Source organism: Pseudoalteromonas sp. Scap06 (genome assembly GCF_013394165.1).
Classification (GTDB): Bacteria; Pseudomonadota; Gammaproteobacteria; order Enterobacterales; family Alteromonadaceae; genus Pseudoalteromonas.
The window spans coordinates 2,904,742-3,020,084 of sequence record NZ_CP041330.1; the positions used below are offsets into that span (position 1 = coordinate 2,904,742).

At 40.3% G+C, this 115,343-nt stretch carries 103 protein-coding genes and 2 tRNA genes (2 of these 105 only partly in view); 46 read left to right on the forward strand and 59 right to left on the reverse strand.

Annotated features, from left to right (window positions below):
• Positions 1–1,256, forward strand: partial view of a methyl-accepting chemotaxis protein gene (locus FLM47_RS13430; protein ID WP_178956628.1) — the 3' portion only. The gene continues 232 nt to the left of window position 1, outside the view; only the last 1,256 of its 1,488 coding nucleotides appear in the window; its start codon lies beyond the left edge, outside the window; its stop codon occupies positions 1,254–1,256.
• 485 nt (positions 1,257–1,741) lie between these two features.
• Here the strand turns inward: FLM47_RS13430 and gpsA are convergent, their stop codons facing one another.
• The 4 genes from gpsA to FLM47_RS13450 are packed head-to-tail and all read right to left on the reverse strand — an operon-like array spanning position 1,742 to position 4,001.
• Positions 1,742–2,749: an NAD(P)H-dependent glycerol-3-phosphate dehydrogenase gene (gene gpsA, locus FLM47_RS13435; RefSeq protein WP_138609615.1), complete on the reverse strand. Its 1,008-nt coding sequence runs from the start codon at positions 2,747–2,749 to the stop codon at positions 1,742–1,744.
• Between the two features lie 3 nt (positions 2,750–2,752).
• A complete protein-coding gene (gene secB / locus FLM47_RS13440) occupies positions 2,753–3,241 on the reverse strand; it encodes a protein-export chaperone SecB (RefSeq protein WP_010391837.1) in 489 nt (162 codons plus the stop codon).
• Between the two features lie 38 nt (positions 3,242–3,279).
• Positions 3,280–3,537, reverse strand: a complete 258-nt coding sequence (gene grxC, locus FLM47_RS13445) for a glutaredoxin 3 (protein ID WP_010391834.1) — start codon at positions 3,535–3,537, stop codon at positions 3,280–3,282.
• Between the two features lie 32 nt (positions 3,538–3,569).
• Positions 3,570–4,001 carry a rhodanese-like domain-containing protein gene (locus tag FLM47_RS13450; RefSeq protein WP_178956629.1) on the reverse strand — a complete coding sequence of 144 codons (432 nt, stop codon included), beginning with the start codon at positions 3,999–4,001 and terminating at the stop codon, positions 3,570–3,572.
• A gap of 322 nt (positions 4,002–4,323) precedes the next feature.
• Between FLM47_RS13450 and FLM47_RS13455 the strand changes: the two genes are divergently transcribed.
• From FLM47_RS13455 to FLM47_RS13475, 5 genes are all read left to right on the forward strand, one after another.
• Positions 4,324–4,521: a hypothetical protein gene (locus FLM47_RS13455; protein WP_138609618.1), complete on the forward strand. Its 198-nt coding sequence runs from the start codon at positions 4,324–4,326 to the stop codon at positions 4,519–4,521.
• Positions 4,522–4,709: 188 nt separating this feature from the next.
• Positions 4,710–6,254 (forward strand): 2,3-bisphosphoglycerate-independent phosphoglycerate mutase, encoded by a 1,545-nt coding sequence (gene gpmM, locus FLM47_RS13460; RefSeq protein WP_010391829.1) that lies wholly within the window; start codon positions 4,710–4,712, stop codon positions 6,252–6,254.
• A gap of 3 nt (positions 6,255–6,257) precedes the next feature.
• Positions 6,258–7,397, forward strand: coding sequence for a murein hydrolase activator EnvC (locus FLM47_RS13465; protein ID WP_178956630.1), 1,140 nt, complete (start codon positions 6,258–6,260; stop codon positions 7,395–7,397).
• A gap of 33 nt (positions 7,398–7,430) precedes the next feature.
• Positions 7,431–8,696 (forward strand): S41 family peptidase, encoded by a 1,266-nt coding sequence (locus tag FLM47_RS13470; protein WP_178956631.1) that lies wholly within the window; start codon positions 7,431–7,433, stop codon positions 8,694–8,696.
• A 57-nt stretch (positions 8,697–8,753) separates the two neighbouring features.
• Positions 8,754–9,506, forward strand: a complete 753-nt coding sequence (locus tag FLM47_RS13475) for a divergent polysaccharide deacetylase family protein (protein ID WP_054202667.1) — start codon at positions 8,754–8,756, stop codon at positions 9,504–9,506.
• Between the two features lie 58 nt (positions 9,507–9,564).
• Here the strand turns inward: FLM47_RS13475 and FLM47_RS13480 are convergent, their stop codons facing one another.
• The 5 genes from FLM47_RS13480 to ftsY all read right to left on the reverse strand — a co-directional run bounded on the left by FLM47_RS13480 (position 9,565) and on the right by ftsY (position 16,605).
• Positions 9,565–11,436: a methyl-accepting chemotaxis protein gene (locus FLM47_RS13480; protein ID WP_178956632.1), complete on the reverse strand. Its 1,872-nt coding sequence runs from the start codon at positions 11,434–11,436 to the stop codon at positions 9,565–9,567.
• Between the two features lie 336 nt (positions 11,437–11,772).
• Positions 11,773–12,636, reverse strand: coding sequence for an RNA polymerase sigma factor RpoH (rpoH, locus tag FLM47_RS13485; protein ID WP_008114893.1), 864 nt, complete (start codon positions 12,634–12,636; stop codon positions 11,773–11,775).
• A 241-nt stretch (positions 12,637–12,877) separates the two neighbouring features.
• Positions 12,878–13,864 carry a permease-like cell division protein FtsX gene (ftsX, locus tag FLM47_RS13490; protein WP_138571116.1) on the reverse strand — a complete coding sequence of 329 codons (987 nt, stop codon included), beginning with the start codon at positions 13,862–13,864 and terminating at the stop codon, positions 12,878–12,880.
• Complete coding sequence (gene ftsE, locus FLM47_RS13495; protein ID WP_138571115.1) at positions 13,861–14,538, reverse strand: cell division ATP-binding protein FtsE; 678 nt, start codon at positions 14,536–14,538, stop codon at positions 13,861–13,863. Before ftsE ends, ftsX begins: the two co-directional genes overlap by 4 nt.
• 93 nt (positions 14,539–14,631) lie before the next feature.
• On the reverse strand, positions 14,632–16,605 hold the full coding sequence (gene ftsY / locus FLM47_RS13500) for a signal recognition particle-docking protein FtsY (RefSeq protein ID WP_178956633.1): 1,974 nt from the start codon (positions 16,603–16,605) through the stop codon (positions 14,632–14,634).
• Positions 16,606–16,810: 205 nt separating this feature from the next.
• Here ftsY and rsmD point away from each other — a divergent pair, with 205 nt between their 5' ends.
• The 13 genes from rsmD to FLM47_RS13565 all read left to right on the forward strand — a co-directional run bounded on the left by rsmD (position 16,811) and on the right by FLM47_RS13565 (position 32,156).
• Positions 16,811–17,416, forward strand: coding sequence for a 16S rRNA (guanine(966)-N(2))-methyltransferase RsmD (gene rsmD / locus FLM47_RS13505; RefSeq protein WP_178956634.1), 606 nt, complete (start codon positions 16,811–16,813; stop codon positions 17,414–17,416).
• A gap of 145 nt (positions 17,417–17,561) precedes the next feature.
• Entirely contained in the window at positions 17,562–17,777 is a 216-nt protein-coding gene (rpsU, locus tag FLM47_RS13510) for a 30S ribosomal protein S21 (RefSeq protein WP_002957797.1), read from the forward strand.
• Between the two features lie 19 nt (positions 17,778–17,796).
• Complete coding sequence (locus FLM47_RS13515) at positions 17,797–18,243, forward strand: GatB/YqeY domain-containing protein (RefSeq protein ID WP_178956635.1); 447 nt, start codon at positions 17,797–17,799, stop codon at positions 18,241–18,243.
• Between the two features lie 160 nt (positions 18,244–18,403).
• Positions 18,404–20,155 carry a DNA primase gene (gene dnaG, locus FLM47_RS13520; protein ID WP_178956636.1) on the forward strand — a complete coding sequence of 584 codons (1,752 nt, stop codon included), beginning with the start codon at positions 18,404–18,406 and terminating at the stop codon, positions 20,153–20,155.
• A gap of 124 nt (positions 20,156–20,279) precedes the next feature.
• Positions 20,280–22,121: an RNA polymerase sigma factor RpoD gene (gene rpoD / locus FLM47_RS13525; protein ID WP_010391796.1), complete on the forward strand. Its 1,842-nt coding sequence runs from the start codon at positions 20,280–20,282 to the stop codon at positions 22,119–22,121.
• Between the two features lie 71 nt (positions 22,122–22,192).
• A complete protein-coding gene (gene prmA, locus FLM47_RS13530; protein ID WP_054202602.1) occupies positions 22,193–23,074 on the forward strand; it encodes a 50S ribosomal protein L11 methyltransferase in 882 nt (293 codons plus the stop codon).
• Positions 23,075–23,355: 281 nt separating this feature from the next.
• Positions 23,356–24,327: a tRNA dihydrouridine synthase DusB gene (gene dusB, locus FLM47_RS13535; protein ID WP_010391792.1), complete on the forward strand. Its 972-nt coding sequence runs from the start codon at positions 23,356–23,358 to the stop codon at positions 24,325–24,327.
• A 19-nt stretch (positions 24,328–24,346) separates the two neighbouring features.
• On the forward strand, positions 24,347–24,637 hold the full coding sequence (fis, locus tag FLM47_RS13540) for a DNA-binding transcriptional regulator Fis (RefSeq protein ID WP_002957804.1): 291 nt from the start codon (positions 24,347–24,349) through the stop codon (positions 24,635–24,637).
• A 235-nt stretch (positions 24,638–24,872) separates the two neighbouring features.
• Positions 24,873–26,459 (forward strand): bifunctional phosphoribosylaminoimidazolecarboxamide formyltransferase/IMP cyclohydrolase, encoded by a 1,587-nt coding sequence (gene purH, locus FLM47_RS13545; RefSeq protein WP_178956637.1) that lies wholly within the window; start codon positions 24,873–24,875, stop codon positions 26,457–26,459.
• Between the two features lie 109 nt (positions 26,460–26,568).
• Positions 26,569–27,387, forward strand: coding sequence for a class I SAM-dependent methyltransferase (locus FLM47_RS13550; RefSeq protein WP_075169883.1), 819 nt, complete (start codon positions 26,569–26,571; stop codon positions 27,385–27,387).
• A 14-nt stretch (positions 27,388–27,401) separates the two neighbouring features.
• Positions 27,402–28,685, forward strand: coding sequence for a phosphoribosylamine--glycine ligase (purD, locus tag FLM47_RS13555; protein WP_178956638.1), 1,284 nt, complete (start codon positions 27,402–27,404; stop codon positions 28,683–28,685).
• A 93-nt stretch (positions 28,686–28,778) separates the two neighbouring features.
• The gene (locus FLM47_RS13560; RefSeq protein ID WP_178956639.1) at positions 28,779–31,319 is read left to right on the forward strand and encodes an EAL domain-containing protein; all 2,541 of its coding nucleotides are present in this window, start codon (positions 28,779–28,781) and stop codon (positions 31,317–31,319) included.
• A 21-nt stretch (positions 31,320–31,340) separates the two neighbouring features.
• Positions 31,341–32,156 (forward strand): DUF2797 domain-containing protein, encoded by an 816-nt coding sequence (locus tag FLM47_RS13565; RefSeq protein ID WP_138606552.1) that lies wholly within the window; start codon positions 31,341–31,343, stop codon positions 32,154–32,156.
• On the opposite strand, the gene FLM47_RS13570 is transcribed toward FLM47_RS13565, so the two are convergent.
• Entirely contained in the window at positions 32,129–34,657 is a 2,529-nt protein-coding gene (locus FLM47_RS13570) for an EAL domain-containing protein (RefSeq protein WP_178956640.1), read from the reverse strand. The genes FLM47_RS13565 and FLM47_RS13570 overlap by 28 nt on opposite strands.
• A 76-nt stretch (positions 34,658–34,733) precedes the next feature.
• Here FLM47_RS13570 and FLM47_RS13575 point away from each other — a divergent pair, with 76 nt between their 5' ends.
• The gene (locus tag FLM47_RS13575) at positions 34,734–35,033 is read left to right on the forward strand and encodes a DUF4144 family protein (protein ID WP_178956641.1); all 300 of its coding nucleotides are present in this window, start codon (positions 34,734–34,736) and stop codon (positions 35,031–35,033) included.
• Here the strand turns inward: FLM47_RS13575 and FLM47_RS13580 are convergent.
• The 7 genes from FLM47_RS13580 to FLM47_RS13610 all read right to left on the reverse strand — a co-directional run bounded on the left by FLM47_RS13580 (position 35,013) and on the right by FLM47_RS13610 (position 43,164).
• Positions 35,013–35,936: a histone deacetylase family protein gene (locus FLM47_RS13580; protein WP_178956642.1), complete on the reverse strand. Its 924-nt coding sequence runs from the start codon at positions 35,934–35,936 to the stop codon at positions 35,013–35,015. The two genes, FLM47_RS13575 and FLM47_RS13580, sit on opposite strands and share 21 nt — an antisense overlap.
• Positions 35,937–36,039: 103 nt before the next feature.
• A complete protein-coding gene (locus FLM47_RS13585; RefSeq protein WP_178956643.1) occupies positions 36,040–37,581 on the reverse strand; it encodes a serine hydrolase in 1,542 nt (513 codons plus the stop codon).
• A 27-nt stretch (positions 37,582–37,608) separates the two neighbouring features.
• Positions 37,609–38,103, reverse strand: a complete 495-nt coding sequence (locus FLM47_RS13590; RefSeq protein ID WP_075169889.1) for a gamma-glutamylcyclotransferase family protein — start codon at positions 38,101–38,103, stop codon at positions 37,609–37,611.
• Between the two features lie 18 nt (positions 38,104–38,121).
• The gene (locus tag FLM47_RS13595; protein WP_178956644.1) at positions 38,122–38,748 is read right to left on the reverse strand and encodes a LysE family translocator; all 627 of its coding nucleotides are present in this window, start codon (positions 38,746–38,748) and stop codon (positions 38,122–38,124) included.
• Positions 38,749–38,750: 2 nt separating this feature from the next.
• The gene (locus FLM47_RS13600; RefSeq protein ID WP_055012408.1) at positions 38,751–39,533 is read right to left on the reverse strand and encodes a hypothetical protein; all 783 of its coding nucleotides are present in this window, start codon (positions 39,531–39,533) and stop codon (positions 38,751–38,753) included.
• 3 nt (positions 39,534–39,536) lie between these two features.
• Positions 39,537–40,007 carry a CreA family protein gene (locus FLM47_RS13605; protein ID WP_178956645.1) on the reverse strand — a complete coding sequence of 157 codons (471 nt, stop codon included), beginning with the start codon at positions 40,005–40,007 and terminating at the stop codon, positions 39,537–39,539.
• Between the two features lie 136 nt (positions 40,008–40,143).
• Positions 40,144–43,164: a TonB-dependent receptor domain-containing protein gene (locus tag FLM47_RS13610; RefSeq protein WP_178956646.1), complete on the reverse strand. Its 3,021-nt coding sequence runs from the start codon at positions 43,162–43,164 to the stop codon at positions 40,144–40,146.
• A 322-nt stretch (positions 43,165–43,486) separates the two neighbouring features.
• Between FLM47_RS13610 and FLM47_RS13615 the strand changes: the two genes are divergently transcribed.
• Both FLM47_RS13615 and FLM47_RS13620 read left to right on the forward strand, forming a co-directional pair.
• Entirely contained in the window at positions 43,487–45,604 is a 2,118-nt protein-coding gene (locus FLM47_RS13615) for a winged helix-turn-helix domain-containing protein (RefSeq protein ID WP_178956647.1), read from the forward strand.
• 104 nt (positions 45,605–45,708) lie between these two features.
• Entirely contained in the window at positions 45,709–46,038 is a 330-nt protein-coding gene (locus tag FLM47_RS13620) for a 5-carboxymethyl-2-hydroxymuconate Delta-isomerase (RefSeq protein WP_008114843.1), read from the forward strand.
• A gap of 84 nt (positions 46,039–46,122) precedes the next feature.
• On the opposite strand, the gene FLM47_RS13625 is transcribed toward FLM47_RS13620, so the two are convergent.
• From FLM47_RS13625 to FLM47_RS13640, 4 genes are all read right to left on the reverse strand, one after another.
• Complete coding sequence (locus FLM47_RS13625; RefSeq protein ID WP_178956648.1) at positions 46,123–48,000, reverse strand: methyl-accepting chemotaxis protein; 1,878 nt, start codon at positions 47,998–48,000, stop codon at positions 46,123–46,125.
• A gap of 258 nt (positions 48,001–48,258) precedes the next feature.
• Positions 48,259–48,335, reverse strand: a tRNA-Ile gene (locus FLM47_RS13630).
• 277 nt (positions 48,336–48,612) lie between these two features.
• Entirely contained in the window at positions 48,613–48,771 is a 159-nt protein-coding gene (locus FLM47_RS13635; RefSeq protein ID WP_008466367.1) for a YqaE/Pmp3 family membrane protein, read from the reverse strand.
• Between the two features lie 65 nt (positions 48,772–48,836).
• The gene (locus tag FLM47_RS13640; RefSeq protein WP_138606577.1) at positions 48,837–49,406 is read right to left on the reverse strand and encodes a BON domain-containing protein; all 570 of its coding nucleotides are present in this window, start codon (positions 49,404–49,406) and stop codon (positions 48,837–48,839) included.
• Positions 49,407–49,719: 313 nt separating this feature from the next.
• Between FLM47_RS13640 and FLM47_RS13645 the strand changes: the two genes are divergently transcribed.
• Positions 49,720–50,385 carry a LiaF domain-containing protein gene (locus FLM47_RS13645; RefSeq protein WP_178956649.1) on the forward strand — a complete coding sequence of 222 codons (666 nt, stop codon included), beginning with the start codon at positions 49,720–49,722 and terminating at the stop codon, positions 50,383–50,385.
• A 46-nt stretch (positions 50,386–50,431) separates the two neighbouring features.
• On the opposite strand, the gene FLM47_RS13650 is transcribed toward FLM47_RS13645, so the two are convergent.
• A complete protein-coding gene (locus FLM47_RS13650) occupies positions 50,432–50,848 on the reverse strand; it encodes a VOC family protein (RefSeq protein WP_178956650.1) in 417 nt (138 codons plus the stop codon).
• A gap of 236 nt (positions 50,849–51,084) precedes the next feature.
• Here FLM47_RS13650 and suhB point away from each other — a divergent pair, with 236 nt between their 5' ends.
• Positions 51,085–51,888: an inositol-1-monophosphatase gene (gene suhB, locus FLM47_RS13655; protein WP_054202669.1), complete on the forward strand. Its 804-nt coding sequence runs from the start codon at positions 51,085–51,087 to the stop codon at positions 51,886–51,888.
• A gap of 50 nt (positions 51,889–51,938) precedes the next feature.
• Here the strand turns inward: suhB and FLM47_RS13660 are convergent, their stop codons facing one another.
• The 6 genes from FLM47_RS13660 to queA all read right to left on the reverse strand — a co-directional run bounded on the left by FLM47_RS13660 (position 51,939) and on the right by queA (position 59,355).
• Positions 51,939–53,726: a bifunctional diguanylate cyclase/phosphodiesterase gene (locus tag FLM47_RS13660; RefSeq protein ID WP_138606583.1), complete on the reverse strand. Its 1,788-nt coding sequence runs from the start codon at positions 53,724–53,726 to the stop codon at positions 51,939–51,941.
• Between the two features lie 132 nt (positions 53,727–53,858).
• A complete protein-coding gene (gene secF, locus FLM47_RS13665) occupies positions 53,859–54,806 on the reverse strand; it encodes a protein translocase subunit SecF (RefSeq protein ID WP_178956651.1) in 948 nt (315 codons plus the stop codon).
• Positions 54,807–54,815: 9 nt separating this feature from the next.
• The gene (gene secD, locus FLM47_RS13670) at positions 54,816–56,675 is read right to left on the reverse strand and encodes a protein translocase subunit SecD (protein ID WP_010391748.1); all 1,860 of its coding nucleotides are present in this window, start codon (positions 56,673–56,675) and stop codon (positions 54,816–54,818) included.
• 19 nt (positions 56,676–56,694) lie between these two features.
• Positions 56,695–57,030, reverse strand: a complete 336-nt coding sequence (gene yajC, locus FLM47_RS13675; protein ID WP_010391747.1) for a preprotein translocase subunit YajC — start codon at positions 57,028–57,030, stop codon at positions 56,695–56,697.
• 26 nt (positions 57,031–57,056) lie between these two features.
• Complete coding sequence (gene tgt, locus FLM47_RS13680; protein ID WP_054202633.1) at positions 57,057–58,184, reverse strand: tRNA guanosine(34) transglycosylase Tgt; 1,128 nt, start codon at positions 58,182–58,184, stop codon at positions 57,057–57,059.
• Positions 58,185–58,323: 139 nt separating this feature from the next.
• On the reverse strand, positions 58,324–59,355 hold the full coding sequence (gene queA / locus FLM47_RS13685) for a tRNA preQ1(34) S-adenosylmethionine ribosyltransferase-isomerase QueA (RefSeq protein WP_138606589.1): 1,032 nt from the start codon (positions 59,353–59,355) through the stop codon (positions 58,324–58,326).
• Positions 59,356–59,611: 256 nt separating this feature from the next.
• Between queA and FLM47_RS13690 the strand changes: the two genes are divergently transcribed.
• Together FLM47_RS13690 and FLM47_RS13695 are read left to right on the forward strand one after the other, a co-directional pair.
• Positions 59,612–62,143 carry an EAL domain-containing protein gene (locus tag FLM47_RS13690; protein ID WP_178956652.1) on the forward strand — a complete coding sequence of 844 codons (2,532 nt, stop codon included), beginning with the start codon at positions 59,612–59,614 and terminating at the stop codon, positions 62,141–62,143.
• A gap of 187 nt (positions 62,144–62,330) precedes the next feature.
• Positions 62,331–62,534: a hypothetical protein gene (locus FLM47_RS13695; RefSeq protein WP_010391740.1), complete on the forward strand. Its 204-nt coding sequence runs from the start codon at positions 62,331–62,333 to the stop codon at positions 62,532–62,534.
• Positions 62,535–62,579: 45 nt separating this feature from the next.
• On the opposite strand, the gene FLM47_RS13700 is transcribed toward FLM47_RS13695, so the two are convergent.
• The 7 genes from FLM47_RS13700 to FLM47_RS13730 form a co-directional block, all read right to left on the reverse strand.
• Positions 62,580–63,497: a hydrogen peroxide-inducible genes activator gene (locus tag FLM47_RS13700; RefSeq protein ID WP_010391738.1), complete on the reverse strand. Its 918-nt coding sequence runs from the start codon at positions 63,495–63,497 to the stop codon at positions 62,580–62,582.
• Positions 63,498–63,578: 81 nt separating this feature from the next.
• A complete protein-coding gene (locus FLM47_RS13705) occupies positions 63,579–64,847 on the reverse strand; it encodes an inorganic phosphate transporter (protein ID WP_138606597.1) in 1,269 nt (422 codons plus the stop codon).
• Positions 64,848–64,886: 39 nt separating this feature from the next.
• On the reverse strand, positions 64,887–65,561 hold the full coding sequence (locus FLM47_RS13710; protein WP_008114817.1) for a TIGR00153 family protein: 675 nt from the start codon (positions 65,559–65,561) through the stop codon (positions 64,887–64,889).
• Positions 65,562–65,711: 150 nt separating this feature from the next.
• Positions 65,712–66,413, reverse strand: a complete 702-nt coding sequence (gene phoU / locus FLM47_RS13715) for a phosphate signaling complex protein PhoU (RefSeq protein WP_010391735.1) — start codon at positions 66,411–66,413, stop codon at positions 65,712–65,714.
• 44 nt (positions 66,414–66,457) lie between these two features.
• The gene (gene pstB, locus FLM47_RS13720; protein WP_008114812.1) at positions 66,458–67,285 is read right to left on the reverse strand and encodes a phosphate ABC transporter ATP-binding protein PstB; all 828 of its coding nucleotides are present in this window, start codon (positions 67,283–67,285) and stop codon (positions 66,458–66,460) included.
• 19 nt (positions 67,286–67,304) lie between these two features.
• Positions 67,305–68,954 (reverse strand): phosphate ABC transporter permease PstA, encoded by a 1,650-nt coding sequence (gene pstA, locus FLM47_RS13725; protein WP_178956653.1) that lies wholly within the window; start codon positions 68,952–68,954, stop codon positions 67,305–67,307.
• Between the two features lie 15 nt (positions 68,955–68,969).
• Positions 68,970–71,204, reverse strand: coding sequence for an ABC transporter permease subunit (locus FLM47_RS13730; RefSeq protein WP_178956654.1), 2,235 nt, complete (start codon positions 71,202–71,204; stop codon positions 68,970–68,972).
• Between the two features lie 421 nt (positions 71,205–71,625).
• Between FLM47_RS13730 and FLM47_RS13735 the strand changes: the two genes are divergently transcribed.
• A complete protein-coding gene (locus FLM47_RS13735; protein WP_178956655.1) occupies positions 71,626–72,132 on the forward strand; it encodes a glycine cleavage system protein R in 507 nt (168 codons plus the stop codon).
• 70 nt (positions 72,133–72,202) lie between these two features.
• On the opposite strand, the gene FLM47_RS13740 is transcribed toward FLM47_RS13735, so the two are convergent.
• The 7 genes from FLM47_RS13740 to FLM47_RS13770 all read right to left on the reverse strand — a co-directional run bounded on the left by FLM47_RS13740 (position 72,203) and on the right by FLM47_RS13770 (position 81,225).
• On the reverse strand, positions 72,203–72,658 hold the full coding sequence (locus FLM47_RS13740) for a hypothetical protein (RefSeq protein WP_178956656.1): 456 nt from the start codon (positions 72,656–72,658) through the stop codon (positions 72,203–72,205).
• Positions 72,659–72,802: 144 nt separating this feature from the next.
• The gene (locus FLM47_RS13745) at positions 72,803–75,919 is read right to left on the reverse strand and encodes an efflux RND transporter permease subunit (RefSeq protein ID WP_178956657.1); all 3,117 of its coding nucleotides are present in this window, start codon (positions 75,917–75,919) and stop codon (positions 72,803–72,805) included.
• A gap of 8 nt (positions 75,920–75,927) precedes the next feature.
• Positions 75,928–77,427: an efflux RND transporter periplasmic adaptor subunit gene (locus tag FLM47_RS13750; RefSeq protein WP_178956658.1), complete on the reverse strand. Its 1,500-nt coding sequence runs from the start codon at positions 77,425–77,427 to the stop codon at positions 75,928–75,930.
• On the reverse strand, positions 77,417–78,742 hold the full coding sequence (locus FLM47_RS13755; protein ID WP_178956659.1) for a TolC family protein: 1,326 nt from the start codon (positions 78,740–78,742) through the stop codon (positions 77,417–77,419). Before FLM47_RS13755 ends, FLM47_RS13750 begins: the two co-directional genes overlap by 11 nt.
• Before the next feature lie 108 nt (positions 78,743–78,850).
• Complete coding sequence (locus tag FLM47_RS13760; protein WP_178956660.1) at positions 78,851–79,225, reverse strand: hypothetical protein; 375 nt, start codon at positions 79,223–79,225, stop codon at positions 78,851–78,853.
• A 63-nt stretch (positions 79,226–79,288) separates the two neighbouring features.
• On the reverse strand, positions 79,289–79,897 hold the full coding sequence (locus FLM47_RS13765) for a paraquat-inducible protein A (protein ID WP_010391723.1): 609 nt from the start codon (positions 79,895–79,897) through the stop codon (positions 79,289–79,291).
• 53 nt (positions 79,898–79,950) lie between these two features.
• Positions 79,951–81,225, reverse strand: coding sequence for an EAL and HDOD domain-containing protein (locus FLM47_RS13770; RefSeq protein WP_178956661.1), 1,275 nt, complete (start codon positions 81,223–81,225; stop codon positions 79,951–79,953).
• A gap of 265 nt (positions 81,226–81,490) precedes the next feature.
• On the opposite strand from FLM47_RS13770, the gene FLM47_RS13775 reads away from it, so the two are divergent.
• Both FLM47_RS13775 and FLM47_RS13780 read left to right on the forward strand, forming a co-directional pair.
• On the forward strand, positions 81,491–82,057 hold the full coding sequence (locus FLM47_RS13775) for an alkylphosphonate utilization protein (protein ID WP_178956662.1): 567 nt from the start codon (positions 81,491–81,493) through the stop codon (positions 82,055–82,057).
• Positions 82,058–82,183: 126 nt separating this feature from the next.
• Positions 82,184–82,990: an META domain-containing protein gene (locus FLM47_RS13780; RefSeq protein WP_178956663.1), complete on the forward strand. Its 807-nt coding sequence runs from the start codon at positions 82,184–82,186 to the stop codon at positions 82,988–82,990.
• A 68-nt stretch (positions 82,991–83,058) separates the two neighbouring features.
• On the opposite strand, the gene FLM47_RS13785 is transcribed toward FLM47_RS13780, so the two are convergent.
• The gene (locus FLM47_RS13785) at positions 83,059–83,898 is read right to left on the reverse strand and encodes a 23S rRNA (adenine(2030)-N(6))-methyltransferase RlmJ (protein WP_178956664.1); all 840 of its coding nucleotides are present in this window, start codon (positions 83,896–83,898) and stop codon (positions 83,059–83,061) included.
• A 238-nt stretch (positions 83,899–84,136) separates the two neighbouring features.
• On the opposite strand from FLM47_RS13785, the gene FLM47_RS13790 reads away from it, so the two are divergent.
• The 10 genes from FLM47_RS13790 to FLM47_RS13835 all read left to right on the forward strand — a co-directional run bounded on the left by FLM47_RS13790 (position 84,137) and on the right by FLM47_RS13835 (position 92,038).
• Complete coding sequence (locus FLM47_RS13790) at positions 84,137–84,367, forward strand: hypothetical protein (RefSeq protein WP_008113449.1); 231 nt, start codon at positions 84,137–84,139, stop codon at positions 84,365–84,367.
• Positions 84,367–84,672 carry a cell division protein ZapA gene (locus FLM47_RS13795; protein ID WP_010391716.1) on the forward strand — a complete coding sequence of 102 codons (306 nt, stop codon included), beginning with the start codon at positions 84,367–84,369 and terminating at the stop codon, positions 84,670–84,672. The genes FLM47_RS13790 and FLM47_RS13795 overlap by 1 nt, the downstream gene beginning before the upstream one ends.
• Before the next feature lie 55 nt (positions 84,673–84,727).
• On the forward strand, positions 84,728–85,747 hold the full coding sequence (locus tag FLM47_RS13800) for an MBL fold metallo-hydrolase (RefSeq protein WP_178956665.1): 1,020 nt from the start codon (positions 84,728–84,730) through the stop codon (positions 85,745–85,747).
• Between the two features lie 56 nt (positions 85,748–85,803).
• Entirely contained in the window at positions 85,804–87,252 is a 1,449-nt protein-coding gene (locus tag FLM47_RS13805) for a transglycosylase SLT domain-containing protein (protein WP_178956666.1), read from the forward strand.
• Positions 87,253–87,318: 66 nt separating this feature from the next.
• A complete protein-coding gene (locus tag FLM47_RS13810; RefSeq protein WP_138604950.1) occupies positions 87,319–87,807 on the forward strand; it encodes a peptidylprolyl isomerase in 489 nt (162 codons plus the stop codon).
• Between the two features lie 21 nt (positions 87,808–87,828).
• On the forward strand, positions 87,829–88,557 hold the full coding sequence (locus tag FLM47_RS13815) for an SDR family NAD(P)-dependent oxidoreductase (RefSeq protein WP_178956667.1): 729 nt from the start codon (positions 87,829–87,831) through the stop codon (positions 88,555–88,557).
• Positions 88,554–89,393 carry an amidohydrolase gene (locus FLM47_RS13820; protein ID WP_178956668.1) on the forward strand — a complete coding sequence of 280 codons (840 nt, stop codon included), beginning with the start codon at positions 88,554–88,556 and terminating at the stop codon, positions 89,391–89,393. Before FLM47_RS13815 ends, FLM47_RS13820 begins: the two co-directional genes overlap by 4 nt.
• Before the next feature lie 48 nt (positions 89,394–89,441).
• Positions 89,442–91,004 carry a S41 family peptidase gene (locus FLM47_RS13825; RefSeq protein WP_178956669.1) on the forward strand — a complete coding sequence of 521 codons (1,563 nt, stop codon included), beginning with the start codon at positions 89,442–89,444 and terminating at the stop codon, positions 91,002–91,004.
• A gap of 3 nt (positions 91,005–91,007) precedes the next feature.
• A complete protein-coding gene (locus FLM47_RS13830; RefSeq protein ID WP_178956670.1) occupies positions 91,008–91,388 on the forward strand; it encodes a hypothetical protein in 381 nt (126 codons plus the stop codon).
• 170 nt (positions 91,389–91,558) lie between these two features.
• Positions 91,559–92,038 (forward strand): hypothetical protein, encoded by a 480-nt coding sequence (locus FLM47_RS13835; RefSeq protein ID WP_138604954.1) that lies wholly within the window; start codon positions 91,559–91,561, stop codon positions 92,036–92,038.
• An 8-nt stretch (positions 92,039–92,046) separates the two neighbouring features.
• Here FLM47_RS13835 and FLM47_RS13840 read toward each other — a convergent pair whose 3' ends face one another.
• Positions 92,047–94,593, reverse strand: a complete 2,547-nt coding sequence (locus FLM47_RS13840) for a serine/threonine-protein kinase (RefSeq protein WP_178956671.1) — start codon at positions 94,591–94,593, stop codon at positions 92,047–92,049.
• 121 nt (positions 94,594–94,714) lie between these two features.
• Here FLM47_RS13840 and FLM47_RS13845 point away from each other — a divergent pair, with 121 nt between their 5' ends.
• A complete protein-coding gene (locus tag FLM47_RS13845) occupies positions 94,715–95,677 on the forward strand; it encodes an FHA domain-containing protein (RefSeq protein WP_178956672.1) in 963 nt (320 codons plus the stop codon).
• 46 nt (positions 95,678–95,723) lie between these two features.
• Here the strand turns inward: FLM47_RS13845 and FLM47_RS13850 are convergent, their stop codons facing one another.
• Both FLM47_RS13850 and FLM47_RS13855 read right to left on the reverse strand, forming a co-directional pair.
• Entirely contained in the window at positions 95,724–96,056 is a 333-nt protein-coding gene (locus FLM47_RS13850) for a hypothetical protein (protein ID WP_178956673.1), read from the reverse strand.
• A 23-nt stretch (positions 96,057–96,079) separates the two neighbouring features.
• Complete coding sequence (locus FLM47_RS13855; protein WP_138604958.1) at positions 96,080–96,472, reverse strand: hypothetical protein; 393 nt, start codon at positions 96,470–96,472, stop codon at positions 96,080–96,082.
• 214 nt (positions 96,473–96,686) lie between these two features.
• Between FLM47_RS13855 and FLM47_RS13860 the strand changes: the two genes are divergently transcribed.
• The 3 genes from FLM47_RS13860 to FLM47_RS13870 are packed head-to-tail and all read left to right on the forward strand — an operon-like array spanning position 96,687 to position 99,135.
• Positions 96,687–97,322 (forward strand): hypothetical protein, encoded by a 636-nt coding sequence (locus FLM47_RS13860; RefSeq protein WP_138604959.1) that lies wholly within the window; start codon positions 96,687–96,689, stop codon positions 97,320–97,322.
• Between the two features lie 55 nt (positions 97,323–97,377).
• Positions 97,378–98,412 (forward strand): hypothetical protein, encoded by a 1,035-nt coding sequence (locus FLM47_RS13865; RefSeq protein ID WP_178956674.1) that lies wholly within the window; start codon positions 97,378–97,380, stop codon positions 98,410–98,412.
• A gap of 27 nt (positions 98,413–98,439) precedes the next feature.
• Positions 98,440–99,135 carry a hypothetical protein gene (locus FLM47_RS13870; RefSeq protein WP_178956675.1) on the forward strand — a complete coding sequence of 232 codons (696 nt, stop codon included), beginning with the start codon at positions 98,440–98,442 and terminating at the stop codon, positions 99,133–99,135.
• 33 nt (positions 99,136–99,168) lie between these two features.
• On the opposite strand, the gene FLM47_RS13875 is transcribed toward FLM47_RS13870, so the two are convergent.
• The 4 genes from FLM47_RS13875 to FLM47_RS13890 all read right to left on the reverse strand — a co-directional run bounded on the left by FLM47_RS13875 (position 99,169) and on the right by FLM47_RS13890 (position 102,311).
• Complete coding sequence (locus FLM47_RS13875) at positions 99,169–100,344, reverse strand: mandelate racemase/muconate lactonizing enzyme family protein (protein ID WP_054202652.1); 1,176 nt, start codon at positions 100,342–100,344, stop codon at positions 99,169–99,171.
• Between the two features lie 27 nt (positions 100,345–100,371).
• Complete coding sequence (locus FLM47_RS13880) at positions 100,372–101,139, reverse strand: class II aldolase/adducin family protein (RefSeq protein WP_036980336.1); 768 nt, start codon at positions 101,137–101,139, stop codon at positions 100,372–100,374.
• A gap of 134 nt (positions 101,140–101,273) precedes the next feature.
• Entirely contained in the window at positions 101,274–101,597 is a 324-nt protein-coding gene (locus FLM47_RS13885; RefSeq protein WP_036980337.1) for a c-type cytochrome, read from the reverse strand.
• A gap of 174 nt (positions 101,598–101,771) precedes the next feature.
• Complete coding sequence (locus FLM47_RS13890; RefSeq protein WP_036980338.1) at positions 101,772–102,311, reverse strand: DUF2058 domain-containing protein; 540 nt, start codon at positions 102,309–102,311, stop codon at positions 101,772–101,774.
• Positions 102,312–102,505: 194 nt separating this feature from the next.
• Here FLM47_RS13890 and FLM47_RS13895 point away from each other — a divergent pair, with 194 nt between their 5' ends.
• On the forward strand, positions 102,506–103,654 hold the full coding sequence (locus FLM47_RS13895; protein ID WP_178956676.1) for an MFS transporter: 1,149 nt from the start codon (positions 102,506–102,508) through the stop codon (positions 103,652–103,654).
• On the opposite strand, the gene FLM47_RS13900 is transcribed toward FLM47_RS13895, so the two are convergent.
• On the reverse strand, positions 103,621–104,121 hold the full coding sequence (locus tag FLM47_RS13900; RefSeq protein WP_178956677.1) for a prolyl-tRNA synthetase associated domain-containing protein: 501 nt from the start codon (positions 104,119–104,121) through the stop codon (positions 103,621–103,623). The genes FLM47_RS13895 and FLM47_RS13900 overlap by 34 nt on opposite strands.
• Before the next feature lies 1 nt (position 104,122).
• Complete coding sequence (locus FLM47_RS13905) at positions 104,123–104,509, reverse strand: hypothetical protein (protein ID WP_138622667.1); 387 nt, start codon at positions 104,507–104,509, stop codon at positions 104,123–104,125.
• Positions 104,510–104,674: 165 nt separating this feature from the next.
• On the opposite strand from FLM47_RS13905, the gene FLM47_RS13910 reads away from it, so the two are divergent.
• Positions 104,675–104,750, forward strand: a tRNA-Ala gene (locus tag FLM47_RS13910).
• 178 nt (positions 104,751–104,928) lie between these two features.
• On the opposite strand, the gene FLM47_RS13915 is transcribed toward FLM47_RS13910, so the two are convergent.
• Both FLM47_RS13915 and proB read right to left on the reverse strand, forming a co-directional pair.
• Entirely contained in the window at positions 104,929–106,176 is a 1,248-nt protein-coding gene (locus FLM47_RS13915; RefSeq protein WP_010391694.1) for a glutamate-5-semialdehyde dehydrogenase, read from the reverse strand.
• A complete protein-coding gene (proB, locus tag FLM47_RS13920) occupies positions 106,173–107,279 on the reverse strand; it encodes a glutamate 5-kinase (protein ID WP_010391693.1) in 1,107 nt (368 codons plus the stop codon). Before proB ends, FLM47_RS13915 begins: the two co-directional genes overlap by 4 nt.
• A gap of 864 nt (positions 107,280–108,143) precedes the next feature.
• Here proB and FLM47_RS13925 point away from each other — a divergent pair.
• A complete protein-coding gene (locus FLM47_RS13925; protein ID WP_010391691.1) occupies positions 108,144–110,003 on the forward strand; it encodes a sodium:proton antiporter in 1,860 nt (619 codons plus the stop codon).
• A 43-nt stretch (positions 110,004–110,046) separates the two neighbouring features.
• On the opposite strand, the gene FLM47_RS13930 is transcribed toward FLM47_RS13925, so the two are convergent.
• From FLM47_RS13930 to hflX, 5 genes are all read right to left on the reverse strand, one after another.
• Entirely contained in the window at positions 110,047–110,685 is a 639-nt protein-coding gene (locus FLM47_RS13930) for a tetratricopeptide repeat protein (RefSeq protein WP_010391690.1), read from the reverse strand.
• A 123-nt stretch (positions 110,686–110,808) separates the two neighbouring features.
• Complete coding sequence (locus FLM47_RS13935) at positions 110,809–112,122, reverse strand: adenylosuccinate synthase (protein WP_010391689.1); 1,314 nt, start codon at positions 112,120–112,122, stop codon at positions 110,809–110,811.
• Positions 112,123–112,330: 208 nt separating this feature from the next.
• On the reverse strand, positions 112,331–113,209 hold the full coding sequence (gene hflC / locus FLM47_RS13940) for a protease modulator HflC (protein WP_010391687.1): 879 nt from the start codon (positions 113,207–113,209) through the stop codon (positions 112,331–112,333).
• Positions 113,210–113,214: 5 nt separating this feature from the next.
• On the reverse strand, positions 113,215–114,384 hold the full coding sequence (hflK, locus tag FLM47_RS13945) for an FtsH protease activity modulator HflK (protein ID WP_010391686.1): 1,170 nt from the start codon (positions 114,382–114,384) through the stop codon (positions 113,215–113,217).
• Between the two features lie 106 nt (positions 114,385–114,490).
• On the reverse strand, positions 114,491–115,343 hold the 3' portion of the coding sequence (gene hflX, locus FLM47_RS13950; protein ID WP_010391685.1) for a ribosome rescue GTPase HflX. The gene runs 431 nt beyond the window's last position; the window shows 853 of its 1,284 coding nt (coding positions 432–1,284); its start codon lies beyond the right edge, outside the window — the gene reads right to left on this strand; the stop codon is at positions 114,491–114,493.

A 115,343-nucleotide genomic window follows, 5' to 3' on the forward strand; every position in this document is an offset into this window, starting at 1 on the left:
ATAATATTTCTAAAATAACAATTTATGATACTAATGAGCAAGTTTTTGCAGAAACAGACGGTGTAAAAACACAGTCTGTTATACAAAGTGAACTTATTTATGATGATTCAGGTACTCCTAATAAAGTCGGCTCAGTGAGTCTTTACGTTGAATACAGTCATATTGATAAAGTATTAACTGAATTGGCGATATTTTTAGTCATTGAGATGCTGTTGCTTGCCAGTATTTTGGGAGCTGTTTTAGTTTATATTTTTAAAAAACTAGTTGCGCAGCCTCTATCTGAGGTAGCAGAAAAAATGGCAATGATAGCCAGTGGTGATGGCGACCTAACACAAGAAATCGTTGTTAGACGCGATGACGAAATAGGTCAACTGGCAGCCTCTTTTAATAAGTTTGAGCATAAAATTGCAGCGCTTATAAATGGTTTTAAATTGTCGGTAGATGATTCGCTTAGTGTTGCAGGTAATATCTCATCACTAAGCGCAGAAGGCGTGCACTATTTATCCACACAACAGGTAGAAACAGACCAAATAGCGACAGCCATTACACAAATGGCTTCCTCTGCAACCGAAATAGAAAATAACGCAAAGCATACTTTGAACTCTGCAGAAACTGCAAATATTGATGCACAAAAAGTTCATGAAGCTTTTTTAAACTCTATTAACTCTATTGAAAGTTTAGTCGGTCAACTTGATGAATCATCTAGAGTAATAGGTACTTTAGAAGAATCTGTTCAGGATATTGTATCAGTACTTGACGTTATTCAGGCTATCGCAGAACAAACAAACCTACTGGCATTAAACGCCGCTATTGAAGCAGCTCGAGCAGGTGAGCAAGGGCGAGGGTTTGCCGTAGTTGCTGATGAAGTACGTTCTTTGGCAAGTAGAACACAAAAAAGCACAGCGGAGATCCATACTACCATTGAAAATTTGCAAAAAGGCTCTCAATCTGCAGTAAATGTCATGCAACTTAGTAAAAATATGAGTCAAGACAGTATGAGTGCCGCAACTGCAGCGAGCGAGCTGATTGCAAATATTTCTGACGCAATTGGATCAATTACCCAAATGTCGAGCCATATTTCAAGTGCAGTTACCGAGCAAAGCACCGTTGCTGAGGACTTAAGTAAAAATATTAATGAAGTGGTATCGGCTGGACAAAGTAGTATGGCTAAAATTGAACAAGTTCAAACTTACTCTCGGGATATGCAAGAGCTAGCGGCACAATTAAAAGATTCTGCCAGTGTTTTTAAAACGTAACCTAAAACTGAGACAAGTAGACTGTTGAAAGTTGTATTTATTCAAGATCTAGTGACATTTAAAGGTTAAGTTTACAGCTGCATGTTTGATCTGGAGGTAAGATTGAGTCTATGTAGTGTGGTTGGCCATAAATAGGCGCAGCAGTTATTGATGCTAATGCATTAAAGTACTTACTGAGCACAGATAAATCCCTTACCAGCATTGCAAGTAAAGTTGCGATGAACGCAAATTTACTTGAAGAGAAAAAACTATATATTGCGTTTAGAAACGATGCAGAAGGACAAAAATGGCAACAAATTTATAATAAAGGTTTAGCCAAAATAAACGTCAATCAAATAATGACAAACTACTCTAATTAAGCGTATATGTCGTAATAGCTTTATTAAAGCAACCTTAAGATTAGCACATTTGCCAATACCTTAAGGTTGCTCACTATGAATAACACTTAAGGTAGGCAATAATTGATTTTAATAAATTTGGTGTTATTACTCAGAAGTTTGTTCTCTACCAAGTAATGCCATAGCAGCTGCTTTCATGCCTTTATTCTCATAAAGCACTTTGTATATTTGCTCAGTGATTGGCATTTCAACGCCCGCACGCTGCGCAAGTAAATACACTTCTTTGGTATTTCTGAAGCCTTCAACTACTTGGCCGATTGATGCAATCGCATCATCAACACTTTCACCTTGACCTAAGGCTAAACCAAAACGGCGGTTGCGCGACTGATTATCGGTACAGGTTAGAATTAAATCGCCTAAACCAGCCATCCCCATAAAGGTCTCTGGTTTCGCACCTAGGGCACAACCCAAACGCGATAACTCTGCTAAACCACGAGTAATAAGCGCGGTACGTGCATTTGCACCAAAGCCGACACCATCAGAAATCCCTGCACCAATAGCAATCACGTTTTTAACCGCACCACCAAGCTGTATGCCAATAAAGTCGTCATTGTTGTACACTCTAAACGATCGACCGCAATGTAATAAATCGGCAATTTGTTTCGCAAATGCTGATGACGTTGATGACACCGAAATGGCAGTTGGTGAACCCTTCGCCATTTCTTTAGCAAAAGTTGGCCCCGAAAGCACCGCTAATGGCACTTCTTCACCGAGTTCTTGCACTGCCACTTCTTGCAATAAACGCCCAGTATCAGGCTCAAGTCCTTTAGTAGCCCACGCTATTTTTGCATCAGAGCGCAAAGCCGGTTTAATTTGCTTTAACGTGTCAGCAAACGCATGACTCGGCACAACAACTAAAACAATATCGCTAGCTGCTGTTGCATGCTGTAAATCAGCTTCAAGAGTTAAGGTGTCAGGAAAAGGAATATCAGGTAAGTAACGTTGATTTTTTCGCTCAGCTGCAAGCGTCGCAACGTCTTGACTATTGCGTCCCCATAAAGTCACTTTGTGACCATTTCGGGCTAAACAAATAGCAAGGGCGGTGCCATATGACCCCGCCCCTAAAACAGTAACAGCTGATGTTGCTGTATTCATAAATTATGCGTCTGCTGAAGCCTGCTCAGCTTGCGCTGTGCGTTGCTGCATGTACTGTGCAAATAATGCGTCAAAGTTAACTGGCGCAAGATTAAGTTGTGGAAACGTACCACGATTTACTAAGTTCGATACCGCTTCACGTGCATATGGGAATAACACGTTAGGACAGAATGCACCCAGCATGTGTGCTAATTGCATTTCTTCAACTTCAGCAATAGTAAAAATACCTGCTTGCTGAATTTCACACAAAAACGCAGTTTCTTCACCGATAGATGCCGTCACAGTTAATGCTAAAACAACTTCGTATACACCTTCATCAAGCTTATTAGAGCGTGTATCTAAATCTAATTTTACTTCTGGAGCCCACTCTTTTTGAAAAATAGCTGGTGAATTTGGCGTTTCAAACGACACATCTTTAGTGTAAATACGTTGAATAGTAAACTGTGCGCCTGCATCAGCTTCTGCTGCTGCGTTTTGATTTTGTTCGTTCATTGTTATTCCTAACCTGTTATTTATTATAATTAATTAAATTAAGCACTCAGCTTAGCGTCAAGGTGACCTTGTGCTTCTAGTGCCATCATGTCGTCACAGCCACCGATGTGTTCATCGTTAATAAAAATTTGTGGAACCGTGCTTGCGCCACCGGCTTTGGCGATCATTTCATCGCGAAGCTCTGGCTGAACGCCAATATCAATGTTTGTGTATTCTACACCTTTGCTGTCTAACAGCGCTAATGCGCGATGACAAAAAGGACAATATCCTTTGGTGTATAAAACAACGTTACTCATAATTAATCCTTAATCGGTTTAGCTAAGAGATATTAGCGACCGCTTGTTGTTGGCAGACTTGCTGATTGCCACGCACCCATACCGCCAGATAAAACATAAACCTGTTCATAGCCTGATTTATGCATTGCAGTTGCAACACCTGAGGCAGTCATGCCTGCAGCACATACCACTATAATGGGTTTGCTCTTATACTTTTCAAGGGTTGAGAAATCAGATTCTTTAGCTTTTTCTGGGTTTAAGTGCACAGCACCGGCAATATGACCTGTTTTAAACTCTTTTTGCCCGCGCATATCAACAACCTGACCGTCTTCGCGGTTAATAAGTAACGTTAACTGCTGAGGATTGATCTGACGAATTGCTGAAAATTTACTTTTTATTGCGCCACTAACAATAAGAAACGCAATCGCAACCCAAGCTAGGCTTAGAATTGGATGATTTGAGACAAATTCAATATATTGATCCATTCGACTTCCACTATAAAGTTACATGCTAAAACAGGGTGTTTTAGATATTTAATTCATATTTATTGAACTTACACAATGAGCAGTCACTCACCTGTAATTCAATTTAGAGCACTGTTAGGCTACTCTGAATTTTACCTACACATAGGCTTAGCTTACCCCACAAGCCTATTCAATACTTGAATAAAATAGGGATTAGCCGCGCAAGTATACCCAAATCAGCTAAAAATGCGAGTTTAAGCAGGCTTGTAAGCCACAATGTAGTGCTCTTTTAACTGAAAAATAACCTAACCCTTTAAAATATTCAATTGAGAGAGTGAGCTCATTGAAAATTTTTAATATCTTCTTTTCATTGCTGATCCTAGCTATAAAACACGGTATGCTTAAGCTTGGCATGTTGGCATTAATGTTAGCGTGTATTTTAGCAACGCTAGGGTCTGTTGATCTTTCAAGGTTAAATTTGCAGCAGTCTGTTTGGTATTTAGGTAAGGCAGAGCCTATGTGGTGTGGTTATTCCCCATAAATAGGCGATAACGCAGCATCAATGCCAAACAGGTGCTGCCCGAAGGGTTCTGCCTAGGGGCGATTTACTCTTTGTTGCTCGGTTTTTACTTAGCTCACTAGGTTACAAACCTAGCGCCGCGATTAAACCGCCCCTAGTTTGAACAAATTTTAATCCGCAAAGGTCAACAGACCCTAATAGGAGTGACTATGACAGAGCATAAAAAACCACTGGTATTAATGATTTTAGATGGCTGGGGATACAGAGAAGATGAGCAAAGCAATGCCATTTTAGCTGCTAATACCCCTGTATTAGATGAGCTTTGGGCAACTCGCCCTCATACATTAATTTCAGCATCGGGTTTAGATGTGGGTCTTCCTGGTGGTCAAATGGGTAATTCTGAGGTTGGCCACGTTAATTTAGGTGCTGGTCGTATTGTGTATCAAGATTTTACTCGCATCACAAAAGCCATTGATGATGGCGAATTTGATACAACCCCTGCACTGGTTGAAAACATTGATAAAGCTGTTCATGCCAACAAAGCCGTTCATATTATGGGACTGCTAAGCCCTGGTGGCGTTCATAGTCACGAAGATCATATTGTGGCGAGTATACAATTGGCTGCAAAACGCGGCGCTAAAGAGGTGTACTTTCATGCCTTTTTAGATGGCAGAGATACTCCCCCGCGCAGCGCTAAAGCATCAATTGAGCGTATTGAAGCCTTGTTTAGCGAGCTTAAATGTGGCCGTTTAGCCTCATTAATTGGTCGTTACTATGCCATGGACAGAGACAACCGCTGGAACCGTGTTGAAAAAGCGTATAATTTAATCACCCTAGGTGAAAGCGACTTTGATTATGAAGATGGCGTAAACGCACTTAACGCGGCTTATGAGCGCGATGAAAATGACGAATTTGTAGCAGCAAGTACTATTACCCCAAAAGGTAGCGAATCTGTAAAAGTAAATGATGGCGACACCATTATATTTGCCAACTTTAGAGCAGACCGCGCACGCGAAATCACTCGCGCCTTTGTCGAACCTGATTTTGACGGCTTTAATAAGAAAAAATCGCCCGAGCTTAGTGCCTTTGTGATGATGACTGAATACGCTGCTGATATTGATGCGCCAGTGGCTTTTGGCCCAACGCCGCTTAATAACGTACTTGGCGAATGGTTTGAGAAACAAGGTAAAACTCAGCTACGTATATCAGAAACTGAAAAATATGCTCACGTTACCTTTTTCTTTAGTGGCGGACGCGAAAATGAGTTTGACGGCGAAACTCGCGAGCTAATCCCATCTCCTCAAGTAGCAACGTATGATTTACAGCCAGAAATGAACTCACAAATGCTTACCGATAAACTCGTTGCAGCAATAAAAAGTGGAAAGTATGATGCCATTATTTGTAACTACCCTAATGGCGATATGGTCGGCCACTCAGGTGTATTTGAGGCGGCAGTTAAAGCCTGTGAAGCAGTAGATAGCTGTATTGGTCGTGTAGTTGATGCCCTTAAAGAATACGGTGGAGAAGCACTAATAACTGCTGATCATGGTAATGCAGAGCAAATGGCAAACCTTAAAACAGGCCAAGCGCACACAGCACATACTAGCGAGCCAGTACCCTTTATTTATGTAGGTCGTGACGCACAAGCGCATACCGGTAAAGCCTTGAGCGATGTTGCACCTACTATGCTGCATTTAATGGGTTTGGAACAACCTGCAGAAATGACCGGTTCGCCAATTATGGTGTTGAAATAATTTATGAATAAAAGCGCATGCCGCATCATTGCGTGTATATGTGTACTAAACTCATTAGCCACTGGCGTTGCAGTGGCTAATGAAGATCGTACCAAAAAAGACCTATCCCAAGTACAAGTTGCTTTAGAGCAAAGCCAAGCTGAGTTTCAACAACAGCAAAAAGAAATAGCTAAACAGCAGCAAAAACTAAAAACACATGAGCTAGCTATAGCGAAAAACGCTAAAGCACTTAATATGGCTGAGCAATCCGTTAAAAAAACACAACAACAGCAAGCAGAGCAACAACAACGCGCGGCAAAGCTTGAAAAACAACAAGCCCAATTTCAACGTATTTTAGCAGCACAGTTAAAAAGTGCTTATATGGCAGGTAGCGATGACTATTCAAAAATGCTACTTAACCAAGAAGATACCGCCAAATTTGAACGCACACTTAGCTACTATAACTACCTGAATAAAGCTCGTATAAAGCAACTTGATGATCTTAAAGCACTGCAAGTTGAGATTGCAAAAAATCAAGCTGAGCTTGCGAAAACAAAAGAGAGGCTCGTTGCTTTATTTGAAGAACAAAAAAGACGACAAGCAGCACTTCTTGGGGCTAAAAATGAGCGCCAAGCAAGCTTACAAAACCTAAAAAAGCAGTTAAATAAAACCAAAAATTCCATTAGCTATTTAGAAGAAAACGAACAAACTCTGATCGCCACTATCAAAGAACTTGAAGAAGAAAAAGTTACAAAAATTGAACTACTTGGCTTAAATCGTAATAAAGGAAAATTAAACTGGCCGAGCAAAGGAAAATTAGCGCATAGGTTTGGTCAACGTAAGCACGGCGGAATAAACTGGAAAGGTGTATTAATTTCTGCATCTGAAGGGACTTCAGTTAATAGCATTGATAATGGCCAAGTAGTATTTGCCGACTGGTTAAAAGGCTATGGCTGGGTAATCGTACTTGACCATGGTCAAGGTTTTATGAGCTTATACGGACACGCACAAACCTTGCTAAAAGACGTGGGTGATATGGTCAGAAAAGGTGAAAGTGTTGCATTAGTTGGGCAAAGCGGTGGACAAGCCGATTCTGGTCTATACTTTGAAATACGTCATAAAGGACGTGCTGTTAATCCCATAAAATGGTGCAGGCGTATTTAATATCAAAATAGCTGCATCCTGTTAGAGGCAGTTATGATAAACACACACATTTGCCAACAAAAAACCTCTGTGAAAAAGCGTGCACCCTGCTTTTGTTTTATCTTATTTGTTTTATTAGTGTTTTTTGGCTTTATAAATACAGCCTATGCAAGCTCGGTTAAAGACTTAGAAAGCCAAAAAATAAATGAAATACTGTTTAATATTCACACCTACTACGTTGATGATTTAGCACTGCAAAACAGTGAGTATATTGAATACAACTCGTCTCAATTTGAACGCTTATACTCTAAGCTCGACGCCTACTCTAAGTATTTAGATAAAAATGAGCTAAATGCATTATTTAATAACACGAATGGTCGCTATACCGGCCTAGGTATAGAAGTAAAAAGCATCGAGCAACGCACCACGATTGTTAAAGTAATTAATAATTCACCAGCCAAACAAGCAGGACTTCGCTCAGGCGATATAATTACTGCCGTTAATCAGCACTATGTAGAAAATAGTCCGATTGATTTAGTTGCACAATACATCAAAGACAGTGCTAACGGTAAAGTACAGCTAAGTATTACCCGTAATAACACTCAAACACCGCTAATATTTAATCTCAGTAGAAAACAAATTAAGCTAACGAGTGTAAACAAGCAACTACTTGACTCAGGTAGCGGTTATATCGCTATTAATAACTTTTCTAATCACACTTTGCATGAAGTTGCCTTGCAAATAGCCGCCATGCAAAACCATTATGGCCATTCATTAAAAGGCCTAATTATTGATTTACGAGATAACCCGGGAGGCACTTTAAAGAGTGCAGTTGCGGTAGCAGACCTGTTTCTTCAAGATGGCTTAATTGTAACGACCAAAGGGCGCTTTTATGATTCGAATCAATCTTTTTACGCTAAACGCGGCGATATTTTGAAAGGTGCTCCGATTGTTGTCCTGATTAATGAAAATTCAGCCTCAGCAGCAGAAATACTGGCTGCAGCGTTAAAAGAAAATCTACGTGCAAAAATAGTAGGGAGTCAGTCGTTTGGTAAAGGAACAGTACAATCACTTATTCCATTAGGCGACGGCGATACCGCCTTAAAACTAACCACCGCACGTTACTTTACGCCACTGGGAGAGTCTATTGAAGGGATTGGCGTAACTCCAAATGTGGCGATTAATCAAACAACACTTCCACAAACAAATAAAGCCGTTATAATAAAAAATGAACAATCAGAACAAAACACCGTTTTTAACGCTGAAGAATTAGCCGATATCCAGTTAGTAAAAGCAAAACAGCTACTTAGCATGCAATAAAAACGGTAAACTATTTAAAGATAATAAAAATTATAAAACGTGAAAATTATAAATTTAATGGTGTTAGCTGGGCTTTTTTTAATCCTATTTGCTGCACCCTATGGTGTTAAAGCCAAACAAATAGCCATAGTGATCGATGACATAGGTTATCATCAACGTGACCTAGAATTCCTAAGTTTACCTGGGCAATTGTCTTATTCAATTTTGCCTCATACCCCCTATTCTCAAATATTTGCAACCCTTGCTAGTCAGTCAAATAAAGAGCTCCTGTTGCATGTGCCTATGCAAGCTTTAAATGGTAAAAAGCTAGGCCCTGGGGCACTTACTTTAAATATGGATAAAGCACAACTTCAACAAACACTCGGTAATGCACTGGCGAGTTTGCCACAAGTTAAAGGGGTTAATAATCATATGGGTTCTGCACTCACTCAGCAAAGCCAAGCAATGAAGTGGACCATGGAAGTACTTAAAAAGCGTCAGTTGTATTTTCTCGATAGCCGAACAACCGAATTAAGCCAGGCGCAAAATGCAGCTAACTTTTTGGGGGTAGAAAATATTGGTCGGCATGTATTTTTAGATAATATAACTACCCCTGAGCAGCTACAATTTAGGCTAGAAGAGCTAAAGTCAAAAGCAACTAAATATCAGTTTGCCATTGCAATAGCACACCCCTACCCCGAAACTATCGATTTTTTACGCCAAGCTTTGCCGCAATTAATCGAGCAAGGATTTGAACTGGTACCAGTATCACAGCTGGTAGAACGTAAGTATGTACAAATAGCCCAACAACAAGCCATTTCATTAAACTGATGGAGTAAGCGAACGCCTTACCCCAACAGTTAATTTAACTCAATTATAAGTATGGTATTTATAAAACAAATGTCGCTACCTTGGCATTTAGATCTGTAGCTCTGTCTTTTAATACTTCGGCTTGGCTTAAATGCGCGGTAGCTGAGGTAGTTATTTCATCGGTTACATCTTTAATAGCAACCGTATTTCTAGTAATTTCATTGGTCACTTGCGTTTGCTCTTCTGCTGCAACCGCTATTTGACCCGCCATATCAGAAATCTCATTTACCGCCAAAGTAATTTCTTCTAGTGCGTGTGCGGCAGCATTTACATCATCCACACTATTGTTGGCATAGCCCTTACTGCTGTCCATCAAGCTCACTGCTTTTTTAGTGGTGTTTTGTAAGGTTTCTATAGTGGTATAAATTTCGGCTGTAGAGTTTTGTGTTCTTCTTGATAACACGCGCACTTCATCGGCAACCACTGCAAAACCACGCCCCTGCTCTCCCGCACGGGCGGCCTCTATTGCAGCATTAAGCGCTAAGAGATTTGTTTGCTCAGCAATTTCTTGAATGGTAGTTAAAATGCTCGATATAGCCTGAGCATGCAAACTTAATTCACCAATAACTGTGGTAGTTTGGTCTATTTCGCCCGCGAGTGAATTAATCGTGTTTCTGGTTTTATCAACTAACAACTTACCTTCACGGCTACTTTGTGCCGATTGTTGCGATGCGGTTGCAGTGTTTTCTGCATTAGCGGCAATTTCATGGGTTGCACTCGCCATTTCTGTGACCGCGGTAGCAACCATAGCCACTTCTTGTTGCTGACGCTGCAACTCACTGACACTGCTTTGGTTGGTGATTAAGCTTTTCTCTGCATCAAAGTCTAAGTCAGTAGCTAATTGACGAATATGACTGATCAGTTCATGTTGGCTGCTAACAAAACGATTAAAACTATCAGCCAGAACCCCAACTTCATCTTGCGTATCAACAGTTATACGTTGAGTTAAATCACCGTTACCATCTGCAATTGTTGATAAAGCTTGCGATACTCGGCTCAAAGGTGCGAGCAATACACCCAATAGCCATGAAATAGCCAACACACTCAGTAAAAGTGCTACCGCAACCAGCACTAATTGAGTCAGCAATAAACTAATAAGCGGAGCCTCTAAAGTTTGTTTATCCAATACAAACAACAACTGCCAATCTGTATTGTTAATGTTTTCACCCCAAACTAGCTTCTCTCGGCCTTCAACCTCAAAATAAACAGGAGTGAATTCACCGTTTTGGCTGTTAGATAAAATCAATTGATGATTTATTTTCGAGTCAATACGCGTAATATCTGCCATTACTTTTCTAGCGTCTTTATAGGCAATCACAGTGCCATCTTTATGCATCATAATGGCGTATCCATCTGCAGGTAAAGACATTGTATTGACGCTATCGACCAAGGTCTCAATCGACAAATCCCCCGCAACCACACCGCTTTGCGTGGTTTTAGCAATAGAAACAACCAACTGATTAAACGCGGTATCTAAATAAGGTTTGGTAATTACGGTGCTACTTTGAAGCAGTGCTTGTTTATACCATGGACGAGTGCGCGGATCGAAGCCGGTGCGATCAATACTGGGATCAGAGTCAGTCATTTTTCCGCTACTATCTCCAAAGTAAGTTAACTGAAAGCCACCTGAAAATGCTGCTTGCTGAAGTGCGCTGAGCGTGTTGCCCTCAACCTTATTCGCAACCGATTTAATTATCTGCTGACGACTAGCTAGCCAATCTTCAATACTCGTAGCCTGTTGCTTACCAGATTGGCTTACGTTATCAATACTGCTTTTTAGCAGTAACGCTTTTTGAGAGGTATAGCTATTCCACGACAGCAATAAAATAATAACGGCTAGGGCAAGAACGACCGATAGCAAGATTTTTTTCTTTAGTGAATATGAGTTCATATTGAGTGTAAATACTCGCGTTAAATGAAATTGAAAGGCAACAAACCAGTAATTAAATGACTTAATTTAGGCTACGATTTGAGCGATAAGTCGCTCAGGTGCGCGAATATTTTCATATACCCAAATTAAAAACAAACTAAAATCATGTATTTAAATTAAAACCAAACTTATTCATTAATTTTAAATAGCGTATATTTAATTAAAAGATACATAGATGTGACTAGAGGTAAGCAGAACAAGAAAAACGATACTTTCTATTAACCTTTTTAGTTAGCTTTTTTAGTTAAAAAAAAGCCCCGCATTTTCATGCAGGGCTTTATCAGTTTTTTAGTGCGACTAACTCATCGCGCTTTGTAATTTTTTCATTGCTGTTTTTTCCAGCTGGCGAACACGCTCTGCTGATACGCTGTATTTTTCAGCCAGCTCTTGCAGTGTTGCTTTATCGTCTGACAACCAACGAGCACTAACAATATCTTGAGAACGCTCATCAAGAGTTTTCAAAGCGCTAAATAAACGCGTATGTGACTGTTCTTGCCATTGTTGCTGTTCAATGTCGTCAGCTAAATCAGCAGAACCATCGGTTAAGTACTGTACCGGTGAGTAAGTACTAGTTGGCGCGTCATCATTATCGTCGCCAGTTAAATCAAAGCCCATGTCTTGGCCGCTCATACGCGATTCCATTTCACGTACTTCTTTTTCACTCACACCTAGCTCGCTAGCTACTGTGCTCACTTCAGCTTGGTTAAACCAACCTAAACGCTTTTTATTTTTACGTAAGTTAAAAAACAATTTACGTTGTGCTTTGGTCGTGGCCACTTTAACGATACGCCAGTTTTTAAGCACAAACTCATGAATTTCGGCTTTAATCCAATGAACGGCAAATGAAACCAAACGTACACCCACTGATGGGTCAAAACGTTTTACTGCTTTCATCAGTCCGATGTTACCTTCTTGAATTAAATCAGCTTGAGGTAACCCGTAACCCGAGTAGCTTTTAGCTATGTGCGCTACAAAGCGCAAATGCGACATAATGAGTTGCTTTGCAGCACTAAGATCGCCTTCTTCCTGAAGTCTTTTTGCAAGTTCCTGCTCTTGCTCAACTTTAAGCATAGGAATAGTACTAACAGCTTGAAGGTAGCCGTCCATACTTGCGCTTTGTTGCCCAACTGTAAGTGCCATTGCGTATAAATCTTTACTCATTTTTCACCTCGGTGATAAACATTTGAAACCATCTTAGCACTCTTTTAGTAAGAGTGCTAACTTGAATTTAAAACTTTTTTGAATCATAAATCAAGTGGTTTTTTTAGTGTTAAGTCAGTCTACGCTAGGCGACTGAATAACCTATGAATTGATTTAGCCAAAACAAAAATAACCTTTTTGCTTTGGCTTTTTTATTATTTTAAACTTAAAACATGACAGTTTTAAGAATTATATTAGAGCCCTAAACCTTATCAGGTTCTATTTCTGAGATGTAACGATTAACCGATAAGTAAGAACCAATAAAACCCAAACTAGTAGCAAGTAATACCAACGCGCCAAACTCATTAAGACTAAGCCCTATTAGCGTAAAACTGGTTTGATACACCCCTGCAACACTGCTTACTGCAGCAGATAGCCACCACATCATTAATGCTACGCATATAAAAGCAAACAATCCGCCAATCACACCATACCAAATGCCAGTCCATAAAAAGGGAGCGTGTATAAAGGTATTAGTTGCCCCAACTAGCTTCATCACCTGTATTTCTTCTTTTTTATCCATAATAGATAAACGAATTGTATTGCCTATAATTAGCGTCACTGAGGTAAGTAATAGTAGCGCAATCGTGATTACACTCTCTTTTAACAAACTTAGTAATGCATTTAGGCGCTCAAGCCAAGCGATATCAAGCTTGCCAAAGTCAACTTCGCGTTCGGCTTCAAGTTTTTTAAGCAATTGCTTAGCTGCATTAGGTTGGCTATGTCGTTGTGTTGGTGTGACTAAAACTACATTCGGTAACGGGTTGGTATCTAAATACTCTAAAGCCTGACCAAAGCCAGACATTTCTTTGAACTCATCCAAAGCCTCAGTGCGAGAAATAAAAGTCACAGTTTGTATTTCGGGATATAGCGCTAAGCGTTTAACTAAGGTTTGCGTTTCTTTCTCGCTCATATTTTCTTTTACAAACAAGGATATTTCGCTGGCTTGCTCAAAACCACTACTCACTTGCTGCACATTTTTTACCACTAAATATAGTGTAGCGGGCAAGGTTAAACTCAAACCGAGTACTGCAATGGTCATCATTGAAGCCAATGGCGTGCGCCACATTTCTCCTAGGCTGTACACACCTTGGCGAAAAATATTAATAATAAAAAAGTAACCGCCAGAGAATACTGACTTTTTTTGTTTATCATTACTATTTTGACGGCTTTTGAACAGTAAACTCATAATCCCCCCTCAGCCAGTGGATCTTGGCTCATTCGTCCATCATGAAGCGTTAAACTGCGGTACTTCATCCGTGACACTAAGCCCAAATCATGAGTGGCAATTAAAACCGTGGTGCCATGTTTATTAAAGTCTTCAAACAGGCGTAATATTTCCATTGATAATTCAGGGTCTAAGTTACCGGTAGGTTCATCGGCTAGCAATATAGGTGGCGAATTGACGATGGCTCGTGCAATCCCGACTCGTTGTTGTTCACCACCAGAAAGTGTAGAAGGGTGACAGCGCACTTTATCTAACAAGCCTACTTTATCAAGCGCTCCATGTACACGTTTGGCAATTTGCTTGTGGTGAGTCCCTTCAATAATTAAGGGCAAAGCAACGTTATCAAATACCGTATATCGCTCTAATAATCGATGATTTTGAAAAATAATACCAATGTCGCGACGTGCATACGGAATTTGACGGGAATTTAATTTATTTAAATCCACGCCATTAATAAACACGTTTCCTGCAGAAGGACGTTCCATTAAGCTAATAAGCTTTAATAGTGTACTTTTACCAGCCCCACTGTGACCAGTTAGAAAGGCCAATTCGCCAGGCTTTATATGAAAGTTCACTTTTTCAAGCGCACGGTGTCCACCGGCATAGGTTTTACTTACTTGCTGAAAATTTATCATTTTTTATTATTGCCAATTTATTGTTAGCCTTAGGCTCTAAAATAAAATGGTATTCCTCGCAATTAAAAAGGGAGCAGGCTCCCTTTTGGTAAATTAAGCGTCGTCCTCATCTTGACTAAATAGCGCGTCAATAAAGTCATCGCTCTTGAAGGTACGTAAATCATCAATACTTTCACCTACGCCAATGTAACGAATAGGAATATTAAACTTATCGGCAACGGCAAAAATAACCCCACCTTTAGCAGTACCATCAAGCTTTGATAATGTGATACCTGTTAAACCTACACATTGATTAAATAAGTTTACTTGGCTAATTGCATTTTGGCCTGTACCAGCATCAATAGTCAGCATCACTTCATGAGGTGCATCAGGGTCTACTTTTTTCATTACACGGGCTATTTTTTCAAGCTCTTGCATTAAGTTATCTTTATTTTGCAAGCGCCCTGCTGTATCAGCAATTAACACATCGACATTACGTGCTTTTGCAGCTTGAAAAGCATCAAATACTACCGATGCACTATCAGCACCTGTATGTTGAGCTATTACCGGAATGCTGTTGCGTTCACCCCATACTTGAAGCTGCTCTACCGCTGCAGCTCTAAAAGTATCACCGGCAGCAAGCATGACCGACTTACCTTGATTTTGGAATTGCTTGGCCATTTTACCAATGGTGGTGGTTTTACCTACGCCGTTTACCCCTACCATTAAAATAACAAAAGGTTTTTTATCTGCTGGTATTTCTAAAGGCTGCTCTGCTGTTTTTAGCATAGTTGCCATTTCTTGTTTCATAAGCTCATAAAGCGCATCACCATCTTTAAGTTGCTTGCGATCGGCTGCATCAGTTAAATTATCAATAAGCTTCATGGTGGTATCAACACCGAGATCAGCAGTAAGTAACTGAGTCTCTAGCTCTTCAAATAATTCGTCGTCAATTTTTTTACCGCTAAAAATTGACGAAAAACCAGAGCCAATATTAACTCGAGTTTTAAGTAAGCCTTTTTTGAGACGAGAGAAAAAGCCTTCTTTTTTAGGTTTTTCCGCTTTCTTTGCTTCTTCCTCTGCAAGCTCTGCGGTCAGTCGCTGTTGCTCTAGGCGTTCAGCCTCTTCTTCAGCTGCAATACGCTGTTGTTCTAAACGCTCACTCTCTGCTTGTTCTGCTGCAATACGCTGTTGCTCTAAACGCTCATTCTCAGCTTTTTCTGCTGCAATACGCTGTTGTTCTAAACGCTCATTCTCAGCTTGCTCTGCTGCAATACGCTGTTGCTCTAAACGCTCATTCTCAGCTTGCTCTGCAGCAATACGCTGTTGTTCTAAGCGCTCGTTTTCAGCTTGTTCTGTTGCAATACGCTGTTGTTCTAAACGCTCATGCTCAGCCGCAATACGCTGTTGTTCTAAGCGCTCATTCTCAGCTTGTTCTGCTCCAATACGCTGTTGCTCTAAACGCTCATTCTCAGCTTGTTCTGCTGCTATGCGCTGTTGCTCTAAACGCTCATTCTCAGCTTGTTCTGCTTCAATGCGCTGTTGCTCTAAACGCTCATTCTCAGCTTGTTCAGCCGCAATACGTTGTTGTTCTAGGCGATCATTCTCAGCTTTTTCAGCTGCTATACGCTCTTGCTCTAACAACATTTGCGCTTCTTGTTCTGCTAAACGTTGAGCTTGCTCTTGTCTTTGCTGCTCGGCATCTGCCTGTTGTTTAGCCAATAGCTCAGCGTTAGCTTGTTCAATCGCTTGTTTTTCTGCTGCCGCAGCGCGTTGTGCTTGCGCCTGTTTTTCTTGCTCTAAACGCTCTGTCTCTGCTTTTTCGGCAGCTATTTGTTGTTCGGCTTTTTCAGCTTGCTCTTGCGCTAAACGTTCTGCTTCAGCTTGTTCAGCTGCAATTCGGGCTTGTTCTAAACGTTCGGCTTCAGCTTGCAAACGCTCTGCCTCGGCCTTCTCTGCTGCTAAGCGCTCCTGTTCGGCTTTTTCTGCCTGCTCGTTTGCTAATGCTTGTTGTTTATCAGCTTCTGCTTGTTTTTTATCTGACTTGCCAAAACCGAGCCACGACATGAATTTACTTTTTTTTGCCATACTTGCTAATAACCACTTATAAAAATCTGATAAACTAACGATAATGATAGCGTGCTTTTAAGCCTAAATAATTGCTTTTTAGCAACACGTTATCCTCGAGGGTGCATAATAGTAACACTTTTAGCGCAGTTGAAAAATGACACGCCGTGATATGATTGCAATATTATCTGAGCTAGATCATAGATACCAATTTTTAGTGAGTTAAATGAGAAAAAAAAACACACAAAATAACACCACCCATAAATCAGCCGATGGCTTTATTAGAATCATTAGCGGCCAATTTCGCGGTCGTAAACTGCCAGTAAAAGACGTTCAAGGCTTGCGCCCTACAACCGACAGAATAAAAGAAACGGTATTCAATTGGTTAATGCACGACACCCGCGATGCGCGCACTCTCGATTGCTTTGCCGGCTCTGGTGGTTTAGGATTTGAAGCGCTATCTCGCTTTGCTAAAAACACCACATTTTTAGAGCTTGATGCGTTAGCAGCAAAACAGCTAACGCAAAATGTTACCACCCTTAATGCGCAAAATGCACAGGTACTCAATACTAATACCCTGACCTTTCTTGAAAGCAAAAACACCAGTGAGGCATTTAATTTAGTTTTTATTGACCCGCCATTTCGCAAAAATTTAGCCCAATCATGCTGTGATTTATTAGAAAATAATCAATGGCTCGACCCTGACGCACTGATATACGTTGAGGTAGAAACGGAGTTAAGCTCGTTTAAAGCACCTAGTAACTGGTTGTTAATAAAAGAGAAAAAAGCTGGGCAAGTTTTTTGCAGGCTATACCAACGGTATATAAATTAACACTGTTTTAGCGGTCGGGTTTCTGTTAATATTATCCTTTACATGTGGTGTTGCTTCGGATTACAATACCGCACCATTTTTGAACCACTTGATCAATGTTTGATCAACTTGAGCAACGCTCATAATTTAGGTAGGTGAATTTTTAATGCCAGTAATTAAAGTAAGAGAGAACGAACCGTTTGACGTAGCACTTCGTCGCTTCAAGCGTTCATGTGAAAAAGCAGGTATCCTTTCAGAAGTTCGTCGTCGCGAGCACTATGAAAAACCAACAGCTGAGCGTAAGCGTAAAAAAGCAGCTGCTGTTAAACGTCACATGAAAAAACTTTCTCGTGATAACGCTCGTCGCGTTAAATTATACTAATATATTAGGTCTTGTATAAATGAGCCTTTTAATAACGCTAAAAGATGCGCAAAAAGATGCGATGAGAGCTAAAGACAAACAACGTCTTAATCCTATTCGCATGGTACTTGCTGCAATCAAGCAACGTGAAATTGACGAGCAAATAACACTAGACGACGCAGATATTACCTCCGTTATAGTGAAGCTTGTTAAACAACGTCGCGACTCTTACACTCAGTACAAAGATGCTGGGCGTGATGATTTAGCTGAAATTGAAGCCAATGAGATTACAGCACTTGAAGCTTTTTTACCTCAACAATTGAGTGAAGAAGAAATCATTGCTCTCATTGACGCGGCTATTGCTGATACTAACGCAGCAGGTATGCAAGACATGGGTAAAGTAATGGGTATAATCAAAAGCAAAGCCGAAGGTCGTGCCGATATGGGCAAAATCTCAGGTTTAATTAAGCAACGATTAACTGCCTAATACTCCCACATACATTAAGTATGATTGAAGTAAACCGAGCCTTGAGCTCGGTTTCTTCGTTTAGAGCACTTCAAAAAAATATGCATTTGTGTTCCAATCTCTGCGTATTATAATTCGCTTTTAACACTTTTATATTTACCTTAGGGCTGTACTTTAAACAATGGCTGGAAAGATCCCACGCAACTTTATCGATGATTTATTGGCACGAACCGATATTGTCGACCTGATTGACTCAAAGGTAGGGTTGAAAAAAGCGGGCAAAGACTATCAAGCTTGCTGTCCTTTTCACAATGAAAAATCGCCTTCGTTTACTGTATCGCAAGATAAACAGTTTTATCATTGCTTTGGCTGTGGCGCTAACGGCAATGCTATTTCTTTTGTTATGGAATATGACAAACTTGAGTTTGTTGATGCAATTGAAGAGCTAGCCAGTTTACTTAACCTAGATGTTCCTCGCGAACAAGGAAGTAGTAATGGCCCAGAACGCACCGCAGCACAAAAACGTTCAGACTACGATTTAATGCTCCATGCAGCGCGTTTTTATCAACACCAGTTAAAACATCATAGTAATTCTGAAACAGTAATAGACTATGTAAAAGGTCGCGGCTTAAGCGGCGCAACAGTTAAAAAGTTTATGATGGGCTATGCGCCCAGCGAATGGGAAGGCCTCTGCCAACAGCTTGGACGTAATCAAGAACAAAAAGAGCAATTAGTTGAGCTGAAGCTCGCATCTGAAAAAACGCCAGGTAAGCAATTCGATTTTTTCCGTGATCGTTTAATGTTTCCTATTCGTGATAAACGCGGTCGCGTAATTGCTTTTGGTGGCCGTGTAATGCAAGCAGATCAGGGGCCAAAATATTTAAACTCTCCTGAAACACGAATATTCCACAAAGGCTTTGAACTTTATGGCCTTTATGAAGCAAAACAAGCACACAAAAAACTCGATCATATACTTATAGTCGAAGGTTATATGGACGTCGTTGCGCTGGCTGAACAAGGAATAGAATACGCAGTTGCCGCACTCGGCACAGCGACAACCAGCGAGCATATGCACACCTTATTTAGAACCACTGACAAAGTTATTTGTTGCTACGACGGTGACCGTGCAGGTAAAGATGCCGCGTGGCGTGCACTGGAAAATGCACTTCCTTACTTAAACGATGGCAAAGCACTGCATTTTGTATTTTTACCCGATGGTGAAGACCCTGATTCACTCGTTCAACAAGAAGGTAAAGAGGCTTTTGAGCAGCGCCTAGAAAACGCCGATGACTTCACTAAAGTGCTGTTTAATAAACTAAGTAAAGAGATTGATTTAACGCTCGATTCCGGTAAGGCTAAGTTACTCAGTGCAGCACTGCCATTAATTGAAAAAATCCCAAGTGAGTTCTATCAAGAAAATATCTTGGAGCAACTTGGCAGATTAATTGGTCGCACCCGTGAGCAACTCAATAATCACTTAAAAACACCAAAACAGCAGCAGGCAATTGAACGTAAATTTAAAATTACACCGATGCGCCAAGCGATAGGCATTTTAGTTCAGCACCCTAATTTGGCAAAAAGCGTGCCCTACTTGCCTGATTTAGCACAAATGAATATTGCAGGAATCGGCTTGTTATTACGCCTACAACATCAAGCGTTACAAAAAGATGGTATTACCACTGCACAAATTCTCGAATCATTTAGAGACACTGATGACTATGAGCCACTAACTAAGTTGGCTACATGGCAACATCAAATAAATGAAGAGCGTTTAGAGACTGTTTTTCAAAATACTTTTAAATTTATTGAAGATCAGTGTTTAAATTATCGACTAGAGACCCTATTAATAAAAGACAAGACACAGGGCTTAAATAGCGATGAACGACTAGAATGTCATTTGCTAATGACAGCGTTAAAAGCAACGAACAGCTAGTCAGATTTGATTTAGGCTGTTATACTGTGCTATTCACTGCGTCACATTATTCTGGTTAGCCTTTGAGCAAACTCCATGATGGCGCCTGTTGTATCAACTTATCAGAGTGGAAGAAACAATCTCTATGGATCCAACTCCTCAGTCACAATTAAAACTTCTGATTCAAAAAGGTAAAGAGCAAGGTTATTTAACTTTTGCAGAAGTTAATGATCACCTTCCACAAGATATTATCGACTCAGATCAAGTAGAAGATATCATTAGCATGATTAATGACATGGGTATCAAGGTTAGCGAAAACGCGCCTGATGCTGATGAATTAATGATGCAAGAAACCACGACAGACGAAGACGCAGCGGAAGCTGCCGCTGCAGCCCTTGCTACTGTAGAAAAAGAAATCGGCCGTACAACAGACCCTGTTCGCATGTATATGCGTGAAATGGGTACTGTTGAACTTCTTACCCGTGAAGGCGAAATTGTTATCGCTAAACGTATTGAAGAAGGCATTAACCAAGTACAGATTTCGGTTGCTGAATACCCAGAAGCGATCACTTACCTACTTGAACAGTGGGATAAATTTGAAGCAGAAGAGATGCGCCTTAGCGACATTATCTCTGGCTTTTTCGATCCTGATGCAGACGAAGCACCACCAATTGCTGCCACTAACATTGGTTCTGAATTAAGCGAAAAACAGCTTGATGACAGCGACGATGATGATGACAGCGATGATGAAGACGAAGAAGAAGTAGATACAGGTCCAGATCCTGAAGAAGCGCGCATCCATTTCGAAAACTTACGTGATTTATACACTAAAGCACGTGAAACATTCGATAAGAAAGGTCGCTCTCATCCAGAATCTCAAGCCGCTATTTTAGAAATTGGTGAGTTGTTCAGAACCTTTAAACTTGTGCCTAAACAATTTGACCGCATGGTTAATAACATGCGTGAAATGATGGACCGAGTTCGCGTTCAAGAACGTCTTATCATGAAGCATGCAGTACAAGTTTCAAAGCTTCCAAAGAAAACCTTTGTTAAGCACTTTGCAAACAACGAAACTGACACAGCATGGCTTGATATTGAAATTGCAGCTAACGAAAAGCATTCAGCTAAACTTGAAGAAGTGAAGCCTGAAATACTTCGCTGTATTAGCAAACTTTCTTCAATGGAAGAAAGCACTGGCTTAAGCATTGAACGTATTAAAGATATAAACCGTCGCATGAGTATTGGTGAAGCGAAAGCGCGCCGTGCTAAAAAAGAGATGGTAGAAGCGAACTTACGTCTGGTAATTTCAATCGCTAAAAAATACACCAACCGTGGCTTACAGTTCTTGGATTTAATTCAAGAAGGTAATATTGGTTTGATGAAAGCGGTTGATAAGTTTGAATACCGTCGTGGTTATAAGTTCTCTACTTATGCTACGTGGTGGATTCGCCAAGCAATTACTCGCTCTATTGCTGACCAAGCAAGAACGATCCGTATTCCAGTACATATGATTGAAACGATCAATAAATTGAACCGTATTTCACGTCAAATGTTACAAGAAATGGGTCGTGAGCCAAATCCAGAAGAATTAGCTGAACGCATGATGATGCCTGAGGATAAAATCCGTAAGGTACTTAAGATTGCAAAAGAGCCAATTTCAATGGAAACACCAATTGGTGATGATGAAGATTCGCACTTAGGCGACTTCATTGAAGATACTACTATTGATTCGCCTATCGATTCGGCAACAATGGAGTCTCTTCGTGGCGCAACTAACGATGTGCTCGCTGGCTTAACTGCCCGTGAAGCGAAAGTACTACGTATGCGTTTTGGTATTGATATGAATACCGACCACACGTTAGAAGAAGTAGGTAAGCAGTTTGATGTAACACGTGAGCGTATTCGTCAAATTGAAGCGAAGGCACTACGTAAATTACGTCACCCTTCTCGCTCTGATTTACTGAAAAGCTTTTTAGACGCTAAATAATCTAGCGTTACATTATGAGTTAACTCAAAAGGCCGCTGTAGCGGCCTTTTTTCTATTTCAAGGAAATAAACATGGCTTGGATCCAAATCCGTATCAATGCCAATGCTGCAACCGCAGATGCAGTTAGTGACTTATTAATGGAAGCTGGTAGTGCTTCTGTTACTTTTATTGATGCTAAAGACACCCCTATTTACGAACCCAAAATTGGCACAGTCGTTTTTTGGGCTGATACCACAGTAATTGGTCTGTTCGAAGCTAATCACGATATGAACGCCGTGGTTGCGTTATTAAAGCGCCATGATGAGCTCAAAGACAATTTAGTTTACAAAATCGAGCAACTCGAAGACAAAGATTGGGAACGTGAGTGGATGGATAACTTCCACCCTATTCAATTTGGCGAAAAACTATGGATTTGCCCTAGCTGGCGCGATATTCCAGATCCAGACGCAGTCAATGTGCTACTTGATCCAGGCCTTGCATTTGGTACTGGCACGCACGCCACTACCGCGCTGTGTTTAAAGTGGCTTGAAAGCCAAGACTTAAGCGGCAAAACGGTAGTCGATTTTGGTTGTGGTTCAGGCATATTAGGCATTGCAGCAATTAAACTAGGTGCAGAGCGCATGATAGGAATAGACATTGACCCGCAAGCGCTAGAAGCAAGCTTAGATAACGCTAACCGTAATGGCGTTGCTGACAAGCTTGAAGTTTATCTACCAGAAAACCAACCTGAATTTACAGCCGATATTGTTGTGGCAAATATTTTAGCGCAACCTCTGCGTGAGCTTCATAGTGTGATTTTAGGCTTATTAAAACCAGGCGGTAAAATTGCCATGTCGGGCATTTTAGAAGAGCAAGCAAAATCGGTTGCCGATATATATGCGCCCTTTATTGAACTTGATGAGATTGCCATTGAAGGCGACTGGACCCGAGTCAGTGGCATTAAAAAAGCATAATAGTGCGTTTTTAAAAGTTTAGAGTATTAACTCAAAAGTCGTTTCTAGAGCCTGTATTTAACAGGCTTTACTATTTTTTTACATAATAAAAAATAAAGATTTTTTATTATAAAAACAACGACCGTTCAAAATTCACACAAATAAACCGCTTCGTCATACGGTTATCAAATGTCAATACGAAAAGAGCAAAAAAAAGTCACTTTTGTTCAATTTATAGCCTTTGATTTTTGCGCAAAAAGCCGTAAACTTAGCGCCCCTTGAAAAGAGGCCTATTGAATATCGTGCGTATCGGTTCATACCAACTTGAGAATAATGTCATTGTCGCGCCTATGGCGGGCATAACAGACAGACCATTTAGACAGTTATGTCGTCGTTTAGGCGCTGGCCTTGCTGTGTCTGAAATGCTGTCGTCTAATCCGAAGGTTTGGAAAACCGAAAAGTCGATGAACCGAATGGATCATTCTGGTGAGTCGGGTATACGTGCGGTGCAAATTGCAGGAGCAGACCCTGAGCTTATGGCACAGGCCGCACAATTCAATGTTGCAAACGGTGCACAGATCATAGATATCAATATGGGGTGCCCAGCAAAAAAAGTGAACAAGAAACTTGCAGGCTCAGCCTTATTACAGTTTCCAGAACTCGTGGAAGAGATTATTGATGCCGTCGTTAATGCGGTTGATATACCTGTAACACTTAAAATCCGTACTGGATGGGATCAGGACAACCGTAATGGTGTAGAGATTGCAAGAATAGCTGAACGTTATGGCATTGCATCACTGGCTGTACATGGGCGCACGCGCGCATGTATGTACAAAGGTGATGCTGAGTACGCCACAATTAGGGATATAAAACGTTCAGTGTCGATACCTGTGGTTGCTAATGGTGATATTACATCACCTGAAAAAGCAAAGCAGGTTTTGGACTATACGGGTGCAGATGCCATCATGATTGGTCGAGCCGCCCAAGGTCGCCCTTGGATATTTAGGGAGATAGACCACTATTTGCGAACTGGTGAACATATGCAGCCACCTGCTATTGCAGAGGTGCGCAGTATTTTAATGGAGCATTTAACCAACCTCCATATGTTTTACGGTGAGCCAATGGGAGCACGAATCGCTCGCAAACATGTATCTTGGTATTTGCAAACCCATGACAGTGACGGTCAGTTTAGGCGAGTATTTAATGCGCTCGACAATTCCGAGGAACAGGTCGTCGCATTAGAGCAATACTTTAAAACACTAGCAGCTAACTAAGAAAGAAAGAGACTTTATAATGTTCGAACAAAACGTGACTTCTCCATTTATCACAAACCCTCATGTTCAGTCACACGAGAAACCGCAGCCATTGCGTGATGCAGTAAAAAAAGCTGTTCACCACTACTTAAAACAGCTTAACGGTCAAGATGTGCAAGACGTTTACGACCTTGTTCTTTCTGAGCTAGAAGCGCCATTGCTTGAAGAAGTAATGACTTACACACGTGGTAACCAAACTCGTGCGGCAATTCTACTAGGTATCAACCGTGGTACTTTACGTAAAAAGCTTAAAAAATACGGTATGAACTAATACCTAAGGTATTGATGCCGTAATTGCTTTACCGCGCTTGCTGATTCAATACACTGAGTGTTTTATAAAACACTCTTAAAAAAGCACCTTAGGGTGCTTTTTTTATATGCAACATTTATTAACGAAATTGCAAAATGCTCACGCTTTATGGGTCGTTATAAGTCGTTTTTTGAGTCGTAATCAGTTAAAATACGCGCTTCTAAGCTAGCTCATTAACTGAGGAAATCAAACTACAATGGATACACATCGTCCTATACGTCGCGCACTTTTGAGTGTGTCAGACAAAACCGGTATTGTTGAATTTGCCCGTGCACTAGAAGCACAAGGTGTTGAAATACTTTCAACTGGCGGCACTTGTAAACTACTTGCTGATAATGCGATTAAAGTTACCGAAGTATCAGATCACACCGGTCACCCTGAGATCATGGATGGTCGCGTAAAAACCCTTCACCCAAAAATTCATGGCGGTATCCTTGCTCGTCGTGGCCAAGATGAAGACGTAATGGCAGATAACAACATTGCTGCTATCGACATCGTTGTAGTTAACTTATACCCCTTTGCGAACACTGTCGCTCAAGAAAACTGCAGCCTTGAAGATGCTATTGAAAACATCGATATTGGTGGCCCAACCATGGTGCGTGCAGCAGCTAAAAATCACAAAGATGTGACGATTGTTGTTAACGCAAGCGACTACGACCGTGTTATCAGCGAAATGCAAAATAATAACGCCTCAACCACCTACAAAACCCGCTTTGATTTAGCTATTGCCGCCTATGAGCACACAGCGCAATACGATGGTATGATTGCTAACTACTTCGGTAAAATGGTTCCTGATTACACAGAAGAAGCCGCTGAAGATACTAAGTTCCCACGTACTATTAATATGCAATTCACTAAAAAGCAAGATATGCGTTACGGTGAAAATTCGCATCAAGATGCCGCGTTTTATGTTGAAAACGACATCACTGAAGCGTCTGTGGCGACAGCGACTCAGCTACAAGGTAAAGCATTATCGTTTAACAATATTGCCGATACCGATGCCGCACTTGAGTGTGTTAAAGAATTTGATGTACCTGCGTGTGTTATTGTAAAACATGCTAATCCATGTGGTGTTTCAATTGGCGACAATATCTTAGAAGCGTACGATCGCGCTTTTAAAACAGATCCAACGTCAGCGTTTGGCGGCATCATTGCTTTTAACCAAGAGCTTGATGCCAACACCGCACAAGCGATTGTTGAACGTCAATTTGTTGAAGTTATTATCGCACCAAGCGTGAGTGCAGAAGCCGCTCAAATAGTATCAGCTAAACAAAACGTGCGTTTATTAGAGTGTGGTGAGTTCTCTGCTAAAGGCACAGGCCATGACATTAAACGCGTTAATGGCGGCGTTCTAATTCAAGACCGTGATTTAGGTATGGTAACGCAAGGCGACTTAACGGTTGTCTCTAAGCGCCAGCCTTCTGAGCAAGAACTTAAAGACTTACTGTTCTGCTGGAAAGTGGCTAAATTTGTTAAATCAAACGCCATTGTTTATGCCCGCGACGGTATGACTATTGGTGTTGGTGCAGGCCAAATGAGCCGCGTTTACTCAGCTAAAATTGCCGGTATTAAAGCCGCTGATGAAAACCTTGAAGTTAAAGGCTCAGTTATGGCATCAGATGCATTTTTCCCATTCCGTGATGGCATTGATGCTGCAGCCGCAGCAGGTATTACCGCGGTTATTCAACCGGGTGGTTCAATGCGCGATGAAGAAGTAATTGCCGCAGCTGATGAAGCTGGTATGGCAATGGTGTTTACGGGTATGCGCCATTTCCGCCATTAATCGCTTAAAGAGCTAACTGCTTCAGTTAGCTCTTTTTGTTTGCATCAAATTCACGTATTCTGCTTATTCTATAACCATGACTAACAATTATAATGTGAAGGATTAGACGATGAAATTTGCACTAAAATCTCTACTGGTTGCCACGCTGTCATTAAGTTCAACAATGGCATTAGCACACAACCATGGCCACGACTCAGCATTAACAAATGCAGTTAAAGCAAGCGAGCGCAGCAGTGAACGCGACCAATACCGCAATCCTGTAGAAACCCTCGAGTTTTTTGGCTTTAAACCAACAATGACTGTTGTAGAAATTGCGCCTGGCGGTGGTTGGTATAGTGAAATTTTAGCGCCAGCATTAAAAGAGCAAGGCACCTATTATGCCGCGCATTTTCCTGCTGATTCATCGGTAGGTTACTACCAACGTTCTCTTGCTGGCTTTAAAGCTAAAATCGCTGAAGATGCCCGCTTTAGTGACGTTAAACTTACTGAGTTTGCTCCTTCTACTCATTTAGATATTGCCCCTGCAAGTAGCGCCGATATGGTACTTACTTTTCGTAATGTCCATAACTGGTTCATGAGTAAAGACAAAGACGCAGCAAGCAATGCATTTAAGTCTTTTTATACAGCACTTAAGCCTGGCGGCACTTTAGGCGTAGTTGAACATCGCCTACCCGAAGAGCAAGCCGATGAAATGCAAAAGTCATCAGGTTATATGAAGCAGAGTGTGGTTATTGCACTTGCTGAACAAGCAGGTTTTGAACTTGAAGCAAAAAGCGATATTAATGCAAACCCTCTTGATACAGCCGATCACCCTAAAGGGGTATGGACCCTTCCACCGAGCCTTAGACTTGGCGAGCAAGATGCCGCTAAATATAAAGCCATAGGTGAAAGCGACCGTATGACGCTGAAATTTAAAAAACCGCTTTAAATAGGATATTCGCCATGAATGTATTAGTCATTGGCAGCGGCGGCCGCGAACACGCACTTGCGTTTAAGGCCGCTCAAAATACAAAAGTAAACACTGTTTATGTTGCTCCAGGTAATGCGGGCACAGCCCTTGAGCCAAAACTTGAGAACGTAGCAATTAACGTTGAAGATCTTGATGGGCTACTTAGCTTTGCACAACAAAATAATGTTGAGCTAACCATTGTTGGTCCAGAAGTGCCGCTAGTATTAGGTGTTGTTGATAAGTTTCGTGAACACGGCTTAGCTATTTTTGGTCCAACCGCCGGTGCAGCCCAGCTTGAAGGGTCTAAATCGTTCACTAAAGACTTTTTAGCACGTCATGCTATCCCAACTGCTGATTACCAAACGTTTGAACAAATCGACCCTGCGCTTGCCTATTTAAAAGAGAAAGGCGCACCGATTGTTATAAAAGCTGATGGTTTAGCGGCCGGTAAAGGCGTGATTGTAGCCATGAACGAGCACGAGGCTGAAGAAGCCATTCGCGATATGCTTGCGGGTAATGCCTTTGGTGAAGCTGGCAGCCGCGTTGTCATCGAAGAGTTTTTAGAAGGTGAAGAAGCGTCGTTTATCGTAATGGTTGATGGTGAAAACGTACTGCCATTTGCAACTAGCCAAGATCATAAACGTGCTTACAATGGCGATGCTGGCCCAAATACTGGCGGTATGGGCGCTTATTCTCCGGCACCGGTAGTGACTGATGAAATTCATCAACGCATTATGAATGAAGTGATTTACCCTACGGTAGAAGGTATGGCTAGCGAAGGCCACCCGTACACTGGCTTTTTATATGCAGGCTTAATGATAGATGACACCGGCACACCAAAAGTAATTGAATATAACTGTCGTTTTGGCGACCCTGAAACACAACCTATGATGCTACGTTTGCAATCAGATTTAGTTGAGCTGATTGAAGCTGCTAACCGTGTAGAGCTTGATAAAACTACCATTGAGTTTGATTCACGCGCTGCTGTAGGTGTTGTTTTAGCTGCCAAAGGCTACCCAGATAGCTACCCGAAAGGCGATGCGATTAGTGGCCTGAAAGTAACTTACCCTGAAGGCGAAAAAGTTTTTCACGCAGGGACTAAGCAAGATGGCGATAACGTAGTAACTGCCGGTGGTAGAGTATTATGTGCAACGGCACTAGGTAATACCGTTACCGAAGCGCAACAACGTGCCTATAAACTGGTTGATGAAATCAGCTGGGACGGCATGGAATACCGTACAGATATAGCCTATCGTGCAATTGCTCGTGAAAAATAATTATTGAGTTTTACTCATTAAACTTTATAAGCGCAGATTATCTGCGCTTTTTACTGCTACACTATAAAAAAACAATCAGGGCACAGGTTAATATTGGAATTTAAAACCTTGCGCTATCATGCGATAGCGGTCGTAATACTAATTTTTATCTTTTTTATTATCAGCACATTGGCAACAAACTTTGTGATGCCATCTCGCTATACCATAGATAAAATAACTCCTGTTTACCTCGATCATGCATATTACATAGACAAGAGTAAAACACAAAACTTCGCAGAAGTAATGAGTAATAAAGCGCAATTTACAGAGCAAGAATTTAACGATATTCCTTGGAGTTTTCAACAGCAAAATTATTGGTTACGCCTTGATTTAGAAAACAAAAGCAGCAAAGAAGAAGATGTGGTGGCGCACTTTGATAATCCTATGGTGGATCACCTCACTATATATAGGCTCAATAGTAATAACCAGCTACTCGAAACTTATAAGCTTGGTGATAAAGAGCCGCGCCTTACTTTATTTAAGTACAGCGTTCCCCATATCCGTTTTAAGCTTGATGGCCAATCTAAACAACAATTAGTCATAAAAATAGATACCGTGGGGATTAGTAAAACCCCAATTCACTTATATCGCCATACTGTATTTGTTGACTTAGTGCGCTCTCAAACAGGCATTTGGGGTATTTTTGCTGGCGTACTACTAATGGCTTCGCTGTACAACTTATTGCTCTATTTTGGTATTAAAGAGCGTGTTTACTTGGTTTATATTGGCTACATTATTAGCGCTATTGCATTAATGGGAACCGTGCTCGGATTTGGTTTTTACTTATGGCCGCTTGAATGGCAATTATTTATTCACGAAAAAGTCATTGTGGTCAACTACACCATGGCGATTTTTACCCTCGCCTTTTGTACACTATTTTTGCGTTATCACAAAGACGGCTGCTGGCGTTATAAACTAAGCATCGGCTTATTAAGGCTGATGCTAGTTCTCGGTATATTGAGCTTTTTCATTCCCGAAAACATAGCTGCGCCGATATTTTTTGTAATTCTAGGATCGCAATATATTGTCTGCTTCATTTTAATTTATAACAAATTAAGAAGTGGTTTTCGTTGGGCTAAGTTTTACGTATTTTCGTGGGTACCACTGATCATTGGCGCAGCTATCCAACCTCTAGAGCTCACAGGTGTTATTTCCTATAGTTTTTCAATACGCCATGCATTTTTAGTTGCCATTTTGTGTGAAATTGTCCTAATGGCAATGGCACTTGCTGATCGGATTCGTTACCAGCGTGAGCAAGTTCTTTATCATGCAACACATACCCAACAAACCAAGCTACTCAATAGCGCCAAGCTAAAATATGCCTTTATGGCACTCAAGGCGCAGCAGCGCTCTACCACTTTATGTTTGGTGAAAATACGTCATTTTAACTCGCTAAATACCATTATTACCTCTTCGCAAGGATATGAGCTAATTAAGCATGTTGCTCACGAGCTTGAATGCAAATTAAGCTTTGAACGAGAGTTTTTTCATCTCAACAATGGTATTAATCAGCCAGCTAAAATTGCTGATTTGGGCAGTGGCGTATTTGCCTGCATTTCTACTAAAAAACAGAGTCAGCACACGTTCGAAGAATTACTCAAACAGATCTTAAATAAGTTACCAAAAACATATCAAATTAAAGGTCTAGACTTACAACTTAATTACAGTGTTGGCATTAGTGGTTACGGTAAACGTGATGATTTTGAGTTTTGGTTAAAACGAGGCTATTTAGCATTACACGACGCTAAACATAACCTAAGCAAAGTAAGCTCATCACTTGCGCATGACAACTTTACCATGGACGTTGCTCTTGCAGCCAAGCTACAGCAAGCGATAAGAGAGGATCAACTTGCACTTTATTATCAACCACAAGTGAGCTTAGAGGAGTGCAGTATACACGGCGCGGAAGCCCTACTACGCTGGCCAGATGCTGACTTTAAAAATATTTCGATAGAAAAGCTAATTATACTCGCCGAACACACTGGTATTATTAATGAATTAACAATTTGGGTTATTGAACAAGCCTGTAAAGACATTGCAAAGCTGGCATCCGATGACATAAGCAATCATAGTATTAGTATTAATTTAAGTGCAAAAAATCTAGCCATTACTAATTTGACTGAAAAAGTAGAGAATATTTTAATTAAATATCAAGTTGCCCCTCACTTATTAAAGTTTGAACTGACTGAATCTGCTTTTGTCGAAAACCAAGATGCATTAGTCACCTTGGTTGAGGAGCTTGCCACCTTGGGCGTTAAAGTGGTACTCGACGACTTTGGCACTGGTTATTCATCGCTTAGCTACTTGGTTAACTATCACTTTAGCGAACTTAAAGTAGATAAGTCATTCGTGTTTGATTTAACTGATAACCGTGCGCATCAGGTTATTGTGCAAACAGCCATAGATATGGCACATAATCTGGGCCTAACTATCACGATTGAGGGCGTAGAGACTCAAGAGGTTCATCAGCTACTTACAGCTATGAACGCCGACCGTACTCAAGGCTACCTGTATGCCAAAGCACTCTCTTATGATAATTATTTAGACTTCTTAAAAAGCCAATACAGCCTAAAAATGTTAAACTCCCCTTTTTAACATCTTTGGGGCCAAGAAAAGATGCAAGGTACACTGCGTAAATTAAAGTCGAGCTTAACAGAGCCAGTTCAATATCATCTACCTGTAGGTGAGCAGCTGGTTGATTTAAATGCCTTAATTGGCAAACAGCTGACCCTTACTTTTAGTGGCACAATTTTGTGCTCTAACTGTGGTAAAAAAACCAAAAAGAGCTACTCTCAGGGGCATTGCTTTGTATGTATGCGCAAACTTGCCAGTTGCGATATGTGTATCATGAAACCGGAAACCTGCCATTACGACCAAGGCACCTGCCGCGAGCCAGAGTGGGGCGAAGAAAATTGCATGATCCCGCATTATGTTTACCTAGCAAATACCTCAGGATTAAAAGTAGGTATTACTCGCCATACACAAATTCCTACCCGTTGGATTGACCAAGGGGCAACCCAAGCTTTACCTATTTTTAAAGTGCAGACTCGTTTGCAATCGGGCTTAGTTGAAGTAGCGCTGGCACAGTTTATTGCTGATAAAACTAATTGGCGTAATATGCTTAAAGGGCAAAACGACACGCTTGATTTAAAAGCCGCGGCCGCTGAACTTATTCCACAAATAAGCGAAAAGCTTACAGAGCTGAGTGAGCTGTTTGGCGCAACCGCCATTGAACAACTTGATGAAGACGTAGTAAACCTTGATTTTCCAGTTAGTGAATACCCAACTAAAATTAGCTCATTTAACTTTGATAAAAACCCTGTTGTTAGCGGTATTTTACAAGGTATAAAAGGTCAGTACTTAATTTTTGATACCGGTGTGATTAATATTCGAAAATTCACCTCTTATGAAGTGAGCGTAGACTCAGAATAACCTTTTGCTGCTTGGTTATAAAATGCTATCCATTGCTGTCGTGTTAATGGATAGCAATAATGGTAACCCTGAATAATATTGCAGCCTATTGTTGCTAAGTGTGTCTCTTGCGAGGCATGCTCAACTCCCTCAGCAACCACATCTAACCCTAAACTTGTCGCCATGGCTATAATAGCCGCTACAATTTGGCTATTGCCGTATTCATCAGGAATTTTAGCAATAAAACTGGCATCAATTTTTAACGTGTTAAAGGGCAGTTTGGTTAAATAGCTTAATGCCGAATACCCCGTGCCAAAATCATCAAGCGCAATATGTACACCTAACATTTTAAGCTGTTGTAACTGTTCTTTTGCCTGTGAAAAAGAACCTATAAAGCTACTTTCAGTCAGCTCTATTTCAAGTAAACTCCCAGGTAATTGATAGCGAGTAAGCATGGCCTTAATGTTATCAGCTAGCTTACCTTGGCTTAGGTGGCAAGCAGATACATTAATCGCTAAACGTCCGGGATTCATTCCTTGTGCTTGCCAAAGAGTTAACTCCTTACCGGCTTGGTTAATAACCCATAAATCGAGACGAACAACTAAACCTAACTCTTCAGCAAGCGGGATAAACTGAGCTGGCGAAATAGTGCCTAAATCAGGGTCTTGCCAACGCAGTAGTGCTTCAGCCCCCATAATCGCCCCTGTTTTTAAACACTGTTTAGGCTGAAAATAAAGCTCAAACTCATCATTTTCAAGCGCATGTTGAAAGCGGCTCATCATCGCTAAGCGCTCAAGGGAGCGGGCATTCATTGAGGGTTGAAACAACTGAAACGAATTACGCCCCACATCTTTTGAGCGATACATGGCAATATCAGCATGCTTTAATAATGTTTCACTGTCTAAGCCATCATCTGGATAAACCGCTGCACCTATAGAGGCGGTAACACCCACTTCAAATCCTTCCAATTTAAAGGGGGTATTTAAGTGATTTAAAATACCCTCTGCAAGTCTGATAACAGCTGCTACGCTTTCAACCTCACACAAAACAATAAACTCATCTCCCCCTAATCGTGCCAGTGTATCCCCCTCATTAAGGGTGTTAATAATGCGCTCAGAGACTAATTTTAATAAGGTATCACCGGCGTTATGGCCCAAGCTGTCATTTACCTCTTTAAAACGGTCAAGGTCAATAAACATTACCGCTAGCATTTGTTTATCTCTGTGAGCAGAGGCCAGTGCCATAGAGAGCCTATCGTTAAATAAGCGCCGATTAGGTAAACCGGTTAGTTCATCAAAATATGCTAGCTGCACTACTTTTTCTTCTGCACTCTTTCGCTCTGTTATGTCACTAAAAATAGCAGCGTATATAACATCACTATGACTTGGCTCTTTTATTTCTATAATACTGAGCCACTCAATATAAATATCGCCAGATTTTTTACGATTATGAATTTCCCCCTGCCATACCCCAGTTTTAGTCAGTGAGTCCCACATTTTTATGTAAAAGTTTTTATCATGACGCCCTGAGCTCAACATATTAGGCCGCTTACCTATCACCTCATATTCTTTGTAACCGGTTAAATGAGTAAATGCAGGGTTTACTTGCATAATCACTCCATTCGAGTCGGTGATCATGATGCCATCTAGGGAGGAGTCGATAATTTTATTGGCTAAGAATAAATTACGCTGTGAGTGCTGCAGTGCAATATCTCGCTGCTGAAGTACCTTTTCAAGCTCGCAGCAATACGCAGTTTCAATTTCATTAATTAGGTTTTCAAGCGATAATACACCGTTTATTTGATTATTTTCGCTTACTACTAAATGCCGAATATTACTTTCCGACATCAACCTGTAAGCATCAAAAAGGCTGTCTTGAGGGCTTATTTTATACAAAGGACGGCTCGCTAAATCCCAACAAACAAGATGGTTATGCTGCTCGGTGATGAGCTTTAGTAAATCACGTTGGGTAATAATGCCATGGGCATTTTCATCTTCATTAAAGACTAAAATCACTTTTTCAGCGTATTCGCGCATTAAGTTAACCGCGTCATTAATTGCTAATGAGCTGGGGACTACCCTAATATTTTTATTATATTGCTCGTTTATCGGTCTAAATTGCAGGTAATGCTCTAATCCTTGATTACTCACAATATCAGTAATACTAATCACCCCGCTTGGGTTATCATTCGCATCTGTTACCAGTAAGTGTCTTACGCCATGCTTATTAAACACCATGGCGGTATCGGTTAATAATTGCTGCCTGGGTACACTCAATACCGGACTCGACATTACCTTTTCAATCATTACTTGTCTAAGAGTCTGATCAGAAAAGTTAAGCGTTAAGCAATCAGTTTCAGTCCACACCCCCACTATTTGCTGCTGATGTTTAACAAAAATAGCGCTAACATTGTGCGCACGCATTAGTTTCACCGCTTCAATTAAAGGGGTATCCTTAGTACAGGCGATCACCTTATTGGTAAAAACATCGCATACTTTTTGATAGCGGCTAGTGTGGGGCATTGCTTTTACTTCCAAAATTAAACCAATGCACGATTATAAATTATTCAGTAAATAACAATTTGATTTAGGACAATATATGAGCATCAGTTACCCATTAATTATTATTTATAATAATGAGATTGAGCTATTAGAGCATGCCGATGAGTTACATGATTTTATTTATACTATGGACCAGCATGAGCAGCAAAACGTGGTTATTTTAGATAAAGTAAGTGGCTATCAAGGTTTAAATGGCGATGCGCATAATGCACTCAGTGCAATACAATTAGCGCAATTGGTAAAGGAATATTTAGCAAAAGAAGGGCAATGTTGCCTCAGTAAAATAGAGCAGCTTACTCCTGAACAGGCATTTAGGTTACTCGCCGAAATCAACTAAGGCTTTAACGTGTGCAATCGCGCTGCGCCCGAGGGCAGACAGTGAGTATCCCCCCTCTAGGTAAGAGATAATTCCTAAGCAATCATGTTGTTGGCTAAATTGCGCTAATTGCTCAGTGAGCCATATATAATCACTTTCAACAAACTTTAAACTGGCCATATCATCTTCAAGGTGCGCGTCAAATCCAGCGCTTATAAAAAGTAGCTCAGGCTTAAATTCTGTTAATCTTGGTAGCCATTGTTGCTCATAAAGTACCTTTAAATCAGTACCATCACTAGCAATAGGCAAAGGTGAATTTACCAACGTGGCGTTATTTTTAATGGCAGTATTTGGATAAAATGGATATTGAAATAACGAGCACAGCAACACATTTTCATCATCCATAAAAATATCTTGGGTGCCATTGCCATGGTGTACATCAAAATCGATAATGGCAATACGTTTAACCCCTTTGCTTTGTGCATATTTAACCGCAATCGCAAGGTTGTTAAACACACAAAAGCCTGAGGAGCTGTCGCGATTAGCGTGATGCCCTGGCGGGCGTACTGAGCAAAACGCGGCATCCAACTTACCCTCTAAAATCTCATCGACAGCGAGTAACCCTGCCCCTACGGCGCGTTCAATTGCTTTCAATGAATCAGGGCACAACCAAGTATCACCGTCCAAATCGCTAAGCCCTTCGGTTGGGATCATACTTTCTACATGATTAATGTGTTGTTCACTATGCGCCAATAAATAGTGCTGACGTGAGGCCTTAGGCGATTGTTTTTGCTCAATAGCGACATCCAGTCCACTTGCAAGTAAACGGTCGTTTATCGCATCCAAACGCTCAGGGCACTCTGGATGATCGTCAATCATTTTATGTTTACGACAGTGGGGGTGAGAAATAATCGCAGTGCGCATAGCTAACTCCAAAGATAAGTTGCTTGACGAGTATAACAAAGCCACCTTAGGGTGGCTTTGCGACTTTGGTTGATACTAAACGACTATTTAACCAAAATAGTGGCTATTTAGCTTTTAAGTCGAGATTTCTAAAATCAAAGCTAAAATCGGTGACCTGCGTTGAAACCGCCTTCATTTTCGCTGATTCTACGCGATTATCTGCACTCACAGAAAAACGAATAAAGGCATCTGCCTCTAATAACTTTTCGTCCCACTTAACAATAAAGGTATTACCTGTGTAATGCTCCAATTCACCTTTGAGGCGCTTTGTATGGGTAAAATCAATGCGTAATTTGCCATCTAACTCTTCAACTATTACATCGCCATACCAATCATCATGCAAAGTACCGGTGTAATTAATGGTTGGCAATGCCGGCTGGATATCTGCTGGCACTGATGGAGCCGCGTTAGCATAGGCTTTTTCTTTACCTGCAAAATGCTTTTTAGCTAAATCTTCAACCCAGTCTTTATCTTCAAGCTCTAGTACATCTTCAAGTACTTCATGAGTCACCGCCGATAATGCAGAAAACGCTTGTTGGTTGCTTAATATCACAATTCCCACATTTTTCTCTGGCAAAAGAGTAACCTGCGAGACCATACCTAAAATGCCACCACCATGTGCCAGCTTCTTAACGCCGTGGTAATCCTCTATACTCCAGCCTAATCCATAACCTCTAAACTGCTGATGATACGCTTCATAGGCACTTTTAGATGCCAGTGAGGTAATATGTGGGTGCCACATTTGTGCTTGCTGCTTTTCACTAAATAGCTGTTCGCCATTAGGCATTTTGCCACCAGCAAGTTGAGTACGAAGCCATTGGCTCATATCATTTACGCTTGATGCAATGGCGCCTGCCCCTCTAAAATCTTCAAGGTAATTAACAAAAAAAGGATGTAATTTACCGTCCATTGGGATGTGCCCAATTGCCCAGTTTTTGTTATTTTTAGCGATACGCGAAAAGCCAGCCCGTGAGTTGCTCATATTGAGCGGCTGTAAAATATTTTTTTCAATGTAGTCGTTCCAGCTCATCCCCGATATACGGGCAACAACTTCACCAGCGGTAACAAACATTAGATTGTTGTACGCATATTGGCTACGAAAACTGCTGGCAGGTTTTAAATATTTCAGCCCCGATAAAATATCGGCTACCGATTTATCAGTACTTGGCCAAATCATTAAATCGCCTTGACCAAGCCCTAACCCACTGCGGTGGCTTAGCAAATCGCGAATTCGCATTTCACGGGTAACGTATGGGTCATACAATCTAAATTCGGGTAGGTGATCAATTACGCGATCATCCCAGCTTAATTTGCCTTCATCCACCAGCTTAGCCAGTGCTGCACTGGTAAATGCCTTGGTATTTGAAGCAATGCCAAATAAAGTGTCTTTATTCACCTTGCTATTTGTATTGAGGTTGGCAACACCAAAGCCTTTAGCGAATACAACTTTGTCATTTTCAACAATAGCAACGGCCATTCCGGGTACATCAAACCGTGTCATTGAAGCGTTGATCACCTCTGAAATTTTATCGGTATCAACCGCTGCAGAGCTCGTGAACGCCCAGCCAACCAATAATGCGGCTGTGGCTAATTTTGTTAGTTTCATAGTGTTACCTTAGGTTATTATTTTTGTTTAATCTTGATGAACCGCAAATTCTATTTCGGCGCGCGCTTTATTCGTATCTTGCTTACTCGGGTAAGCTAAAATGCGTTGACTGTAGTGTTCGGGTACGCCAGCCTCAAGTGCGCCTCGGTATACATGCTGCACGTACCAATCATAAGGTAGCAGTGTGTCGTCATGTGTGTTTGCTATATAGCAGTGCACATTAATATCATCGTCATCTAAAAGGCTCACGGTTAAATCAACACAGTCGTAATTAGGGCCTTCAATTTTATCTAAGATCTCTTTTTCGGCCTCATTAAGCTGATACACCACCCCATATACAACTGCATCGGGTTCGTTGGTGGGCACAATAGTGCATTTACCTGAACCATCAGCAAAGGCCATATTAAAAGTTAACTTATAGCCTTTTAAAAGCGCCGTACCCACACGTTTTGCGTTAGGTAAACGTGCCAATAAACGATTAGATGACATATTGGAGCCAAACGAAAAATTATATAACGCCATACTATTCCTTAGGGTCTATCAAATAACAACTCGCACAGCCAGTGCGATTAAAATAATGCCAATGCCACGATCGAACCAATAGCCACTTTGTTGAAAAAAGTTTCGCACCCGTGCTTTTGATAACAATAGCGACAAAATAGAAAACCAAGCCCAGGTAGCAAGCGCCATATAAACACCATACCCCACTTGCACTATTACCGGTGTCGTTGGGCTAATCACCAAGGTAAACAACGACATAAAAAATAGCGTAGCCTTAGGATTTAATGCATTGGTAAAAAAACCACGCCGAAACGCACGCCATGATGACTCAGGTGCAAGGCTGGGTTTTGCAGTCTGTTCTGATGAGGTGTTTGAAGGTTTAGCAGCGCGTAGCGCCTGCACACCTAAATACGCTAAATAAGCACCAGCTATATATTTAAGTGCCATAAACAGCGAAGGCGATTGAGTTAACACCAACGCGACTCCCAACACACAATAAGCTATGTGTAATAAAATAGCTGCGCCTACACCTGCACTGGTCCACAGCGCATTATGCCTGCCGTACTGTACGCTTTGCTTAAGTACCACAGCAAAATCTGGTCCGGGGCTGGCCACTGCAAAAAAGTGAGCAATGGCAATTAATAAAAACTCATCAATATAGATCATAATTAACTGGCTTGCTCTGGCGAAAAAGCCAACAACAATGGGTTAGCCGACTGATTAACCAACGCTTTTATTTCTTTTTGCGCTTTTTTAAATTGGCCTCTTAAATGCGGTTTTAAATGTTTTTTAGAGTGTTTATCTTGCTTAAAGTAGCTTACTAAAGCATGCATAAATACAGTATGGGTTTCACTGAGCGTGGCTTCGCGATTGGCATATGGGTTGTAACATGAGCCACAACCCCCCTTAAACTGGTACACGGTATTGCTCATCATCACCCCAAAACCTAAAAAGCACGCTAAAGCATCCGTTGCTTGAGGTAAGAACTCTTTACCACCTGGAGGTAATACGCCTACATGATGAATTAAAATAGTAGCAAGAGTACCTGCAAAGCTAGCTACTAAATCTTGTGGCTGATTAATTTGGTTGGGGTTAAACGACACATTAATTGTATGGCTTGGTGGCACCATTAAATGGCAGTGCTCACCACGTAGATGCTCACTAAATTCAAAATGTGGAAACACCTGAGGTTGTAATTGTTGCGGTGCAACAAGTGTTATAGGCCACTCATCCATACCAGCATAGTGTTTAACACGCGCAAACACTTTACTGGCCATTTCTTCAATGCTTGAAACAGAATCAGGAAAAAACTCGACCGTTGGCAAAATAATTTGGCTGTGCTTAGTAAAAAAATTCAGGTCAAAGTTTTCTGCTGCCCAAATAAAGGTATCAACTAGCCACTGTTGTTCTTGTTCTGCCAATAAGGGCTTTGATTTAAATAGGGTTAACATAAACTATTCTTGCCCCTTCGCCCATTGCCATGCTTGTGTATTGTATAAAGGCACCGTAGAAAGCGCGTGATGATGACTGCCCGTAGATTCTTTCGTTGAGTACGATAAATACAATAACGTATGGGTTTTAGCATCATAAATGCGACGAACTTTTAACGACTTAAACAAAATACTCTTAGATGATTTAAACACGACTTCACCCGACTTACTACGGTCAATAGACTGTAATTGGTCTGCGGTAATTGGCCCTGTTTGGCGACAAGCAATCGACATATCTGATGGGTCTGAAAAGTCTAAATTAGCCTCAATGTGACTAATATGACAAGTAACCCCTGTAACAATTGGGTCTTGCTGTGAGTTAACCACCACATCTTTAGTGGTAAACAGCCCTAAACTCACTGAAGCAACATCATCAGAACACCCTGTAAGCCCTGCTAAACACGCAATTAGACTACCCATTTTGAGATACTTCATAGCAAGTCCTTCGTTCATATTAAAATTAAGTTATGTCTTATACTAAACACTTTCACTGCGATAAAACAAATTTTATAAGCAATAAAAAAGGCACGCCCGAAGGAGTGCCTTTGCAAACAAATACAGCTAAAAATTATTAAAAGCTATATTGTGCACCTAGATAAACATAGCGGCCTGCACCGCCGCCGTAACGGCTATAGAAGTTCCCTCGACCACTTGGGTAAAATGCCCCTTTGTCGTCAAATACATTATTAATCCCGCCAAATACACGTAAGTCACTCTTATCAGTCAATGCCATAGTGTAAGACGCTGATAAACTATGCTTTAAAAATGAGCCGTAGTTTTGGTATGCCAGTGGCTCAGGGTTAGCAATACAACCGGCATCGCCCTCAGCACAGCGCTCATCATTTGCAGCAACATACTCAAGGTAGTCTTTCTCATCTTCTTGGCTTGCTTTAAATGCGCCTACGTAATTCGTACGCCAGCGGATACGTAAGTCATCCATTTTCCATACAATCGACATAGCGGCTTTATCTTTTGAACGGCCATAACCTGCATACTGTGAAGTAACACTGTTACCATCTAACCCTTCATAGGTTTGTGAGTTTTCAATAATGTGATTGTAATCAAGCTTAAATGACAGGTTACCATAGCTGCCTATGTCATATTTGTAAGTTGCAACTACATCGTAACCGCGCGCTGTTAACTCATCTAAGTTATATTCACGCTGTAGTATTTTTACAATGTTACCTTCGTCGTTACGGGTAATATCGTTACAGTATTCGTTATCACTACCCCATGACGCTTCTGAGTCATAACATTCACGCATGATGTTTTCGTTACTTATTTCATCAATTGCATCAACAATGGCAATGTCGTAGTAATCAACCGCTAAGTTAAAGCCATCTAAAAACTCAGGTGAAACAGTAATACCAAAGGTATAGGTATCGGCTGTTTCTTCTTTTAAGTTTGGATTACCCGTATTTGGTGAATAGTTATTGTCTTCACTTTCAAATTCAAAGTCAGGATCATCAGCCAGCTTTTGTGCCAAGGTTGGCTCTAAACGGCAGTTATCGTGCCCTGGGTTTGTTGATGCTGCCGTTAAGCCATCACAAATATCATCAAATGAATCAAAATCGCCACGAGGAGGTGACAATAGCTCTGTAATAGTTGGGGCACGCTGTGCACGCGCATAGTTAGCACGTAGCATGTATCCATCAATTGGCTGCCACAATAATCCTAACTTATAACTGGCTACGGTGCTGATATTATCAATACTGTAATTTGCTAAACGCAACGATGTTTCTGCCGATAAGCTTTTAGCAAATGGCGCATCTTTAAGCAGTGGCACTGCAAGCTCTGCAAACGCCTCATACACTTCTACTTCACCATAAAAAGAAGGCACAACGTTAAACGTAATACCGCCCGCTTTCATATCATCACTGGTATCTAGGCTTTGCGAGTCTTTACGATACTCTGCGCCAAATACTGCAGACACATTGCCTGCTGGTAATTCATATAAATCACCGGTGATATAACCCATTACCGTATACTGTTGAATCTTCGTATCAATAATTGGATTTGTACGGATCCAGTCAGCCATTTCAGGGGTAATAGACCCTTCACCAAATAAATTAAGTGGGACACATCCTTGCGCTCGCGCTTCGGCGTCTTTACATTGAATAGTGCCATCGGCTAGCTTTTCAGCTTGCAGGGCTTGGTTAACACGTACCGTGTTTAACTCGTTACTGCGGATTTGATGCTGTTTAAATTGACCATATCCGGCAGAAATATCCCAATCCCATGTATCATCAAACATCATACCTTGCAGGCCAGCCCAGGTACGAATAGTCGTACGGTCGTTATCAGTGCTGATATTACCTACTTCACCAAAACGGCGATCCCAATAAATACGGTCTTTGTATGGGTTACTGTCAATAATTTCTTGTGGCACATATGGGTTATCAATAGGAATATAACCTGGCGCAATATCATCGATAGGATCCCCTGTCACTGGGTCGTAGCGAGGTACGTAAGCCCCTTCGTATTCATCTTCTGGTGACTTATCGTTGAACGAGCCACTCTTACTGTATTGAATTTGGAAATAACTCATGATGTCGTCTGTTACATCATAATCGACTTTTATTGCAGTCGAAAAGTTATCACTCGGCACATCAAGCATGACGTATTGCTGTGAATTAATACCATAAATTTCTTCATTGCCTTTCCAATCATCACGTAGCGTTTGACCGTCGTACCAAAACTGAGTGTCGTTATTATTATTCTCTAAAAATACACCACCTAAGGTACCATCGCTTTTGCTTGCCCAATCAGCTTGTGTAATACCGCTCATACACTGATAGCCATCAGCAGTGTACATTTGATTACACATCAGCTCATCATCGTAACTATGCGCCGCTTCTATTTGCGCTCGGTCGCGATCGTAAAAGGTCATACCAAAATCACGATCCCAGTTTGAGCTAACAAATACATAACCGCGATCATCAGCAAATGACGTTCCGTAGTTTAAATCAAGCGTAAACTCGCGACCGCCACCATCTGTTGTTTCACCGCCTCGGGCTTGAAATTCAAAACCTTCTTTTTTTGACTGGGTAATAATATTAACTACACCAGCAACCGCATCAGCACCATAAGTGGCCGATGCACCACCACTGATAATTTCAACGCGCTCTACCATGCCACTAGGAATAGTATTTAAACTGACATAATTACCACCGTAACTATTAGAGACAACACGGCGGCCATCAATCAATGTCAGCGTTCTATTAGCGCCTAAATCACGAAGCTGGACTGTTGATAAACCAGTACCCGAAATGCTTGATTGGCTGGTTGTGTTACCAATACTTTGGCTCAGTGCAGGCATATTATCGATTAATACATCTGAAAGATTGCCTAAGCCTGTATCCTGAATTGATGCTCTGTCCATGGTAACCAGCGGAGTCGTAACTGAAAAGCTATCACGCTTTAAACGCGAGCCTGTTACTGTTATTTTCTCTGGTACTTCTTGTACCACTTCTTCGCTTGCTTTAGCGGTTGATTGACGAGCAATAGCCTCGTCATTTGCTATTGCATGTCCAGATAAACTCGCTGTTATAGCCAGTGCTAAAGCGCATTTTTTGGTTGATATTTTACTCACAGACTTCCCTCATTTTTTATTATCCCATTAGTAGCTTTTTTATTAACTTTTTAGTTATTAAATCTGTTTTGTACTAATTGGTTTGTTTTACTAATAACAGGTTGTAAGTAATCGTGAATAAAAGCACAATGAGAGGTGTCTCGTTTATATCCCTATTTTACATCTATTTAATATCTATTTATTTATAATCATGGACTTATATTTATTGTGTTAGAATGTTGTAAAATTGAATATTAACTAATTATCGTGTTACTTTGCATTAAACAACACGTACAAACATCGCTAATAACTCATACTAGGAAGAGGTTTAAATACACATACTATGAATACTCAACAGCCTTTTTCAATTGGAAATTGCCAAATATCGGCGTTTGAAAATAAGCTGTTTTGTGCTGATAAAGCCTGTATTTTACAACCTAAATTTATAGAGCTGCTGACCTACTTAGTAGCGTGTTATCCAAATGCGGTGAGTCGCGAACAACTAATCGAAAACGTATGGGATGGTAATCAATATGTGGGTGAGAAAGCGCTCACTAATGCCATATGGCACCTTCGTAAAAGCTTTAAAGAGCTTGACCCCGACAACACCTACATAGAAACACTGCGTAAAACAGGTTATCGCTTAGTGCAAAAACCGATAATGCCAAACGCGCAGAACAGTATTAATACATCCTCTACTCGCCCTAAATATATTTTCGCTGTAGTCATGGCTATCGTGGTCTTGTTATTCGCTGGTGTCTGGGGTTATAGCGCTTTTAGCGATGAAAATAAGCCACTTGCGCTATCGCAACAAGCAGAGCGGTTATACGATCATGTTGAAACCATTACCACCAGCCCAGGACGAGAGTTGTTCCCCGCTATATCCAGCGACAGTCATTTTTTAGCATATTCTTGGCGCCGCCCTGGTCATAAAGCTAATTTATACTTGCGTGATTTACATTTACCCGAACAAGCAGCCATCGCTCTTACCGACACCCCATTCATTGAAGGTCGAGCGGTATTTAGCCCCGACTTAACTTTTATTTATTATTATCGCCGCATCTCTGGTCAAGGCTGCGAGGTTATTCAGCAAAATATTGCCTCAGGAAATACCACGATTTTAGGGAAGTGTGGTAACAAAGCGAGTACCGATATAGACATAAATGCCCCGGGCACACAACTGGTTTATATTAGTGAAGATCAAACAAATACTCTGACTCAACTTAACCTTGTTGATTTAACCTCATCGCCATACACAGTTACTCAGATACCTTGTATTTCAGCATGCCAATATACCGATGAGTCGGTTGTATTCTCCCCAGATGCAACTCAACTTGTAGTATCGCGTAACTTACCAACGGGGCTTGAAGAACTATTTTTAATAGACATAAAAACAGGTAATGCAAAGCAACTAACCACTGGGTTCATTGATATGAGAGGCGTTGATTGGCACCCCTCTAAAGCGCAACTCGTTTTTTCTGGTGTGAAAAAAGGTAAACGCCAAGGGTACTTTTACAACCTTAAAACACAACAAATGATTAATGCCCGCATAGATGGCTTAAGCTACCCAGAATTTGCCAGTGATGGCAGTTTGTATTTTCATCAGTGGAATATAGACTCGGCTTTAATGCGTTTAGAGGTTAATAATGCGGTTGCAAGCTCTCCTTTCCCAGTATTATCGAGCCATTTTAGTACCCGCTTTCCTAATTACAATAAAACCAGAAACAAACTCGCGTTTGTCTCTAATGAGTCGGGCTCAATGGAATTGTGGACCGCAAAAAAAGACGGTACGTCTCGAAAGCAGCTCACTAATCTCAATGCCAATATTTACAACCCGGTATGGTCGCCAGATGGTGATTATATTGTTTTTGTTGCCTCGCATCCTAGTGGTCATGCGTTATACCTGTATGACTTTAATAAACAAACCAGTCGATTATTACCTACGGGCTTTAGCGATCATGGTAAACCGAGCTGGGCTGCAGATAGTAAAAGCGTATTAGTTTCTGATGATCAGCACGTGTATCGCTTAGACTTAAGCACTAATAAGCTTATACAAGCTGTAGAGGCTCCCACGCTATACGCTTATGAAAACAAGCAAGGCGCTTTAATTTTTGCCAACCAAGCAACCAATCAACTATGGATCAAAGGCCCTAAAAGCCAAACTGAGCAACTACTGGTTAGCGATATTAATTTATCAAATCATAATTCGTGGTATTTTTTTGAAGGCGATACCTTAGCGACATCACGTATTTACTATTTTAATGTAAAACAAGGTGATTACCGATTAAGTTATTACGACCTCTCAAAAAAAGATCACCATGATGTAATAAAGCTTCCTGAGCGCGCATTTAGCCGTACTTCTGGCTTAACTTATATTACGAGTGCAAACTGGCTGGTGTACTCTTCGTATAAGTCACCACAAATTGATATAAAACGTATCAACCATCAATATTTGCCATAAGGGTAACAGCTTAAACCAAATTTAAAAAATTAAGCTTCCTAGGGTTAGCGCGTACAAACCCGTTTGGTATAATTAAACAAACCAATCTTAAGAGGATACGCTAAATGCCACACATTATTATTGAACACTCAGAAGATCTGCCTTTATTGCCTCAGGTTCTAGTGGAAAAAATCCACACAACAACATTTGAAAGTGGCTTATTTGATTTAGAAACAATAAAAACTCGTGCTATTGCGTATCAACATTACCAATTAGGTGTGGGTAAAGAGGGGTTTATTCATATTGCAGTACATATTATGGCTGGGCGCTCTATTGAGCAAAAACAAAAACTAAGTGAGCAGTTACTAGCGTGCCTACAAACATATTGTAGAGCTTCTGATAGCTTAAGCGTTAATATTTACGAAATGAATCACGAGATTTATCGTAAAAATTAACCGCTGTTAAAACATCATAGTTATAGGCAAGTGCTCTATAACTATGATGGTATCCCCGCTCTGCTAATTTTTATAAAACCGCGGTTAAAGCGTAAACTTACCTAGTAAATCCCTTAAAATATTCGACTCTTTATTTAAGCCACTACAAAGCTGCTCTGACTTTTTCATATTTTCTTTGGTTTGCTCTGCCGAGTCGGAAATCATCACAATATTTTGGCTAATTTCTGAGGTTGCTAACGTTTGCTCTCTCGTTGCGGTAGCCACTGAGTTATTTAACTCGCTTAACAGTACAATTTCCTGTGAAATACCATTTAATGTATGGCCTGTTTCTTTTAATCGCTCGGCATTTTCTAAGGTGTTTTTGCTACCCAATTCAATCGCAGTTACCGTGCTTGAAGCTTTAGCATTTAACGAAGCAATCATCTCATTAATTTGCTCTGTAGACTCCGCAGTACGCTGTGCAAGCGTTCTCACTTCATCAGCAACTACTGCAAAGCCACGCCCTTGCTCGCCAGCTCTCGCCGCTTCAATTGCCGCATTTAACGCCAATAAGTTAGTTTGCTCAGAAATCCCTTTAATAACATCCAATACATGAGAAATTGATTTAATCTCTGTCGAGAGCTCTAACACTGAGGCCACAGAATTGGCCATCGATGCTTCCAGCTGCTCCATTTGTTTAATTGTGCTTTGCACAAAATCAACGCCTTTATGTGTAGTCTCTTCGGTTTTAGTAGCAATATCTGCCGCATTGCTGGCACTGCCAGAAATATCTTGAACCGTAACTTCCATCTCATTAACCGCTGCCGCCACCGTTTGTGTACTCGATGACTGTACCTCAGCTAAATTAGCCGCTCCTTGTACTTGCTCAAGTACATCTTGGGAAATACCTTTAACATGAATTGCCGACTCAGAAACCTGTTTAAACATATAATGTAACTGCTCTAAAAACAGATTAAACTTAATCGCTAAATCGGAAATTTCATTATTATCGTCAGTAGGAAGTCGCGCCGTTAAATCGCCATCTTTTTCTGTTAACGCATTCACTGCTGCAGTAATGCTTTCGATTGGCCTAAATATTTGCCCTACCAACACGCGTGCTAACGCTAAACCTACAAGCGCAATAATTACACCAAAAATGATATTAGTACTAATAGCGCTATTAATTGGGCCATATAATTGCTCTTGGGGAATTTCAGCGACTAAGTGCCAGCCTAATGAGTTTACTGGCGTACTTGAAACAACATAGTCATCACCATCAATTACTTTACTTTGAATTGCCCCATTTTTAATCGGCGCCAAGTCAACTGATTGACCTATTTTAGTTTTATCACCATGCAGCATAATCTCGCCACTACCAGAGGCCAAATAAACTATACCGCCCTCACCTATTCTATATTCGCTTATGAGATCCACCATAGAATCGAGCGAACGGCCTATTCCGGCAATTCCTTGTCGTTGCCCATCAAACTCAATGGCATAATTAATAAATACCATTACCTCAGAGCTGCCTTTATCTATGTCGAGCGCAACTTCAAATGGCCTATCCGATGCTAAAAAAAAATCAAACCAAGTATCACTGCTGTCTATTTGTCTGGAAATACCCTCATCGGTGTAATAGTTGCGGGAGTTTTTAGAAATAATAAATGCGTTACTGGCTTGGTTTTTATTTTTTATATGTTTGAGGTAATCAATAAATTTTCCACGGCTTTGCGCATCTTCATTATTATTCATCCATTGTTGAACAAATAAGTTTTGCGCTATTTCCTTGCCTACAATAATGGGTGTCGAAAGCTCCAATTCAATTTGGCTTTTCACTTCACTAAGCGCTGTAGGTAGATCTACTTTAGCTAGCTTTTCTTCTGTATTTGAGCGAATACTATTGGAAAATATTAGAGTAGATATTGCTAAAGGAGCAACAACAGCCAGAATAAGACTGAGGTATACTTTTCGTTTCAATAACATAGAGCACCTAAGAAGTAACTAAGCGAAATTTTATATACTGCACACAATTAACAGTAGCGATATTAAAGGTTATTAAGTAAAAATTTTTATAATAAAACCCCATAACACTTTAATAGTAGATTCAACTGTGTTTATTGCAATGTATTCAATAGAATTAATACAAAAATCAGTGCACTGGTAAAAATACGATAGAAATAACAAAAATGAATTTATAAACTAGGAAAATGAGTTTCTATTTACTTGAAAGGCTTTGAAAAGTGGTGGCCCCTCCCAGACTCGAACTGGGGACCTAACGATTATGAGTCGTGTGCTCTAACCAACTGAGCTAAGGGGCCATTTTTGTATAACTGTAAACAGTTAATTTTTGAAGCGTTTAGCCACAGAGCGACTAAAGCGGGTTGCAGTATAAAAAGTTTTTAGGGGCTTGTCACTAGCAAAAAGCTTTATTTTAACAATCAAGGGGCTAACTGCTCAAATAGTAGGCTTTTAGATTTATTGATGGTGACTTCGAGGAAACGAACTCATTAAATAATAGTAGTCTGAGTAACTAATACACATACCTTACGATGGCAATTAGCAACTCAGTATTAAATGTATTACTGCGATATGGCGTTATTTTTTGGCGATAATATAAATCGCATGAATTAGTCCTGGGAAATAGCCGAGCAAGGTTAGCAAAATATTTAACCAAAAGTGCATCCCTAACCCCACCTGTAAAAATACACCCAGTGGTGGTAATAAAATAGAAAAAATAATTCTGATGATATCCATAATTTAATCCTTATAATGTTAGCAAAGCAAAAAGCCCAGCAGGGCTGGGCTTTTAGTATAGTGTATTATTCTGCAATAACAGTTAATTCATCAACTACTTCGCGAACATCTTCTGCGTTTTTAGCAATTTCCATCGCTAATTGCTTTTCAGCATCAGACTCAACTGAACCTTTAAGAGTTACTACACCATTATCGGTATCAACATCAATGTCTGTACCACCTACTTCAGAATCAAATAAGTAACGCGTTGTGATAACTGTTGTGATTTTGGCATCGGTCAAATCACTTTCCGTGTCGTTACCCATCATTTTAGAATCATGCTTCTTCATGTCGGTGTTTTTTACCACAGTTAGACTGTTTTCAACGTCAGTTACACCATCTAGGCTTAGCACGAGTTCTTCAGCAAGCTCTTTATCTACGTCGCTGTTTACTTTACCTGTTAGCATTACCTTGCCGTTTTTTACGTCCGTGTTGATATCAAAGTTGTTTAGATTGGTGTTCATCAGCAGTACTGTTTCTGCCTTTCCATCAATCCAAGCATCTTTGCTTTCGTTTTCCCAACTGCTTGCTTGAGCGCCCATTGCGGTTGTTCCTAATACTAGGGCTGCAATCATAGACTTATTAAATGTTTTCATAATCGTTCTCCATTTGATTAAAGACACTTTAACTAATGCGAACATCGGGCCAATGTTTTTTACGCATTAATTTCAATGACTTAGTCAAAACAAGCCAATGCTGACTTAAACCTACAAAGTAAACATTTACAGACCATTGCGTAAAACTTTCTCGAATAGCGAAACTTACTAAATAATTGTATATTTGGTTAATCTGTCGTTAATATAATAAAAAACGAAGAAACAAAAAACATAAAGCACTGATTTTAAATAAATTAATATTTGGTATAAGGCTTGCTCTGAAATAGCCAGCAACCTTAAAAGGATAATTTAAATGTCTGTTAAAATTGAAGACCGCCCTATCGAGCAAGTTCGTGAGCAAGTAATTGATCAACTCATTTATAATTACAGCCATGGTGTCATTTCTGTAGAAGCATTTGAAAGGCGCTTAGACGATGCAATGGCAGCGAGTAACAATAACGCGCTTATGGCCCTTGTTGAAGATTTAACCTTAAATACTGATCAGCAATATAAGGCGCAAAAGCACTCGCAGTTTTCACCTAACTATGGTGCGCAGCATAAGGGGAGTGAAGAGCCACTCACATTAAGAAGCATTCTTGGCTCAAGTGAACGAAGCGGCCAATGGGTCGTTCCTCAAAAAATTTATATAGAAAACTACATGGGGTCAATCAATCTTGATTTTACGGATGCTATTTTTACCCACCAACATGTCACTATTCACGTTAATTGTTACCTCGGCAGCGAAGAAATATATGTACCTGAGCACGTTAATGTAGTTTCTAAAATGTTTTGTATTTTAGGCAGTTTTGAAAATAAAACAGTTTCACTCAATAAACGCCAAGGGCCAACGATTCAAATTGAAGGAAAAACTGTTTTAGGCTCTGTGGAAGTTAAAGTTAAACGCACTATTAAAGAAAAATTTATTAGCTTTGCAAATGATCTGAAAACTCAACTTGGCATGAATGGTAAACATTATTAAATATGCTAAACATTTAATGAAGCCAAAATTGTTGGCTTCATTCATATTATAAGTCGTTATTTCGCTCACTAGGTACATCACTCATGTACTCTACAAACTCAACCTCAAACCCTGCGGGATCAATATAATAAATGTTCTTTCTAAATGGATTTACAGCGCCTTGCTTACTTATTTCAAAGCCCGCATGCTTTAGGCGCGCTATTACTGCATTTAAGTTATTGGTTATATAAGCAAAGTGTGCCAAACCAATTTGATGCCCTGATAAGTCACGGTTTTTCCCTTCACCGTGATCACTTATAGCAATATATTGATCGTTATCACCAAAATGTACCCAGCGCCTTGCTTTACCATACCAGGTTCCTTCTCCCTCACTTCTAATTGACCAATAGGGAAACGCTGCTTGGTAAAACTTAAGCATGGCGTTTATATCACTGACAACTAAATTTACGTGTTCTAATTTCATAATTTTCTTCCTGTTAATTGAATATAGAACATCATAAAACCTCAAGCTCACTTTAGGTAAAGCGCTAATTTACAAATTTATTGCTTGTTTTTATTTCAATAAATATATCGAAAGATCATAGCTGTACAAAAAACACTCATAAGTATTTAGGCTTTATGGTTTACTTTATGGCAAAAACCGCTAAAATACGCCGGCTTAAATATATAAACGTTCTTTTACAACCCAAAGGTAATACCATGCATCCAATGTTAAACATTGCGGTTCGCGCTGCGCGTAACGCAGGCAAACTTATTCTTCGTGCAAGTGAAGACTTATCAAAAGTTGAAGTGCAACAAAAAGGCACCAATGATTTAGTTACTAACATTGATAAAGAAGCCGAAGCCGTAATTCGTGACACTATTTTACGTTCTTACCCTGATCACTGCATAGTTGGTGAAGAGTTAGGCGAACACAAAGGTAAGGATGCTGATTACCAATGGATTGTTGACCCACTTGATGGCACAACTAACTTCATCAAGGGTATCCCTCATTTCGCAGTATCTATTGCACTTAAAGTTAAAGGTCGTTTAGACCAAGCCGTAATTTACGATCCAATTCGTGGCGAGCTTTTCACTGCTTCTCGCGGTCAAGGCGCACAGTTAAACAGCAAACGTTTACGTGTATCTAAAACTGTTGAACTTGCTGGTTCTGTTCTTGCTACAGGCTTTCCTTTCAAACAAAAGCATCACTTAGATGCATACTCTGAAGCGTTTAAAGCGTTATTTGTTCACACGGCTGATATTCGTCGTGCAGGCTCTGCTTCGCTAGATATGGCGTATGTTGCAGCAGGTCGTGTTGATGGCTTCTTTGAAATTGGTTTAAAACCTTGGGATACAGCAGCAGGCGAGCTATTAGTTAAAGAAGCTGGCGGCATGATTGTTGATTTTGCTGGCGGTAATAACTACAACGTGAGCGGTAACGTAATCTGTGGTGCACCTAAGCTAACACAGGCGATTGTTCGCGAAATGCGCCCAGTATTATCTGAGTCGTTATTACGTTAATCGTAATTACGTACTAAAAAAAGGAGCCTAGGCTCCTTTTTTGCTTTTTGTTAGCCACTTTTTTTACTATTGGATAAACGTACAATAGCGGGAGCAGGCCTTCTTCGATTACATATAAATAAGTAGCTGTGACGATAACGTTTTGCTTCTTTTTTAGCATCTGTCGCTAATGCCGCTACTTGATGACTATTTTTACACTGCTGCAGATCAGGCTCAACTAAACCTATCGATAATGTAAGTAAAGGTACAAACTGCTTTTCGCCCTCTCGATTAGTTGCCCAATACCCTTTTCCAGCAATATGCTCTGGCGTAAAAAACACGCGTGACTGTAGTTCAAATTGCGAGATAATAGTATTACAAATCTCCACCGCATCTTTTTTTTCAAACACCACCATAAAGTCATCGCCGCCAATATGCCCGACAAAATTAGCGCTGTGCGCACACGCTTTTACAGTCACATCGGCCAGAAGTTTTATTACGCTATCCCCACTGGCATAGCCATACAAATCGTTAAATTGTTTAAAGTGATTTAAATCGATGTAGGCTAGTGAAAATGGCTGTTTATGTTGCAGACGCTGCTCTATTACCTCACTAATTGCTACATTACCCGGTAACATGGTCAAAGGGTTAGCATGTTGAGCGTGGCGGATTTTTTCTGCTGTAATGTGCTTTAGTATGTCTCTGAGCGGTGCCAAGCCTAAATATTTATTGTTGCAGGTGATAACAATATGGCGACGAATATCAAAGTCTTGCTCTGTTATTTGCTGGGAGACAATATCAAGCATTTGATTTTCATCAACCACCAAAGGTTGTTTATCCATTAACTCAGTGACTTCACATTTATCATAAAGTGCATGCCCATAAGGCGCGGCAAACACTTCTGTTAGCTGATCTTTGTGTAACAGCCCTATTGGCTGCTGACTGCTATTTAATACCGGTAAGCTGATTATGCTTTTGTCTTGCTCAAAAAGTGCATGAGCTTCTTTACAACGCGTATGACTGCTAATAGCAGGCTGAGCAACAGCAAGCACACCTATTGCCATTGATTGTTCAAACTTTGAGGCGGCTTGGGTCGAAGTGAGCGATTGTAACTGTTTACAGTTGTAGTCATAACTTGGCTGTTGACTCGGTCTTTCTAACAAGAACCCCTGAACATGACTTATGCCTATACTTTTAACTAAATCTAGCTCTTCGGAACGTTCGATTCCCTCTGCAATCACCGCTGTATTTGTTGCCCGTGCTAACACCATAATTGATTTTAGAAATTCTTTTTTAACTTCGCTTTGATCGCAATGATCAATAAAGTAACGATCAATTTTTACAATATCTGGGCATAACTGCGACCATTGCTTTAGTCCTGAATAACCTGCACCGAGATCGTCAATAGCAATAGTAAAGCCTAGCTCTCGATAATGAGCGATGGTTTTTAACAGTAAAAAGCCATCATCTACTTTTTCTTGTTCAGTTACTTCAATCACCACTCGATTGGCAGCAAGACCAAACTGTTCAATTAAATGTAAGGTTTCGCCTTTAGGGTGGCTCGGATCGAGTAGAATTTTTGGGCTGACATTTAAAAATAACTTCCCTTGCAGACTGAGTTTTACAAAATTTTCAATGGCGCGAGAACGGCATAAAAGCTCAAGCTCTGAAATCAATTGGTATTTATGAGCCGCTTCGAATAGCTTATTTGGCATGGCTAATGGACCATTTTTAGGGCCACGGCTAAGCGCTTCATACCCAATAATAGATTGCTTAGCTATATCGAAGATAGGTTGGAACAAGGTTGTTATTGCTCCTTGTTGTAAAATTGATTCTAAGACTTGTCGTTGCTCAGTCACTACTAGCTCAAATAAAAATTTAATAAGAGCAATAAAATACCAACTGAGTATGACTATTATGTGACTTATATAGGAGGCAATAAAAAACCGCTCACTAGGAGCGGTTTTGTTTTAAGAATAATTTAATCTCAATTAAGGTATTGGATCTAAATCAGCGCCTTCTTTTTCAATCACTTCTGGTATTAAATCTTCTTTACTTACGCCCATGGCAATAGCCACCGAGCTGGCAACGTAAACTGAAGAGTAAGTACCAATAAACACACCAAATAGTAGTGCAGTAGCAAAGCCATGAATGGTTTGACCGCCCCATACAAATAACGCAATCAGTACTAAAATAGTAGTGATTGAGGTTACTAAGGTACGGTTAAGTGTTTGCGTAAGCGAGATATCAATAATTTCAATCGTGTCGTCAATGCGCACTTTGCGGAAGTTTTCACGAATACGGTCTGATACAACAATGGTATCGTTTAGTGAGTAACCTATCACGGCAAGTATTGCTGCCAAAATAGTTAAGTCAAACTCTAAACCAAGCACCGAGAATAAACCAATCGTAATGATTACATCGTGTAAAAGCGCGCCAACTGCGCCCACAGCAAAACGCCATTCAAAGCGAAACGCCACATAAATTAAGATACAAATAAGTGCAGTTAACATGGCAAGGCCACCCTGCTCTTTTAAGTCTTCACCTACGCTTGGACCTACAAACTCAATGCGGCGCATTACTACGCTATCATCAGCTTGTTTAAGGGCAGCAATTACTTGGTTACCAATTACTTCTGCTTTTACATCATCACCGCGAGGGGCTAAACGGACCAGTATTTCTTGGCTTGAGCCAAAAAGCTGTACCGATGCATCAGCAAAATCATTTTCAGCTAGTACATTACGTACTTTTTTCAGATCGGCTGGTTGCGAAAACCCCACCTCAACCGCTGTACCGCCGGTAAAATCTAAGCCGAAATTTAAGCCTTTAACAAAAAGTGACGTCAGCGACGCTATAATTAATAGCGTAGAAAAGCCCATTGCCACTTTTCGAAGAGACATGAAACGAAGGGTTTTTCCGCCCAATCTTAAAATTTGCATGTCTGCTCCTTAAATTGAAAGTTTATCAACACGTTTACCGCCAATAAATAGGTTGATAACCGCACGGGTACCTATAATTGCTGTAAACATAGAGGTTAAAATACCAATTGCTAGGGTTACCGCAAAACCAGCAACAGGACCGGTACCAACAGCAAACAAGATAATCGCCGCAATTAATGTGGTGATATTGGCATCAAAAATAGTACTAAAGGCGCTATCATAACCAAAATGAACTGCTTGTTGAGGGCTGCGGCCATCGGCTAGCTCTTCACGAATACGTTCAAATATAAGTACGTTCGCATCAACTGCCATACCAACAGTCAGTACAATACCAGCTATACCCGGTAAGGTAAGCGTTGCACCAGGAATTAATGACATAACACCAATAATAAGTACTAAGTTGGCAGCCAGTGCAATATTCGCAACAAGGCCAAAACCTTTGTAGTAAATAAGCATAAAGGCCAGTACAAACGCAAAGCCAAGAGCTACAGCGGTCATACCTGCTTCAATGTTTTCTTGACCTAGGCTTGGCCCAACCGTACGTTCTTCTACAATTTGAATAGGCGCAACCAGTGCACCCGCACGTAGTAGTAAACTTAAGTTATGTGCTTCAGCTGGGTTATCAATACCGGTAATGCGGAATGAACGGTCAAGACGCGCTTGAATGGTTGCTACGTTAATAACTTCTTCCACTTTAATTGGCGGAAGTGCTTTACCGTCACTGTCTTTTTTACCTGATGGCTTGTATTCAATAAACACGGTAGCCATACGTTTACCGATAGCACGCTTGGTAAAGGCATTCATTTTTGCCCCACCTTTACTATCGAGTTTAATGCTTACTTGTGGACGCTGGTACTCATCTGCACCTGACTGCGCACCAGTAATATGGCTGCCTTCAAGAATAATGCGTTTTTTTAGTACCACAGGATAACCATCACGGCTCATGATCATTTCAGTACCCGGTGGGATACGACCTTGAGCAGCGGCGCTTATGTCAGCATTTTCGTCAACCTCACGAAACTCAAGCGTTGCCGTAGCACCTAAAATTTCTTTAGCGCGAGCGGTATCTTGAATCCCTGGTAATTGCACAATAATACGTTCAGCACCTTGACGCTGTACGTTTGGCTCTGCAACCCCAATTTGGTTGATACGGTTACGAATAATAGTTTCGTTTTGCTTGATAGCATAGTCACGAATTTCTTTTAGCTTTAGCTCACTCATAGTGGCAAAGAATGCGTTATCGTTACTGCTATCATCAATGTAAACGTTTAATGGGTAACGGCTTTCTAAAAAGCGCTCTGCAGCGTCTTTATCTTCTTCGTTACGCATTTCTACACGCATGCGCTCAGAACCAGCTACGCGGCGCACACTCCGATAACGTAGTTTTTCTTCACGCAGGTCGCTACGGAAATCTTGCTCCATCTGCTCTAACTGATTATCCACCGCAGTGACCATATCGATTTCCATGGTGAAATGTACACCACCACTTAAATCTAGGCCTAACTTCATAGGATTACCGCCCAGCGACTTTAACCAAGCCGGTTGTGCAGGAGCCATATTAATCGCTGAGATATAATCGTTACTTAGCGAGTTACGCAGTAAGTCTTGTGCTTTTAGTTGGTCTTCAACATTTTTAAAACGAACAAGAATTTGCCCATCTTCAAGCTTTGTCGATTTAGCGCTTACGTTGTCTTTTTTGAGGATTGCGTTTACTTTGTCTACAACACTGAGGTCAACATCGGTGCCTTTAGCGCCAGAAACCTGTATGGCCGGATCGCGGCCATACAGGTTTGGTGAAGCATATAAAAGGCCAATGGCTAACACAGCTAAAACAAGTAAATACTTCCAAATTGGAAACTTGTTTAACACGGGGTCGTCCTTATTATTTTTATAGCGACTTCATTGTGCCTTTAGGCAATACAGCAGATACTGCTGATTTTTGTACTGTTACTTCTGCTTGCTCATTTAATGAGATCACGATGAAGTCTTTATCTTCAGCAATTTTTACGATTTTACCCACTAAACCACCTTGGGTTAGCACTTCATCGCCTTTTGCCATCGCACTCATTAAGCTTTTATGCTCTTTTACGCGCTTTGCTTGCGGGCGGTAAATTAAAAAGTAAAAAACCAAACCAAAAATCGCTAACATAATTAGCATTTCCATACCACCGCCTGCTGCAGGTGCACCAGCGCTTGCATGCGCGTTTGAAATAAATAAACTCATAATACTTCCTCTTTAATTTTTAAATTTTAATTTGTTGTATCAGCTAGCTCTGGCACTTCTTGGCCTCGGCGAGCGTAAAAATCGTGGACAAATGTCTCTAGTTGACCTTCGCTAATAGCATTACGCAAACCTTCCATAACACGTTGATAGTATCGTAAGTTATGGATAGTGTTTAGTCGTGCACCCAAAATTTCGTTACATTTGTCTAAATGATGCAAGTAGGCGCGCGAATAATTTTTACAGGTATGGCAATCACACTCTGGATCAAGTGGACCCGTATCTGTTTTATGCACTGCGTTACGGATTTTAATGGTACCCGTTGTAATAAATAAGTGACCATTACGTGCATTACGCGTTGGCATTACACAGTCAAACATATCAATACCACGACGAACCGACTCAACTAAGTCTTCTGGCTTGCCTACACCCATTAAATAACGTGGTTTGTTTTCTGGCATTTTATAAGCACAATGATCAAGAATATTAATCATTTCATTTTTAGGTTCACCAACCGATAAACCACCAAGTGCATAGCCATCAAAACCAATCTCTTCAAGGCCCGCTTGTGATTGTGCACGAAGCTCAGGATACATACCGCCTTGAATAATACCAAACAATGCTGACGGGTTGTCGCCATGCCCTTCTTTTGAGCGCTTAGCCCAACGAAGAGAAAGCTCCATAGAGTCTTTGGCTTCTTTTTCAGTGGCAGGATATGGCGTACATTCGTCAAATATCATCACGATATCTGAGCCAAGATCACGCTGCACTTCCATTGATTTCTCTGGCGACATCATAATTTGATCACCATTAACTGGCGATTGGAACATTACGCCTTCTTCAGTGATTTTACGCATTGCGCCAAGGCTAAATACTTGGAAACCGCCTGAGTCAGTAAGAATTGGGAAGTCCCAGTTCATAAAATCGTGTAAATCACCATGCTGTTTGATGATTTCAGTACCTGGACGCAACATTAAGTGAAATGTATTGCCTAAACAGATTTGTGCACCCGTTGCTTTAACTTCATCAGGTGTCATGCCTTTAACCGTGCCATAAGTGCCTACAGGCATAAACGCTGGTGTTTCTATTACACCTCGGTCAAAAATCAAGCGACCGCGGCGTGCTTTGCCATCGGTGCAGTCTAATTCAAATTTCATAATATCCTCTGTGTCGGAAAAACAGTCCAACAAGCTATAATTTAACCGCTCGATTCTACCCTTTTTACCACCCTATTACTATTAGCAGTGATAAATTCACTGTGCTTAGGAGTAAAATAAAAACCGATAACGCTGTAAATTATTTACGGGTCAAAAACATCGCATCGCCATAGCTAAAAAAGCGATACTGTTGTTCAATCGCAGTATTGTAAGCACCCATAATATTGTCTTGCCCTGCAAAGGCACTGACCAGCATAATTAGGGTTGATTCAGGTAAATGGAAGTTGGTGACCATGGCATCAACAACGTTAAATTGATAACCTGGGAAAATAAAAATATCGGTATCACCAAAGTAAGTATCTAACTTGCCGCCATGTATTTTTGCTGCCGACTCTAGTGAGCGAACTGAAGTTGTACCTACCGCAATCACACGCCCGCCTTTAGCTTTAGTGTTTGCAACCGCATCCACCACAGCTTGCGGTACTTCAATATATTCAGAGTGCATGATGTGCTCATCAACACTTTCAACCCTAACTGGCTGGAATGTACCTGCACCAACATGCAAGGTAACAAACGCCATTTGTACGCCTTTATTTTCAAGCGCAGCCATGAGTTTATCGTCAAAATGAAGGCCTGCGGTTGGTGCAGCTACGGCGCCTGGCTTTTCACCATATACTGTTTGGTATCGCTCTCGGTCCGCTTCATTATCTGGGCGATCAATGTAAGGAGGAAGCGGCATATGGCCAACATCATTTAAAATGTCGAGCACATTTTCACTGCGGTCAAACTCAAGCTCAAATAACGTATCGTGGCGTGCCACCATAATGGCTTTTGCTTTGCCCTCTAAAATGAGTACATTGCCCGGTTTTGGCGATTTACTAGCACGAATGTGCGCAAGAACCCGGTGTTCGTCTAATACACGCTCTACCAGCACCTCAACCTTACCTCCTGATTCTTTTTGACCAAACATACGCGCAGGTATTACTTTGGTGTTGTTAAAAACCAATAAGTCGTTTTCGTTAACCAGTTCAAGAATGTCACTAAATATTTTATGCTCAACAGCACCGCTCGGCCCGTCTAAGCTTAATAAACGGCTACTAGTTCTGTCTGCTTTTGGAAAACGAGCAATTAATTCATCAGGTAAGTCAAAGCTAAAATCAGCTACGCGCATTGTTAGAATTCCACATCATTTAAAATCGCGCCAAGTGTATATCTATACTTAAACAACCACAAGGTACGTGCTAAATTACACTATAATGGTATTGCTCAATAAACTTATTTATTAAATTAAGTCAATTATTACTACAAATAGATTTAAGATTGATCGTTAGATTTAAGGCCGCTCTATAATAAATACGCTTGTTCTTAGCACTAAATATCATTACTCTTATAGTTTTACGATCTGCATTTCTCGGAGTGGTACCTAAGTGGCAAAACAGCTTAAATTGCTAATATTAAATGCAAGTAATGATGAGCGCCAGACTATACGTGCCACGCTGGAGAGGCTTAGTGTGTTTGAGTTTATTGAAGCCTCAGACAGCCAAGATGCGTTAAAAATCTTAAAGAACCAAAGCGTAAATATAATCATAACCGGATTAGATGTAGGTAAAATTGATGGCTGGCGGTTTTCACGTATGATCCGCTCTGGTTTACTTAACACGCCGAAAAATACGCCTATTTTACTTATTCCGCCCATTTATTGTGAGCGTATCGCCGAAACTACCGCACGTAGCTATGGCATAGATGCAGTACTGCCTTTTGAACGCCAAGATATATTGCCGCAAATACTAGCAAATGTGCTGTCGAGTCATTTAGAAAAAAGCAGTCGCTTAAACCTGTTGTTATTAGAACCCTTTACCAGCAGAGCATACGACATGAGTGAACAATTAAAGCTTAACTTTGCAATTACTCATGTTACTAACGAAAAAGCCGCGCTCAGTGCCTATAATCAACAGCCGTTTGCTATCGTGCTACTCGATGCCACTGCAGCACAAGCTGAGAGTTCAAATCAATTAGTAGAAAAGATTTTGCAGCATAACCCTCAGCAAGCCATTGTTACTATTATTGATAAAAACGATGCTGATTACGCTGAGCAGTTATTACTTTCTGGCGTTACCGACTTTATTCGCGCCCCTTACGATCCCTCATTTTTAAATAAAGTCTGTGATCATGCAGCGCGTCGTGAAGATTTTATGGTGAGCTATGCTGAGTTTGCTAACAAAGTGCAGCAATTAAGCATTAGTGAAGTAAAATATCGTGACCTATTTTCAGCGCATCAGCGTATTTTATTGCACCTGAACACGGTTGTACTTGAACTAGACCAACAAGGAAGTATTCGCTTTATAAACCCGGCGTGGGAATCTCTAAGTGGTTTTGGAGTTAAGTCGTCCTTACAACAACCACTCACTGCGTTTTGTACCACAGAATATAAACAGTCATTACAATCAACCATTGATGATATTTTACAAGGTGGCGCGAACAAACAAAAAATAGAAGTTAAACTGAGCCAAAAAAATGGTAACTCAGTGTGGGTAGAATGTCGGCTTCAGTTAATAAAAAATAGCAGCAACAACGCCACTATCACCGCCACACTCGATAACATTCATGAGCGCAAACAAGCAGAGTTGCAATTGCGCCATTTAGCCCTGCATGACACCTTAACAGGGCTACACAATCGTTATTATTTTGACCAACAGCTTAACTATATTTGCCAGAGCGAAAACACCCATACAAATATTGAACACGCGCTTATTTATATTGACCTTGACCACTTTAAAATAATAAACGACAGCAAAGGCCACCAACAAGGTGACATTGTTTTAAAAGAAGTGGCGCAGCTATTTATTGCCAATATTAGTAATGAGCATCTAATCTGCCGTGTCGGTGGCGATGAGTTTGCGGTGATACTTAAAAATACCAATTTATTGGATGCACATTTAATTGCAGAAGGGATTTGTAGTGCCATTGAAGGCAACCAATTTAAATCTGAAGAGCAAATCTATTCAATTAGTTGCTCGATTGGTTTAACCCAAATTACCGCTGATAACTGCGATCCAAATGAATGCTTAAAGCAGTCAGATATTGCGTTATATATTGCTAAAAATTTAGGCCGTAACTTAGTACACTGTTATTCAAAACAAGATGGTGAGAATAATGCGCTGCAAACGGGTTTAGAGTGGGGCCATGGGGTACGTCAAGCACTCCAACAAGACAGTATAGAGCTTCATTATCAACCCATTTGGGATTTTAAAACAAATCAGGTTGCCTACTTTGAAGTACTGCTAAGGTTAAAGCTAGACGACGAACTTATTTACCCTAATCAATTTATTCCCTCATTGGAAATGCTCAACGATACCTTTTTAATGGACCAATGTGTTATTCGTAACAGCATTGCGAGTGTTGCTGCACATCCAGAGCTTCTTCAGATTGCAATAAACTTATCGGCACAATCATTTTTAGATGAACGTTTACTGCCATTAATAGAATCGACCCTTGAGAAGTATCAAGTGTCTCCTGCGAAAATTATTTTTGAAATAACCGAATCGGCCAGTATTAATAATTTAGCGGCGACACGAAAAATGATTGAACGACTAAATAATTTAGGTTGCCACTTTTCAATTGATGACTTTGGCACAGGATTTAGTACCTTTAATTACCTTAAACAATTACCAGCTCAACACGTAAAAATTGACGGCTCCTTTGTACGCGATATGCTTAATGACTCCATTGATTTAGCGCTAGTAAAGGCCATAAATGACATCAGTCGCTCACTAAATAAGCGCTCTGTTGCTGAATATGTAGAAACTGCAGAAGTGTTTTTTGCACTTAAAGAAATTGGTATCGACTATGGGCAAGGCTACTTTATTGCTCGCCCTGTACCAATTGACAAGGTACTGATTGAGTTAGAAAAAATTAAAAACAACCCTATTTTTTATCAAGACACCCTCACGTCACTATAAACATTAATAAACAAATTTAAGCAATTTATTACTTTCAAATTTGCCCATCTAACCTATACTTTGCTTATCGGCAGCACAATGTCATGAAAATTAAGTGATTACCTTGATTTTACGTGACATCTTTATTTCTTATCGTCTAGATGTCTATACTGTTAAAGGTGGACATAGGGGCATGAGGAGGACGTTTATGACGCAACTAATCACGTTATTATTGTTTATACACTTTGCTATTGCGCTTCAATGTTACAAGTATGCCCAGATTAAAGGCTACCCTGTAAAAACCTTCACAGTGCTTGGGCTGGTCCCGTACTTTAATGTTGTTGTATGGGTTTACTTACTATTTTTACCGCCGCTAGAGAGCTACCACAGCCAGCATAAGCAGCCTCTATAATTCCCCGTGTTATTTAGCGTATTAATTAAAATACGCTTTTTTTACCTATTTAAAATCAACACTACACTGCTTTTTCAAAAAGACCTCTAATTGTTGGCTAAACAATTTAAAGTCACGAATGCGCCCTGTTGTTTTACGCCACAATACACCAATATCGCGATAGGCATCACCTTGCGATGGCGTAGCTAGCATGTTTTTGTTTTCTAAAATACCTGCATTAATCGCCATTTGCGGTAAAAACGTCACGCCAAGTTTATACTCAACCATACTCAATAAAGTATGTAAGCTAGCCGCCTCAAAGGGATTTATACAGCTAGAGCGATTTAAATGGCACGCACTGAGCGCATGCCCTGTCATACAATGCTCTCGCTCAAGTAAAAATACACTGGCTTCTGGTAATAAATTAAAGTCTTCAATGCCTTTGGCTGGCGTGTAATCTTTATGGTGCACTAAACTAAAGTGATCTTGTGCTAATACTTGGGTATGAAATTTATCAGTTTCGTAAGGCAGCGCTAATAATGCTAAATCAATTTGCCCATGCTCTAACTTATCAAGCAACTTATCGCTGGTGTCTTCAATCAATACCAACTCTAAATCTACAAATGTTTGCTGACAAAAGTGATACAAAGGCGCTGCAATAAAGCTCGCAATCGTAGGAATAACACCAACCGTTAATGTACCACTAAGCGGTGTTAAAAAGCTTTTAGTTAACTCTTTTAAACTAATAGTATCGTTGATTATTTTTCTTGAACGCTCAACCACCTCTTCACCAATAGTGGTAAACATTAGGCTGCGATTTTCTCGCTCTATAAGCTGACATCCTAAAGTTTCCTCTAGGTTTTGAATCGCAGTACTGAGCGTTGACTGACCAATAAAACAGGCACTTGCTGCTCGGCCAAAATGTTGATGTTGATGTACTGCTAATAAATACTGCAGCTGTTTAATACTAGGGAGATTGGTCATGTTTCTTTCCACAAATAAAAAGACCCCAACACCAAGGGCATTGAGATCTTTTCAAGCTAAAAGTCTTTTAAGTACTTTTTATTAAACCCCAAAGGCGGTTCTTAGTACGTAGAAAATAACAATAGCAAGGGCAGCACCAACTGGCAATGTAATTACCCAAGAAACTACAATATTTCTTATTACACCCATGTTAAGTGCGGCAATCCCACGTGCCATACCTACACCCAACACAGCACCTACTAGGGTTTGTGTGGTTGAAATAGGTAAGCCTGTGCCCGATGCAATAACAACGGTAGAGGCAGCGGCTAATTCAGCAGCAAAACCACGGCTTGGTGTTAAATGAGTAATACCTTCACCAATGGTTTTAATTACTTTTTTGCCTAAAATAGCAAGACCGGCAACAATACCAAAACCACCTAGTGGTAATATCCACCAAGCAATAGCGGCTTTCTTAGCAATTTCACCGTTGTTTTCAACAATGTTTACAACTGCTGCTAGAGGTCCAATTGCATTAGCAACGTCGTTAGAACCATGGGCAAATGCCATACAACAAGCGGTTAGTACCATAAGTACCGCAAATACTTTTTCTACATTGTTAAACTGCATTTCTCTATCCGCTTTAGGATCGATATTTAAACGAGAAATAGCAATTTTACCGATAACAGCAACCAGTACCGCTATACCAATAGAAATAGCAAAACCTTCAACGGTACCTAAATTAATACCAATGTGCTTTAAGCCTTTCTTAATGGTCACTAGTGCCATAATAAAGCCAGCTAAACCCATGTATATTGGGACAAAGCGCTTTGCATTTTTAAGTGGAGCGTCGGTATCAAAAATCAGCTTTTGCGCACTCATAAATATTAAGTAAGCTATGAAACCTGATATCGCCGGCGTTACAATCCAGCTACCTACAATACCAGCAACTTTACCCCATTGAATAGCCTCAGTGCCCACAGCAACAAGAGCAAAACCAATGATCGCGCCAATGATTGAATGAGTAGTCGATACCGGCCAGCCTAAAAAGGAGGCCATTAATAACCAACTGCCCGCGGCAAATAAAGAAGCGATCATACCTAGAACCATCAGTTCAGGAATGTCGGCAAATGGGGCAGCATCAATAATTCCTTTACGAATTGTTGATGTTACTTCACCACCGGCTAAATAAGCACCTGCGAATTCAAAAATCATCGCGATAAAAATCGCTTGTTTAATAGTAAGTGCTTTTGAACCTACTGATGTACCCATCGCGTTGGCAACGTCGTTTGCGCCAATACCATAAGCCATAAAAAAGCCGACTGCTGCGGCAATTAAAATTAATACCGTGCCGTAAGATGCAATGATATCCATTGTGTAACCTTAATCTTTCGTGTTTGAACTGATTTTAAATTAACGAGCTAACATCAGCTCAAGACGTGATCCTACGCGCTCTGCAATATCTGCAAGCTCACCGACCCATTCAATGATTTTGTATAAAAACATCACATCAACTGGATTTAGCTCACTTTCTACTTTACGTAGCTGGCGGCGTATTCTAATTTGCATTTCATCCGTGTCTTGTTCTATGGCATCCAATTCTACGAGCATTTTTTCAACCAGAGTTACTTCCCTGCCTTTAAAGCCCGTTTCTAACAATTCTTCTAATTCATTGATCGCTTTAGATGCTTGTTTAGTTGCATCGACACAACGAGTGACATATGCCAAAAAGTCTTCTTGGATCTCTTTTGGTATGATCATTTCACGACCAATTACACGCCCAGCAATATCTTTTGCTTTGTTAGCAATTTTGTCTTGTTGGGTTACTAATTCGAGCAGATCTGTACGCTCTACTGGCATAAATAGCCCGCCAGGTAGTTGTAAACGTATAGTTCTTTTCATTTCATCAGCTTCACGTTCTAAATTACGAATGGTTAAACGTAGCTCTTCTGCTTGTTGCCACTCTTCTTTAAAAACATGATTAAAAAAAGGTATCAAACTTTCGCTAGCTTGATGAGCCTTCCTGATGTGTTCTTCTATTGGTTTTATAGGGGATTTAGCAAAAACACCTAAAAAATTTGTTGGCATAACTGACCCTTTAATCAATTCAATATGCTGTTCAGCCTGAATTTTACAGCATTAAGCTAGATTGTGAACGCTTTTTCTCATTCAATTATTTACAAAAAATAAAAAAGGCAGTGTATTACTGCCTTTGATATTTTTTGGTTATTCGTATCACTACAGTGATTTTTCAATATCTTCTTGAGATGTATGACGAATATCTTTGCCGTTTACAAAATAAATGACATATTCAGCGATGTTTTGACAACGATCGCCGATACGCTCTAATGAGCGAACAGACCATACTAAATCCATAATTTTTGGAATTGAGCGCGGATCTTCCATCATGTAGGTCATTATTTGACGAGTAATTGCTTCATACTCTCTATCTACTTTAGCATCCTCTTTATGCACTTCAAATGCGCGTTGCACATCCATACGTGCAAATGCATCTAAAACGTCATGCAACATTTTAGATACTTGGCGACCCATATTTTCAATGTTTACTAATAAATCTTGTTGATCCTTAGTAAATGAGTCTAGTGCAACTTTAGCAATTCGCTTAGCTTCATCGCCAATTCTTTCTAAATCAGCAATGGTTTTTGCTATTGCAATTACTAAACGCAAATCACTGGCTGCAGGTTGGCGCTTTGCAATAATACGGGTGCAATCTTCATCAATACTGACTTCCATTGCATTAACTTTATAGTCGTTTTCACGTACTTTTTGTGCTAATACAGCATCGTTTTGGCTTACTGCATCAAGCGCACTATTAAGTTGTTGCTCAACTAATCCACCCATACTTAGTACATGGTTACGAACATCTTCTAGCTCTTGATTAAAACGACCAGAAATATGTTTATTAATGTTGTGTTCCATAATGACCTTCTTTAATAATTCATTGCTTTCGCGTTTTAACCCGACTAGCCGTAACGACCAGTAATATAATCTTCTGTTTTTTTCTTCGTAGGCGTCGTAAATAAAGTATTAGTATCTGAATACTCAATCAGCTCACCCATATACATAAACGCTGTTTGATCAGAAACACGAGCCGCTTGTTGCATGTTGTGAGTAACAATAACCACGGTAAACTTATTCTTTAAATCATTAATTAGCTCTTCGATTACTAAGGTTGAAATCGGGTCGAGTGCTGATGTTGGTTCATCAAGTAGTAATACCTCAGGCTCTATCGCAATAGAGCGGGCTATAACTAAACGTTGCTGCTGACCACCCGATAAACCAAATGCGCTATCGTGCAGTCGGTCTTTTACTTCATCCCAAAGAGCCGCACCACGTAGCGATTGCTCTACCACTTCATCTAGCTTACGCTTTTCTTTAATGCCTTGCAGGCGAAGGCCGTAAACCACATTCTCATAAATTGATTTTGGAAATGGGTTTGGACGCTGAAACACCATGCCGACATTACGACGAAGGGCTGCAACATCAACGCTTTTATCGTAAATATTCTGTCCATGCAGCATGATTTCGCCTTCAATACGACAAATATCAACCAAGTCGTTCATGCGGTTAATACAACGTAATAAGGTTGATTTACCACAACCTGACGGGCCGATAAATGCTGTTACTTGGCCTTTAGGAATATTCATATTTACTTTACTCAGTGCTTGTTTATCACCGTAGTAAAGGTCGAGATCTTTAATTTCTAGCGCTTTTTGTTCGTCTGTTAAATTATTTAAATCTAACTTCAAGCTTGGCTTTGCTTGGTTTACTTTTGGAGCGACTGTAATCATGTTTGTTACCTATACTAAATTAATGCTCAAGCGATCTGAATTTTTCACGTAAATGGTTACGTATACCAATGGCTGTGATGTTAAGGGTAATAATAACCGACACTAACAAAAAGGCCGTTGCATATACCAGCGGACGCGCCGCTTCAACGTTCGGACTTTGAAAGCCAACATCGTAAATATGAAAACCTAAGTGCATGAACTTTCTGTCTAAATGTATATATGGGAAGTTACCATCAAGCGGTAACGTTGGCGCCATTTTTACCACACCCACCAGCATAAGCGGTGCAACTTCACCCGCAGCACGAGCAACCGCTAAAATTAATCCCGTCATAATTGCAGGGCTGGCCATAGGAATAATGATTCGCCATAGCGTTTCTACCTTAGTCGCACCCAGTGCTAATGAACCATCGCGTACTGTACTAGGAATACGAGATAAACCTTCTTCGGTTGACACTATTACCACAGGCAACGTTAATATAGCCAAGGTAAGTGCCGACCACATCACGCCAGGAGTACCAAATACAGGGGTAGGCGATGACTCAGGATAAAATAATTGGTCAACACTACCACCAACCATATAAACAAAGAAACCTAAGCCAAATACGCCGTATACAATAGACGGAACACCCGCCAAGTTAATAACCGCAATACGGATCATTTTAGTAATTGCGTTTTTAGCCGCATACTCATGTAAGTAAATAGCAGCAACCACGCCAAATGGCGTTACAATCACAGCCATTAACATCACCATAAATACCGTACCAAAAATAGCAGGAAATACGCCACCTTCGGTATTGGCTTCACGTGGGTCATCTGAAACAAACTTACCTAACTGCACAAAGTAATGACCTAGTTTAGCAAAAAAGCCCATGTCGTTTGGAAACCATACGTCCAACACTTGATATAGCGGGATTGTAACAACCTCACCACGCATATCTTTTACGATTACTTGGTCACGTTTAGCTTGTTTACGCAGTGCAAATAGCTCTTTTTCTAATTCGCCATATTTCGTACGTAAATCAGCACGCGCTTGAGCAAGTTCAGCAACACGCTCGTCGGTTAGCTCATTATCAAGCAAATAGGCTTTTTCCTGTAAACGTAAACGCTCTAGCTCATAGTTAATATGCCCTATGTCGCCATTTTGCAAATCAAGCGCTTCGTCGTTTAAGTCAACCGCACGCTCTACAAGGTCATGTAAGGTTTCAACTTTATCAGCTGTTACCGTTTCGCCATCTTTAATGACGCTCTCTACATACCCATAAAAGTTACCGTTTTTACTACGCTCAAACACCGCGAGCGCTTTGGGCGCTGAACTTTGTTTAATATCGGTTTCGAGTATCCAGCGAAAATCTAAATCAACATACTCACGGTTACCTGTTTTAATCAGTAAACGCTCAACCTCGTCTTTTTCAAATTTAGAAACATCAATACCCGTTGCCGCTAAGCGCGACTTAGGTACTAATTCACGGTCATAAATTTCACCAATAACGGTTTGCTTAGCAATTGAACCTTCAAGCTCATACTGCATAACTTGAGATGGCCAAAAAAAGCTTAGTCCCTTCCATGCAATCATGGCGAGTAAACCAATTACTGAAATTAAACTGATGCTGACAGCACCACCGGTCATCCAAATCCAAGGAGAACCAGACCTAAACCACTGCTTTACCATGTCGTGTTTCTCCACTTACATTGAGCTGTATTTTTCACGCAGCTGCTGACGAACAAACTCAGCAACTGTGTTGAAAATAAAGGTGAATATGAATAATACAAAGGCGGCTAAGAATAGAATTCGGTAATGCGAACTCCCTACTTCCGACTCAGGCATTTCGACGGCGATATTAGCGGCTAAGGTACGCATGCCTTGGAAAATACTCCAATCCATAATTGGGGTATTACCGGTAGCCATAAGTACAATCATAGTTTCGCCTACGGCACGGCCTAATCCCATCATTACTGCAGAAAAAATACCTGGGCTGGCGGTTAATAACACCACACGAATTAGGGTTTGCCACTGCGTAGCACCTAATGCTAACGAGCCATTTGATAAATGTTTAGGCACACTAAATACCGCATCTTCGGCAATTGAGAAAATAGTGGGAATAACCGCAAAGCCCATCGCGATACCCACTACTAATGAATTACGCTGATCGAAGGTCATGCCTAATTCATTAGTTAGGTATTGACGCACATTGCCATCAAACATCCATAACTCAATACTTTCGCTCATCGCAAACGACAACCAACCAATAAATAACACCACTGGTATTAATAAAATTGAATGTGAGCCTTCAGGGATTTTATGGCGAATAACCGCAGGTAATTTATTCCAGCCTAAAGCGGTTGCTAAAATACCCAATGGCAGTAACACCAGCAAACCAACAATAGCCGGCAAGTGCTCTTCAATTAAAGGCGCTAACCACAAGCCAGCTAAAAAGCCGAGTATTACCGTAGGCAGAGCTTCCATTATTTCAACCGTTGGCTTTACCACACGGCGCAATTCGCTCGACATAAAATAAGCAGTATAAATAGCGGCTGAAATAGCAATAGGTACAGCAAATAACATTGCGTACATAGCAGCTTTTAAAGTACCAAATGAAATTGGCACTAGTGAAAACTTCGATTCAAAATCATCACTGGCAGAAGTAGATTGCCAAATATAACCCGGCTCTGGGTAGCCTTCGTACCATACTTCTTGCCAAAGCGCTGACCACGTTACTTCTGGATGCTCGTTATGAATTTCTAAAACCGTCAGCTTGTTATCAGCTAAAATTAGCGCCGCATTTGAACGCGGAGCAATAGCAAACTGTTCAATTTCACCATCACTGACTTTACCTTGCCATAACTTTGCTTCACTGGTGGTGTAATAAAGCCCTAATTCACCATTTTGACCCGTTGTAAAAAAGGTACGACGATAAAATTCAGTAAAAATATTCAGCTTGCTTTGTTTGGTAGTTTCAAACGAACGGATTTTTTGAAATTCACGCCCTGAGTCTGTATTGATTTCAAACCACTGGGATATTTCACCGTTATCATTGGCCAACATCAGTGAGTTTGCACCAGCCAATAGTTGCGATGACACTATATTCGCGTTTTCTTCATTGGCAGATAATAATTGAATTTGCTCAACTTCACTTGGGTAGCGGGTATCGAATACGTAAATTTGATTGGCAGAACGAACAAATGTGCGGGTGGTATCTGGCGACATTAATAGCTCATCTACGCGACCATCAACGTTAAGCTCGGTGCGTTCCACTTGCCATTCAACTTCACCGGTAAACATATTTTCTTCGGCTACAAAGCTACTAAATACCACACGTTTATCGGCAGTAAGTGCCACAACGGCTGTTTTGTCTTCATAATGGCTAAAGGCAAAACGCTTAATAGCTGTACCTTGCTCATCAACTTCGAGTGCCATTTCTCCTAGTGGATAACCTAAACGCGGAGTTAGCTTACGCTCATTATTAGGGAAGGTGACTAAAAACTTAGGCGCGACAATAGTTACGGTGCCATTTTCTAAACCATACGCATAATGCCCTTGAAAAGGAGCACTGTTTGCAAAACTGCTTACCCGCGCGGATAAAGTGGCATTAAGTGTTTTTAGTTTTTTACCAAACTGTGCTTTATCAACACTGTAGAAGTTAACTTGACCTTGATCATCAAGTAAATATGCAACCTCAGTTTGCTCCTCGACACCAAGCCCTACTATTTGCTCAGCATTAGCAACATTAAAGCTAGCGCGCTTTTCAACTTTGGCTGACTCGAAAATGGGCTGCACTACATAAAGAAGGTAAAAGAAGATCAATAGCAGCGCTATTAATACCATTATACCGCCTGCGGTTATACCAAACTTAGCAAACCGGTCTTTAAATAGACGGCTTCGATCCGTATTAAAAGTCGGTTTATTCGGATTTGAAGTCATCAAAACACCCTTATATCTTAACGTTGGGCGCATTATATTTCATCAAAGTGACAGTAATGTTACAGTCGTAATAATTCTTTACTTATAGAGAGTCTGTTCATCTTTGCAGATTAAATTTACAGCTTTTTGAGCAGGTTGTAGGCAAAATTACAACTTCAAATAATACTAAAGAATTATTTATTTTAGTGGTTATATTTATTTTTGCGTTATTAATGAACTAAATCAATTATTAATTGGACAAACTATTTATCCAAGACAATACTCAATGGGCATCTAATATAACAATAATAAAGTAACCTCCTAAGATGTAACAATCCTTTTGTGGTTAGCTTTTACATACATTTAGAATCAAATACATTAGATCGCATCACTTAATGCCTATGCATTTATTTTTTCATTTGGGCTTAAAAAGAGAACTATTATGAAGCAGTTGGTAATAACTATTTTAGGGGAAGATCGCCCCGGTTTAGTAGAAAGTATTTCATCGGTTATATTAGAAAACCACGGCAATTGGTTAAGTAGTAACTTGAGTCACTTACTCGGTCACTTTGCAGGCATTATACAGGTTGAAGTGGCTGAAGAACATTTACAGACATTTCAAAATGCGCTCAATGGGCTTCCTAAGTTAGATGTTCGCATTGAAAAGGGCAACATTGAAATTGAGCCAGTAGAGCTTGAGCAGCTTAATTTTGTGATCACTGGTAACGATCGCCCTGGTATAGTGCAAGAGCTAGCAAGTGTTATTCGCCATAAAGGCGCGAATATTACAAACTTAAACTCTAGGCAGCAAAGTGCGCCAAATTGGGGAGTGCCAATATTTAGTGCCGTTGCCACCGTGAGCCTACCTAACGGATTAAATAAAGAAGAAGTTATTAATGCACTTGAGTCAATTACAAGTGACTTAGTAGTGGATGTAGAGCAAAGCTAAATCAGCCCTACTAGTATGAACACGAAAAAGGCGCTAATTATAGCGCCTTTTTTATGCATAACACCCAGTGCTACATATCTACATGACGGTTAATACTTTGCATCATCTGCTTCAGACCTTGCTCTTCGAGCTGTAAGATCTCCTCTAGCTTTTCTTGAGCCTCTGGTGACTGCGCTTTATCTGCCAAATAACTATATGCATTTAATACTTTTTGATGCTGCTGAGATAAATACTCTTGAATCGCTATTTCATCTAGCTCATTACTGCGATCTAAATCAGTAAAGCTAATGATTTCTGAGTGCTCTGAAAAATATTCATAACAGTATGTATCTAAAGTATTTATTTCAGTGATTGCTTTAAACCCGATTAAATCCTCAGCAAGTTTTTTTTCATACTCAACACAATAATCAATTAACTGTTTGTTATGCTCTCCAAGTAAATCCCTTACGCTAAAAAAATTAGCCGCCATTTGTGTATGAAACTGAACGGTCCAATCGAACACTTCTTGAATTGTTTTAACTTGCATGTGCGTTCCTTACTTTTTAAAACTATTGATTAAATAGATGCGTGAATCATGCCAATAAGAAATGCAATAAAATCAGTAGATAAAGAAAAGATTGCCTAACTTGTACTGATATTTTCAGTACAAGTTACATAATCAGTGTAAATATTATAGGTTGCGCTTTCGCCACAATAAATACACAGCAGGCAATACCAGCAATGTTAAAACAATGGCGCTAAACATACCGCCGACCATAGGAGCGGCTATTCGACTCATTACTTCACTGCCCGTGCCTGTACCATAAAGCACCGGTAATAAGCCAATAACTATGGTTGCCACTGTCATCATTACCGGACGTACTCGTAGACCCGCACCTTCTAGTATCACCTGTTTAAGCTGCTCTGTACTCAAGCTTTTACCCATTTTAGAAGCAGCCTCTACCTGCGCTTTATAGGCTTGGTTTAAATAAACCAACATTATAACGCCTATTTCTACGGCCACCCCAGCAAGGGCAATAAAGCCGACTCCTACAGCAACAGAGAAATTAAAGCCTTCTAAGTACATTAGCCAGATACCTCCTATCATCGCCAGTGGTAAAGTCGCCATAATAATAAATACCTCGGTGAAACTTCTAAAGTTAAGGTAAAGCAATACTACAATAATGGCTAAGGTCAGCGGCAACACATAACTCAGTTTGGCTTTGGCACGCTCCATATATTCGTATTGCCCAGCCCAAGTTATAGAGTATCCAGCAGGTAAAATTAGCTGCTCGTTTAGTAACTGCTGAGCATTTGCTACATAGCTACCAATATCTGTATCTTTAATATCAATAAAGCTCCAACCATTTAAACGGGCATTTTCACTTTTTATCCCAGGCGGGCCATCACTAATAAATACATCCGCCACATCAGCAAGTGCGATACGTTGACCCGTTGGAGTAACAATAGGTAAAAGCATCAGTTCTTCAGGGGAGTCACGGTACGCTTGCGGATAACGAAGATTTACAGGGTAGCGCTCTTGACCCTCAACCGTTTCAGTCACGTTCATGCCACCAATTGCGGTTGCGACTACTTGTTGCACATCAGCAATATTTAAACTGTAGCGCGCTGCTTTTTCACGGTTAATATCTACCTTAATATAACGCCCACCCGCTACACGCTCTGAGTAAACAGACGCCGTACCGGGAAGATCTTTAAGTAATACCTCTATTTGTTGACCTATTTTTTGAATTTCATTCAAATTAGGGCCCGCGACTTTTATACCCACAGGGGTTTTAATCCCTGTAGCCAGCATATCTATCCGTGTTTTAATTGGCATTACCCAAGCGTTCGTCAGCCCAGGAAACTTAACTAAAGCATCCAGCTCTTGTTTGAGCTTTTCAGTGGTCATGCCTTCGCGCCACTGATCCTTAGGCTTAAACTGTATAAAGGTTTCAATCATGGTCAGCGGTGCCGGATCGGTTGCCGTTTCCGCTCGTCCAATTTTACCAAATACGGTTTTCACCTCGGGCACAGTGGCAATCAATTTATCGGTTTGCTGCAATAGCTCGCGCGCCTTACCTATTGAAATTCCTGGATAAGTAGTCGGCATATACATTAGATCCCCCTCATCAAGAGGTGGAATAAATTCACTGCCTATTTTATTTATCGGATAAAAGCCCATTAAAGTAATAACTAGCGCAATCAGCAAGGTACTTTTCGGAAATTTTAATACTAGATTTAACAGCGGCTTATAACTATTTACCAGTAAACGGTTAACTGGATTTTTATTTTCAGAGATCACCTTACCCCGAATGAAATAACCCATCAGCACGGGTACTAAGGTAATTGCTAATCCAGCAGAAGCTGCCATTGCATAGGTTTTTGTGTACGCTAATGGCGCAAACATTCGCCCTTCCTGAGCTTCTAAAATAAATACCGGCATAAAGCTCACGGTAATGATTAATAAGCTAAAAAATAACGCAGGCCCAACTTCACTGGCAGAGTCAATCACCACTTGCCAACGGTTTTCATCTGTTAGCGGTTTTTTCTCCATATGCTTGTGCATGTTTTCAATCATCACAATCGCACCATCAGTCATAGCACCAATCGCAATAGCAATCCCGCCTAATGACATGATATTGGCGTTAATTCCCTGCCAGTACATAATAATAAAAGCGGTGAGTATGCCTAACGGTAAGGTAATAATAGCCACCAAAGATGAGCGTACATGAAATAAAAACACCACACACACTAAAGCCACTACAATAAGCTCTTCCATTAATTTAGAGGTGAGGTTATCAACTGCGTCTTTTATTAAATGAGAGCGGTCGTACACAGGTACAATTTCAACCCCCTCTGGTAGCCCTTTTTTAAGTGACTCTAATTTAGCTTTAACGAGCTCTATGGTTTTTTGCGCGTTTTCACCAAAGCGCATAACCACTACGCCACCTGCCACCTCGCCTTCGCCATTAAGCTCGGCAACACCGCGGCGCATTTGCGGACCTAAACGCACATTAGCAACATCACGTAACTGTAGCGCAGTACCGTTAGCGTTTATACCTAAAGGAATGGCTTCTAAATCAGCAACACTTTTTACGTAGCCAGTACTGGTGACCATGTATTCAGCTTCTGCCATCTCAACTACCGATGCACCCATTTCTTGATTACCTTGCTTAATGGCAGTTTGAATAAGGCTTAGCGGAATACCATAAGCACGAAGCTTATCGGGCTGAACGTTTACTTGGTATTGTTTAACCATGCCGCCTACCGATGCCACTTCGGACACACCAGGTACAGTTTGCAGTTCAAATTTTAAAAACCAATCTTGTAAACTGCGTAATTGGCTGATGCCATGCTTACCGGTGGTATCAGTGAGTGCATATAAATACACCCAGCCAACGCCGGTGGCATCGGGGCCAAGCTCTGCAATTGCCGTACTAGGCAAACGGGCAGATACTTGACTTAGATATTCCTGAACACGACTTCGTGCCCAGTATAAATCAGTGTCTTCGTCAAAAATAACGTACACGTAGGAGTCGCCAAAGAAAGAAAAACCGCGTACTGTTTGCGCCCCAGGTACCGATAGCATTGCCGTGGTTATAGGAAATGTAACCTGATCTTGCACTACTTGCGGCGCTTGCCCAGGATAAGAGGTTTTAACAATAACCTGTACATCTGATAAATCGGGTAAGGCATCTACAGGCGTATTTTTTACAGCATACAAGCCACCACCAATCAGTATTGCGGTTAGTAACAAAACAAAAAAACGGTTAACAACAGACCAGCGAATAATTGCAGTAATCATAACCACTCCTAGTGATGCTGACTGTGCGTAGCATGCACAGGCGTTATTGTATGAATCACAAATTCACCTTGCTCAATGCTAAAGGTAAAAGTAACTTCATCGTTAGGCTTGAGCATCTCAGTCATTACATTTTTTGCTAGTATAAAGTCCATTGTTGCAGGTCCTCGGCCCCACTTTTCAATTGCCTCACGGCTGATATTCACAATACGATTATTAGCATCAATACTATTAATTACTCCATTCACAGTTGCCGTATTTGGGTTGGCATCACTCATTTGCATACTGTTATGCGAAACTGCTTGCATACGTTTAAAGTCAGAGTTTTTACTCGACTCTGAATCAATTAAAAACTGTGCTGAAGTAACCACTTCATCGCCTGCCATAACACCTGATAAAATTTCGGTATTAGCCGCATCACTTCGCCCTAAAGTTACCTCGACCGATTTAAAACGACCTTCCCCAAGTGCAACTACAACACGGTTTTGGCTACCAGTGCGAATAACAGCTTCTTTAGGTACGATTAACTGTTTTTCAGCTACTTGACTATGAATACTGACTTGAGCAAACATATTAGGCTTTAACTGATGGCCTTGGTTATCAAAGCGCAAACGTACTCTTAAAGTACGATTTTTAGCATCTAAGGTAGGGTAAATATAATCCACTTGCCCTTGCCAGCGTTGGCCACTTAAATAATCGAGTGTCATGGTTACAGGCAAACCAACACGAATAAGTTCTGCTTGGCGCTCAAATACCTCAGCCTCAACCCATACTTCATCAAGCTGAGCAATACTCATCATTGAGGTATCAGGTTTAACATAAAATCCTTCACGAATATTAAGCTCATCAACAACACCACCTTGGCGGGCATAAAACGTTATGTTTTGCAGTACTTGCTGACCTTTTTGCAGACGTGAAATAAAGCCATCAGACACATTGAGTGATTTTAAACGGGCTTTAGCGGCACGAATTAACACCGGATTATTGCGCTTTAACGCTAACACAAACTCTTCTTGTGCATTCACTAGCTGTGGTGAATATAAGGTATAAAGTGGCTCATCTTGTTTAACCTGATCGCCCGCGGCTTTAACGTATAAGGTTTCGACCCATCCCTCTACGCGCGGATGAATATGAATTAGCTGGTCTTGGTTGTATTGCACATAACCTACGGTGTTAACTTCATTTTCAAGTGCTGCAAACGCAACAGGCGCTGTGCGCACACCTAGATTATTAATCACAGTGGGTGAAATTTTAATACTGCCAGGCCCTTCATTTGCGCCACTGTCTGGCTCTTCGTAAACAGGCACTAAATCCATGCCCATGGGCGATAAACCAGGTTCGTCACGGCGATAATTACTATCCATAGGAGCCACCCAATAAAGCGGCTCTTTTTTGCTACTGGCTTTACTGTCAGTTGGCATAGAGTGCTCACTAGGTAAGCTTAATAAAACCCCCGCAGTTAATGCCGCACTGCATATAGCCACCAGTGATAATTTTAAATTAGTATTCATAGGTCGACTCCTGCAGTGGTGTGTTTTTTAAGCTGATATCATCAGCACTGGCATAATAATTTAACCTTGCAATAATAATCTTTTGATCAACATGAATATTTAGTGCGTCTATCTTGGCATTTAATTGACTAATACGCGCTTGCATTACATCTGAGAAGTTACCATCATCGCGGGTATAGGCATTCAGGGTCGCTTGGGCCTGCTCGGCCATTTGCGGTAGCAGCTTGGTTTGATAAAGCTCGGCGCGCTGATGAAGCCTTGCTAACTGGCTAACTTCCTTAAAATACATTCCTTGTAGCTTTTTAAGGGCAATTAATTTTTGTGTTTTAGCCTCTTCGCTATCAGCAATGGCAGCATTTACAAGTTGATCTTGGCGGTTATCGGTAAACAGCGGCAAATCAATGCTTATACCCACAGAGAAAAGGTCTGCTCGCGAGCCGCCCATTGGCATATCATCGCGGTAACCGTACCCCATATTAACGCCAATTTGAGGTTTATAGCCTTGCTCAGCCACACTTATTTGAGTTTGCTTTGCCACTATTGCATTATCCATTGCCATAATTGCAGGGTGCTTTAATAGCATGGCCATCAGTTGTTGATACTCTAACTCGGTGTAGTTTTTTAATGCTGTAAGCTCTGAAAAGTCATCACTGACAGGCTGGCTAAGCATATCGATAGGCAACCATTGTGTTAGCCGCTTTTTAGCTCCTTGTAGCTGTTGCTCCAGTTGCATTAATTTATCTTCAAGGAGGGTTAACTCTAATTGCGCTCGAATAATATCTTGTTGGCGTGTTTTACCCACCGAGCTTACATAGCTTGATTCTGTAATATCAATGAGCTGAGTAAACAAGGCTTTATCTTGCTCAATTAGTGCAATGCTTCGCTGCGCTCTATAAGCATTAAACCATGACTCAGTAACTATGGTTTTTACTTGCGCGAGTCTATCTTTGCGCAGCCAAGGCTCTGCTGCAGCTGACTGAGAAAGAGCCTTTTGTTGAAGTGCTAGGCTATCGCCTCGACTCAGTGATTGGCTAATTCCCACTTTAAATTGGGTCATATTTTCTTGATCAAAAGCAAAACCATTAGTTGGTAGGTTCATTAACCCTAATGTAAGCACTGGATCAGGTAAGGTTCCTGCGGCAATACTTTTTGCTTCAATTGATGATTGTTTTTGCTTACTGGCTTTAAGCCAAGGCTCATGGTTTAAGGCATAGTTTATTGCCTCATTTAAACCTAGTTCAGCACTGTGTACAGAGACACTAATACTCAACAAGCTACTTATACACAAGGATTTTAATACTGCGAAGTGATTCATCACTTGCTCCACTTAAATTTAAAAATAACGAATGAAAACGATTAAATTTATAAGCAGATAGATGACAAAAAGCTAAATAACTAGATTTTAAATACACCTACCCTGCGATTATGCAGGCATAGGAGGACGGTAAAGAGAACGTGCAAAGTTAACTTGATGCTGTATTACAGCATGTTGCACTTTTTCAGAGGGTAATTTGGAGGCTATAAATAGTGAGTTTACATGCAAGGCTGAATGCGAACTACAAGCACTCATCGGGCAACTGCAATCTTGGGTTAACGTGCTTTGCTCACTACAGCAATCCATAGACAGGGTTGTTGTATCAGCGTCGTCACTCATAGCCATCTCACTATGCTGCATCGATGCATGGGTTGCCATGTTCGTATGCGGCATATCACATACCATAGATACAGACGCAACGGCTTGACCCACAAAGGTGAGTAACAAAGTTAGCGTGAGTAAAATACAGTAAATACGTTGCAATGAATTAACCTAAAAATAAATAGACGTTTAAAGTTTATGGGAACTGTGTTTAAAACTCAATAATTAACTGGTTTTTACTACTGGTTTTATGAAGCTACTGGCCGCAATGGCGAACAAGCAATAGCCGGTAAAATACCAAAAGCCAGTACCAAACTCAGCATGCATATTAAGTAAATCTTCTGAGTTCGCGTTTGCATTACCAGCCATGTAAGCCACTATTAATGCAATAACAAACACATCCACCATACTCCATTTACTTAAACCGATAATCACCTTACCAAGATTGTGCTTAAACGAAGTCTCCTTCAGCACACAATACAACAATTGAAGCAGCAGCTTAATTGTTGGGATTACCATTGAAAAAAACGCCACTAGTATCGCCACTAAGTAGTTTTTGTTATCGGCCAGTTCGTTAACGGTGCCCCAAATACTGCGCGTTTTTTGATAAGCGCTGATCTCGCCTTCAAGTTTATCTAACCCCAACATACTCGAGATCATCATTAGCATATTACGGGTGTTTTGATTCCCTTCATCTGCCAACATTTCGATGCCCGCCTCAGCAAGTTTAGACTTATCAATTTTACCTTCCATACTCAGTACGGGCTGAGTCACCCCGGGAATTAATAAAGCTAAGGCAATTAAAATAGTGGTAATAGGTAAAAATAAACGCATGGTGTAATACTAAGTAAAATCAATATGTGCCAATCATACCCAAACGTTATACGTTAGTCTTGCTCAATAATAGTGGCCAATAGTTCATCCGCATACTGGCGTGCATCCAACATGGCGCTAAATACGGTCTCAATATTCGAGGCTGGGCGAATAGTTTCTAACAACTTTTTAGCCAATTGCCAATTATCTTCCTCTACCGCTTTTATTAAATGTAAAGAATTACCCATCATGCCTTCAAAACTTAATAGTGCACCGGATAACTCAGCCCCTAAACTAAACTCTTTAGCAATAGCTTCCAGCTCCATATCTAAAATAGCATCAAGCACCGACATTAAGCCGACTAAATAACCTTGTTCTGCAATGACTTTTCCGCCTGGTTCTAAAATTATTTGCATGAACTGCGCTCGACATAAGCCTAAACGAGTAAGTTCACTGGGCTTGTCTGAGCCAAGCTCGCTTAGCGCCAATACTCGTACAAACTTTCTAATAGAATCTTCCCCTAAATACACAACCGCCTGAGGAATAGACGTTATCACTAAATTTTTATTAGCAGAGCGAGCATTCACTAGTTTTAGGACGCGTGCAGTCAAACCGACATCTTTAGAAATGCGTTGATTAATTTCATTAAAGTCTAAATCTGTGCGGGATGTGCAACGCAGTAAGTCTAAAACAGCCATTTTTAGAGGTTCGATACTGTTGTAACTTAACATTTCTGGATGTGCAAAAAAGAACCCTTGAAAATAATCGCATCCAGCCTCTTTAAGCTGCCTAAATTCATCATAGGTTTCAATTCGCTCAACCACTATTTTAATATTAGGAAAATTGCGTTTGAGCTTTTTCAGCAACATGCTGGTTTTTATTACAGGCTCTTCAACTTCAAGCTTAATATAATCAACCAAACTGAGTAATGGTTGCCATTTTTCATGTGAGTCGTAGTCATCTAACGCAAATACATATCCTGCTTTTTTTAACTCTATCACTCTCTCAACAACAAGCTCTATATTTTCAGTACGCTCAACAATTTCAATTACAGTATTATCAGGCTGTAATAATTTAGGCAAATCCTCTAAAAGCCCCTCGCTCGATAAATTAATAAACGCAGTTTGATTGAGCGTTAGCTTTTCTATGCCAACCAGCATTAACGCATTAAAAAAAAGTCGCCCAGTGGCTTGCCCGTCAGTTGTTCCTACAGGAAAAGCATTATTAACTGAATCTCGATAGAGCAATTCATAAGCAAAAATACTTTTATCACCGTCAAAAATTGGTTGCCTAGCAATATATTGAGTAACCAAAATAGATGAATTTTTTACCTCTAGATTATTTGGCATTAACCTTCCTACTTAACAGTGATGTCATCATTATTTTTTATTATTTAACCAGTATAGTGAAACTTTAAAGACTTGCTGCAATTTTAATTAGATTAAAAACAAACAAATAAGACTAAATTTATAACCCTAGAGCAGAATTATTAGTATCCTCATTTTTTATAGGGTTTTTGAGTTTACAACTGCTCTAAGCATACCCAAAGGTTATGGTTATAAGGTATAATGCGATTATTAATTTTTTATAAACTCACAAGAAAGAGTCCCTTATATGAGCATTGAACAAGCCTTAATAGAACGTAGCAGTAACCAATGTGAACTCTGCGCAGCAACAGACGACCTAACTGTATACGAAGTTCCTCCTGTTACCGAAGCTCATTCAGATAAATGCATCTACATCTGTCAAACATGTAAAGATCAAATTGAAGGCAATAGCGATTTAACCCCGACCCATTGGCATTGCTTAAATGACAGTATGTGGAGTCAAACACCTGCGGTACAAGTTGTTGCTTATCGCATGCTGACTCAGTTAGCAGCTGATAACGGCTGGGCACAAGACGCGCTAGATATGATTTACCTTGAAGAAGACACATTAACATGGGCGCAGCAAGCGCTTGCTGAAGATGATGATATTAAACACATTGATAGCAATGGTGTAGTACTACAAGCTGGCGACACCGTCACGTTAATAAAAGATTTAGATGTGAAAGGTAGCAGCTTAACAGCAAAGCGCGGTACAGCCGTGCGCAATATTGGCTTAACCAGCAACCCTGAACATATTGAAGGACGTGTTGATGGACAGCGTATTGTAATTTTAACTAAATACGTAAAAAAATAAGTAATAAATCAAGGCGCCTAGCGCCTTTTTTTATATCTCGACTTTCTTTATTTGCTAGTTAAGCAATGATTAAGCAATTCAACCGTATGCTAGCGACCTTATACCATACTCCATCAAGGAACTCTTATGTTCTCATCTAAGCCTAATTCAATGTTAAAGTCGATTGCAGGCTTGTGTTTTCTAGCAAGTGGCACACTTATGCTGAGCGCATGTAACGATGACGCAGCGCAGCAAAATAGTGCTGTGGCGCAAACAATGACCACCTTACCTGTGCAAGTTAGTTACTTAGATCGCAGCCTAATTGCGCCTAATTCACAGCTAACCGTTACCTTGGTTGATGTGTCAAAAATGGATGTGGCAGCAACGGTTATCTCTGAGCAGGTAATTGATTTAGTAGGCGCACCGCCTTATAAAGTAGAGCTTGAGTATAACCTTGAAAAGATTGACCCAACTCACCGCTATAGCGTGCGTGCAACCATTAATAATCAAGGAAACTTGCTATACACCAGCACAACGAGTAACCCGCCTTTTGATAATACGGCCTCATCAGAGCCTTTAGAGATTATTGTTTCAAAAGTAGCGCCAAAGCCAGACGTTGACTTAGTAAACACCTACTTCAAAGCAGTTTCAATCGACGGCAACCCTGTTGTAGTAAATACCAAAGAGCCATTTATTCAGTTTAATAGTGACAAAACTGTATACGGCTTTTTAGGATGTAATAACTTTAATGGCGGTTATGAAGTATCGAAGCAAGCAGTGACTTTTACGCAGTTAGCTACCACGCAAAAAATGTGTCATGACAATATGGAACAAGAAAGCGCGATGGCGGCTGTGCTTCAGGCAGCAACGCAATGGCAAATTAATGGTGAAAAATTAGTATTACAAAATGAGGCAGGCAGCCAACTTGCTACCTTTAACGCTGTTTACTTTTGATTAAGAACGTAACAATACCCCACATCTAAGCAAATAAATAAGCCCAGTTAAACTGGGCTTATTTATTTTTATTCGGCGACTAACTGCTCGCTACGGTAAAAACCACTTGGCTTACTCAACAAGCTTACTAGTTCAGGTAACACATCATCCATAGTTTGTTTCAGTTTCCATGGTGGATTTATCACTATCATTCCAGAGGCGGTCATACCATGTACTTCGGTATCTGCTTCAGTACCTAATTCAAATAATTGAATATTTTTAATTCCCGCGTCAATTAAACCCTGCTCCATATTATCAATACGTTCTCTGTCTACAACCGGATACCAGATCATATATGTACCCGTCGCAAAGCGTTGGTGGGCTTTGACAATGGTTTGTACGACCGTATTGTAATCGTCTTTTATTTCATAAGGTGGGTCTATTAACACACAGGCTCTGCGCGAAGCTGGCGGTAATAAACCAATTAAGCCCGCAAACCCATTTTCGCCGCGTACTCGAATAGAGCGCTTACCTTGCATGTTTTCTTCAAGTAATACCAAATCTCGCGGATGCAACTCAAAAAACCAGCCCTTATCTTGGCGGCGCAAAAAGTGTTCGGCGATTTTTGGTGAACCTGGGTAAAACGCCAGAGACGAACTTTCATTAAACGATTTTATTAACTCAATGTAGTCATTTAAGGCACCGTGCTGACTGGTATGTTGCCAAAGTTTTTCTATGCCATCTTGGTACTCTTGGGTTTTTTGCGCGTCTGGTGCTGACAGCTCAAAAAAACCAGCACCCGAATGCGTATCGATATAGTCAAGCGGCTTATCTTTTATTGTTTGATAACCCAGCACTTGCGCTAACACTAAATGTTTAAGTACATCGGCAGGGTTACCCGCATGAAAGGAGTGTCTGTAACTAAGCATTATTTATTTTCGCCATACGCTGTTTAATAAAATTAGTGAACCATAAAGCACACTGCTTTGGCAATCGTCACAGCAAAAGCGGGTGTTTACGTGAACCATTTCTGAATGAAAAAGCCAATAGCATGAATTATCCCTTAACATAGAATAAAAATCACCTAAAACCAGCGTAAATGCTGGCAAATAAACACACTTTGCTTTACATTTGCATGACATTAATTACAGTTATATGAGCGCATTTATGAACAACAATACTCTTCAACAACTCGAACAACTGATCGACCAACTAATTACCCGTAATAATCAGTTGCAAACTGATATTACAGAGCTTAAAGAGCAAAACAGTAAACTGCTTGATGAAAATGAGTTATTACAGTTAGAGGCCCTTGAAAATGAAGAAAAACAAAAAGATGCAAGCACCACCTTGTCATCATTATTAGATAAATTACAAAGCGCACAACAGGCAAGCTAATGTCTGAGCTGCAAAACCAGCGAGTCACTGTTGAATTGCTTGGTAAAGAGCAGCAATTTGCTTGTCCGGCTGGGCAAGAAGAGGCACTAAAAGCGGCCGCCAAAAATCTGAATGATTTAGTTGAACAAATGAAACAACGTTCAACAGTCAGAAACGATCAAAAAGCATTACTTATGGCTGCTTTGAATTTAAGCCACGAATTGCTTGAAGCAAAAACTCAAAAATCAGTTGAGCTTGAGCATCAAGATCAATTGATTGATAAGTTGAGTCAATACTTAAGCTCAAACTCTGAACACACTAAATAAAAGCGCATTTTGCGCTTTTATTGTTTTTACCGTCAAAATATAGCTAGAGAAAAAGATGCAACCACTTTTAACTAAAGCTCAAAAAATAGGTAAGTGCTTACTGCTTTTAATCTGCCTATTTATACATGCAAAAAGCAATGCAGCAGTTGAGTGGCAATCGTTATCGGCTAATATTCAATTTATCAAGCAGCCAGATAGATTACGTTTTTACGACTCTAACCAAGTGTTAATTCAGGGCAGTGAGTGTGCCTTACTGGTAGATGCCAGTGGTAACTTTGCAGCAGTAGAACAACTGGTTACCAAACTAAAACAACAGCTAAAGACGCCTTTATGTTACTTAGTTGCCACTCATTTTCATGACGATCACTTACTGGGCATGGCGGTTATGCAGCATTACTTCCCAGACGCAAAACTGATTTCTCACCAACAAGTCGCTAACGACTTTTCGCGTTATCAGCAAGCATTAACAGATAAGCTAGAGGGGTTCGAAAAAAGCATTGAGCTGAGCTATCAGCGATTAGCCACCTTACCCGATGCTGAGCAAGCTCAATGGCGAGAAAAGCTCACTCGTGCTAAAACACGCTTATTTCGCTGGCAGAATTATCAACTAACACCACCAAAAATGAGTATTAGTGAGCCTAAAACATTAGATTTAGGAAATTATGTATTAACTATCAACCCGCATCAGGCACATACTAATGGCGATTTAACATTACTTGCTGACAAGGGTAAAACCTTAATAGGTGGAGATATCATTGACTGGCTTCCCTACCCTGGGCATGGCGAGCTTAAACAATGGCAAAGTTTATTAAAAAAATATATAAATAATAATTCGCTGTCACTTTTTGTTCCTGGCCATGGCAATTTAGTCGATAAAGTTAAATTAAAACAGTCACTCACGTTTTTAGAAGCAATTACGGAGCAGGTTAAAAACAACCCTGAAGCCAGTATTGAGCAATTACAAAAAAAATTCCCAAGTGAAGTACTAAAACCTTACCAACAAGACTCACTTGATATAAAATCAACTCACTTATTTTTGCAATCGGGATTACTTCGCGCTAAAAACAGTCAATAACTGAACACAATGGATTGTGTTAAAATATGGAAATATATTTTTTAAAAAGGAACAAAATGCGTCACTTGATCTTATGCTTTGCCATTGTATTGCTATGTAGCTGTAAAACCACACAGCCAGAGATCATTGCGCCTGCAGTTTCTGCACCTGTAGAGCAAAAAGCCGTACAATCAATCATGCCGACCTCTACAAACACCAACAAAGTTATTAATAAAAAAACAATACCCAAAGCCCTTAAAGCGACTCAACCGACTGACTTATGGGCACATATTGCTGATAACTTACATTTACCGGTTGAGCAAAATCAAGCGTTAAAAAAACGCATTAACTGGTATTTAAAACAACCGAATTATTTAAGAATAGTGTCTCGCCGTGCAGAGCCTTTTTTATACCATATAGTAAAAAAAGTAGAGCAAAAGCAACTCCCCATGGAACTGGCATTACTGCCATTTGTAGAAAGTGGCTTTAGGCCTACCGCCCGCTCAAGTGAACATGCTGTGGGTGTGTGGCAACTGGTTGCAGCAACTGCACATCATTTCGGGGTTAAATCAGATCAATGGTACGACGGACGCCAAGATGTGTTGGCCTCAACCGATGCAGCACTAGATTACTTAAGCTATTTACATAAACGTTTTGATGGTAATTGGTTGCATGCACTTGCGGCCTATAACACCGGTGAAGGCCGAGTTAAACGCGCTATAAAGCGCAATAAAAAAAGAGGTAAATCAACTGATTTTTGGGCATTAACCCTACCAAAAGAAACCGCTGACTATGTACCAAAACTGTTAGCACTAAGCTATTTAGTAAAGCACCCTAAAGCAAAGTTTAAACGGCCAAAGCTTCCTTACAAAGCACTGACCACCTCGTTAAATGTGGCAAAACAGTTCGACTTTTCAATTATGGCCAAGCTCTCTGGCATGGGTGTAAAGCAACTACATGCCCTCAATCGAGGTTATTTAAAAAACCAAAGTTCCCCCCATGGCCCGCATACTTTGTTGCTTCCTATTGAGCAACAAGCTTTACTAAAAAACCGTTTTTTTAAAGCCAATTTTGCAGGCGAATACATAGTCAAAAAAAATGACACACTATACGGTATTGCTAGGCATTTTGGCTTGCCTTTAAAGACACTAAAACAGCTCAATAATAAGCAAAATAACTTTATTGGTGTTGGCGAAAAACTTATTTTAGGAGAGCCTCAAACGTTACCTGAATCACTCACTATTAACTATAAAATAAGCCCTTACTTGGAACAAAAAGAGACCGTCATTCCAACCATCGAGGTAGATTACCACGTTAAGCCCGGTGATAACCTGTGGAATATAAGTCAGTTGTATGGCGTTGCTCATAGCGATTTAGCACGTTGGAATAAGTTATCAGCATCTAGCGTATTAAAGCCTGGGACTCAGTTAGTTTTATTTATACCCCAAGCTGCGACACCTAAAACCACACCGGCTAAAAAAGATCTGTTACTCGACTTACAAAATACATTAAATCATCCCCGTTAAGTTTCTAAAGCGCAGTATTTCGCGTAAAATTGCTTTTTAATTTATTTAAATCTTAAAGAGACATGCATGCAAATCAGTAAAAATTCGGCCGTTGAATTTCATTACACCCTTAGCGAAGCCGGTGAGCAAATAGAAAGTAGCCTTAACGACGCGCCATTAAGTTACATTCACGGCAGCGAAGGCATGCTACCCGGTTTAGAAACCGCACTTGAAGGTAAAACTGCTGGTGATAAATTTAGCGTAACGTTATCTCCAAGTGAATCATACGGCGAGCGTGTTGATGATTTAATTCAGCGCATTCCGCTTAAGCATTTACAAGGCGATGTAAAAGTGTGGAAGCCAGGTATGACTGCAATGGTGCAATCAAATCAGGGTCGCCATCAAGTGACTATCGTAAAAGTAGGCCGCTTTAATGCTGATTGTGATTTAAACCACCCATTTGCTGGTAAAACACTGACCTTTGATGTTGAGATTGTATCCGTTCGTGAAGCAACAAGCGAAGAAATCTCTCATGGCCATGTTCATGCTGAAGGTGGTTGCGGCCACGCACATTAATTGCTAATTAAAGGAACATGTATGTCAAAAGTTGCAATAGTAACCGGTGGCTCTAAAGGCATTGGCTTTGCTGTGGTACAGCGATTATTAACTAACGGCTATCAGGTTCATAACTTAGATATTGAGCCCAGTGAGAGTGGTGTTTTTCATCAATGTGATGTTAGTAATGTAACCGCCGTACGCCAGTGCATACAAGCTATTATTGAAAAAACACAACGCATTGATGTACTTGTTTCAAATGCTGGCAAGCACCTAAGTGCCACAATTGAGCAAACCGATGAAGCGACATTCGATGCGTTAATGGCACTGAATGTTAAAGGTGCGTACGCGGCTATACAAAGCGTATTACCAGCTATGAAAGTACAACAAGATGGCGCTATTGTGTTAATTGCCTCAGACCAAGCCATTATTGGCAAACAAAACTCATTTGCTTATAACCTGACTAAACATGCATTGGCTTCGATGGCTAAAACCACCGCCTTAGATTACGCAAGTTTTAATATTCGCGCTAATGCAGTGTGCCCTGGCACTATAGAAACGCCGTTATTTCATAATGCAATTGATGCATATTGTAAAAGAAGTGGTGCTAACAAAGCCGATATTGTTGCAGAAGAAGCCGCATTACAACCACTCAACCGTTTAGGTCAAGCCGATGAAGTTGCTGCACTGGTAAGCTTTTTATTAAGTGCAGATGCCAGCTTTATTACTGGTAGCTTACAACGTATTGATGGCGGCTACACAGCACAATGAGCACTAAAATTATTGACCCGCATCTGCACTTTTTTAATTTGCTGGAGGGTCAATACACTTGGCTACAAGGTGCGAACCCACCAGCTTGGTCTAACTTAGATAAAATAAAGCAGCCCATCAGCGCTGCTGAACTGATCAAAAGTACTAACTTTGAACTCGCAGGTTTAGTGCACATAGAGGCAGGCTTTAATAATAACCAGCCTGTTAAAGAATTAAACTGGTTAGCCAGACATATTAAAACTATACCTTATAAAGCAATTAGCTTTGCAACAATTAACCAGCCAAATAACGCATTTAAACTAGCACTTCAGCAGCTAGAACATCACTCTCTTGTAGGCATTAGAGATATCACTGAAGGTCATGATGCCGAGCGCTTATTGAGCCCTCATTGTCTCGATAACCTGCGGCACTTGAGCCATTTAAAGCTGCATTTTGAAGCCCAATTTGAAGTAGAAAACCTCAACATCACCGAGCGGCTCATTTCTTATGCCAACCAAGTTAGTGACTTACAAATAATCATTAATCACGCAGGGCTTGCACACAACCTTGCTAACTGGTCAACTGCAATTGAACTACTTGCAAAACAGCCTAATGTTGCGATTAAGTTTTCAGGTTTTGAATTACTAATGCTTAATAGCGAGCAGCAAAACCAATGTTTTAAACATATTTTAAAGCATTTTGGTATGCAAAGAGTGATCTTTGCTAGCAACTTCCCCCTGTGCCAAATTAATATTAACTACAACGAGTTATGGCAACATTATCGCAGCCTGTGTAGCGACGGTCTTACATGGCAATATTTGAGTTACAAAAATGCTGCAAGCCTCTATCAACTCTAAATGAAAACCGCTATATTTAGCTCAACAGTTTAAAAAACGAGCATGCGTATGGCCATTTTTAATCCATCTTCTCTTAAATACACATTACTCTCTTGCTCGCTAGCCGCTGTATTAACAGGTTGTGGCGGTGGAGGTAGCGACAATGCGACCAACCCAACAACTAATAATAGCGGCTGGACTCCAGGTGTATTTGCCAGTTCAGGGCAATTTAAAGGTCAATGCCAAGCAATTAGTGAAAAAAACTGGCTACGCTCTTGGAGTAACGAAACCTACCTATGGTATGACGAAATTATTGATACCAACCCTGCATTAACGTCAGGGGTTATTGATTACTTTAATACTTTAAAAACGGAGCAACTGACTGATTCAGGTGCGAAAAAAGATAACTTTCACTTTAGTTTGCCGACCGATGAGTGGCAAAGACAAAATCAATCCGGCCTAAGCTTTGGTTATGGCTTTAATATAAAAATAATTGCAGGTAGCGCGCCACGCCAAGCAGTTGTTAGCTACACCGAACCAAATACCCCAGCTAGTAATCAAAATATTATTCGTGGTTTTGAGCTTTTAGAAGTTGATGGCGTTGATTTTATTAACACCACCTCATCGAGCGAGGTAGGTATTATTAATGCAGGTTTATTCCCCGAGCAAACCGGTAAAGTTACCGAATTTGTATTTAGGGATATCAGCACTAATGAAAACCGCACAGTGACACTCACGTCTCAAAACATCGAATCGCAACCAGTAATGAATGTTCGTACCGATTTAGTCGCTGGTGATGTTGGTTATTTTCAATTTAATAGCCACAACGCCATAGCCGAAACACAGCTTTACAACGCCTTTAACCAACTCGCTGCCAGTAGCATTAAAGATTTAGTCATTGACGTGCGCTATAACGGGGGTGGGTTATTACAAATGGCTAGCCAAGTAGGCTACATGGTGGGGGGCAGTAACACGCAAGGTAAAATATTTGAACGGACCATATTTAATGATAAATACCCTAATACCAACCCCGTCACAGGCCAAGCACTGACGCCGATGCCTTTTACAAATCGTTTTGTCGGCTTTGAAAATAATCCTGCAATTGTAGCGGGCACGCCGTTACCCACCTTAAACTTAGAACGGGTATTTGTACTTACCACCAGCAGTACCTGCTCGGCTAGTGAGGCTATCATTAACGGGCTGCGCGGAGCAGATGTTGAAATTATTCAGATAGGCGCAGGCACCTGTGGTAAACCGTATGGTTTTTACCCTACCGACAACTGCGACACCACTTATTTTACTATTCAATTTACTGGCGAAAATAACAAAGGTTTTGGTGAATATTCAGATGGCTTTGCACCGCAAAATACCATTGATGACGTACGACAACCGGTTCGCATTGCTGGGTGTGCTGTTGCCGATGATTTTACTAAGCGCTTAGGTGATGCTAGTGAAAGCTTATTAAGTACAGCGCTGAGCTATAGAGAAAACGGCAGTTGCCCTGCCCCAAGCTCAATAAATAGTGTTCTTGGTTTTGCGCCCACTATCGCCACCGATATGCCAGAAGTAAAAGATATGCGAGTTCAAACCATGCTAGAACAAAATATTATTCTTAGTGATAACATGAGATAAGCAATGAACATATTATTAGCAATAAGCATGGCTGCAGCGACATTAGGGTTAACGGGTTGCTTAGCACAAAGCTCAGAACCCACACCTAAGCTACAGCATGCGTTACTAATTGAGCCGAATAGCGCTAAAGTAGCCGATGCGATTACGCAACTGCTACATAGCTCACAGGTTCAATTAGCCGACGATGTTTTTGTCACCTCAAGCACAGTTACGCTTGAGCGACTTAATCATAAAGATCCTCAGGGAAATCCGATTATGGGCAAGCAGCTTAATATGCCGGATCAGTTTGAACTAATGATTAAAGGTAAGCAATGTTTTATCCGACATTTAGATAGTAAAGCTACTGAGCCACTACCTGGTGTTAGTTGCAAGGCGATATACTAATATATTATAGAGCGCTGGCCGAACGTGGTTTCTCAAGCCTGTTAAGCTTTTTTACTTTTTCTGAACAAAAATAATTATTGTTATTTTTTGGTGGAATACTTAATTACATCTATAGTTAAAATGCTCATGGAGTAAATAAGAAATTTTAAATTTAAAACAGGACTTTTATCATGAACGATCTTAGCTTTCGCGTTATCCCAAACGAAAATGACTCTTGGGAGTTTATTTCTAAATCAGGCTCTAGCGCTGAAGATATTAAAATCAACTATAAAGAACTCACTACAGGTGGAAGCCTGAACTTATATTATGAGTTAGCAAACGAATCGGAGTGGACTTTTTCTGAAAATGGCAGCTATTTTTCAGATGCTAAAGATAACTTTAGTTACCAACTAAATAGCCTTGTTGCCAATGAAGGGAAGTCATTAATTATTACAATTTCTAGTATTTTACCGCATCAAGCCTTATCTCAGGAGTTGAACAAACTATTGGCTGAGAATCCAAAAAAAGTAGTATCAGGGCAGTTGGATCAACGTACAAATTATGAAATTAATTTTCGATTAATTGCAAAAAAGAGCACTGACGTTAACTCTCTTATGCGTTATTTTTCGCAAGACCCACGCGTTATAATTGAAGATATGGAGCCACACTAGTACAGAGCTTACTCTGCGCTATTTTTTACTGGACATAAAAAGTTATAATGCTCTTTACCTATTAAGCTCATCAGCTTATTTTCAGAGCATAACCCCTTAAACCATTGTAAACGGTAAAAAACTGGGCTCCACCCCAAATTTATACTTTGCTCTATTGATGCTAACGCCGAGTATTTTTCATTCAACAAGCTTTGTAGCATTGCTTTAATAAAGTATGCCTCTGCCAAATTAGAATTAGTAGCTAACAGCTGTTCAATCTGGTTCATTGCTTGTTGATTTCTATCTAAATGAATCAACACTTGTGCTTTTTCAAGTTGTTCTGCAACGTTCTGCGACGAAGAATCAAGCTGCTTATTGACTTCTAAATATAAGCTTTCGGCCTCTGTAAAGCGGCCCTTAAAATGAAGTAAATCGGCATAGTTAAGTTGTAAGGTAGTTGTTTTGGCATCTAACATCATCGCTTTTTGAGCAAAATTTAATGCATCGACAAACTCACCTTGTAGAGAAAGAGTAATTGAATAATTACTATAAATAGAAGCGCTTTGCCGCCCCGAATCTATCAGTTTTTGGTAGTTATTCTCTGCAGCCTTCAAGTCACCCGATAACAAATATACATCAGCGACTGTTTTTAGCGTTACAATATCGTTAGGGTTATAACTTAATACCTCCTTTAAATATTTTAATGCGTTAGCACGTTTCCCCGATGTGAGATACGCTATTGCAAGGTTTCTTGTCGCTAATAAAGTTGGCCTTATTTTATATGCCATTTTCGCATGCTTTAAAGATTCTTCAAGGCGACCTATACGCTTAAAATAAATAGCCAAAATAGTTTCTCTTTGGTATTCCTCTAATGATGAGTTTTGAATTCTGCTAATAATTTTTTCGGCTTTAATGTGCTCCCCCGTTTGTTGATATATTTCAAGTAGGTCAATTAAATAAGCAGGACTGTCACTGTATGAAGTTGGCGCTCGTTCAAGTTGAAATTGTAACTTTGTTATGAGCGCTACATTTTTGGAAGACTTATAAAGTCGTAAAATTATTTTTCGGTATAAAGGATATAAAGGCTTAAAATCTGGCTGTTGCGATAACAAGGCTTCAGCCATGGCACGTTGCTTTTGAGTACTACCTAAATCATTCGCAGTTAGGGTAACTAAAGATACATATTGCCTGATAAACTCATCTGACAATAACAGTTCCCTATTTGACAGGATGCTTGGGCTAAGCAAGTTTTGTATTGAAGATAGTGTTGAGTTATAAATATTTAGATAGCTTTCTTTATTTGTTGCACTTCGGGTTGTGCCTACCATTGTGGCGTTTTTATCTAATTCGTTTAGTGTAAAGTCACAAGACAAAAGACTACAATCTAATACAGGAATCAGTAGCTTAGTAGCTCTTAGCGCAGTAGCTAAATTATTTAGGCCTGCATCATTACCAAGTATTAATTGTGTTTGTGTAACTTCCTTGCTCGAAATTAAAGCAAACTTGCGATCCGCAAGTACATATTCGGTTATTGCATCTTTGACGCCAAGACTAAGTAAGCGCTTTTGTGTATCCGTAACTTGGCTACTCACTGTAAATTCTACTGGCATCAAAGCTATCCTCTCTATCGGTTTTGATGAATACCAAAGCCAGCTCCCCGCGATCAATAACAGACAAAGAGCCACAGTAAGAAATAATCTTCTATTGAAAAAACGTTTACTTACGTTGTTATTATTTTGATAGCTTTTAACATCGACAGTCAGGCTTTCAAAACTAAGTGAGTCTAAAATCCGCCTAAACTGAGATGCTACGGCACGAGCGCTTTCAGGTCGTTTATCAACTTTGAATGCTAATAATTGTTTAAGTAAAGGCACTAAATCAGCAGATAACTCTTTGATCGATTCATAACTTGCGCTACAAGGAAATGACATTATTTGTTTTGCTAAATCTTGCCCTATATTACTCGATGCTTGTTTTGAATAGGCATGGTAGCCTGTTAATAATTGATAAGCTATTAGCCCTAGTGAAAACAAATCACTACGAAAATCCATAGTTTGATTATTCAATTGTTCAGGCGACATTGCCTTTAAACTGCCATAATCAGTGCCTATATTTGTCGCTTCAGCTCCTTTAATTTTTGAGATACCAAAATCTGTTATTTTAACTGTGTCTTCATCACTAACTAATACATTGGCAGGTTTCAAATCGAGATGTAGTATGCCTTTATCATGAATTGCAGCTAGGCCATCGCTGATATGAATAAGTATTTCTAATTTTTTAGTAAGAGTGAGACTCTGTTCTTTCATTAAATGGGCTAAGGTCGTTCCTTTAACATACTCCATTTCTAATAAAATTTGTTCATCCCGATGAATTATCTTATAAAGCTGCACTATATTTGGGTGATTTAAGCTTGCAATTAACTTTGCTTCGCTGATGGCTCGCTCAGTATTATTTCCAGCTAATTTCATAACTTTGAGGGCTACTTGTCTATTCAACTCTAGATCTGTTGCAAGGTATATCGTACTCATTCCTCCTTGCGCCAAAACTTGTATTTGTTTGTAATAATCCTCTAACACAAACTGTTCGATCCATCATATGTAAATAATTAGTCTAGTATTTAATGTTAATTAAATGCAAAGTCAATATATACAATATGATAGTGTAATATTATTTACTAAAAGACCAAAAGAGAGCTGTATGGCTATACTGACTAAGTTAAACTCAAATATGAGCTTTTATCTGCGCGACTTTCATCGTTTTGGTCGGCTAGCCCACTCTGTTGACACCTTATTAAACTACCCAGAAGTGACACGTATTCATGCTGTAATAGAGTGGGTTAAACCACACTGGTACATTCGTGACTTAAGCAAAAATGGTATTTGGCTAAACGGTAAACGACTTGATAAGCAAACCAATTCCGTATTAGCCCTAAATGATCGCATCAGCTTTTCAGAAATAAATAACTTAGATTACCAGTTAACTTCTATCGATCCACCAAGAGACCTTTTACTACCGGTCAATGGAACAAATACACATTGTATGTTGCTCGAACCTTATCATTTTTTACCCGATAGCCAACACCCCAAAGCTGTTATTTATTACGACCCTGAGAGACTCTCTTGGTGTTATGAAAATACAGAAACTCACCAATTAACACTCTTAAAAGATGGCCAAATAATAATAATCGCAGAACAGCAGTGGCAGTTTTTTCAAGCAGAAATGGCATCACAAGAAAACACGCTGAATTTAAGTCCTACGTCTATTAATAACCTTAAATTTATGTTCAATTTAAGCTTAGATGAAGAGCAAACCGAATTAAAAATAAGGCAACATAATAAATTAGTTGACCTAGATGTTCGCTCTCACCACTATCTTACTTTATTGCTGGCTCGTAATAAATTGACTGATATCAAAAATAAATTTGAGCCTGATGTACAGGGCTGGGTACAAGTTAAGAAATTAGCACGCGATCTCGGTATTAATGAGAGCCATGTCAATATTCAGATCCACCGTGCGCGAAAACAGTTTATGGACTCTTTCAATAATATATTATCTGCTGATATTTTGATTGAACGTAAACGAGGTAAAGTTCGTTTTGCAGGGACGTGCTTTACAATTGTAAAGGGGGCGAATTGTGAATCAACAGAGCCTAAAAATTAAGAAATGGCTGTGGCAACGAGCTGAGCTACAGCCATTCACTGGTCGATTACTGAGCTATTATTTGTAGCGAACAATTGTAGCGAACAGCCTTATTTATCAATGATTTAAATTCAAGGCTAAATGCCACAAGCGACTCTTCCATAGGGTAACAAGCAATACACTTATCAAGCTCTTCAGTAAGCTGATTAAGCATACTAACTGATATTGGATTTTCAGCCTCTACGCCGTATTGATGCTTCCAAAACCGCTGTAGTATAGGAGCATCATTTAACATAGTTATATACTCATAACCATCATGCCAAAGCTCATCTGTCAAAGAGCATTGAAATTCAGGCTCATCGAGATGAAATGTTGTAGATGATAGAACGACCTTTCTCATAATTATCTATTCCAAAATTGACATTAAAAACAGTTTCCCGGTGCACCATTTAGTTCAGGGAACTGAGTAACAACCTCTCCATTTGGCTTAATTATCAAGCGGGCGCACTTCTCTTGCTGAGTACCAACTACCATCCCTAGGTTAGCATCATACCTAATACGAGAATCAGGCTGTACTGTTCGTGATTTATTAGTTGCATTTTGTACTTGTTCGCAAAATTGTTGTGCATCTTGAATTGTTGCACAATACTGAGGCAAAAATTGACTGGCTTGTACACCTGCAGTGCAATGCCTTTGCTGAATATGAGCAAAAGATTGTGCTGTTACATCACATATTGGGTCTGCAGCTGCCTGAGTTGCAGAAATAAATAGGTAACTGATAAAGCTGCTATAGATAACCGAATTAATTAATTTCATTACTGTCTCCTTTGCAATCTAAATTGATAGGAAGTCACTCTTCCTTTCTCAATCTAGATACTAGGGAGAAATATTCCATAACAAAGTATTACACAGTGCAGGTAATACTTCGTAATAACAATCTCTAATTAGAAGACCTATCTTTTGGTGACTTGGTTGACATACCAAGTACACACTTACTTACACGATGTAACACAACTAAAAGGAAACGAGGATGTCTATTTATAAATTATTAGTTAAAAACGACTCAACTAACCCAACACGATTTGCAATTTTCCAAGAAAAGCCATCATTAGATGTTGGCGGTAATGTATTCACATTAGCTTGGTTTAGCAAGTATGCATATCAAGGAACAACTGCCGAATTTGCTTGGGAAATTGACTACAGTGCAATTTGGTCAAGACCAGGTCAAGAGCTTCGCCCTGGCGTTATCTGTAAAACATCACAGTCAAAACGAGTTGATTTAGATGGTGCGAATACAGTCACTTTAGGCTACGACAATGTTAATGATGCCTTTAACATGAGCTCTCCTGTAAAAGGTAATAGTGGCAGTATTTTTACAAATTGTGACGAGACAGTACCTAATTCAAACACCACTCCATCAGCTGCTGCGGGTATTGGTATTGCTATGAGTGGTGCGGGGACTTTTTTAGTCAGTACGCAACCGAATATGAATTTAACATGGACACCCAAGCCTAAATATTACCTTGTTGCTGGTAACTTCAAAACTGGCGAAATTTTAGATACGCAAACAATCATGAACAGTGGCAGAGCTCTCGAAATTCCATATCAAGGAATTTTAACGCAGAGCGCAACCTTAAATAGCCAAAATGTTTTAGTACTAAATTAATGCTAATTTGTGTGCGCTAATTAATGGCGCACACATTAATTGGAGGGAATCAGATATGGCTGCTCTAGATAATCAACATACTTATGATATAGATAGTTTATTATTTGCAATGCAACAAAAAAACTTAGTGTATAACTACGACTTTCGTTATTTTAGTAATCAAACGAATACACAACCTATTAAGTATAACCACCCCGATGGCTGGATATACAGTGATCCAGGTAATGGTTCACAAATTAGTTCAGAAAATAACGGCTGTCGAATCGTTACCAGTACAGAAGAAAACGCCACAATGAGCTTTCGACAAAATATTCACGAGTTTCCAAGATGGAAAGAAACTCTATGCTCTGAACACATTAGCTGTGTGGCACAGTTAAATGTTAAAGGAACAGGCGAGCTACACTTTTGCTTGTCAGACGGTATTACATATGCCCAAAGAACATACACAATCCAAAACAGCCAAGAACTCAATATATCTACCGAATTAGAAATTGCAATGGATGCAAAAACTGTTTTTGTTGAACTTTCGTGCTCTTCCCCGTCTGTCGTTATTTCTGTAAAAAAAATATTCGCAAACAAGGGCTATATAGCTTTAGCTAGTCTGCCTTGTATTGTTGCAGGTGTCATTGGTGAGCGAAAGCAGTACGTAGCAACAGAACAAGCACCAGCAGAAGAACTACCTCTATGTACTATACCAATTGCATTGAACAGTGATCAAACACGGCTAAACTCGGTTATTAACTATCGCTTCGGCAAGCAAGGTGAATTTTCTTTATTACCTGATTTTAGAGGATATTTCAGCCGTGCTTGGGATAACTCAGCCGGTAGAGATAAAAATGCCAAACAACGTAAAATGTCAGGTGATTCGAATAATATTGGTGACCTAGTGGGTACAACAGAGCCCGATATATTTAAAGAGCATCAACATACCATTACTTTTAAGCCTGTGAATATGCTTAATCCTGAAAAAGGAAGTCCAGCCTATGGTGTTAATCTTGCAGCGAGTACTCAAACTCAGATCACGACAGAGGGTGACCTTGAAACACGTCCAATCAATATTGCAGAATTATTTACAATTAAGTGGGCTTGATATCTTTTAGGAAGGTGTGCCAGAGCAATGACTAACTATACTTTAAAAGTTAAAAATAACTCCAGCAATGCAACTAGTTTTTGTGTATTTATGGCCTTACCTGAAGAGCAAGCCCAAAATAGTTCATTCTATACACTTGCATGGATGGTCAAATATGCTGAACCAAATACGATGATAAGATTTTCATGGAGCGATATCTTCAATGTTATTTGGTCACAACCTGGAAGACATTTACAATCTGGCGTTATTTGCGATGTTAGGGAACCTAATTTTTTATCATTAAGTCGAAGCATTAAAATAAACGCCGCTGCATCTCAATGTCTTGACATTAACCCGCCTGAAAAAGGATGTACGACATTACAATATAATAAAAAGCAGCTAACTTACTGTTTTAGCAAACTTGAAAAAAGCAACAATGATCAAATAACGATCAACTGTGATTCTGAAGTACCTAACTCAAAAACTACATCCCCTCACATTGCTGCAGGTATTGGAATAGGGCTTTCGGGTTCAGGGTTATTCTTAGTTAATACCCAACCTAATTTGGCATTTATGTGGCCTGTACCACCTTTTAAGTTTTATTTATCTTTTGGTTCCGTTAAATGGGGAGAAATAATTGACCGCGAATCATGGCTAGAGAGAGCTGTACTCGTTTCATTTAATGATACTACCGAATGTGAAGCCATCTTAAACATTAACAATCGCCTCAAAGTAATCAGGTAATACCCCGATTAACGGGGCATTACACAAACGCTTTTACTTTATCTCAACACGTTGTGAGCGCATTACAATTTCATCGTTAAGCTCAATCCCAAGGCCTGGTTCTTCTGATACTTCAAAAAAGCCATTTTTAGGTTGTGGATCTTGTAAGCACAGCTCTCTGTTCCACTTTTTAATCGCATAAGTATGATGTTCATGAATTAAAAAGTTAGGGATTGCTGTTTCTAAATGTAATGCTGCCGCGGTTGCAACCGGCCCACCACACACGTGTGCCTGAATACGCACGTCAAAAATATCTGCGTAATCACATACTTTTTTAGTTTCAGTAAAGCCACCACATAAACCAATATCTGGCTGGAGTACATCAATGCTTTGATCTTCTAAATATGGACGCACGCCCCAACGGTTATATAAGCGCTCGCCGCCTGCAATAGGCACAGCCACTTTATCAGCCACTTTGGCATGTAATGAGTGGTTTAAATAATTCACCGGCTCTTCAAAATACATACAATCAAATTCTTCTGCAATCTCACCAATTTGAATTGCTGATGTCGCACCAGGTAAACTGTGGCATTCAAAAATAATGTCAACTTCATCACCCACAGCTTCACGAATAGCCTGCATACGAGCGCGGTATAGTTTCATTTCTGGGCGAGAAATAATATTTGTGCGATCGTAATAGGTGTTGCCGTCTTTATCGTATTGAATTGGGTCAACCTTTACCGCATCGTAACCTTCCGCTACTGCTTTTAGTGCCGCTTCGGCATATTCTTGTGGCTGTACCAGCGCTTTAAACTCACTGTCCCAGTCAAACTGTAACTGCGATGCATAAGTACGTAGTTTGTCGTTAACTTTACCACCAAGCAACTGATACACAGGTAAACCCAATGCTTTACCCTTTATATCCCAAAGCGCAGTATCAATCGCACTCATTGCAGCATAAACTACCGGCCCACCACCTAAACCCCAAAAGCTTTCACGCAACATACGTGACCATAGTTTTTCAGTTTGAAACGGGTCATGGCCAATTAAAAAGGCATCGGCCATTTCTTTGATCATCGCAGCGGCAGCGCTGTGACCTAAGTCATAAGCAAGACCGGCTTCACCTACACCGCTAATCCCTTCATCGGTATGAATGCGAACAAATACCGGCGTCCATGCAGGACGCTCAGGACAATGAATGTCAAAGACTTCAACGCGATTTACTTTCATAAAAAATTCCTTATTAACCTTTATCGGTTATTTTGCAAAACTTGGGTCAAGACGATACGCTTTTCGTAACATGGCAGGCCATGCTAGCTGCCCCCCAGTACTGCCGCTGTGAACAACGTTCGCTTGATTATAAATGTTATCAATAATAGCTTGTGGTACTGCAATCGCTTCTTGTGCACTTGATTGAATAGCTAACTGTATTTCACAGGCACGTTGAAGGTCATAAAAGCGCATAAACGCATCACCAACTGTTGGCCCTACCGTTAAGCCGCCATGATTCACCAATAGCATATGGTTGGTGCTACCTAAATCTGTTTGCAGGCGTTTACGCTCATCATCATTCACCGCTAGGCCTTCATAACCATGGTATGACAGAGAGGGTAATGAAAACATCGAATACTGACTTAACGGTAACAGCCCTTCTTTTTGTGTTGCAACTGCAATGGTTTCTTTAGTGTGTAGGTGTATTACGCAATGGGCATCCTCGCGTACTTCATGAATGGCACTGTGAATGGTGAACCCCGCAGGGTTAATATCAAATGGAGTGTCGTCAATAATGCGGCCATTTAAATCAACTTTAACTAAGTTAGATGCAGTGATCTCATCAAACGTTAAACCGAACGCGTTTACTAAATAATGATCCGTACCCGGTAGGCGAGCAGAAAGGTGCGTATAGATTAAATCCCCCCAACGAAAATGGTCAACTAATCGATAACATGCGGCTAAATCAACACGTAGTTGCCACTCTTGTTCTGATACTTTATTTTTTAAATCGAGCTGGGGTAAATCAAACATAACAAGCCTTTTAAAACACAGCATAACGCTAGTAATAGTAGATGTTTAGAAGTCTAAATGAGTATTCGCATGATGGCAATCACCAAATAAAAAAGCCACACAAAGGTGTGGCTCTTTTAAGGTTTCGTTAGCGATTATTGTACTTTTGATAGGTAATCGGCAATCGCTTCAAACTCTTCATCAGTCACAGTCGCAACCATTGCTTTCATTGCCATAGACATACCGTTGTTACGAGCGCCTGACTTAATGTCTTTCATTTGCGCTACTAAATACTCTTTGTTTTGACCATTTAGCTTAGGGTACATCGCCATGATAGGTGCTTTACCATCTGCACCATGACATGTTTGACAGTTTTTAGCGGTATAAAGTGCAGCGCCATCAGCAGCGGCGGCTGAAAATGAAAAACTTGCGGCTAAACCAATACCCGCGCCTAATAAAAGTGTTTTTATCTTGCTCATTGTATTTACTCTTCTTTTTTACGGTTAAAAAAAACGGTTGTGATAATTGTAGTCAATAAATCTTTAAAAAGCATACGTCCTTGATAAGGTTTGACGATCAATCAGAACAAATACGTGTATCCCTCATAAAACAAATATTAGCTTGCCTTAGCTGAGCAGATACTTAATAACACCTTACCAAATAAGATCGTCTGGTACTTCAAAATCAGCGTACGGATCGTCTTCGTCCTTGGCTTTGTTCTCAGGTTCAACATGAAACACAATATACTTTTCATCAACCTCAGCCACTTTGCGTGCAGGCTCGTCTTCTAATACGTAAAACTGGCCTTCTAATACACAAATTGCTAAACGTCCGCCCGAGAGCGCCTTTTGCGTTTGCTCATTCACATCAAGGCCCTTTACTTTATTTTCATAAGTAAAGTTAAAGGTACGCTCACCACGAATTGACTCTTGATTGTGATGCTCTAAAATTTGCTTAACACGGGCTACCTGCTCACGTTGCTTTAATTCTTCTTGGCGCGTTTTGTTAAGCTCTTCGGCTTTTTGCTGCTGCTCAAGCTTGGTTTGCTGAATATGCTTTTGCAAATCATTTGGGTTGCTTGTCGCTCCCTTCTTTTGCTTTTTCTGTTGCTTGCGCTTTTCTGATTTAGCAACTTTGGCTTTATGTGATGTTGTTAAACCAGCTTGGAGCAATTGCTCTTGTAGTGACCCCATGGCGTGTTCCCACTAAAAACGAATATTAATGCTATTTTAATCACCAACGAGCGTAAATAACAGCGCTATTGGTATTAATCTAACAAACTACTGAAAACAAAGCATGATTTAGCGCAATAAAGGTTAATTTATGAAAACCCTAGCAGTTTTGTATATAATGCGACTCAACTAATAAGCAATGTTAACGGCAGTCAATGCGCTTATCTCACTTACTCCTTTGTTCTGTTTTTATTTTTTTTGTCTTATACGCACCACAGCCATTATTAAGTTTATTTGCCACCGAATTTAATGTAGCGCCTGCCATTGCAGGCAGCTTAATGACTGCCACTATGCTGCCTTTAGCCATTGCCCCTTTGGTGTATGGGTTGTTTCTAGCCAAGCGAAACCCATTATTAATTTTACGCATCGCAATGTTATTACTCGGTGTCGGCTGTTTATTATTTATTTATGCCCCTAGTTTTGAGCTACTGTTACTTGTTCGGTTTTTACAAGGGCTGACTTTACCTGCCGCTTTAACCGCAATGACCAGTTATATTGGTATGAGCTATCAAGCCGATACATTACAAAAAAATATGACTCTTTATATTGGTAGTACTATTGTCGGTGGTTATTTTGGCCGAATATTGGCTGCGCTCTTTAGCGACTTGTGGTCATGGCAAAGTTTTTATTACTTAATTGCTGCCATGTTGATAATACTCTCGCTTAGCATCCCCCATAAACGCTTTGTCCTGAGTAGCTCTAGTGAGGTGTTATCACCTTTAGATTATATGAAACAACTTAAAGAAGGCTCGGTACTTAAACTTTATGGTGCCATATTTTGTATGTTTTTTTGCTTTGCCGCATTATTAAACTACTTGCCTTTTATTTTAAAAAATACCTTTTTAATTAATAACACCCGCGACATTGGCTTAGTTTATAGTGGTTATTTAATTGGCGCGTTAGCCTCTATTTTTACCCCGTGGTTATTAAAAAAAATGACCTCAGCTTGGCGCTTATTGGCATTGGTATTCCTGTTTTATAACCTCAGTATTGTGTTATTAATGAGTCATTCACTGATGTTGTTTTTAATTGCATTCACACTCTTTTGTGGCGCTATGTTTGTAATTCATTCAACAGCGGCACCATTGGTTAATAAAATTAGTCACGCTCCACCGAGTGTTACTAATGGTTGTTACGTGTCATTTTATTATAGCGGTGGCGCACTAGGATCGTTATTACCTGGGGTGGTTTATCAAGCACACGGGCAAACCGCATTTATGGCAACACTTCTTGCGGTTTGCTTATGTGGGCTGGGTCTTATTTTGTGGGCTCAGCGCGAGGGTAAAAACATCACCCGCGGCTGATGTTCAGTAAAATCAAAAAAACGCAGTAAATCAGGCTTAGTTAATAACCACGTTTGGGTGTTTTCAAATGGATGGCAATGAAATAAATCGCCAAACCAAATATCCTGATCAAGCCAAAGCGTTACATCTCGTTGCTTATCGTTCATTAAGCTGAGCATTGACACACAACCTGGTGCAACTTTTAAGTACTTAGCCAAGCGCTCATTAGAGGCAAACCCTAAACGCGATAGCCCTTGCTGTTTAGACAACGATTTTAAATCGAGTTGTTTATCATGCGCGGTGATCACTAAAAAATGGCGCTTACCTTCGTTATCTCGCAAAAAAAGATTTTTTAAACGTGTTCCTGGGCGATTCACCATCAGCTCGTCAGCATCTAAGCTACCATGCAACGCTGGATGCTCAATCACGTCATAGTTAATATCAAGTTGGGCTAACACCGTCGCTAATTTTTGTTTATCCGCTAACATACTACAAACAACGCCCTCTTAATTGCACACTTAAATCTCGCCATAGCACTTCGTTTATTTCATGCTTATCTGCACAATAGTTACGTTGTGCAAGCTCTTTATTAAGAAACTCTACCGCTTGATCTTCTAATTGTAACTTAAGCACGCTCGACTCTTCAAAGTGCTCTTGTTCGGCAAAACGCTTTACATCGCTTCGGGTTAGCTTTTTATTAATATTAATTTGCTCACGGCTCTTAGCCTTTACAGAGACCACATAGGCAAAAAGCTTGTTACCTTGATCATCAACAGTGTCATAAAATTGTTGATTATTAATTTCATAGGGAGGCTCATCTACCGAGCTGGCACAGCCAAAAAGGAAAATCATGAAAACTAAAGCGTATTTTTTCATTATGTATTGTCGTTTTAGTAAATATTGAGGCTGAGTTTAACAAAAATTAGTTAAAACGGAAAAATTTGTGAAAAAATACTTGACCGAAAACGTAAAAATATTTAAAGTTCACCCCGCTTAAGACTCAGCACTTAAGCATTTACAGTACATGTAAATTAGGAATGTGGGGCTATAGCTCAGCTGGGAGAGCGCCTGCCTTGCACGCAGGAGGTCAGCAGTTCGATCCTGCTTAGCTCCACCACTTTCCTACCCTCTCCTTTAAGTAATATCCTTATTTTTATATTCTAAATAAACCTCTCTGTTAATAATGCTTTGTATTTTTTAATCTCTTTGTTTGCTTAAGTGTTTAATTTTGCTAAATCGAGATCAAAAATGCCGAGCAAAGCCCGGCATTTTTATTATTTATTGAGTTGGGTTAGTTATTCGCGAACTTGACCAACACCATTAACTAAATATTTTTCAGTGGTTAATGACTCAAGTCCCATAGGGCCATAAGCATGTAACTTAGTCGTTGCAATACCAATCTCTGCACCTAAGCCTAGTTGTGAGCCATCAGAAAAGCGTGATGACGCATTAACCATAACAACCGACGCATCAACACTACGTTGGAATAACTCTGCCGCCGCATCGTCCTTAGTACAGATAACTTCAGTATGATTTGAACCGAATTGAGCAATGTGCTCAACGGCTGCATCAAAACTTGGCACAATACGAATTGCTAACTCTAAGTCTAAGTACTCTTCACCAAATTCGTTATCAGCAAGTACAGTGGCATTATCAAAATATTCAGCCGCTTTGGCGTCAGCATTAATTTTTACACCTTCTTGACGAAGTACAACTGCACACAGATTTAAAAACTCATCAGCTACATCTTGGTGTACCACTAAACCCTCAAGTGCATTACATACACCAGTACGCTGAGTCTTACCATTAAGCAGTAAATTTAGTGCTACTTCTAAATCAGCATCTTTATCTACATATAAATGACAAACGCCTTTAAAATGCTGAATAACTGGGATTGTGCTGTTTTCAGTAACATAGTTAATTAGGCCTTCACCACCACGAGGGATGATTAAGTCAATGCTATCGCGTTGTTGCATCAATTCCATTAGTAAAGCACGGTCAGGATCAGGAATCACTGAAATTAGCGCAGTTGGTAGACCATGTTTTGTAAGCACGCTATGCATTACACTGGCAATGGCTTGTGAGCTTTTCAGCGCTTCTTTACCACCGCGTAAAATAACACCGTTACCTGACTTAAAGCACAATGCACCTGCGTCAGCCGTTACATTAGGACGCGCTTCATAAATCATACATACTACGCCAAGTGGTACACGCATTTTACGAATTTTAATACCATTTGGGCGTTCAGTAATGTCACGTAACTGGCCAACAGGATCATCTAATGAAACAATCACTTCGATACCCTCAGCCATGGCTTCAATACGCTCATCATTCAATGTTAAACGGTCAATCATTGATGCTGCTAAATTATTGTCGCGTGCTGCGCTTAGGTCACTTTCATTTTCTTTGATTATAAATTCTTTTTGCTCTCTTAATGCCGCTGCCATATCGGTTAACACTTTGTTTTTAGTCTCGGTATCGAGTAAAGCAAGTGTATGTGCAGCCTTTGCTGCCTGGCGTGATATATCCGTAATTAAACTCATGACTTCTCCAATAATGCGATATCTTTTTCTGAAATAATTGGTCCAATCGAATCCTGCATTTTTTCGCTGAATTCACTCTGCTCGTTATCTGCAATAAAGTTTAACAAGCAGCTACTGTAATTTGCTGTGGCTTTAGCTAAACGCGTACCATCTTCACTGCGAACTAAGATAGTATCGCCCACAGCAAACTCGCCATGTACTTCTCTGATCTCATCGCCACGTAAGCAACCGTCTTCACCTTCTAATGAGTCATCAAATGACCCTTCAACAACGACTTCCCCCTGCTCATTGGCGGTATGTGTCATCCAGTGAATAGAATCTTGCATTGGTTTTTCATAAGGCAAGAATACGCTACCTGGGTTTTCACCGGCTAACAAGCGAGTAAAGGTTTCTTCTTTAAAGCCATTAATAATGTAAGTTGCAATACCATGTGAAGTGGCTTTCTCTGCCGCTTCAATCTTGGTTTTCATACCACCTGTACCTACCGCACTGGTAGCACATCCTGCCATAGCATAAATAGAATCATCAATTGATTTTATTTCAGGCAATAATACGGCATCGTCATGCAGATTTGGGTTTTTATCATACAAGCCATCTACATCAGAGAAAATCATTAATGCATCTGCATCAGCGGCTGCTGCAACCATGGCTGATAAATTATCGTTATCACCCACTTTTAAATCATCTGTTGTTACTGCATCATTTTCATTAATGATAGGTAGCACGCCGTGTTCTAGCAATGTAAATACGGTTTCACGGATACTCTGGTAACGCTCACGGTCACGTAAATCACCATGAGTTAATAATAGCTGTGCTGATGGAAAATCAAAGAAACGATCCCACATGGCCATCATTTCTGTTTGCCCTGCTGCAGCCATCGCTTTTTTCATTACCACTGAACGAGGTTGGTCTGATGGAAATAAATGTGAGCCAGCCGCTACAGAACCAGATGAAACTAAAATAACCTCAATTCCACGTGCGCGACAGCGGACAATAAACTGTGCGATGGTTAATAAATAACGTGAACGACAGCCATCTTGATCGGGTGCAATTAAGGCACTGCCCACTTTAAGTACGATACGTCGCCAATTTAACTTTTGCATAAGTGCTCAACTTTCCATTTAATTTGTATTCATCACATAGATGAATGAAACCAGGTCGCCATGTTTATAAACACAGCGTCGAATTTATTTATCATTGCCCACACTTTTTACACACACGTACACCGTCTCTAAAACTAGCGTTTTAAATTGAGATGCAAAAAATAAATAGTATTAACCCAATAAATAAATCGGATCGTACTAACTAAAAAAATATAAAGTGTTGTTTATGTATCGCTGTAAAAAGCTGTGTGCGGCCTTTTTATTAACAACATACATAGAGCCTCTTAAGTCTGGTACACCAACAGATAGGGTGATGACTTAAGGACCGAGATTTAATCGCCACGATGGGGATTAAATATTGAAAGGTAATAGTTCAACTCAAACTTTTATTTATCTGCATTGAGCAAATAAACACTTTGAGCAAAACCATACCAAAGAGTACGGTAAATGATATTGTGTGTTCAAATATAACAAAACAAAGCAAAAACAATCAGTAAGAGAGTTAAGATGTTTATATCTAACATAATCTAGTATTTAAACTACAAACTTGATTAGATAACTAATTATTCGAACACGAAGTATAATACGTTAAAGTAGCTGCTTAGATCAAGGCTAAAATTCAAGCTGAATAGGTCGACACTACTAAAGCTAGTGTTTTTTGTATTAAGTATCATGTGGTTAGACTACTATAAATATGAATTATATAGACTATAAATTTGATAACATTTTAGAAAATGACGTTAACACTAAATAAATAAGTATTATTTATTAGCTAAATTGAATTTACACGTGTATACCCACTGTACTACTGGTAGGTAACAGTTATACTTTTAAACATTATTAATATTAAGGAGTTTTTACTCTATGTCAGCAATTTATATAGCCGGTATTGCATTGTGTTCGGTGCTAGCCCAATGGGTCGCCTGGGCGTTCAGAGTACCCGCTATTCTGTTTTTGTTGCTTACTGGGCTTTTATTAGGGCCATTTAGTGGCGTATTAGACCCAGATGCCTTATTAGGCGATTTACTTTTTCCTGTGGTGTCTTTAAGCGTTGCTGTGATTTTATTTGAAGGGTCTTTAACACTGCATTTTCGGGAGCTTAAAGGGATCAGTAAAGTCGTAAGAAACCTCTGCTCTATTGGTATGCTTATGACCTGTGTCGTTATTAGCTTAAGTGCCTATTGGTTATTAGAGTTAAATTGGCGAGTCGCAGCAGTGCTTGGCGCTGTGCTTGTTGTAACCGGACCGACGGTTATTGCGCCACTGCTTAACTCAATGCGACCCACTCAAGATATTGACCGTATTTTACGCTGGGAAGGCATAGTCATAGACCCTATTGGCGCTTTATTTGCGGTATTAGTATTTGAAGCTGTGATGTTAGTTGGCCAAGGTGAAGTACTTAGTCACACTATAATTGCACTAGTTAAAACCGTTGGGGTTGGTTTAAGTATTGGTGTGGTTTCGGGTTGGATCACAACGCAACTGATGCGCCGCGAATGGTTGCCATTTGAGCTACATAAATTTGGCATTTTAGCGTTAGTGTTAATTAGCTTTTCGATTTCAAACCATTTAAGTCATGAGTCAGGATTATTGGCCGTGACTGTATTTGGTATTTGGTTAGCTAATCAAGATGACCTAGAAATAGATTCGGTGCTTGAGTTTAAAGAAGATCTGTCGATGATTTTGATCTCAACCTTGTTTATTTTACTCGCTGCCAGATTACAATTATCTGACTTAATGATGCTAGATAGCGACGTGTTTATATTTTTAGCTATTGTGCTATTTATTGCGCGCCCGTTGTGTATTGCTATTTCAACCTTTGGCACCGATTTACCAATGAAGTCTCGCTTGGTGCTGGCTTGGATTGCGCCTCGCGGTATAGTTGCTGCAGCCGTAGGCTCTGTATTTGCGTTAAGTATGATAGAAGCCGGTGTAGCCGATGCTGAGAAAATGGTGCCATTGATATTCACGGTTATTATCGTCACTGTGGTACTGCAAAGCTTAACGGCTATCCCTGTTGCTAAGTTGCTAGGGGTGCGCCAGCCCTCCCCTAATACTATTTTAATTATTGGTGCCAACCATGTATCTCGTGCTATTGCTCGTGGTTTAAAGGAACAAAACATTCCCGTTCACTTATCAGATCCTGCTTGGGAAAACTGTAAAATGGCACGTATGGATGGTTTGCCTTGTTATTACGGTAATCCACAATCTGAGCATGCTGAACGCTATTTACCTTTAACCACTATTCGCAGTGTTTTAGCGCTTTCACCTAATCGTCATCATAACGCATTAGGGGTGCAGTATTTTTCTCATTTATTGAATGAAAAAAATGTATTTTCACTACGCTCATCTTCATCACATGCTAAAGCAAATAAAGACAGCGCGACGTTCTTATCACGACAAATTCTGTTTGGTGAAAACGGAGCATATGCACGCTTAAGCAGCGTTATTGCCAAAGGCGGTAAAGTGAGTGCAACACGAATATCTGAAGAATTTAGCTGGCAGCAGTATTTAGAAATGAACCCTGAAGCAATTCCACTGTTTATTCTCAAAGGGGATAAAGACAGTGATGAAGACGCTCCAGTGAAAATGAGGCCTTTTACTAGTGATATGGAAAAGCCACCACAAGAGGGTGAACGAGTAGTTGCATTGCAACCGCCTAAAATATCGCTATTAAAAGATCCTGCCAATAACAAAGTCAAAGACAATAAAAAAGACGAGTAATAACTAAAAAAAGCGAGAGTGCGGCAAAAGCACTCTCGCTTTTTTACATAGGTAAGCGCGCGCGGGTAACGACACTGGCTGGCATTTTTTCAGCAAGTTTAGTTAATGCTCGCTCTATTTTTTTATGTGTCGCTTTATCAGCTACCGTGGTGTTAAACAACCAACGATAAGCATCTTCAAAATCTCTTGGACTACCATAACCTTGATTAAACAAACCAACTAATCGTAACTGCGCTTTTAAATTGCCTTGCGCTGACGCCTCACGTAAGTAGGTTATTGCCATGGTTTTGTCTTTTTGGACCAACCGCCCAACGTCGTAGTAGCGACCTAGTTGCTCTAATGCAGCCGCTAAACCCTGCTCAGCCGCTTTTTTCATGTAATATACACCTAAAGCAACATCGCGCTCAACACACACTTTATAAGCGAGCATATCACCGTATAGGAATTGATATGATGGCAATGCCATTTTATTGGCTCGCGCTTCTATATCTTGCACTAACTGGCAATTATCTGCCTTTACGCGCGCTAGATGAGTGTTCTCATTAATTAAAGCTATTAACTCAGATTCAGTATACAGCGGCACAGCTGCAGGGCTTTCTTCAGCTAAGCTATTGCTTATATTAAATAAAGAAAGTGTAAGTAGTGATAATGACCACACTGAGCAACGAGAAGATAAACGCATATTAACCACTTTAAAAATAAACTTACCAAATAATATACAAAGATCGTTCCACTATTAATAGCGTCACTTTTCTGCAGACATAAAAAAAGCTGCACATGGCAGCTTTTTTCAACATAAACCCAATTATGCAAATGGGCTACGAAGTATCATCGTTTCAACACGATCAGGACCTGTAGAGATAATATCAACAGGTACGCCAGTGATTTCTTCAATACGTTTAATGTAATCAATTGCCGCTTTAGGTAAGCCTTCAAGCGATGTTACACCCACTGTATTTTCAGACCAGCCAGGCATTTCTTCGTATACTGGCGTTACTTTATCGTAACCTTCAGCTGCTAATGGCGTCACGTTAGTCACAGTACCATCTTCAAGCTTATAACCAGTACAGATTTTAAGTGTTTCTAAACCATCTAAAACGTCAAGTTTAGTTAAACAAAATCCTGAAATGCTGTTGATTTGGACTGCACGGCGCATAGCCACTGCATCTAACCAACCTGTACGACGTAAACGACCTGTAGTAGCACCAAACTCATGGCCTTTGTCACCTAAATGCTTACCGACTGGGTCTTGCTTATCAAGACCGTCGTAAAGCTCTGTAGGGAAAGGACCTGAACCTACACGTGTTGTGTACGCTTTAATGATACCTAGCACATAATCAAGGTGTAATGGGCCAAAACCCGCACCTGTAGCAACGCCACCAGCGGTGGTGTTTGAAGATGTTACATAAGGGTAAGTACCATGATCGATATCAAGTAATGTACCTTGAGCACCTTCAAATAAGATGTTGTCACCGGCGTTACGCGTTTGATCTAAAAGCTCAGTTACATCAACTACCATTGCTTTTAAAATATCAGCAACAGCCATTGCATCATCAAACGTTTTTTGGAAGTCAACAGCGTCTACTTTGTAGTAGTTAACTAATGTGAAGTTGTGGTATTCCAATACTTCTTTTAACTTAGTAGCAAATAATTCAGGATTGAATAAATCACCAACACGTAAACCACGACGAGCTACTTTATCTTCGTACGCTGGACCGATACCACGACCCGTTGTACCGATTGGTTTATCGCCACGCGCAGTTTCGCGAGCTACATCTAATGCAACATGGAAAGGCAATATTAGCGGACATGCTTCACTGATTAAAAGACGTTCACGTACAGGTACGCCACGCTCTTCAAGCATGCCAATTTCTTTCATTAGCGCTTCTGGTGATAAAACAACACCATTACCAATCACACATTTAACATTGTCACGTAATACACCCGATGGAATAAGGTGTAGAACTGTCTTTTCACCGTCGATCACTAAAGTATGGCCTGCGTTATGACCACCTTGATAACGAACTACTAAAGATGCTTTATCTGTAAGGAGGTCAACTACCTTACCCTTACCTTCGTCACCCCATTGGGTGCCTAGTACAACAACGTTTTTACCCATTGCAAATTCACTTAGAGAAAATTAGGACGAGATTTTACCAGAAAACTAAAGCAATGTTCACCCCGTTTAGCTTATTTTTTCCTCGTGCGGGTAGTAAACATCAGTGTTTCGTTAATAATCACATAAATAACAGTCATTTATAAACTTAAAAATCAGATAACAAAAAGCCCTGCAATTGCAGGGCTTTCAAGTTTAACTAAAGCTATGATTACTGAGCTTTCGCGCCTTTCATGTATTGGAAGAAGTCGCTATCCGGTGATAACACCATCACGTCTTGCTTTCCTTTGAAAGTTTGCTTGTAAGCTTCTAAAGAGCGAACAAAGCTAAAGAACTCAGGGTCTTTATTATAAGCACTAGCGTAAATCGCAGCAGCGTCAGCATCACCTTGACCACGAACAGAACGAGCATTACGTTCGGCGTCGGCAAGCATTACTGTTACGCGACGGTCAACGCCTGCACGAATTGTTTCTGCTTTTTCCTGACCTTCAGAGCGGTGTTCTTTAGCAACTGCAGTACGCTCAGCGCGCATACGTTGGTAAATAGAGCTACTCACCTCTTGTGGTAAGTTAATTTGCTTAACACGCACATCAAGTACTTCAATACCCAGCTCACTAGCACTTTCAGATGCTTGTACTAACGCTTCTTCCATCAGCTCGCTACGCTCACCAGATACAATTTCACGAATAGTACGCGTACCAAAGTTAGTACGTAGGCCATTATTTACTTTTTGCTTAAGCAGTGTTTCAGCATATTGCTTGTCACCACGTGCACGCAGGTAAAAAGAACTAAAATCGTTTACGCGCCATTTTACAAACGAATCAACGATTAAGTCTTTTTTCTCGCTAGTTACAAAGCGATCTGGTGTGCCATCTAGTGTTTGAATACGTGCATCAATACGACGTACTTGGCTAAAAAATGGGACTTTTAAGTGTAAACCCGGGCCATAAACTACAGCTTCATCATCGCTGTCTTTTTGCACTTTACTAAATAAAAGTACAATCGCCTTTTGCCCTTCAGAGACCACGAACACCGACGAAAAAGACATCACAATGGCGGCTAATAGGATTACTAAACTAAAGTTTTTCATTGCGCTTATCTCCCGTCGTTAAAGCGATCATTGTTAAAGCGATCGTTACCACTATTAACAGTGCTGTTGCGTGACGTATTTACCTTGTTACGTAAATCGTTTATATCGCTTGAGCTAGGTAAAGCAATACGTGTTGATGAACCCTGTTTTTCCATGATTTTATCAAGTGGTAGGTACATCATGTTGTTGCCACCTTTAACATCAACCAACACTTTAGAGCTATTACCTAGCACTTCTTGCATCGTGTCTATGTATAAACGCTCACGTGTTACTTCTTTAGCTGCTTGGTATTCTGGAAGTAATTTCTCAAAACGGGCCACTTCACCTTGCGCTTCTAAAGTAATACGTTCTTGGTAACCTTCAGCTTCTTGCGTCATACGAGTCACTTGACCACGCGCACGCGGTTCAATTTCACGGGCATACGCTTCTGCTTCACGAATAAAGCGTTGCTCATCCTCTTGGGCCGCAATTGCATCATCAAACGCATCTTTAACTTCCATTGGTGGACGAGAGTCCTTGAAGTTAACGTCAGTTACGATTAAACCTAAGTTGTAAGGTTCGATGATTTGATTTAGCTCATCCCAAGTATTTTGACGTACAACTTCACGGCCGTTTGTCAGTACTTGGTCCATTTTTGAATGGCCAACAACATAACGCAGCGCACTATCTAATGCTTCTTCAAGGCTGCTGTCAGCGTTAGTGACACTAAACTTGTACAAGTAAGGGTCGATTACTCGATACTGTACTTCAAATTCAACGCTTACTACGTTTTCATCTTCGGTTAGCATAAAACCTGATGCTGATAACGAGCGAACAGCTTCGATATCGACTGGAATAACCGTTTCAACAAAGGTCATTTTCCAACGCAAGCCAGGATCTGCAATTCGGTCAAACTTACCAAATTGAAGAACGACGCCGCGCTCAGCTTCTTTCACCGTATAAATACCGCTTAACGCCCATACAATTGCAGCGATAATAAGTACAAATGAAATACCGGCTCCGCCAAGTCCACCGCCGCTACCATTGCCGGATTTTTTACCGCCAAATAAGCCGTTAAACTTGTTACTGAATTTACGGAACACCTCGTCTAAATCAGGTGGGCCTTGATCACGTCCGCCTTTGTTATTCCACGGATCTTTGTCATTGCCATTATTACCCGGTTCATTCCAGGCCATAGCTATACTCCATTGTTATCTAAATAAATTCGGAAATTGTGTTAAATCTAACAAATCTTCTGCGTTTCTTATACTAAAACCGACATTAATCTTGCAGTTTTTAATCTCAGCTAATAAAACTTTCAATTTCAGGACCAAAATCTTTAATTAAACGGTTCCACTCAATCATAGGCAATCGTACATCAAGCAACCAATTACCTTGTTCATCAAACCGCTCATTGTGTACTGCACTTAAATTAAATAGTGATGCTCTTAAACGCCCATATTGTGGTGCGAGTAATAACGTTTCATTAAGCATTTGCTTAGCGAGTAAATCGCTAATAGCTTCACTAAGTAATTCACAGCCTTCGCCAGTTTTTGCAGATAGCCATACCCTTATAGGTTGGCCCTCGTCATCACGATCAATACGTGGCGTTACCTCATCCAGCGCATCAATTTTGTTATAAACTAATAACTGCGGTACCTCGTCAGCTTCAATTTCTTTGAGGACTTCTTGTACCTGTTCAATATTTTCTTTTCGGCGAGGATCAGCTACATCTATCACATGCAGTTGTAAATCGGCTTCACGCGTCTCGGTCAGAGTTGCTTTAAATGCAGCTACCAAATCATGCGGTAAGTGTCGAATAAACCCTACAGTATCGGCTAAAATAACAGAACCTACATCACCAATATCGAGTTTACGCAGTGTTGGATCTAGTGTGGCGAATAGCTGATCGGCTGCATATACATCTGAATCGGTAATATAATTAAACAGTGTTGATTTTCCGGCATTAGTGTAACCCACCAGCGACACTGTTGGAATTTCATTGCGCGTACGAGCACGTCGACCTTGCTCACGCTGTACAGCCACTTTCGCTAGTCGTGCACGAATATTTTTAATACGTGCGCGCAATAAACGTCGATCGGTTTCTAGCTGCGTTTCACCCGGACCACGTAAGCCTATCCCCCCTTTTTGGCGC

Excerpts from the sequence above, each read along its gene's own strand:
- gpsA (WP_138609615.1), bottom strand. The coding sequence starts at position 2,749 with ATGAATACAGCAACATCAGCTGTTACTGTTTTAGGGGCGGGGTCATAT.
- secB (WP_010391837.1), bottom strand. The coding sequence starts at position 3,241 with ATGAACGAACAAAATCAAAACGCAGCAGCAGAAGCTGATGCAGGCGCA.
- grxC (WP_010391834.1), bottom strand. The coding sequence starts at position 3,537 with ATGAGTAACGTTGTTTTATACACCAAAGGATATTGTCCTTTTTGTCAT.
- FLM47_RS13450 (WP_178956629.1), bottom strand. The coding sequence starts at position 4,001 with ATGGATCAATATATTGAATTTGTCTCAAATCATCCAATTCTAAGCCTA.
- gpmM (WP_010391829.1), top strand. The coding sequence starts at position 4,710 with ATGACAGAGCATAAAAAACCACTGGTATTAATGATTTTAGATGGCTGG.
- FLM47_RS13465 (WP_178956630.1), top strand. The coding sequence starts at position 6,258 with ATGAATAAAAGCGCATGCCGCATCATTGCGTGTATATGTGTACTAAAC.
- FLM47_RS13470 (WP_178956631.1), top strand. The coding sequence starts at position 7,431 with ATGATAAACACACACATTTGCCAACAAAAAACCTCTGTGAAAAAGCGT.
- FLM47_RS13475 (WP_054202667.1), top strand. The coding sequence starts at position 8,754 with ATGGTGTTAGCTGGGCTTTTTTTAATCCTATTTGCTGCACCCTATGGT.
- FLM47_RS13480 (WP_178956632.1), bottom strand. The coding sequence starts at position 11,436 with ATGAACTCATATTCACTAAAGAAAAAAATCTTGCTATCGGTCGTTCTT.
- rpoH (WP_008114893.1), bottom strand. The coding sequence starts at position 12,636 with ATGAGTAAAGATTTATACGCAATGGCACTTACAGTTGGGCAACAAAGC.
- ftsX (WP_138571116.1), bottom strand. The coding sequence starts at position 13,864 with ATGAGTTTACTGTTCAAAAGCCGTCAAAATAGTAATGATAAACAAAAA.
- ftsE (WP_138571115.1), bottom strand. The coding sequence starts at position 14,538 with ATGATAAATTTTCAGCAAGTAAGTAAAACCTATGCCGGTGGACACCGT.
- ftsY (WP_178956633.1), bottom strand. The coding sequence starts at position 16,605 with ATGGCAAAAAAAAGTAAATTCATGTCGTGGCTCGGTTTTGGCAAGTCA.
- rsmD (WP_178956634.1), top strand. The coding sequence starts at position 16,811 with ATGAGAAAAAAAAACACACAAAATAACACCACCCATAAATCAGCCGAT.
- rpsU (WP_002957797.1), top strand. The coding sequence starts at position 17,562 with ATGCCAGTAATTAAAGTAAGAGAGAACGAACCGTTTGACGTAGCACTT.
- FLM47_RS13515 (WP_178956635.1), top strand. The coding sequence starts at position 17,797 with ATGAGCCTTTTAATAACGCTAAAAGATGCGCAAAAAGATGCGATGAGA.
- dnaG (WP_178956636.1), top strand. The coding sequence starts at position 18,404 with ATGGCTGGAAAGATCCCACGCAACTTTATCGATGATTTATTGGCACGA.
- rpoD (WP_010391796.1), top strand. The coding sequence starts at position 20,280 with ATGGATCCAACTCCTCAGTCACAATTAAAACTTCTGATTCAAAAAGGT.
- prmA (WP_054202602.1), top strand. The coding sequence starts at position 22,193 with ATGGCTTGGATCCAAATCCGTATCAATGCCAATGCTGCAACCGCAGAT.
- fis (WP_002957804.1), top strand. The coding sequence starts at position 24,347 with ATGTTCGAACAAAACGTGACTTCTCCATTTATCACAAACCCTCATGTT.
- purH (WP_178956637.1), top strand. The coding sequence starts at position 24,873 with ATGGATACACATCGTCCTATACGTCGCGCACTTTTGAGTGTGTCAGAC.
- FLM47_RS13550 (WP_075169883.1), top strand. The coding sequence starts at position 26,569 with ATGAAATTTGCACTAAAATCTCTACTGGTTGCCACGCTGTCATTAAGT.
- purD (WP_178956638.1), top strand. The coding sequence starts at position 27,402 with ATGAATGTATTAGTCATTGGCAGCGGCGGCCGCGAACACGCACTTGCG.
- FLM47_RS13565 (WP_138606552.1), top strand. The coding sequence starts at position 31,341 with ATGCAAGGTACACTGCGTAAATTAAAGTCGAGCTTAACAGAGCCAGTT.
- FLM47_RS13570 (WP_178956640.1), bottom strand. The coding sequence starts at position 34,657 with ATGCCCCACACTAGCCGCTATCAAAAAGTATGCGATGTTTTTACCAAT.
- FLM47_RS13575 (WP_178956641.1), top strand. The coding sequence starts at position 34,734 with ATGAGCATCAGTTACCCATTAATTATTATTTATAATAATGAGATTGAG.
- FLM47_RS13580 (WP_178956642.1), bottom strand. The coding sequence starts at position 35,936 with ATGCGCACTGCGATTATTTCTCACCCCCACTGTCGTAAACATAAAATG.
- FLM47_RS13585 (WP_178956643.1), bottom strand. The coding sequence starts at position 37,581 with ATGAAACTAACAAAATTAGCCACAGCCGCATTATTGGTTGGCTGGGCG.
- FLM47_RS13590 (WP_075169889.1), bottom strand. The coding sequence starts at position 38,103 with ATGGCGTTATATAATTTTTCGTTTGGCTCCAATATGTCATCTAATCGT.
- FLM47_RS13595 (WP_178956644.1), bottom strand. The coding sequence starts at position 38,748 with ATGATCTATATTGATGAGTTTTTATTAATTGCCATTGCTCACTTTTTT.
- FLM47_RS13600 (WP_055012408.1), bottom strand. The coding sequence starts at position 39,533 with ATGTTAACCCTATTTAAATCAAAGCCCTTATTGGCAGAACAAGAACAA.
- FLM47_RS13605 (WP_178956645.1), bottom strand. The coding sequence starts at position 40,007 with ATGAAGTATCTCAAAATGGGTAGTCTAATTGCGTGTTTAGCAGGGCTT.
- FLM47_RS13615 (WP_178956647.1), top strand. The coding sequence starts at position 43,487 with ATGAATACTCAACAGCCTTTTTCAATTGGAAATTGCCAAATATCGGCG.
- FLM47_RS13620 (WP_008114843.1), top strand. The coding sequence starts at position 45,709 with ATGCCACACATTATTATTGAACACTCAGAAGATCTGCCTTTATTGCCT.
- FLM47_RS13625 (WP_178956648.1), bottom strand. The coding sequence starts at position 48,000 with ATGTTATTGAAACGAAAAGTATACCTCAGTCTTATTCTGGCTGTTGTT.
- FLM47_RS13635 (WP_008466367.1), bottom strand. The coding sequence starts at position 48,771 with ATGGATATCATCAGAATTATTTTTTCTATTTTATTACCACCACTGGGT.
- FLM47_RS13640 (WP_138606577.1), bottom strand. The coding sequence starts at position 49,406 with ATGAAAACATTTAATAAGTCTATGATTGCAGCCCTAGTATTAGGAACA.
- FLM47_RS13645 (WP_178956649.1), top strand. The coding sequence starts at position 49,720 with ATGTCTGTTAAAATTGAAGACCGCCCTATCGAGCAAGTTCGTGAGCAA.
- FLM47_RS13650 (WP_178956650.1), bottom strand. The coding sequence starts at position 50,848 with ATGAAATTAGAACACGTAAATTTAGTTGTCAGTGATATAAACGCCATG.
- suhB (WP_054202669.1), top strand. The coding sequence starts at position 51,085 with ATGCATCCAATGTTAAACATTGCGGTTCGCGCTGCGCGTAACGCAGGC.
- secF (WP_178956651.1), bottom strand. The coding sequence starts at position 54,806 with ATGCAAATTTTAAGATTGGGCGGAAAAACCCTTCGTTTCATGTCTCTT.
- yajC (WP_010391747.1), bottom strand. The coding sequence starts at position 57,030 with ATGAGTTTATTTATTTCAAACGCGCATGCAAGCGCTGGTGCACCTGCA.
- tgt (WP_054202633.1), bottom strand. The coding sequence starts at position 58,184 with ATGAAATTTGAATTAGACTGCACCGATGGCAAAGCACGCCGCGGTCGC.
- queA (WP_138606589.1), bottom strand. The coding sequence starts at position 59,355 with ATGCGCGTAGCTGATTTTAGCTTTGACTTACCTGATGAATTAATTGCT.
- FLM47_RS13695 (WP_010391740.1), top strand. The coding sequence starts at position 62,331 with ATGACGCAACTAATCACGTTATTATTGTTTATACACTTTGCTATTGCG.
- FLM47_RS13700 (WP_010391738.1), bottom strand. The coding sequence starts at position 63,497 with ATGACCAATCTCCCTAGTATTAAACAGCTGCAGTATTTATTAGCAGTA.
- FLM47_RS13705 (WP_138606597.1), bottom strand. The coding sequence starts at position 64,847 with ATGGATATCATTGCATCTTACGGCACGGTATTAATTTTAATTGCCGCA.
- FLM47_RS13710 (WP_008114817.1), bottom strand. The coding sequence starts at position 65,561 with ATGCCAACAAATTTTTTAGGTGTTTTTGCTAAATCCCCTATAAAACCA.
- phoU (WP_010391735.1), bottom strand. The coding sequence starts at position 66,413 with ATGGAACACAACATTAATAAACATATTTCTGGTCGTTTTAATCAAGAG.
- pstB (WP_008114812.1), bottom strand. The coding sequence starts at position 67,285 with ATGATTACAGTCGCTCCAAAAGTAAACCAAGCAAAGCCAAGCTTGAAG.
- pstA (WP_178956653.1), bottom strand. The coding sequence starts at position 68,954 with ATGGTAAAGCAGTGGTTTAGGTCTGGTTCTCCTTGGATTTGGATGACC.
- FLM47_RS13730 (WP_178956654.1), bottom strand. The coding sequence starts at position 71,204 with ATGACTTCAAATCCGAATAAACCGACTTTTAATACGGATCGAAGCCGT.
- FLM47_RS13735 (WP_178956655.1), top strand. The coding sequence starts at position 71,626 with ATGAAGCAGTTGGTAATAACTATTTTAGGGGAAGATCGCCCCGGTTTA.
- FLM47_RS13740 (WP_178956656.1), bottom strand. The coding sequence starts at position 72,658 with ATGCAAGTTAAAACAATTCAAGAAGTGTTCGATTGGACCGTTCAGTTT.
- FLM47_RS13745 (WP_178956657.1), bottom strand. The coding sequence starts at position 75,919 with ATGATTACTGCAATTATTCGCTGGTCTGTTGTTAACCGTTTTTTTGTT.
- FLM47_RS13750 (WP_178956658.1), bottom strand. The coding sequence starts at position 77,427 with ATGAATACTAATTTAAAATTATCACTGGTGGCTATATGCAGTGCGGCA.
- FLM47_RS13755 (WP_178956659.1), bottom strand. The coding sequence starts at position 78,742 with ATGAATCACTTCGCAGTATTAAAATCCTTGTGTATAAGTAGCTTGTTG.
- FLM47_RS13765 (WP_010391723.1), bottom strand. The coding sequence starts at position 79,897 with ATGCGTTTATTTTTACCTATTACCACTATTTTAATTGCCTTAGCTTTA.
- FLM47_RS13770 (WP_178956661.1), bottom strand. The coding sequence starts at position 81,225 with ATGCCAAATAATCTAGAGGTAAAAAATTCATCTATTTTGGTTACTCAA.
- FLM47_RS13775 (WP_178956662.1), top strand. The coding sequence starts at position 81,491 with ATGAGCATTGAACAAGCCTTAATAGAACGTAGCAGTAACCAATGTGAA.
- FLM47_RS13780 (WP_178956663.1), top strand. The coding sequence starts at position 82,184 with ATGTTCTCATCTAAGCCTAATTCAATGTTAAAGTCGATTGCAGGCTTG.
- FLM47_RS13785 (WP_178956664.1), bottom strand. The coding sequence starts at position 83,898 with ATGCTTAGTTACAGACACTCCTTTCATGCGGGTAACCCTGCCGATGTA.
- FLM47_RS13790 (WP_008113449.1), top strand. The coding sequence starts at position 84,137 with ATGAACAACAATACTCTTCAACAACTCGAACAACTGATCGACCAACTA.
- FLM47_RS13795 (WP_010391716.1), top strand. The coding sequence starts at position 84,367 with ATGTCTGAGCTGCAAAACCAGCGAGTCACTGTTGAATTGCTTGGTAAA.
- FLM47_RS13800 (WP_178956665.1), top strand. The coding sequence starts at position 84,728 with ATGCAACCACTTTTAACTAAAGCTCAAAAAATAGGTAAGTGCTTACTG.
- FLM47_RS13805 (WP_178956666.1), top strand. The coding sequence starts at position 85,804 with ATGCGTCACTTGATCTTATGCTTTGCCATTGTATTGCTATGTAGCTGT.
- FLM47_RS13810 (WP_138604950.1), top strand. The coding sequence starts at position 87,319 with ATGCAAATCAGTAAAAATTCGGCCGTTGAATTTCATTACACCCTTAGC.
- FLM47_RS13815 (WP_178956667.1), top strand. The coding sequence starts at position 87,829 with ATGTCAAAAGTTGCAATAGTAACCGGTGGCTCTAAAGGCATTGGCTTT.
- FLM47_RS13820 (WP_178956668.1), top strand. The coding sequence starts at position 88,554 with ATGAGCACTAAAATTATTGACCCGCATCTGCACTTTTTTAATTTGCTG.
- FLM47_RS13825 (WP_178956669.1), top strand. The coding sequence starts at position 89,442 with ATGGCCATTTTTAATCCATCTTCTCTTAAATACACATTACTCTCTTGC.
- FLM47_RS13830 (WP_178956670.1), top strand. The coding sequence starts at position 91,008 with ATGAACATATTATTAGCAATAAGCATGGCTGCAGCGACATTAGGGTTA.
- FLM47_RS13835 (WP_138604954.1), top strand. The coding sequence starts at position 91,559 with ATGAACGATCTTAGCTTTCGCGTTATCCCAAACGAAAATGACTCTTGG.
- FLM47_RS13845 (WP_178956672.1), top strand. The coding sequence starts at position 94,715 with ATGGCTATACTGACTAAGTTAAACTCAAATATGAGCTTTTATCTGCGC.
- FLM47_RS13850 (WP_178956673.1), bottom strand. The coding sequence starts at position 96,056 with ATGAGAAAGGTCGTTCTATCATCTACAACATTTCATCTCGATGAGCCT.
- FLM47_RS13855 (WP_138604958.1), bottom strand. The coding sequence starts at position 96,472 with ATGAAATTAATTAATTCGGTTATCTATAGCAGCTTTATCAGTTACCTA.
- FLM47_RS13860 (WP_138604959.1), top strand. The coding sequence starts at position 96,687 with ATGTCTATTTATAAATTATTAGTTAAAAACGACTCAACTAACCCAACA.
- FLM47_RS13865 (WP_178956674.1), top strand. The coding sequence starts at position 97,378 with ATGGCTGCTCTAGATAATCAACATACTTATGATATAGATAGTTTATTA.
- FLM47_RS13870 (WP_178956675.1), top strand. The coding sequence starts at position 98,440 with ATGACTAACTATACTTTAAAAGTTAAAAATAACTCCAGCAATGCAACT.
- FLM47_RS13875 (WP_054202652.1), bottom strand. The coding sequence starts at position 100,344 with ATGAAAGTAAATCGCGTTGAAGTCTTTGACATTCATTGTCCTGAGCGT.
- FLM47_RS13880 (WP_036980336.1), bottom strand. The coding sequence starts at position 101,139 with ATGTTTGATTTACCCCAGCTCGATTTAAAAAATAAAGTATCAGAACAA.
- FLM47_RS13885 (WP_036980337.1), bottom strand. The coding sequence starts at position 101,597 with ATGAGCAAGATAAAAACACTTTTATTAGGCGCGGGTATTGGTTTAGCC.
- FLM47_RS13890 (WP_036980338.1), bottom strand. The coding sequence starts at position 102,311 with ATGGGGTCACTACAAGAGCAATTGCTCCAAGCTGGTTTAACAACATCA.
- FLM47_RS13895 (WP_178956676.1), top strand. The coding sequence starts at position 102,506 with ATGCGCTTATCTCACTTACTCCTTTGTTCTGTTTTTATTTTTTTTGTC.
- FLM47_RS13900 (WP_178956677.1), bottom strand. The coding sequence starts at position 104,121 with ATGTTAGCGGATAAACAAAAATTAGCGACGGTGTTAGCCCAACTTGAT.
- FLM47_RS13905 (WP_138622667.1), bottom strand. The coding sequence starts at position 104,509 with ATGAAAAAATACGCTTTAGTTTTCATGATTTTCCTTTTTGGCTGTGCC.
- FLM47_RS13915 (WP_010391694.1), bottom strand. The coding sequence starts at position 106,176 with ATGAGTTTAATTACGGATATATCACGCCAGGCAGCAAAGGCTGCACAT.
- proB (WP_010391693.1), bottom strand. The coding sequence starts at position 107,279 with ATGCAAAAGTTAAATTGGCGACGTATCGTACTTAAAGTGGGCAGTGCC.
- FLM47_RS13925 (WP_010391691.1), top strand. The coding sequence starts at position 108,144 with ATGTCAGCAATTTATATAGCCGGTATTGCATTGTGTTCGGTGCTAGCC.
- FLM47_RS13930 (WP_010391690.1), bottom strand. The coding sequence starts at position 110,685 with ATGCGTTTATCTTCTCGTTGCTCAGTGTGGTCATTATCACTACTTACA.
- FLM47_RS13935 (WP_010391689.1), bottom strand. The coding sequence starts at position 112,122 with ATGGGTAAAAACGTTGTTGTACTAGGCACCCAATGGGGTGACGAAGGT.
- hflC (WP_010391687.1), bottom strand. The coding sequence starts at position 113,209 with ATGAAAAACTTTAGTTTAGTAATCCTATTAGCCGCCATTGTGATGTCT.
- hflK (WP_010391686.1), bottom strand. The coding sequence starts at position 114,384 with ATGGCCTGGAATGAACCGGGTAATAATGGCAATGACAAAGATCCGTGG.